Genomic DNA, 86,127 nt, shown 5'->3' on the forward strand with positions numbered 1-86,127 from the left:
TCTTCAACAACTTCAACCACTTGCGCTTCAGATCTCTCATCAGCGGGAGGCGAATTCTACAGCGTTACACGCTGCTGTCAACACCTCTTTTTCAACTTCCTTTTGGCTTCGATGAACTGAAGCAACCTGCTGCCGAAAACTGCGTAACCCATTGTTTATAAAGGATTTTTCCGTTTCGACTGCGCCGGAAGTGGGGCGAATTATAGGCTTCCAGAATCTGCGGTCAAGCGTTAATTTGGTTTTTCTATCAAATGGCACGCAGACCTGCAAATCCTTCTATATATAGAGCGCCCCCCACGTAAGAAGGTGTATTTGAAGCTCGCCATCAAGTTACGCGCCGCGCCGACTCGCCATTGCTGAACGGTGCTTGGGCATGGGATGACTGCATGGGTTGCGTCCTTGTCTTTGAGGGCGTTTGCCTTGTACCCGATCCATGTGGTGACTGGATACGCTCGCCAAGGCGAGTTGGAACCTGGCCAATAAATATTGTTCCTCCTGCATCCAACCCGGCAGGTCTTTTTTTTCACGCCGATAACGGTGATCATCGCCCTCCCCGCCCCCAGAGGAACCGACACCATGGAATTGACGCTGGAAGCTGTTGCGCTCTTTGCACTCAAACTTGTGCACGAGGAGGACGGCGGCAGTCCGGTATTAAGGGACGACCTGGTGATGGATGGGTATGAGCGGGAGGTGTTTGGGTTGCTTGTGCGGCAGGGGGACTTGCCGACGATCCAGCTCAAGTTGCGTGCGTGTGTTGACCAGGCACTGGCAGCACTGGGCGGCGCGGATACGGTGTTGGGGCGGGAGTTGCAGCGATTGGCGGGTGAGGTGCGGCAAGCCCGCACGCTGGAGGAACTGAACCCACCGCTTGACGCACTCAAGGACTACCTAAAAGCCATCCAATGACGCCATGTGGAGGGCTTGCCCCCGATGGACGCCAACGATAGCGCGCTCTAATTGACTCACCACAAGGACCGTCAAATGATCGACTTCAACAACAAAGGCTTCTTCAAGCTCAAGCAAAACAACGAATACGCCGAACGCGTCTCGGCCCTGCTGCTGGACGGCGAAGAAGTCATCGACGCCTACAAAGCCATGCGCGACGGCGTGGTCTTCACCACCAAACGTATCATCGCCGTAAACGTGCAGGGCATTACCGGCAGCAAGAAAGACTTCACCTCACTGCCGTACAAAAACATCGTCGCGTACTCGGTGGAAACATCCGGCACGTTTGACCTGGATTCGGAGCTGGAGATTTACTTTTCGTCGCTGGGAAAAGTGAAGTTTGAATTTACGGGGAAGACGTCGATCGTTGAGATTTCGCGGATCATCTCCAAGCATCTGCTGAGCTGATCAGCAGATATACACCGATCAAAATGTGGGACGGGCGGTGCGACGATTCGACTTGCCCCCGATAGCGCCCTCCCCCACACCATCAAACCACAGCGGTTTCTCCAGGACCTGGAACGTAGTAAACGTCCCGCGGCTATAGAAAGCACGCTTACTTTTCCCACAACCTCCATCGAAAAATGCCAATTCCATCCCCCTGATCCCTCCCCGTAGCCTCACTCCCTCGCACAAGGAAGTGAGCCCCTCATGTCAGAACGCTTTTACCCTCCAACCAAGGAACAACTACGCAAGCAGCGCATCCTGACGCCACAGCCAAAGCGTGCGGCCTATTCACCGTTGATTGATTTATTCGAACCATTCCCTGCCGCAAAATCTGCACCCGCAAAAGCGCCTGGCTGTGTTTTCGTGAAGCCTTGCCAACTGCCCGACGGCCACACCCACTACTCAGATCCCACTGCCTACGTACCACTTGAGCTGATCACGGAGTACGGCCATTTCAGCCTGTTGGGCGGCCGTGAAGTTGACAGCCGGGGCGCTGTTGCCCTGCGCAAGATCAGCGGCAGCGCCTTGCCCGTTGGCTTGGGGCAGTTGGCGTTGCGTACGGCGGTCGTGGAGTCGGCCGCTGCCGCAGTCGGTTCTGTGGCCGCGCCTTTGTTAGGCGGGTTGGTAGCGTTGGTGTGGCCCGGGAAGCTGGGCGATAGCGCGCTGTATAGCGAGGAGCAATTACGCTCGCTGCAGCAGGCGCGTTCGCAGATGCGTTTGCATATCGAGCAACGGGAAGACGGTACGCTCAAGGGCTATGGTTTTTACACCGGCGACAACCCCGCCTGGCAGATGATTGAAGTGGTGCAGCTCCAAACACGCAGCGATCAGTTCGTAGCAGATTTGGGTGAGGGTGTTGAGCTGATCTGGACGCCCGCCGTTGACCCAAGTGACACGCTGGGGATTCCGGCGTTGCAGGCTGCGCCGCAGGCGCCGGTGATCTGGATTTACCCGCCTACGGAGAAGGCGGCGCAGATTCTGGTGAACCCGATTTACCCGCCGCAGTATCGGGATTTTATTCTGGTGTTCCCCGTGGGGTCCGGGGTTCGGCCGCTGTATGTGGTGGTGAGTGAGCCGCGGAAGGGGCTAAAGAATCCGGATCATGATTACTTTCCAGCCCCCCGAACAGAAGACATAACGGGCTTTCCTGGCTTGATCCCCCAAAGGCCTGTCACACCAAGGAAAGGCGGGAGTGGCTTACGCGAGCGCTGGATAGATGCAAAAGGCCGGAAATTATTCGAATGGGATGCCAAGAAAGGCGAGCTGGAAGTTTATCGAAACAGTGACTTGGAACACCTCGGCGCATTTGACCCATATACAGCTGAACGCCGAGGACCTGCGAAACCAGAACGCCGAATTTACAGATGAACAGGAATTCAAATAATGGTTATGAAAATCCGATTGCGCTGGTACGAAAAGCATAGCAATGACTTGAAAGCGGATGAGTATTCAGCCGACGTCGATGATGCAGACAGTGTTTTTGAAGCGTTAGATCTAGCCGAAGAAACCGCGATATATGCCGACGTTTTCAATCTGCTGCCTAGCTGGATACCGATCATTCAGCCGCACTTTCAGCACGTGATTGAACCCTCCAATCTCGACTACCAAATCTCCTTCCGCTACCAAGGCGCCTGGCCGCCAACTCCAAAACAACCCAAGGAAGCGTCATGAGAGCCACAGCAAAAAAGCCCCTCCTCTACCGCTCCGTCAACACCCGAACCCGTGGCGTGCGCCACGGCAGTGGTGGCGCTTACCGGTACGAACGGAATACCAAGACCGAAAAAGACACGCTCGCCACCCGAGGTTCAATGCACAACCATCAACGCCACGGTTTTGATTACACGCCGCTGTTCCGCTTCCTGTTGTCCAAGGTCGGTCAGCCATGGGACGCGGTTTTCAGCGAAGCCAACGCACGCCTGGATCGGCCGAATCCGGTGTTCTGGGTGGTTGCGCTACATGAAAGCGAGAAACAGGATTACGTGAGAACGGATGAAAACAGCTACTACAGCGGCCTATACGTCGACGACGCAGGTCTGCTGCAAAAGGTAGAACCACAACTGACACCCGAAAACATGAAACCTTATTGCGACTGCTGCACCCACACCTTCAACGGGGTGGTCGTCACGCAAGCGGTGGGCTATGCCCACCGCTGAATAACCGCTTAACCCGCCTTCGTCTCACCCCCCGCCCCACCAATCAACACCCGATTCGCTGGGTCCGTAATATCAAACACCTGCTGCATACACGCCGAACGACTCGGCGAGAACTGGAACTCCACCAGATACACCTTGGCCTTCTCCGGAACGAACGTGCTCACCGGCGGCACGCAGCTGTAAAAATCCCCATTGCCGATGCTGCCAGCGCTGCCGAATACGGTGAGTTTCTTACCCGGATCGGCCTGGGTTTCCAGCTGTGGAAAACGCCGGAACCCGGCGCTGGTTACTGTTTGGATAGTTTTGGCGATCCAGTTGAAGACTTGGCCTTCGCCGTTGTACACCACGGTGCCGAGGATTTCCGGGCGTTGGTCGGGGTCGCCTTCGCGGCTGATGGCGAATTTGACGGGGTTGTTGCCGCCCACGGCTTTCATGATGACTTTGGCGTGTTCGGCGTCGACGGTCACGGTTTTCTGGCGAAACTGGATGCCGTCTTTAAGCAGGGTCGGCGAGGAGTCGCGTTGGTTGGATTGGCAGGCGCACAGGGCAAGGGCGAGGGAGAGCAATGCGATTCGCTTCACGGGATGTCCTTATCGGTGTGAGGGGGGTGTGATGACTGGACTCGGAATTGAACGGAATGTTCCGCACTCTCCAAACCTTGAAGGCTGGCCACGATCTCTCCGGTGAGCGTTTTTTTGTGGAGAGCAGGCTTGCCGATGCCGACGTGATCGAGCGTCGGTTGCGCGCGCTCCTGACTACGGCGCAACAATGTGCGCAAGTGATTATTTGGGCTGGAAGGTCTCAAGGTACGCCAGGATATTTTCAATCTTCTCCTGATCACTGATCCCCCAGAAGATCATCCGCGTACCACTCACCACCTTCTTCGGCGCCTCGATGTAGGCGGCGAGTTTGTCCCGCGTCCAGACCACGCCGGAATTTTTCATCGCATCGGAATACTGATAGTCGGTGGTGGTGCCGGCAGGCCTGCCGATGATGCCATTGAGTTCCGGCCCAAACCCGCCGCGCGCGCCTTCGCCGACGCTGTGGCAACCGCCGCAGGTCTTGGTGAACAGCTTGCCGCCCGCCTCGGCATCGCCGGCCGCCAGGGCTGCATGGGTGTTGAAGATCAGGGCGAGGGTCATCACGGCACGGTACTTCATAGGGACTCCACATCGGCTGGTGCGACGATTATGCCTGTTTGTCAGGAACGCATGCCCATCCAGATCACCGCTTCGGTCCATGCAGTGACCACGGGCGTCAGCATTTTGAACCAGGGATCATTCACATCGATCTGCGCCGCCGACTGGTCGTGATGGTGCTGTTCCTCATCCACAATCGAAGCAATGGCCGCCACCGCCAGCGGGTCGATGTTGCGCAGGGCGTGCAGCTGATGGGCCAGATGTCTAAGCACCACGCTTTCGACCGCCACGGTGGTGGTCATGATGGCTTTGCGACCACAGAGACCGGTGAGCAAACCCAACGCCAGTCCGCCGAGCCCGCACAGCCAGTAGCTACGGCAACGCGGATATCCTCGGCGCTGCAACTCGGCTTTGAACACGGCACGGTGGCGGCGCTCGTCGCCGAGGAACTCGGTGAGTTCCGCGACCAGGCTCGGGTTGAACAGCCGGGCTATAAACAGTTGGCCGCTGTAGATGCAAATCGCGCCATGCTCACCGGCGTGGTCGACTTTAAGCATGCGATTGCCGAGGTCATGGTCGATCAAGTGAACGTTCACGGTTGATAGCCTTTTGCGTGGGTTACAAAGCGCAGCCATCGTGCCGCACCTCCCGCCAAATACGCAAACTAGACACTCTGAATGACCACCCATCGTTTAGGACATATCCAATCGAACCTATCCCGCCGCGTTCGACTCCACCTTACTAACCCCTGATGGTGGAGTAAGGATCATGGCTCAGCCATCGATTTTAGTGCTGGAAGACGACGAGATCATTCGCTCGTTAATGGTGGATGTACTGGAGGAATTCGGGGCGCATGTCACCTCGTTTCCTTCGGCGGATGAAGGGATGATTTTTCTGGAGCGTGATGATGAACAGGTCGACCTGATCGTCAGTGATGTTCAGATGCCTGGTTTGCTCAACGGCTACGACTTGAGTCGGGTGGTGGCTCATAGATGGCCGGAAGTGCAGGTGGTGCTGACATCCGGCAACACGAAGATCGCGGCGCAACTGGGGGGGTCGGTGCGGTTCCTGCCAAAACCGTGGAGCGCCGAACACCTGCTTGAGTGTGTGCAAACGGCGCTGACGCAACAAGGCTCGCGCCTGCATTGATGGCGTCGCGACATCACTTAAACCGAACTTTGGGACACGCGCTGCTGTCATTAATGAGCAAGGAGCGATTTTTCTGATCCGCTGGTCAGACTCTTCGCCTTGTGCATACAGCCAATGGCCATGAGATGTGTAGAATCGTCGCCCACTTCTATGCGTCATTTACGGCCGGCAGGCCCACAGTTCGAGCTTACTGAATGCATTCACAGGTCCCTGACGTTGCTGCGCCCTCATTGCTGGAAGCGTTGCGCACAGGCACGGCCCTACTGCATGTCGCGCTGGAAAAGCGCCTGCCGTTTTTCAGCGAACAACTGGATGCCGACTGGTATCGACGCTTGCTCCAAGCGTATTACGGTTTTTATGGACCAATGGAAGCAGCGCTGTATGACTGTGAGTTGATCCCCGAAGGATTCGACCCTGTACTGCGTGTGAAAACCCCGACGCTGTTGAACGATCTTCATGCCCTTGGCCTGAATGACGACGCCATCAACGCGCTGCCCTGCCGCCCCCACCTCCCGCGACTCGACTCTCCCGCCGCCTGCCTCGGCGCTTTGTACGTGCTGGAAGGCGCCACCTTGGGCGGCCAGGTGTTGCGCCGGGAAATGGCCAAGCGCCTGGACCTGGATGCCGACAACGGCGGTGCATTTCTCAATGTGTATGGCGCCGAGACCGGTCGGCGCTGGAAAGACTTTCTCGACTATCTGGGCCGCCGGCCGCAGGACGCGTCAGCCAGACAGCGTGCAGTGGACGCGGCCCGTTCGACATTCAGCTGCTTTGAGCAATGGCTCGACAGCCAGGAGGTACTGCTATGAAACCCGATGATTTTGAGGAACTGCTTGCCAACTGTGCCGACGAGCCGATCCGCTTTCCGGGGGCGATCCAGCCCCATGGTGTGTTGCTGACGCTGTCCGACCCCGACCTGAAGATCATTCAGGTCAGTACCAACGTCGCCAGCCTGTTCAACCATGCGCCCGAAGCCCTGTTGGGCCAACCACTGCATACGCTACTGGGCGACGAGCCTGCTGCTGCCGTGCAACACATGGTTGAGCACAACAACTTTATCGACGCGCCGCCGCTGCACGTGACCTTCAACGGTGCCAAGTTCGACGGCCTGCTGCATCGCCATCAGGGCGTGCTGGTGCTGGAGTTCGAACCCTTGCTGGAAAACTTCCGGCCACGGGCAGTGAAGGGTCGCACCAGTGATCTGGGCAAGATGCTGCAACGTTTGCAGGCGGCGAAAACCCTGCAAGCGCTGTACGAAATCAGCGTGAATGAAATCCAGGCCATGACCGGCTACGACCGTGTGCTGATTTACCGCTTCGAAGAGGAAGGCCATGGCCAGGTGATTGCCGAAGCGTCGGCGCCGTCCATGGAACTGTTCAACGGGCTGTTCTTCCCCGCGTCCGACATCCCCGAGCAGGCCCGCGAGCTGTATCGCACCAACTGGCTGCGCATTATTCCCAACGCGGCCTATGAGCCGGTGCCACTGCTGCCCAAGCTGCGCCCGGACAGCGGCGAGCCGTTGGACCTGAGCTTCGCCACCCTGCGCAGTGTGTCGCCGATTCATTGCCAGTACATGCAGAACATGGGCGTGCTGTCGTCCATGAGCATCTCGTTGATGAAGGGCGACAAACTCTGGGGCCTGATCAGTTGCGGCAACCGTGAACCACTGCTGGTACCCAACGAGTTGCGCACCACCTGCCAGACCATCGGTCAGGTATTGTCATTGCAAATCAGCGCCATGGAAGCCCTGGACCTGAGCCGCCAGCGCGAGGAAAAAGTCGAGGCCCTGGCGCTGCTGAATCAGGCGATGAAAGCCTCAGCGGACAACGTGTTCGATGGCCTCGCCCAGCAAGGCCAAGTGCTGATGGACCTGACCCTGTCCGGCGGCATCGCGATCATCGAAGATAAACAACTGCACCGCTACGGCAACTGCCCGGAACCGGCGCAGATCCGCGCGTTGCACAAGTGGCTGCAAGAGAGCGGCGAGCCGGTGTTTTCCAGCCATAACCTGGCCTCGGTCTACCCGCCAGCCGCTGAGTTCCAGCAAATGGCCAGCGGTGTCCTGGCCATGAGCCTGCCTAAACCGGTGGACAACGGCGTGCTGTGGTTCCGCCCGGAAGTGAAAGAGAACATCAACTGGAGCGGCGACCCGAACAAGCCGCTGGACATGGAGAACTCCAACGCTGGCCTACGCCTTCGCCCACGTACCTCGTTTGAAATCTGGAAAGTCGAAATGGCCGGCATCTCCACCAAGTGGAGCCATGGCGACCTGTTCGCCGCCAACGATTTGCGTCGCTCCGCCCTGGAAAACGACCTGGCCCGCCAGGTGCTGCGCGAGCAACAAGCCGTGCGCGCGCGCGATGAACTGGTGGCGGTGGTGTCCCACGACTTGCGCAACCCGATGACGGTCATCTCGATGCTGTGCGGCATGATGCAAAAGGCCTTCAGCTCCGACGGCCCACACACTTCGCGGCGGATTTCCTCGGCCATCGACACCATGCAGCAAGCCGCCGGGCGCATGAATGTGCTGCTGGAAGACTTGCTCGACACCTCGAAAATCGAGGCCGGGCGCTATGTGGTCAAGCCGGTGGCGCTGGATGTGAGCCAGATGTTCGAAGAGGCCTACTCGTTGCTCGCACCGCTGGCGATGGAAAAAGGCATCGACCTGTCGTTCAACGCCGAGCCTGGTCTGTTGATCAACGGTGACCCGGAGCGGCTGTTCCAGGTGCTGTCGAACCTGATCGGCAACGCCATCAAGTTCACGCCACGCCAAGGCAATATCGGCATCAGCGCCATGAGCAACGGCGAAGAAATCGTGTTCTCGGTGCGCGACTCCGGCGAAGGCATTGCGCCAGATCAGTTGCCCCATGTGTTCGACCGCTACTGGACCCAGACCGAAAACAACCCCACCGGCAGTGGCTTGGGGCTGTATATCACCCAAGGCATCGTCCAGGCCCATGGCGGCAAGATCGTGGCGGAGAGTGAGGTGGGCCGTGGCAGTGAGTTCCGGTTTACCGTGCCGAAGGTGATTGGAGACTCACACACCTGACACTCCCACCGTGATCTGGTGTTGTCATCACACCGGCAACACCACCACCACCTCCAACCCACCGCCCGGGCGTTCTGCCAGGGTGAGAGTGCCGCCGTGCTCCAGCACAATAGCGCGGGCAGTAGACAGGCCAAGCCCAACACCGCCGGTGCTTTTATTGCGTGAATTTTCCAGGCGATAAAACGGCATGAACACCTGTTCGCGGTGCTCGGCGGCAATCCCCGGCCCGCGATCCCGCACGCGGATCACCACTTGATGCGCCCCTTGTTGCAGTTCGATTTCCGGCGCGTGCCCATAGTGAATGGCGTTGTCCATCAGGTTGGTCATCACGCGCTTGAGGCCCAGGGGCCGGCCGAAGTACACCAGGCGTGGCGGGCCGCAGCGCCAGAATCGGCGTCCCTTTTGCGGAGACTGTGCCCATGCGTGCGCTGACCTAACCCCACCACCTGGCTCGCCAGGCGGTACTGTTGCTGACTGTGTCCTACCTGGCGGGCTGTGCGAACCCGACGAAAGCGCCGTCCACCCGCTGCGCGCAGGTGAACTACCCGGTGCATGACCCGGCCGAACGGGTCAACCGCAGTGTGTTTGCATTCAACCGGGCGGTGGACAACTACGCGCTGGCGCCTGTTGCTCGCAGTTACCGCTACCTCCCGGAATTGTTCCAGCAGGGTGTGCATAACTTCGCGAGCAACTTTAGCGAGCCGAAGGTATTTATCAACGATCTACTGCAAGGCAACCCACGCCGTTCGGTCAACACCCTTGGCCGTTTTGCAGTGAATACCACGGTAGGTGTGGTGGGGCTGATTGATGTGTCGGACCGCCTGGGCATCCCGCGCCACTCCGCCGACTTTGGCCAAACGTTCGGCGGCAAGGTGTTGAGCTTCCTGGTTTCGCCGCTGGGAGACAGCGATACCGTGCAGACATTGGGCACCATCAGCCTGGTGGGCGGAACGGTCGACACCCGGGCGTCATTGTTGCCGCTCACCGATAGCCTGCAAAAACTGCCGGATTACTACAGCGCGTTACGTAATGTGGTGGCACAAAACCGCGCAGCCTTCGTGCTGGAAGGCAAGGAAGGCGCGACATCCCCTGCCAGCGAAGGCTGCGCAAAGGGCGCCGCTGATGACTTCTGACTACGGTCGTCACGGCCGTCATATCTTGCAGCAGGGCGTTTATAGCTCACCGCCCCCCTCCTCTATAAGTTTGACCCCACTTCGCTCCAATGAGCGAAGTCACTCGCACTTAATAGAAGGAAACTTCCGTGCTAAGCCCTATCAACACCGTTCCATTCCCCACTCAATACCCCGCAGCGCCGCAGGATGACGCCGCCCTTCAACGCAAGAAGCGCAGCATCGATGACCCTCGATCGCAACTGGAGCCTCAGGAGTCCGACGGTTCAGCGCGCAACAGCCGACGCACGGGCAGCGGTGGCCTGGACAGCCTGGGCAAGGGTAACCTGCTCTAAATCGTCGCACGAAGGGCTGTGCACAGCCCTTCGTCTCCACAAGCCGCCACGCCTTAACAAAACACTGACATCCATTGCGCTAACCTTGCCGGTTCAACCCTGCCCGGAGCCTTTTACTGCATGCCACATCCCGACACCTTGCCCGCCGTGCTCGCCGGCCCTCTGCTGCGACGCCTCGAACCCCAGCGGCTGGTGCTGTGGCTGGTGGGAAGCCGAGCATTGCCACTGATGCTGAGGCTGCAATGTGCCGAGCAACGCCTGGATATCCCGCTAGGCCAGGACCAGTGCCAAGTCGTGCCGGTGGGACGCGAGGCGTTTGTCCACCTGATTGATGTACGACTGGAGGAAGCGCTGCCGCAGGATGTCGTGATCGACTATGACCTGCTCGTCGACGGCATTGGCATTGCCCAATGGGCACCCCACTTGCTGTACGCCAAAGCCCAATATCCGAATTTCGTGCTGCACAGCCGCATCCATCAACTGGTACACGGTTCGTGCCGCAAACCTCACCACAGCGCCGACGAAGGCTTGCTCTGCGTCGATCGCCTGCTGGCCGATGCACAAACACCCGCCGACCGTCCGGCCTTGTTGATAATGAGCGGCGACCAGGTGTATGCCGATGATGTAGCCGGGCCAATGCTGCGGGCGATCCACGGGCTGATTGCGCGCCTGGGCCTGTTTGACGAATCTCTGGAAGGCGCCGTGGTCGACAACAGCGCCAGCCTCTACGCACATAGCGCCAGCTACTACAACCGCGCCGATCTGCTCCCGGCGCTGGACAGCAACGAGACCCTGCGCGAGCGGTTTTTCGGCGGCGTGAAAAAGCCGATTTTCACCAGCAGCACCGCCGACAATCACCTGGTGACCTTCGCCGAGGTCATGGCGATGTACCTGCTGGTGTGGTCGCCCACGCCCTGGCGCCTGATCAACCCGCAGCCACCCCAACTGAGCGCCGATGAATCCTTGCGCTACGCTCGCGAGCAGGTGACGGTGGATAAATTTCGCGAGGGCTTGCCGGGTGCTGCGCGGGTTTTCGCCCATCTGTCCACACTGATGATCTTTGACGACCACGACATCACCGACGACTGGAACCTCAGCGCGCAATGGGAAGAAACCGCCTACGGCCATCCATTTTCCAAGCGCATCATCGGTAACGCCCTGCTCGCTTACCTGCTGTGCCAAGGCTGGGGGAATAACCCGGATGCCTTTGATGATCTGGTGGGCCAAACCCAGGCACTGGCAACCCAGACGCAGAACAATCATCTGGATGCCCTCGCGCAGGACAATTTGCTGGCAACCCTGCTGAAATTCCAGCAGTGGCATTACGTCCTGCCCACCACGCCGGCCCTGGTGGTGCTCGATACCCGCACACGGCGCTGGCGCAGCGAATTCACCCTCAAGCAACCGTCCGGCCTGCTGGACTGGGAAGCCTTGAGCGAACTGCAGCAGGAACTGCTCGATCACCCCTCGGCCATCATCGTCTCGCCCGCGCCGATTTTTGGCGTCAAGCTGATCGAGACCGTGCAGAAAATCTTCAGTTGGTGCGGCCATCCGTTACTGGTGGACGCCGAAAACTGGATGGCCCATCGCGGCGCGGCCCAGGTGATCCTCAACATCTTCCGTCACTCGCGCACGCCGGGTAACTACGTGATCCTCTCGGGCGACGTGCACTACTCGTTCGTCTACGAAGTACTGATCCGCCACCGCGACGCTGGCCCCAGGATCTGGCAGATCACCAGCAGCGGCATCAAGAACGAATTCCCACCGCGACTGCTGGAATGGTTCGACCGTCTCAACCGCTGGCTGTACTCGCCGCGCTCGCCTCTGAACTGGTTCACTCGCCGGCGCACCATGCAGGTGGTGCCGCATATTCCGGAACATGCCGAAGCCGGTGAACGGTTGTGGAATTCAGCAGGGATCGGCCAGGTGTTTTTCAACGAGCGGGGGCAGCCTGAGGCGATTTACCAGCACAACGCCGATGGGAAACCTCGGACAAGGATGGTGGCGCCAAAGCAGTAGCCTAATGCCACCACCCAACAGCATCACAACCCCCCTATTCAAAGCGTTCAATCACCGTTGTAAAGTAGCCCCAGCCACGGAGTATCGGCGTCAATATTGGTAGGCCTTGGTTGCCTGCCGCGGCAAGGAATGCGCAGATGAACGATACTTCCGGCAACAACCCGCTCAATCATGCTTTTACTCACTTTAACGCCGACATGTTGCACACCGTGCTGGAGCTGGTCAGCGACGGCATTTGGGACTGGAACGCCAATACCGGGTTCGTCTACCGCAGCCCAGGCTGGTACGAAATGCTGGGCTACCCTAGCCACTCCCTGGAAAACAGTGTGTTCACTTGGGAGAGCGTCATCCACCCGGAGGATTACCCCCACGTGATGACGGTGTTCGATGATTACATCCACCGGCGCACGCCCCATTACCAGACCGAATACCGTTGCCGCAAAAACGATGGCGGCTACCTGTGGATTGAAGACCGTGGTTACGTGATTGCACGCAATGAAGACGGTTCGGTTGCACGCATGGTGGGTGCCCATCGCGATATCCATCTGCGCAAGTCCTCGGTCGAGCAGTTGGAGCGACGCAATCAATCCCTTGAGGCACTAGTGGCCGAGCGTACGCGCGAGCTGTCGCGGGTCAATCAGCAGTTGCAATTACAACTGGACGAAAACCGCTCACTGGCCGAACGGGATGCCTTGACCCTCGTCGCCAACCGTTACCGCCTGGAAAAAGTGCTGCTGGAAGCCTGCGACCGCGCCCAGCGTTTTCGCCTGCCACTGGCACTGATCGCGATGGATATCGATGACTTCAAGCCGATCAATGACCGACACGGTCACGGCGTAGGCGACCAAACCCTGGTGCAGGTCGTGGAATGCCTGGAGAGCTGCATCCGCCCAGGCGACCTGCTGGCGCGCTGGGGTGGCGATGAATTCATGGTGGTGCTGCCAAAAAGCTCGCTGGAAAACGCCAGGACCCTGGCCGAGAACATCTGCCGAACGATGCGCAACATGCCGATACGCGATGACCTCGTCGTCACCCTGAGCCTGGGCGTGGCCGAGCGGCGCATGGATGAATCCCCCGCCGCCCTGATGGCACGTGCCGATCAGGCGCTGTATCGCGCCAAGGCGGCGGGGAAAGATGGCGTGTCGGCGTAGCCCTGTCAGCGCACCGGCGGCGCGTACTGGATGCCGCCGTTGTTCCACAGGGCATTGAGGCCGCGCTTGATCTTCAACACGCTGCCCTGACCAATATTGCGCTCGAACACTTCACCGTAGTTGCCCACCTGCTTGACGATCTGCACCACCCAATCCTTGCGCAGTTTCAGGTCCCGACCGTACTCGCCATCGGCGCCGAGCAACCGCGCAACGTCCGGGTTCCTGGTGGTCTTGGCCTGCTCTTCGACATTCTGCGAGGTGATGCCCATTTCCTCGGCGTTGATCATCGCGAACAGAGTCCACTTGACGATGCTGAACCACTCGTCATCGCCCTTGCGCACCAGCGGGCCCAGCGGCTCCTTGGAGATCACTTCCGGCAACACGACGAATTCATCCGGATGGGCCATCTTGATGCGCTGTGCGTACAGCCCGGACTGATCGGTGGTCAGCACATCGCAACGCCCGGCCTCCAGGCCCTTGGCGCTTTCGTCGGCGGTGTCGAAGGTGATCGGCGTGAACTTCAGGCCGTGGGTGCGAAAGTAATCGGCAACGTTGAGCTCGGTGGTGGTGCCGGCCTGGATGCACACGGTTGCGCCGCCCAGTTGCTTGGCAGCGGTGACACCCAGTTTGTTGTTCACCAAAAAGCCGATGCCGTCGTAGTAGGTGACGCCGGTGAACACCAGGCCCATGCCCGAATCGCGGGAGCTGGTCCAAGTGGTGTTGCGTGAGATCAGGTCGATTTCGCCGGACTGCAGCGCGGTGAAACGCTCCTTGGCGGTCAACTGGGTGAACTTCACTTTGGACGCATCACCAAACACGGCCGCCGCTACGGCGTGACACACATCCACGTCAATGCCGGTCATCTTGCCGTGGCTGTCGGGCACGCCAAAACCGGGCAACCCGTCGCTGACACCACACTGGATAAAGCCTTTTTTCTGGATCGCGTCCAGGGTCGAACCGGCATGCGCGGTGCTGGCCAGCCCAAAGACGGCGGCGGCACTGATCATGGCCAAGGTGGTTTTAAATGGGTTCATGCGAGGCTCTCCCTGTCGTTCCTTATTATTCGGCACCGCACAGCCTGCGCCGGTTTCTGATGTTGCCTGGGCAGTATTGACGGGTTTGGCGCGCAGCCACAAACGACCTTTTGGCAACAGCTCCTTCCGATTTGGAATGACCCGGCGACTTTATTTCGTTTGCGACAAGGCCAGGCCCACGGCTTAGATAAAAAGACGCCCGCCACTGCCGAGTCCAGGATTCATGAGCCGCGAAACCATCAGCCAGTCGATTTCCATCGTTCATCCCATCAGCCTCAGCCACGGCAGGAATGCCGAGGTCTGGGACACCACGGGCAAACGCTATATCGATTTTGTCGGCGGCATCGGTGTGCTCAACCTCGGCCATTGTCACCCCGGCGTGGTGCAGGCCATTCGTGAACAAGCAACGAAGTTGACCCACTATGCGTTCAACGCCGCGCCGCACATGCCCTACATCGAACTGATGGACCGCCTGACCGCGTTTATCCCGGTGGACTACCCCATCAGCGGCATGCTCACCAACAGCGGCGCCGAGGCCGCAGAAAATGCCTTGAAAATCGTACGCGGCGCCACCGGCCGTACGGCGGTGATTGCCTTTGACGGGGCTTTCCACGGCCGTACGCTGGCCACCCTCAACCTCAACGGCAAAGTGGCGCCCTACAAGCAAAAGGTCGGCGTCCTGCCCGGCCCGGTGTATCACCTGCCCTACCCCAGCGCCGACAATGGCGTGAGCTGCGCTGAGGCGCTGAAGGCCATGGACCGCCTGTTCAGTGTGGAAATCGACGTCAGCGACGTAGCCTGTTTCATCCTTGAACCGGTGCAAGGCGAGGCCGGATTCCTCGCCCTGGATATCGAGTTCGCCCAGGCCCTGCGGCGCTTCTGCGATGAACACGCGATCCTGCTGATTGCCGACGAAATCCAATCCGGTTTTGGCCGCACCGGCCAGCGTTTTGCCTTCTCGCGCCTGGGCATCGAACCGGACCTGATCCTGCTCGGCAAAAGCATCGCCGGCGGCGTGCCATTGGGGGCGGTGGTCGGGCGCAAGCCGTTGATGGACAACCTGCCCAAAGGCGGGCTGGGCGGCACTTACTCCGGTAACCCCATCGCCTGCGCGGCGGCACTGGCCACGCTGGACGCTATGACGGATGAGGCGTTACACGCCTGGGGAGCCCGGCAGGAGGCCGCTATTGTGAGCCGCTATGAAACCTGGCGTGCGCAGCACCTGACGCCCTTTTTGGGCCGCCTGACCGGCGTCGGCGCCATGCGCGGTATCGAACTGGTGAATGCCGACGGCACACCTGCGCCCCAGCAACTGACCCGACTGCTGGGCCTGGCGCGGGATGCCGGGTTGCTGCTGATGCCCAGTGGCAAGTCGCGGCATATCATTCGGCTGCTGGCACCGTTGACGATTGAGCCCGAGGTGCTGGAGGAAGGGCTGGTTATTCTTGAACGGTGCCTCAAGCAGTTGGAGTAATCGCGTCAGCGCCATTACGCTGGACCAATGCGTGCAGGCTCGCCGATTATCCACGACACCTCTATACCGTAGGTTTGTTTTGCGGACGAGCGGTGCGCTTGCAGCGGGCGCTTACTGCCTTGCACCGCGATTAAGGGCATTGTGCTGCCTTGACCTGATCCCCCTCCCCCCTGAAAATGCGCGACGCTTTTTGTCTTCCCCGTTTACTGAATTAGTGAAATTTCAATGTCCGATTCTTACACCGAACACTCCACCGAAGAATCCGTAGTCGCCCTGCACGCCAAAGCTGAATACGAAAACGCCATCAATCTTTCACAGCATGTGCCAGCCGCCAAGATCATCAGCGAGATGGTGCTGGACGCGTTTCACACCTCCAAGGAAAGCGACCAGATCCGCGAGTTGCGCCTTGCCATCCGCCAGGCCCACGACGCGTTCGATGACGATAAGGCCTACGACCTGATGGGCCAGCTCAAGCAGCTCAAGGACGCCGAAGCCGCCGACAACATCGCGCTGGAAGACCTGAGCAGCAAATTCTCCATCAGCCGCATCCTGTCCAGCTTCAAGGACGACCCCGAGTTCCAGGAGCTGGTCTACGGCCTGGCCCTCAAGGTGCTGAACCAGTCTCACCAGGCCATCAGCAACCCCAGCGCCGGCAAGGGCAAGGCTTCCCGTCCCAAGAAAGAAGCCGAGGTGTTTGTGATCAGCAAGGACGGCATCAGCGTCACCCTGCCACTGCGCACGCCACGCTCCAAGCTGAACATCGACCGCGAGGCGTTTGAGTTCCTGGGCTTCAGCTTTGTGGGTGAAGGCGATGAAGCCGAGCTGGAAGTCGAGAGCTTTGTGGATAACTCGGGGGCTGAACAGCCGCTGACCCGCAAGAGCGTGATCAGCGCACTGCAGCAGCAGAGCGCGTTTGATGGATACAGCATCGCGCAACAGTGACACCACTGAACTGAATGTGGGAGGAGCTGCTCCCTCCCACATGAATTCAATACTGCGTTAGACCGTTGCCGCAAATACCTCGCGAAACCGCGCCATTTCTCGCTTGTTCCCCACCGTCACTCGCACCCACTGCGGCCAGTTTTGCCACACGCGCCCGATCAGTACGCCATGGCCGGCAAGTGCGTCGATGACCTGCTCTGCCGGGCGCTTCACGTCGATCATGAAGCAGTTGGCCTGGGATGCAGTGCAGGTAAAACCACGGCCTTTGAGCCAGGAAATGGTGTCTTCGCGCAGTTGGGCATTGAGCGCCTTGCGTTGTGGCAGCAGCTTCACATCTTCCAGGCTGGCAAGGCCGCCGAGCAAGGACGAGCCGGCCGGGACGTTGTCGCCGCCAAACACCGCCAGGCGTTCCAGCAATGCTGGATGGCCGATTGCCAGGCCCAGGCGGGCGCCGGCCATGCCGTAGATTTTCGAGAAGGTGCGCAGCACCAGCAGGTCGTCGTGGTCCTTGACCCAACTCACCACGCTTGGGGCCTCGGCGAAGTCGATGTAGGCCTCGTCCACCACCAGCACACAGCCTTTGGGTTTGTTCGCCAGGGCCTGGCGGATGGCGTCGGTCGACGTCACGGTGCCCGTCGGGTTGTTGGGGTTGCACAGGTAGAGCATGCCGGCTTGGGGGTCAGCCGCCAGCATGGCCGGGATGTCGTGGGCATGCTCGCCGTCGAGGGCGACTTCGTTGACCGGCGCCTTGTTTGATTCGGCGGACTGGCGCGGCACTTCGTAGGACGGCGTAGCCATCACCAGGCCGCGGGTTTCGCTGGTAAATGCCAGCACCGCGTAGCGCAGGGCTGCCATGGAGCCGGAAAACACCGCCACCTTTTCTTCGGCAATCCCTTGTTGCTGGGCAAACAACTCAGCCAAGGCGTACATGTGTTTATAGGGATAACGCCCCGTGGTGGCGATGCCGCGCTGCATCGCTTCGCGGGCCGCCGACGAAGGCCCGTAGGGGCTTTCGTTGTAGTTGAGCAACACCTTGTCAGTCTTGGCCGACGGCGACGCGGCAACCGCCCAATCCAGGCGTCCGAGCAAAGGCAGGGCGGCGCCGAGGGCGAGAAGGGATCGACGACTGACGCTGACCATGGTGACTACTCCTTGTAGGCGGATGATGGATTCGCACTGCTCGTATAGATGAATATGACGAGACAAGGGTCGGCTGATTTAACCGAGCGCCCATGAAAAAGCCCCGTACGGCTTTCGACGACGGGGCTTTTTCATGGGCGGGTTTCAGTGCTCCCAGTAGTCTGCGATGGGGTATTGGGCGCACAAACGCTCAAGTTCAGCGCGAAATTGCAACTGCACAGCAGGCTCGACATGGTATTCGTGTTCGCCAAGCGGCGTGACCTGGCTAAGTACCCGGCACACCAGATCGACGACCTGCCGGCAGCCCTGCGCATCGACATTGCGTTGCGCCATGGAGCCGGTGCCGATACACAGGCCACTGGTAACGGCAGACGAACGGGTCTCGCCAGGTACGCGACTTTTACTGACCACGATTCCGCAGCCTTCCAGCGCCGACTCGGCGATGGCACCGGTCATATCCCCGCGCAGACGGATCAGCACGGTATGGTTTTCACTGCGCCCGCCGACCACTTCATAGTCATGGGCCTGGAAGGCGTAGGCCGTTTCATCGGCCAGGGCGCGAACACGCCCCATGCAGACGTCGAATTCCGCTGTCATCGCGTAGCCCAGCGCGGCGGCTTTGGCGGCGATCATATTGACCGCCGGCGCGCCCTGCATCCGCGGAAATACGGCTTGATCCAGCACACGGCTGAAGGTCGCCCGCAAGCCCGGCACCTTGGTATGGGCGTCGCGGCCGGACAGGATCAGACCACCACGCGGGCCACCCAGCTGCTTGTGGGTGCAGGTGGTGGTGACATGCGCCGCATTGATCGGGCTGGGGTGCCGACCGGTCACGACCAGCCCGGCAATATGGGAAATATCGGCCAGCAGGATCGCGCCCGCCTCGTCGGCAATGGCGCGAAACCGCTCGAAATCCAGCACACGTGAATACGCCGATGCACCGCAAATGATGATGCGTGGACGATGGGCCAGCGCCAGGGTGCGCACCTGCTCGTAATCGATCAGGCCTTCGGCAGTGGTGCCGTAACGAATTGCCTTGTAGTAGGCGCCGGTAAACACCGCAGGGCTGCCGTGGGTCAGGTGGCCACCGTGATCGTGGGCCATGCCCAGCAAGGTATCCCCTGGTTCCAGCAGGGCGGACAGCACTTGGGCATTGGCATTGGAGCCCGAGTGCGACTGCACGCCGGCGTAGTGGGCGTCGAACAGTTCACGCGCCCTGCGGATCGCCAGTGACTCGACCAGATCGACGTTTTCACAGCCGGCGCGATGACGCTTGCCGGGCGCGCCCTCAGCGGTGACGTTGACCAGTGCAGACGCGGAGGCCACCAAAGTACGGGCCTTGACCGCACAGGAGGACGCGACCAATGAGAGTGTGCGGTGCTGGCGCGCCACTTCAGCGTCCAGCAGCATCGCCAACTCCAGGTCCTCGGCGCGCAGGTCCGCCATGCCTCGGCGCAACAGATCGGCCTGATCCTGCAGGTGTACGGTATTGACGGGCATCGGGGGGGGTGTCCTTTCCTTGGTCGCTGCGTGTCAGTTCGTCCTGAACCGTGGCGTTCAATTAAACAGGAAATTAAACATTTTCCAAATTAAATGTTCGCTTTTGTCCCCCTTTACCGAGCGGATGGCCATTTGCCCTGCGCGCAGGCGCTGACGAGCATCCGGGACTTTATTGTTAGGCCGCACGCGTGCAACACTTGCGCCCGCCGCGATGCCTGGAACGCCCTGGATGGGCTTTTTTTGCTGAACAATCTGTACGGCATCTTCAACGCAACGGTTTTTACTAAAGGGAAGTGGTGAGCGCGTGATGCACAGACGAGAAAAAACCGAGCACTTGAAGAGCAACATCAAGTACTTGATCAAGAGCCGTGGTGAGACCCAGCTGTCGCTATGCAACGCCGCCGGCCTGACCCGCACCACGATCTACAACATCCTCGAAGGCAAGGTCGTCAACGTTCAGCAGTCGACCCTGCGCAAGATTTCCGACTTTTTCGGTGTGTCCTACGAAGAAATCGAGACCATCGATTTTGAAGCCAAGGAAATCATCGAGAGCAGTGCCTCGCCCCAAGGCAACATGAACCCCGCAGCCGTGCCGGTGCTCAAGGAAAGCCAGGTCATGCAGCACCTGGATAAACGTATTGGCGAACTGGCCATCCTCTACCCGCTCACGTACTACTTCGGCACCTCCCATAACCTGATCGGCGTGCGACTGGAGCGCGCCATACCGGGCGTGAATGAGCCAGGCGACCTGTTGATCATCCAGAAGGGTTCGTCCAGCGACGATAAGGAAAAACTGGTGTTCGACCGGGCCACCCAAACGCTGTTCATCAGCCGTAAAGCCTGCGCCAGCTCAGAACAACTGTGTGTCCTGGGGGATATCATTGAGGAGCGCTTCAATGACCACGTATGAAAGCGAGATCGAAAACAGTAAATACAAACTGCTTGGCTTCGAAAATGACAAGCGCCTGGCGGTGATCATGATCATCGCCACGGGCAAGATCATTAGGGTCAAGTTGAGCGAAGTCTTAAACAGCGAAATCATGGATAACCTGAACAAAATGGAAGTTAAAAACCTGTACAAGAAGTACTACTCCCAGGCCGGTACGGTGACGGCGTACGACCTCAACGACCGCAATGAAAGCTCGTGGATGGTCTACATCGTCCTCAACCTGCTGCTCTTCACCTTTTATATCTTCACCAGCATTGCCGCGACTAAACCGATCTACATCGAGTCCCTCGACATTATCGTGACGCCGGGCACTTTCCTGTATCCGCTGACCTTCCTGATCGTGGACCTGCTCAACGAAAACTTTGGCCTCAGGCTTGCCAGAAAGGCCATCCTGTTTGCCTTTGCCAGCAACGCGATGATCATCGTTTTGCTCTACGGCTCGACCTTCCTGCCCGGTTTACCTGGATGGAAGCTCGACGGCCCCTACAACGATGTGATTGTGCAGGTGTCGTCGGTGTTGATCGCCTCTTCGATATCGTTCCTGGTGTCGGAAAACATCAACTCGTATTTGCTGTGCAAGATCAAAGAGCTGACCAACTCCAAGTACCTGTACCTGCGCATCTTCCTCAGTACGTTCTTCGCGGTGATTATCGACAGTTTCCTGTTCTGCTTTATCGCGTTCTACGGCGCCATGCAGACCAGCGATATCCTGAGCATGATCTATGTGCAGATCGCAATTAAGGTGGGCTTTGCGTTCTTCAATATCCTGCCGGCTTATGGCGCGCGTTCGCTGTTCAAGCGCTACCTGACCAACGCCAAGGCCTGATCCAGGCAAATCCCTCACCGGGCAACTGCACGTTTTGGGTCGTAGCAGCTGCCGAGGCCGGCCCGGCAAGACGGGATCTACATGGGGATCAGTCGAGCTGCAGTTTTTGCTTGAGGTTCTGCATGACAGCCGTCTTGTTCCGCACGTAATCATTCAAGCCCCGTGCGCGCAGGTTGCACGCATCACACTCGCCGCAGCCAGTGCCAAGGACGCCGTTGTAGCAGGTCAGTGTCTGCTCGCGAACCAGATCCAGTTTCTGGTGGTAGTCGGCCAAGGCCCAGGTCTCGGCCTTGTTCAGCCACATCAGTGGGGTTTCCAGGCGCACGTCGTACTCCATGCCCAGCTTGAGTGCCTGGTTCAGCGCCTTGACGAATTCATCGCGGCAGTCCGGGTAACCGGAGAAGTCGGTTTCGCACACGCCGGTGATGACGGTCTCGGCCTTCACCTGGTAGGCGTAGATCGCCGCCAGGGTCAGGAACAGAATATTGCGCCCCGGCACAAAGGTGCTGGGCAGGCTTTCACCTGAGCTGTTCACCGTCGGCACAGGAATGTTGTCGCGGGTCAGGCTGCTGATGGCAAGCTCATTGAGCAACGACACGTCCATCACTTTGTGAACGGTGGCCCCCAACTGCCCGGCGAGCTGCTGGGCGACTTTGACTTCTGCCACATGGCGCTGGCCATAATCGAAGGTAATGCAGTGCACTTCATCGTAGTGCGGCAGTGCGTGGATCAAACAGGTGGTGGAGTCTTGTCCGCCACTGAATACGATTACAGCTTTTTTAGTCATCGTTCTGCGTCCTGCATAGGTAGGATTTGGGCATAGTTTAAAGCTCACTCAATAAAAAACCCCGCGCTTCTTTCGAAGGCGGGGCCTTTTTACTGCTCAGGCACTCAGTGTGCGTAGGTCAGCAACAGCTCTTTCGGCACTTGGAAATCCAGGGACATCATCACGCTGAGCGCGGTGATGGTGAAGATCGAGAACACGAACAGCTTGCGCGCCCAGACGGTGTCGTCCACCGCCTTGTAGCCGGTCCAGGCCATGTACAACCAGTACATGCCCATGGCCGCGGCGACGGCAAGGTAGCTCATGCCGGCGTAGCCACTGAAGGTCAACATCAAGGTCGCCACGAGGAAGGCCAGGATGTAGAGCAGGATGTGTTTCTTGGCGACCTGGATGCCACGCTTGACCGGCAGGACCGGAATCGAAGCAGCCAGGTAGTCGTTGAAACGGAAGATCGCGATGGCGTAGGAATGCGGCATCTGCCACAGGCTGAACATCACCAGCAGCACCAGCGCAGCCATGTCGAAGCTATTGGTCACAGCCACATAACCAATCACCGGCGGCATCGCCCCCGACAGACTGCCCACCAGCGTGCCGTGAACCGACTTGCGCTTGAGGTACAGGCTGTAGAGGCCGACGTAGATGACAAAGCCGATCACGGCAAACAGCGCCGCCAACGGGTTGGCCACCTTGTACAACAGGGCCACACCGGCAACACCCAGGACGGTCGCGAAGATCAGTGCCAGCTTCAGGGAGATAAGGCCCTGGACCAGCACGCGATTCTTGGTGCGCTCCATCTTGATATCGATGTCACGGTCGATGCAGTTGTTGAAGACACAACCGGAAGCAACCACCAGGGACGTGCCGATCATCGCAGCCAGGAAGATGGCCAGATCGACATGTCCCTTGGAGGCCAGGAAGAAACCGCCCGCCACAGAAAGCACGTTACCGAAAATGATCCCCGGTTTGGTGATTTGGATAAAGTGCTTAAGCGACATCGGGTCTTACCTCACTTCGCCATCATGAACGTATGGATGCTGAACATGATCCATATCGACAGGCCAACCAGCAGCAGGATCACAAGACCTGCGAACACGAACGCAATCACGTTATCGCGCTGTTCCTTGGAACGATCCAGGTGCAGGAAGTACACCAGGTGAACCAGAACCTGAATCACCGCGAATGCCAGCACGATCATCAAGGTGATCGACTTGGGCAGGGTCGGGTACATCACCAGACCGAACGGGATGAGCGTCAGGATTACCGACAGGATGAAGCCGATGGCGTACGACTTAACGCTGCCGTGGCTCGCATCATGGCTGTCATGGTCATGGGAGTGTGCATTAGCCATTACAGAGTCCCCATCAGGTAAACAACGGTGAAGACGCAGATCCAGACCACGTCCAGGAAGTGCCAGAACAGGCTCAGGCAGCTCAGGCGGGTCTTGTTGGTGTTGGTCAGGCCGTGCTTATTGACCTGATACATCATCACCGCCATCCACAGCAGGCCGGCAGTTACGTGCAGACCGTGGGTGCCGACCAGCGTGAAGAACGCCGACAGGAAGCCGCTGCGGTGCGGGCCGTAGCCTTCGGAGATCAGCAGGTGGAACTCGTTGATCTCCATGCCGATGAAGCCCAGGCCGAACAGGAAGGTCAGGCCCAGCCAGCTCAGTACGCCTTTCTTGTTGCCCTTGTAGAAGGCCAACATGGCGAAGCCGTAGGTGATCGAACTGAACAACAGCAAGGCGGTTTCGCCGAGCACGTAAGGCAGTTCGAAGATGTCGTGGCCCGACGGGCCACCCGCTACGTTGTTTACCAGTACCGCGTACACCGCGAAGATCGACGCAAACAAGATGCAGTCGGTCATCAGGTAGAGCCAGAAACCGAAAACGGTCATCGGCCCCGAGTCGTGGTGATGGTCATCGTGCCCATGGTCATCGACATGGGCGTGTCCAGCATTGGTCACTAAGTTCGACATGGTTTAAGCCTGTTCCAACGAGGTTTCTACACGGTTGGCCGGGATCTTCTTCTCGGCTACCAGGCGAGCGTGTTGCTCGGCTTCGATGCGTTCGATCGTCTCGACCGGCACCATGTAGCCTTGATCGTCACGCGCGGCGTGAACGATGAAGTAACCGATAGTGCCAACCAGGCCCACGATTGCCAGCCACCAGATGTGCCAGATCATCGCGAAACCGAACACGGTCAACAGCGCACCCATCACCACACCAGTGGCGGTGTTGTTTGGCATGTGGATCGGCTCGTAGTGCTTAGGACGCTGGTACGCAGTACCGTCTTCCTTGGCTTCGGTGAACGCATCAATGGTGTTCGCAGTAGGGATCACGGCGAAGTTGTAGAACGGAGGTGGCGACGAAGTCGACCATTCCAGGGTGTGGCCATTCCATGGGTCGCCGGAGTCGCAAGCGTTCTGCTTACGGTCACGGATACTCACGTACAGCTGGATCAGCTGGCAGGCGATACCCACGGCGATCATGATCGCACCGAACATGGCGACGTACAGGTACGGCACCCACTCAGGGTTGGTAGTAGCGTTCAGACGACGGGTCATGCCCATGAAGCCCAGTGCATAGAGCGGCATGAACGCGACGAAGAAGCCCGAGATCCAGAACCAGAACGCAGCCTTGCCCCAGCCTTCGTGAAGCTTGAAGCCGAACGCTTTCGGGAAGTAGAAGCTGAAACCAGCGATGTAACCGAATACCGCACCGCCGATGATCACGTTGTGGAAGTGAGCGATCACGAACAGGCTGTTGTGCAGGACGAAGTCAGCACCCGGAATGGCCAGCAGTACGCCGGTCATGCCGCCGATGGCGAAGGTCACCATGAAGCCCAGAGTCCACAGGACCTGGCTGGTCATGCGCAGACGACCGTGGTAGATGGTGAACAGCCAGTTGAATAGCTTCACCCCCGTCGGGATGGAAATCAGCATCGTCGCCAGGCCGAAGAAGGCGTTGACGCTGGCCCCCGAACCCATGGTGAAGAAGTGGTGCAGCCACACCATGAAGCCCAGTACCGAGATCGCACCCGATGCGTAGACCATCGAGTGGTGACCGAACAGGCGCTTGCCGGTAAAGGTCGAGATGACTTCGGAGAAGATACCGAACGCTGGCAGGATCAGGATGTACACCTCAGGGTGACCCCATGCCCAGAACAGGTTCACGTACATCATTGGATTGCCACCAAGTTCATTGGTGAAAATGTGGAAATCCAGGTAACGGTCAAGCGACAGCAGCGCCATGGTAGCGGCCAGGATCGGGAACGAAGCCACGATCAGGACGTTGGCCCAGGTGCAGGTCCAGGTGAAGATCGGCATGTCCATCAGTTTCATGCCAGGGGCGCGCATTTTCAGGACGGTGGCCAGGAAGTTGACCCCCGTCAATGTCGTCCCGAGCCCTGATAACTGTAGCGCCCAGATGTAGTAGTCCACACCCACGCCAGGGCTGTATTGCAGGCCCGACAATGGCGGATACGCGACCCAGCCGGTCTTGGCGAATTCGCCGACGCCCAGGGACAGGTTGATCAGCACAACGCCGGAAACCAGCAGCCAGAAGCTCAGGGAGTTCAGGAACGGGTAGGCAACGTCACGGGCACCAATCTGCAGCGGCAAGGCAAGGTTCATCAGGCCGGTGAAGAAAGGCATCGCCATGAAGATGATCATGATCACACCGTGAGCGGTGAAGATCTGGTCATAGTGTTCAGGCGGCAGATAGCCAGGCGAACCCTCGGTGGCCATGGCCAACTGGGTACGCATCATGATGGCGTCGGCAAAACCACGCAGCAGCATGACCATGGCAACGATGACGTACATGACACCGATTTTCTTGTGGTCGACAGACGTCAGCCACTCGGTCCACAGGTAGGTCCATTTCTTGTAATACGTAATTGCTGCAAACAGTGCCAGACCACCCAGCGCGATCATGGCGATGGTCACCATTACGATCGGCTCGTGGAACGGGACCGCATCCCAACTTAATTTACCAAACATCGTTTACTCCTCTGCCCCAGCAGTTGAATGCGAGCCCGTGTCAGAACCTTCAACCGCGGCCACTTCTTTCTTCTCGTGCTTGACCGGCTTGCCTGGCTTCATACCTTCGTACTTGTCGACGATTTTCTGAAACAGGTTCGGCTCATACGTGGAGTACAGGGCGACTGGGTTGTTCTGGCTTGGTTTGGTCAGGGCGTCGTATTCAGCTTGATCAAGCTGTTTAGGTGCGGCCTTGACTTCGGCTACCCAGGCGTTGAAATCTTCCTGGCTCGTCGAGATCGCTTTGAATTTCATGCCGGTGAAGCCAGCGCCGCTGTAGTTCGCGGAGATGCCTTCCATTTCAGCTTTTTCGTTGGCGATCAGGTGCAGGCGGGTCTGCATGCCTGCCATCGCGTAGATCTGGCCACCCAGGGCTGGGATGAAGAACGAGTTCATCACGGCGTCGGAGGTGATCCGGAAGTTAAGCGGGGTGTTCTCCGGGAAGCGGATCTGGTTGACCGTGGCGATACCCAGGTCCGGGTAGATGAACAGCCACTTCCAGTCCAGCGCGACCACTTCGATGTTGATCGGCTTGACGTCGGACTCCAGCGGACGGTACGGGTCCAGCTCGTGGGTCGACTTATAGGTGATGTAACCCAAGGCGATGATGATGAGGATCGGGACCAGCCACACCGCGATTTCGATCTTGGTGGAGTGCGACCACTTGGGCGCGTAGGTCGCGTTGGTGTTCGACGCGCGGTATTTCCAGGCGAAGGCGAAGGTCATGATGATCACAGGCACCACGACCAACAGCATCAGCAGCGTGGCGGTGATGATCAGGTTTCGTTGATCCAGACCGATCTGTCCTTTCGGGTCCATCAAGGTCCACTTGCAGCCTCCCAGCATTAACATCATGCCAAGCAGCGGCAAAAAGCCTAGTAATCGGGGGTACCTGTTTTTACTCATCTCACGACCTCTAAAGCAGCTTGCGCAATGCAGTTGGGTTTTGATCGCCAACACTTCACCCTGCCAAGGGTTGGCATTTCTCTTCGATTGAATAAGAGCCTGCCCGGCACGCCATAACGGAGCGTTTCACGGACCTGCGGTGAGTTCTTATTCGATTTCGTGGTTAAAGGCCTTGTTACAGACCAATTCCATTTGGTGCGGATAGTTGAAAGGCTGCCGGAACCTTGGGGTCGCACAGAGCCATCCATCTGCCCCTCGACCGCTCCGGTGCTCAAATATTGAACAGCACCGGACATTCAGTGCGGGCGATTGTAGTTAGCTAGCGATGTATAAACCATGTCTTATAAAGAAATAATTTTTATCGATTACAGCAATAATCCTTCACCCATATTGCAAGGGTTCGCGATCTTATCGCGTTAGATTCCCAACAAAAACCACAAAAATTGCCGTGTTATTGGCGCAACCGCCGCAGCCCTTACATCGCGTAAGGGCATGCAAAACCTATCCAACCCCCCAGAAAACAAGGCATTCGGACATCACGCCAAGGCGTGTACGGCGTGAGGCGCATGGCCTCTCGCGAACCACGAACTGACAGCACATCTTGGGCGTTTTTTGCAAATTTAAGCGATGGTTTGGCGGGTCAGAAACGTCCTGCGGCGGCTTCCGTGTGACAACATGTCGCACGCTGCGCGCACCCCACCGTTGTCCGGCGTCACGCTCTGTTCACAAAAGCCTACAGGCAAAAACGCCCCGGCCTTCCTTAAAGAAGGACCGGGGCGTTTTCATGGAAGAGGTCAGGCCTTGCGTTGGCGATTGCGATAGATGCCCAGGGGCACCAGGATCACCGTTAGCACGAACGCCACCAAGGCCCACTGCGCCAGGGACAGGCCCAGCACCGGCGGGTACGGCGTGCTGCAGAAGCCGTCGACCTGGAAGCCCAGCGGGAAGACCTTGGCCAGGGGCAGGTCATCGACGATAGGTTGCAGCACATCGATGCCACAGCTGACCTGCGGGAAGAACTGGGTGTACACGTGGTGTCCCGCCGCGGCCACCCCGCCGACGGCGCTGAGGATCACCAGGCCTTCGAAAAAGGTCAGGGCACCCTTGGTGCGCATGGCTGCGCCGATGAACGCGAAGATCGCAATCAACAACAAGGCATAGCGTTGCAGGATGCACAGCGGGCACGGCGCCTCGCCCAGCACCACCTGCATGTACAAGGCCCCACCGATCAGCGCCAGGCAGATGATGCCCAGCAACACCAGAAAGCGCCGCTCCCTGCCTAAACGCAATTCGTCACTCATCCCCGTATCCCTTTGTTTGGTTGTGCCAATGGCCGCAAGTTTACACACAGGGAGTGGTTTAAACAGAGGGGGGTTAACGGGGGATTAATCGGGCAGGACACAGATCAAAATGTGGGAGCGGGCTTGCCCCTCCCACATTTGGAACAGTGGTATTTCTGAGAGGGCTATTCCAGGGCGGCTGCGGGGCCGAAGAATTCGTAGCGGGCCTGCTGCTCGGGTACGCCCAGGGCTTTCAGGTGGCGCTTGATGGCGGCCATGAAGCCTTTGGGGCCGAGGAAGTAGGCGTCCAGGTCGCGCTGTTCGGGCAGCCAGGCGGCCAGTTGTTCCTGGTTCAGCAGACCTACCTTGTCGGCCGCCGGGCTGATGCCGTCGTCCTCGGCATAGCAGTAGAAGCGTTTGAGCTGCGGGTGCTGCGCCGCCAGGCCATCCACCCAATCGCGAAACGCATGCACCCCGCCGTTACGCGCACAGTGGATAAAGTGCACCGGGCGCTGCGTAGCCAAGGCCGCTTCGAGCATCGGCAAGGTCGGCGTGATGCCCACGCCGCCGCTGATCAGCACCAACGGTTTGTCGCTGGCCGCCAGGGTGAACTCGCCCGACGGCGGGAACAGGTCAATGGTTGCGCCGACGTGCAACTGGTCATGCAGATAGTTGGACACCCGCCCACCGGCCTCGCGTTTGACGCTGATACGGTACAGGCCCGCATCGCTCAAGGCCGACAGGGAATAGTTGCGGCGCACTTCTTCGCCATCCAGCACCAGCTTCATGCCGATGTATTGGCCTGGGGCCGCCGCGAGAATCGGTCCGTTATCCACCGGGGCGAAGTAGAACGAAACGATCTCGTCGCTCTCTTCCACCCGCTTGACCAGCAGGAACGGCCGCGCACCGCGCCAGCCGCCGGGAGCCTGGGCTTTCTCGTCGTAGATGGCTGCTTCGGCGCCGATCAGGATGTCTGCCAACTGGCCGTAGGCGTTACCCCAGGCCGTCATCACTTCAGGCGTGGCAATCTCGCTGCCCAGCACTTCGGAAATCGCCCGCAGCAGGCAGGCGCCAACGATCGGGTAATGCTCCGGCAGAATCTGCAAGGCCACGTGCTTGTTGATGATCTTCGCCACCAGGTCGCCCAGTTGATCGAGCTGGTCGATATGCCGCGCGTACATCAACACCCCATTGGCCAGGGCGCGGGGCTGGTCGCCGCTGGCCTGGTGGGCCTGGTTGAACAGCGGACGGACTTCGGGGTACTCCGAAAGCATCATGCGGTAGAAGTGGGTGATCAGCGCTTCACCGCCGCTTTCCAGCAGGGGCACGGTGGATTTGACGATGGCACGGTCTTGGGCACTAAGCATGGGAGCCTCCTGGGCTTCTTTACTGATTGCCCTTAGCTACTCAGTATTCGTGCCAAACAATAAACCTATATTTTTCAATGACTTAAATAATACATAGTCAATATGACTTCCTACACTTTATAGTCATAAGGACTACAAGGAGTCATTATGACTGCGCAATCGCTGCTCACCACCCTGCTACCCCTGGTCGCCGACCTGTCCCGTGACCTGCCTGAAGGCGAGCGTTACCGTCGCCTGCTGCAAGCCATGCGCGCCCTGCTGCCGTGCGACGCCGCCGCGTTGCTGCGCCTGGACGGTGAATGGCTGGTGCCGCTGGCGGTCGATGGCCTGAGCGCCGACACCTTGGGCCGGCGCTTCAAGGTCAGCGAGCACCCGCGCTTCGCCGTGCTGCTCGGCAGCCCCGGCCCGACGCGCTTTGACAGCGACAGCGAATTGCCCGACCCCTACGACGGCCTGGTTGATGGCTTGCACGGACACCTGCAAGTGCACGACTGCATGGGCTGCCCGCTATTCATCGACGACCAGCCCTGGGGCCTGCTGACCCTGGATGCCCTCGACACCGAGCGCTTCGAACGGGTTGAGCTGGACGCCCTGCAAGCCTTCGCCAGCCTCGCCGCCGCCACCGTCAACGTGGCCGAACGCATCGAACGCCTGGCCCTGCGCGCCGAAGACGAGCACCAGCGCGCCGAGATCTACCGCCAGGCCAGCGGCCAGCAGCACAAGGAAATGATCGGCCAGAGCAAAAGCCACAAGCGCCTGATCGAAGAAATCAAACTGGTGGGCGGCAGCGACCTTACCGTGCTGATCACCGGCGAAACCGGGGTGGGCAAAGAGCTGGTGGCCCAGGCTATCCACGCGGCCTCCCATCGTGCGGACAAACCACTGATCAGCCTCAACTGCGCCGCCCTGCCGGAGACCCTGGTGGAAAGCGAGTTGTTCGGCCACGTACGCGGCGCCTTTACCGGCGCGCTGAACGAGCGTCGCGGCAAGTTCGAACTGGCCAATGGCGGCACCTTGTTTCTGGATGAAGTGGGCGAGTTGTCGCTGGCCGTGCAGGCCAAGCTGCTGCGGGTGCTGCAAAGCGGCCAGTTGCAGCGCCTGGGCTCGGACAAGGAGCACCAGGTGGATGTACGCCTGATCGCCGCCACCAACCGCGACCTCGCGGACGAGGTGCGCAACGGCCGCTACCGCGCCGACTTCTATCACCGCCTGAGCGTATACCCGCTGCAAGTGCCGGCACTGCGCGAGCGCGGGCGCGATGTGTTGTTGCTGGCGGGCTTCTTCCTGGAGCAGAACCGCTCACGCATGGGCCTGGGCAGTCTTCGCCTGAGCAGCGATGCCCAGGCGGCGCTGTTGGCCTACAACTGGCCGGGTAATGTGCGCGAGCTGGAGCACTTGATCGGACGCAGCGCGTTGAAAGCACTGGGGAGCTGTCGTGAGCGGCCGAGGATTCTGAGCTTGAGTGCCCTGGATCTGGACTTGCCCGATGTCAGCGCACCGGTGATCGAAGCATCGGCAGAAACAGCCCTGGCCGTTACCGGCGATCTGCGCCAGGCCACAGAGGCCTACCAGCGCCAAGTGATCAGCGCCTGCCTGGAACGCCACCAGCACAACTGGGCCAGCGCCGCCCGCGAACTGGGCCTGGACCGTGCCAACCTGGGCCGCATGGCCAAGCGCCTTGGCCTCAAATAGCAAGGACAACTCGGCCAAATGTATGAAATGCAGGAAATGTGGGAGGGGGCTTGCCCCCGATAGTGGTCTGGCTGACACGCTGCCATCGGGGGCAAGCCCCCTCCCACACTAAACCTGCTTTGCCTGAAGGATCGGAGTCGTCGGTTGAACCGCCTTCGGCTTGCGAAACACCAACACATTCCCCAGCATCACCAGCACCAACCCCGCCAGCGCCGGCGCGGTCCATTGGTAGCCCTCGGCAAACGCCGACACATTCAGCGCCACCACCGGGAACAGCACCGTGCAATACGCCGCCCGCTCCGGCCCCATGCGCCCTACCAGGGTCAAGTAGGCCGTAAAGCCGATTACCGAACCCGGAATCACCAGGTACCACAGGGCGCCGACATACCGTGCGCTCCAGTCCATCTCAAACGGAATGCCGCGCACCAGGCAATAGGTCGCCAGCATCAAGGCGCCGTACAACATCCCCCAGGCGTTAGTGGTCAGCGGCCGCAGGCCGGCCTTCTGTTGCAGGCTGGACAGCATATTGCCGGCCGAGAAACACATCGTCCCCAATAACGCCAGGCCCAGACCAAGCAAGGTCTGCGGGCTGGCGGTGTGCCCTGCCAGTTCCGGCCAGAACAACAAGCCCAACCCCGCCAGACCAAGACCGCCACCCATCAACACGTTACGTGCCACCCGCTGGCCGAAAAACACCCGGGCGTTGAGTGCGTTCCACAACGTGGCGGTGGAAAACACCACCGCCACCAACCCGCTGGGAATCCACTGGCTGGCGGTGAGGAAGCACATGAAGTTGACGCAGAACAGGCACAGCCCCTGGGCCAGGCAGATCAAGTGCCCGCGCCGGTTCATCACCTGCAACTTGCGGCTGAGCAGCAACAATGCAAACAACACCAGCGCCGCCAGGCCAAAGCGATAGACGATGGACACAGGAATCGCCACCACGCCCAATTGCCATTTGAGGGCGATCCAGGTGGTGCCCCAGATCAGCACGGTGAGTAAATACAGGGAAAGGTTCATAGCGGGCTCCATCGATTGAGCCACAGTGTCGCCTTCAACGTTCGTAACGTTCTTGCACATTCTTGCGCTTTTGTCGGGCGCTGGGCTCACAGCTCCAGCCGTGCGGAGTAGGATGCAAGGCGTCGGAGAACACACACCATGTCAGATCTGGAATCCCTGCAAGTCTTTCAAGCGCTTAACCGTTCGCCCAACGCACGCCTTGAAGCCTGCGCCGAGCTCGGTGACGGCTTGTCGGCGGCTTTGTGGAGCAATCATCACGATTCCCAGGACTACCAGGCGCCTAGCCACCACACGCTGTCCTGCTACATCGGCGGTGGCACCGGCACGTTTCGGCGTGACCAGCCGGGCACCAAGGGCGGCCCCGACAAGCTGTGCATCCTGCCCGCCGAGCATCAGTCGGCGTGGGTGATCAACGGTGAAATCCGCCTGGCCCACGTGTATTTCAGCCCCGAGCAATTTGCCTTGGGCTGCGTCACCCTGCTCGACCGCGAGCCGCGCGCCCTGGAGCTGCGCGAAAGCACCTTTCTGCAAGACGACAGCCAGGCCCGACGTTTCCACCAGTTGATCGCGCTCAATTGGCAGGAGCCCGCCGAACGCCTGCTGACCAGCAGCCTGGCCCATGAAATGCTCAGCCACACCCTGCTCAGCCAGGTAGGCGCCCGAGAAGGCCTGCGCTTGAAAGGGGGGTTGGCGGCATACCAGCGACGGTTGTTGGTGGACTACATCGACCAGCACCTGGAAGACCCCATCAGCCTGGGCCAATTAGCTGGCCTGTGCGCGCTGTCGGAATACCATTTTGCGCGGATGTTCCGCCAAAGCTTCGGCCTGCCGCCCCATCAATATCTATTGGCGCGTCGGCTGAGTCGTGCGCAAAGCCTGCTGCGCGGCGGTGCCCTGCCCCTGGGCGAGATAGCCTTGCTGTGCGGATTCTCCAGCGCCAGCCACTTCACCCATCGCTTCCGCCAGGCCATGGGCGCTACGCCCGGCGACTACCGTCTGGCGTTCATTTAGACCATCAAGCCCAACGTTTTGGCCTTGGCCACCGCCTGGGTGCGCCGCTCGACGCCCAGCTTGCTGTGGATGCGCCGCGCGTGGGTCTTGACGGTGTGCAGGGAGATAAACAGCCGGTCGGCGATTTCCAGGTTGGAGCTGCCCAGGGCGATCAGTTGCAACACTTCCAGTTCACGCTGGCTCAAAGGGTTTTCCAGCGTGCCGGGGGTTGATGCCTGAGGCTCCATGCCCAGCTCGCTCAACAGTCCCGGCGAGCGCAAGCGCAGCTCGCGAATCGCTTGTTGCACCTGGCAACGTGCGACCAGGTCCAGGCCGGTTTGCAGCGAACGGCGCGCCAAGGCCGGGTCGCCCAGTTGCCACGCCACTTCACCCAGGACCAGGTGCAGCTCGGTTTCCAGGCAGAGCATGCCGCGCTGGTGGGTGGTTGCCAGCAACACGTTGAGCCGTTCTATGGGTTGCTCGGCGCAGCCCAGTTTTACCTCCGCCAGCACCAGCAGGTATTCCAGGCGCGGGATCAGTTCCAGGGTGGCCGGCGGCGCTTGTTTGCCCTGGGGCCCACGAAAGTGGCGCAGCACACGGCGCACTGCTTCCACGGTCAATTCGGCGCGGCCTTGCTGCAACCAGAAATGCCCGCTGACCAACAACAGCACCGCACGGTACACAGTGTCCGGCACCTGGCGTTGCTGCATCAGCCGTTCGGCTTCGCGCAGTTGGATAAACGCCTGGGCGTAATCACCCCGGTTGGCAGCCAGCAGCGCCAGGCCGAGATATCCGTAGAGCACGCGCTTGTCCTGGCTGTGCAGGCACATCTTCAAGCCAGTCTCGAAACACTCGGCGGCCAGGCTGTCCTGGCCCTGGCGCAGCGCCAAATGCCCGCGCCGCAACGCAATGCGCCCCACCAAAGGCCCAGCCTTGAGTCGCTGCTTGAGCAACATCGCCTGCACCGTTTCCAGCAGGCTCTGCGCCCGATACGGCGCGCCGCGCTGTTCCAGCAATTGCGCGTGATCCAGTTCCAGCAAGGCCTCCAGTAGCAACGAACCATGGGCGCGCGCCAGGCACAGCGCTTCACGGTTCAGGCCTTGGGCGACATCCAGCTCGCCGCGCAGCAAGGCTTGCTGGGTCAGGCCCGACAGGCACATCAAACGGGACGTCCAGGCGCTGTCGGGCAACGCTTGCAGGGCCTCAAGAAAATGCAGACGGGCACCCTCGGCATCGCCGCCCAGGTGCAGTAGCCAGCCCCACTGCGCCTGCCAGCGCGCCAGTAGATAACGCTGTTGCGCCGCCGAGGGTTGCGGGGCAAATCGGGCCAACTGATCGATGCACGCAGCCGCCTGTTCGAAGCGCCCGGCAAACAGCAATGCGGCGGTCACCAACCCCACCAATTGCGCCGAGCCGAGCATCAATTCATCGCCATGCTGCTCATGCAGGCGCAACAGCAACACGGCGTTCTGCTGGCGGAACAGATCCTCGAAGCTGAAGTGCTGCAACAAGCTCACGGCCATTTCATATTCTTCGGCCAGCAGCGCTTGTTCGAAAGCCGCCTGCCAGTCCTGTTCGGTGCAAAACCATTGGCAAGCGCGACGATGCCAGGAGCGTTTGGCCGGCCAGGGTTCGTCGTGCATCAGTTGCGCCAGCGGCGGGAAAACCTGCAGCCAGTCGGTGTCTTCCCACGGCTCGATAAATGCGCCGAGCGTCTGCAAATCCCGCAGGTACTGGCCACCGTCGCCCGCGCCGAACAAATGCTCGCACAGGCCCGCATTGAAGCGCGGCAGATGGGCCAGCACGCGCCAGGCCTCGGCCAGCTCCGGCGGCAGCGTGCTGAAGAGTTCATGTTGCAGGTAGTCGAGCAGGGTCTTGTCGGGATGACCGTCGCCCAGCAACGCGATGCGTACACCCGCGCACCAACCGGCGCTGAACTGCATCACGCTGTCGACGGACTGAGCCGGCGCATGGCCGAGCAGAGCCTGAATTTCCGAAGGGGTAAAGGCCAGTTCAGCGCCGCACTCAAGCAGCTCATCATCAAGCAACAGTCGCGGCCAGTTACAGGCCGGACGCCGTCGAGCGCCCAGCCACCAGGTCAGCGCCGGGCTGCTGGCGGTGAGCAGGCGGTCGAGCAAGGCGTCGGTGTCGGGAGCGGGCAAGCGGCAGAAATCATCGAGGAACAACCACGCCGGCGCCTGCCAACGACTGAGGTCCAGCAGCAAGGTAGTTTCGTCGGTAAACGTCAGGCCCAGGTTTTGCGCCAGTCGCTGGCACAGGTCGAGAGGGCTGAGGGACGCGCCATTGAGCGGCAACCAATAGACTTGGCAACCCGCAGGCGCCTGCAACGCGCACTCGGCGAGCAACGCGCTCTTGCCACTGCCGCCAGGGGCGCACAACAACTTGACGCGCGCCTGCGCCACCAGCAAAGGCTCGGCCAGGCGGGGGCGCAGCAGATGATGGGCGGACAGCCGGGGCATGAATCCAGGACGGTCCAGGCAGCGTGTCATGGCAGTCATTGCTGCATCCTGCGTTCTTATTGTTATGCAACGTGTTGCGTACCCTAGTCCTGTGGCGGGGGGTTGTTGAAGAAGTATTCAGCAGGGTGATTGAAGGCCATGCACAGAAGTGGGAGGGGGCTTGCCCCCGATGGCGGTGTATCAGTCAACCAATCCAGTGACTGATACTCCCTCATCGGGGCATGAGTATCTACACAACTCTTAAAGGCCGACACAGAATCCTGTGGTGAGCGGGCTTGCCCCGCGCTGGGCTGCGAAGCAGCCCCAATAAGGTCACCGCAGAGTGCCAGAACCAATCGGGGTGAAGGTTTTGGGGCTGCTGCGCAGCCCAGCGCGGGACAAGCCCGCTCACCACAACAGCCCATTTGCCATAGATTGAGCATCCTCCGGAAGTTGTGTAGATGCCCATGCTCATCGGGGGCAAGCCCCCTCTCACATGTTGACTGCGCTTCGATCCGGGATCAGCGAACGCCTTCAGCCCTCAACGCGGCCGGGGTGTAGTCCGCTGCCTTGGCCGCGAAGCCGAACACGAAGCTGCTTTTCTCCTCGTTTTTCATGCCCAGTGCGATGTAGCGACCGGCAATGATGTCGTACAGGGTTTCGACGGTGTAGGCCGGCACCTGGTGGTCGTAGTAGAACTGCGCATGGCCTTCGGCAACGCGCCACAGTTGGCCGCGACCGTCGTAGTGATCCACCAGCGCGACTTGCCAGCTGTCTTCGTCGATGTACATGTGGCGCTTGGCGTAGATGTGCCGCTCGCTCGGTTTGACCGTGCCGACCACTTCCCACACGCGGTGCAGTTCGTAGCGGGTCAGGTCCTGGTTGATGTGGCCGGCCTTGATGATGTCGTCGTACTTGAGGCTCGGCGAATCGAGTTTGTAGCTGTTGTAGGGGATGTACATCTCCTTCTTGCCCACCAGCTTCCAGTCGTAGCGGTCGGGGGCGCCGGAGAACATGTCGAAGTTGTCGGTGGTGCGCAGGCCATCGGACGCGGTACCCGGCCCGTCATAGGAGACTTGCGGCGCACGGCGCACGCGGCGTTGGCCAGCATTGTAGATCCAGGCCAGGCGCGGCTCTTTCACCTGGTCGAGGGTTTCGTGCACCAGCAACACGTTGCCCGCCAGACGCGCCGGGGCGGTGACCGACTGCTTGAAATAGCTCAGCACGTTGGCCGCCTTGGCCGCGTCGATATCCGGGATCGCCTGGGGCACCGCCACTTCTTCTTCGAAGCGGATCGGCGTGTAGCTGCCGTTGGTCTGCGGGGTGGCCTGGGTGATGATGCGGCGCAGGTTGCCGCCGTGATAACGGGTGATGTGGTTCCACAGCACTTCCACGCCATTCTTCGGAATCGGGAACGCGTAGTAACGGTTGCCGGTGAAGTTCTCCAGACCGTTGCCGTCGTTGATCGCCTTGACGTTGAGCGCGCTGCGCTTGATCGACTCGTAGATATCCGCCGGCAGGTTGACCGTACGGTGGCTCGGGTACACCGGGATCTTGTAGGTCTCGGGGTAGCGTTTGAACATCGCCACCTGGCCGTCGGAGAGTTTGTCTTTGTACTTGTCGACGGTGGCGGCGGTGATCACGAACAGCGGTTTTTCACTGGCAAACGGGTCGGCCAGGAAGCCTTTGCTGTCCACCGCGCCGGCGTTTTTCGGGATGCCGCCGGTCCAGGCCGGGATTGAGCCGTCGGCATTGCCGGCTTTTTCGGCGCCGACTGGCGTGAGGGTGGTGCCCAGCTTGGCCGCTTCTTCAGGCGATACGGCTGCCATCACGTGGGCGGCCAACAAACTCAGGGCCAACACTGCAATTGTCTTACGCATAGGTTCTTGTCCTTCTTTAAGCCAAATCAGAAGTTCACGCCGAAGCTGAGGGCGAGGAAGTCGCGGTCGGTCAGGGTGTTGTAGTCGCCGCCGAAAAAGTCGGTGTAGCTGAGGCTGGCGGTGTAGGTGCTGCGGTAGTCCGCATCCACGCCGACGCTGATGGCCTTGGCGCCTTTGTTGAAGATCCCGTTGGGTCCGTAACCAGCCACGTCATGGGACCAGGACAGGTTGGGCTTGAGGTTCACCCCGAAAATCGCGTTGTTGTAGTCGAGGATCGCCCGCGCGCGGTAGCCCCAGGAGGTGGAGGTGACAAAACCGTCGGTGTCACCCTGGAAACCGTAGGCGCCGTAGACCGAATCACGGCCATAACGCAGTTTGGATTTGTCCTCCAGGCCAGCCACATGGACGACCGCCGCCTCGCCGACCAGGGTCAGGCGTTCGGCGCCGAGGACCTGGTCGAAGAACTGGGTCATGGTGCTTTGGATCTGGGTGATTTCCTTGCGGCGGTAGCCCTTGTTGTCGTCACCGAAGTTGCTGCGGATGGGTGAAGCGAGTTGGCCGGCGATCGGATTGATCAAAGCCAATGTCAAGTCGGTGGTGTTCAACTGCACCGGGGCATTGGGCCGGTAGCTGATTTCCCCGGTCCACGCGGTGCCGGTGGGCAAGGTGGTGGAGAAGCTCGCGCCGAACAGGCGGATGTCTTCCGGGTAGTCGAGATAGTACTGGCCACGGCCGAGCATGGTGCTCTGGGCCAGGGCTGAACCGAAACCTGCAGGAGCGGCGGCGGCGATGCCACCAATGGTCGCCAGGTTCGTATTGGCGGTAATCGTGCCGACAGTGGGCGTACGGCTGTGATAGTTCATGAAGTAGAGGCCGTACTCGGTGTCGTCACCCAACCAGCGCAGGGCTGCACCGAATTGGCCGGAGTCCCGCGCATCACGGTCGCCGGCACGCTGCACCACCACACCCTCGCGGGTCACCACAAAGCCTTGGCCGCGTGATGCGGCGATCGGTTGCAACGCTGCGATCCCCGGACTGCCTACGGTGTAATTACCCGTGCAACCATCCGCCGCTACGTCACCGCCAAAGAAGGTGCCGCAGTTGTCCAGTACGGTCTGGTCCCACTCCAACTGATAAAACCCTTCCACAGTCAGTTGGTTGGTCAGGCTCTGGGACGCAAACAGCATGTTCACCGGGATCAAGCCTTCCTTGATCTCGGCACCGGGCCGGCGGAACGCCGACACGTCAATCGGGTTGATGCTGTTGATGGAGTTGCCGATGAAGGTGCTTTCGCCCCAACTGACCACCTGCTTACCGGCGCGCACGGTGCCCGGCAGGTCGCCCAGGGAGTAGTTGTGGTAGACGAAGGCATCGAGGATCTGCGCACCGCTGGACTTGGCGCCTTCCTTGCGGTTGTGGTCGCTGATCTGCTTGAACTCGCGGTCTTCGTCCTTGAGTTCAAAGTCATACCAGTACTTGCCACGCACGAACACACCGGTGTCGCCGTACTTGAGCTCAAGGTCGTGCAGGCCCTTGAAGATTTTCGAGAAGGTCTCGCCTTTTTTGAAGTTGAGGCGCCCGTCATCCCCCGTGGAAGCCTGGCCGGTGCCGCCATTGACGGTACCGACCAGGCTCTTGTCGGCATCGCGCATGCCCCAACTCGACCCCACCGACAACGACGAATCGAATTGCCCTTCGATCTCGCCAATATTGAACGAAACAGCCTGAGCCTGGGCGCAGCAACCCAAGGCAACCGCAGCGGCCAGCGCCTGTGGCGTGAAGATGGCGCGCATTGTTGTTTTTGTCATGCGTCTTCCCCGGTGAGTGACAGAAGGCCCCACCCTACTGCCGCGCATCAGGAGCGATAAGCGCACCAAGGAGGGATTCGTGTTGTCGCTCGAAAGGATTAGCAGGCGCTCTGGCCTGGGTCTGGGCGGGGGCATGGACCGGGTGGATGGCGGGTTATCAGGGGCGTGGATGGCGAGCGCCGTAACTGTTGCAATTTTGACAACAGTGCATGTCGTGAATCGCTATTACTCATGCTGTTACAAACGACTATTCTTGCCGGGCTTTCAGGGCAAACAGTCCGTTTCCTGCCAACGGAAGAAAAGCCAGATTCAAATGGATTGATGTCTTTTTTCAATCTGTTACCGGTGTTCACTGACGTTGATTTGTCGCTCCTTGATCCAACGTCTTACTTCAGCCGCTGCGTTTGCAGTGGCTTTTTTTTGCCTGAAATAAAACGGGGCGCCATCAGCGCCCCGTAGGATTCAATCTTTTTCAAGCAACGATCAGAGGCTGTATTTCTGCAAGTTGGCCATCATCTCCTTCAAGGCCTCGATGTTGTCCTTGGGATGAGCCGCCCCTTCGAAGTCGCAGATCTGCTGCCAGTGCGCGGCCACATCATCCGGCGAAAAGCCGGCTTCGGGATCAAAGCCCACGCCCAGGCTGCGCTCCCAGCGGGTCTTGCCGATCCAGCCACCGCCCACTTCAAACAACCCCGAGGTTTCCTGGCAGGCTTCGCTGCCCAGGTACACCACCAGCGGGCTGACCAGTTCCGGCTTGAGACGCTCGAACACTTGCGGCGGGATCAGGCCTTCGGTCATGCGCGTGGCGCCCGTGGGGGCGATGGCGTTGACCAGGATGTTGTTCTTGCGCCCTTCCAGCGCCAGGGTGCGGGTCAAGCCATACAGGCCGAGCTTGGCCATGCCGTAGTTGGACTGACCGAAGTTGCCGTAGATACCCGAGGTGGACGCGGTGAAGATCACCCGGCCGTAACCTTGCTCACGCAGATGGGGCCAGGCGGCGCGGGTGACTTTGTAGGCGCCTTCGACATGCACGCGGTACACCAGGTCCCAGTCGGCGTCTTCCATTTTGTGGAAGGTTTTGTCGCGCAGGATGCCGGCATTGTTGACCACCACGTCGATGCGGCCAAAGGCGTCGAGGGCGTTCTGCACAATCTTGTCACCGTCGGTGACAGAGTCGTGGTTGGCTTCGGCGATCCCGCCCGCTTCGCGAATCTCGGCCACCACCCGGTCGGCCGCCGAGGCATTGGCGCCTTCGCCCTGGGTGGAACCGCCGAGATCGTTGACCAGCACCTTGGCCCCGTGTCTGGCGAACAACAGCGCATGGGCCCGGCCCAATCCGCCGCCGGCACCGGTGACGATCACGACCTTATCCTGGAACTGCACTGACTCACTCATACCGAACTCCAATGGCGACAATGGGAATGGGTCGAGTGTCGGGCACCCAGCCTCTGGTCACAATAAAGACGGCCGGGGCTGAATGGTGCTCGATAAGGCAGAGGGATGATCCTAGGGTCTAGGAATAAGCCAGGCGCGGCGCGGCCAGCCCAATTCGATCACGAAACGCCTGGTAGTGCTTGAGCACCAGCACCGGCGCCTCGATCTGCGGGTAGTGGCCGATATTGGCCAACAGCACCGTGTCGGCGTTGGGCACCAACTGGCGGTAGCGCTCCACCATATGGATACCCGAGATCGGGTCGATCTCGCCGTCGATCACCCGCAACGGCACGTCAGCGTGCTGCATCGCCGCCACCCAGCGATCACGCAGGCGCCGACGCTGGGGAATGTAGGCGATGAGTTTGTGCAGGATGCGCGTGCCATCGTTGCAGTCGATCAGGCTCCAGAAATCGTCAAGGGCGCTTTCGCTGGGGCGGGTGTTGGGGCCGAATATCTGGTTGAAGCTGTCGGCCAGGGCATTGCGCCCGAACGCGCGGCCGATCATCCAGCCCAGCGGGCTGAGCAAGAGCTTTTGCACCAGCGCCGGGCGATGGGTTTCCGGGAACAGCCCGCCGTTGAGAAACACACAACTGGCCATCTGGAAGCGGCCTTCATAGTGTCGGGCCAACAGTTCCTGGGCGACGCTGTCGCCGTAGTCATGGGCCAACACATGCACCGGCTGATCCAGGCGCAGATGCTCAAGCAGCGCCTGTTGCAAGTCGGCCTGTTCGAGCAAGCAGTAGCCATGGTCCAGCGGCTTGTCCGAATCGCCAAAACCGAGCATGTCGCAGGCGATGACCAGGTTGTGCTGGGCCAGGGGTTGCCACACGTAATGCCAGTCCCAACTGGCGGTGGGAAAGCCATGGATCAGCAGTAACGGTTCGCCCTGCCCCGCCGTCCAATAACGGATGGTGCGACCGCGAAAGTCGAAACTCTGGCTGCGTTTGCGCCAGGCTCTGAGCGGGATCTCGGCGAGTGGCATCAGCTGTTATACCCAGGATCTTGAGCATCCAATTTGCGCAGCAACGCCGGCCAGGCCAGCGCGCCCCCCATACCCTGGGCGCTCTTTGTGACAGCCGCGACCATGGCCTTGGCGCCCGCCAGAATCTGCGGGCCAATGGCGATCAATTCAGCGCCGCCGTTTTGCGCCAGCACCTGGATATCGCAGGCGCGCTGAAAGGTGAACATCATCAGGAAGGTGTCGGCGATGGTACTGCCACAGGTGAGCAGACCATGGTTGTGCAGCATCAGGAAATTGTTGTCGCCCAGGTCGGCCTGCAGGCGCGCCTTCTCTTCGTGGTTCAGCGCCACACCTTCGTAGGCATGATAGGCCAGGCTCGACAGCACGAAGATCGATTGCTGGCTGATCGGCAGCACGCCTTGTTTCTGCGCCGCCACCGCCACGCCGGCGGCCGTGTGGGTATGCAGCACGCAGGTGACATCGTGGCGCACTTCATGGATGGCGCTGTGGATGGTGTAGCCCGCGGGGTTGATCTCGTAGGGGCTGTCCATCAGTTTGTTGCCGGCCTGGTCGACCTTGACCAGGCTCGACGCGGTGATCTCGTGGAACATCAGCCCGTAAGGGTTGATCAGGAAATCATCGGTGCCCGGCACCTTGGCCGAGATGTGGGTAAAGATCAGGTCGTCCCAGCCATGCAGCGCCACCAGGCGATAGCAGGCGGCCAGGTCGACACGGGCTTGCCACTCGGCAGCGCTGACCTGATCTTTGACAGTCTGTGGCGATACAACAGGGGCTAGGCTCACGGCAACGACCTCCTTGGCGCACTTCTTATTGTTTTTTGAGTGATGGGCCAGTCTAGTCAGACGCCCTGGCAGACGGAGTTGCCTTCGCAGCCAGCTTGATGACCGTACGAGTCAGCTAGGAGAATAGTTTAAATCTGTGTAAACGGCGTCAAAGAGACGCCGTCAATAAAGCCACTGCGAACCGCTCAGTCAGCGCGCAGTAAGGCGACCAGCTCAGCCAGCCAGGGCTCGGCGTCGGTTTCAGGAGTGACGCTTTCGCTGGCGTCCAGGCGCAGCATCGGCAGGACTTCGCGCACGCCCAACTCGCCAAACAGTTCGCGCATTTGCTCACCGCCACCACAGAAGGTGTCGCCGTAGCTGGCGTCGCCCAGGCCGATCACCGCACCGGGCAGACCGCGCCAGGCGGCGGGCAACTGGTCGCGAATCGTCGAATACAACGGTTGCAGGTTGTCGGGCAGTTCACCCATGCCGGTGGTCGAGGTCACCGCCAGAAACGCCTCGGGGGCAAACGCCTGCACATCCGCCAGGGTTGCACGGGGGTTGTGCCAGGCTTCAAAACCGGCGTCTTTGAGGATGCCGGCGGCGTGGCGGGCGACTTCTTCAGCCGTGCCGTAGACCGAGCCGGAAAGGATGGCGACTTTCATCAATCTGATCCTGTAGTTGAGCGAAAGCCTGGGATATTAACAGCGACGCAAATATTTCGGGCCACACCGTGCAAGATTCAGGACTTGCCATAAACTGCCCATTTCAACAACCAGCCATGGATCGCTCAATGATTAACGCCAAGCTGATGCAAATGGTGATCGCCGCTTCCAACGACGGCATCGTGGTAGCCGAACGGGAAGGCAAAGACAAGCCGCTGATTTACGTAAACCCCGCATTCGAACGGCTGACCGGCTACACCCTGGATGAAATCCTCTATCAGGACTGCCGCTTCCTGCAGTCGGGTGACCGTGACCAGCCAGCGCTGATGGCTATACGGGCCGCGCTGGAGAATGGTGGGGCGTGCCGGGAAATCCTGCGTAATTACCGCAAGGACGGCAGCCATTTCTGGAACGAACTGTCACTTTCGACGGTGTATAACGCAGCCGATAAACAGACGTATTTTGTCGGCGTACAAAAAGACGTCACGCTCCAGGTCAAGGCCCAGCAGCGTGTCGCGCAATTGGAAGGCGAATTGGCCCAGGTCAAGGCCGAGCTCGCGGCGCTCAGGGCGACCAGCGGATTAAACAAAACTTAGAAAATGCGGCCATATGAGCAGATAATGGCACTTTAATGCCCTCCCTACTGAGCCCGTACGATGCAACGCGATGCGCTTCTGACCCAGGATGAGCTGGATTTCATTCAGAACATGCAACACAACCCGCAACTCAACTTGCGGGATGCGTCGTCGAGCCTGACCGTCAACGGCGGTGCGCAGATTCGCGACTTGCTCACCCGCCTGGCCGCCCACGACCATGTCACCATCCAGGCACAGTTCGACAACCAGCAACTGACTTTTCCCCTGCACTTGGTGGAGGATGAGTTCAATGCCGTGCATCTGCGTCTGGGGGTGCCGAGCATTTTCGAAGACGGCCCAGTGATCCGCGCCTGGCGGCTGGCGCTCGAAGCACCGGTGGCCCTGGAAAACATCAAGGGCACGGCGAGCGCGCTGTGGGTGCATGAAGTGTCATTCAAGGGCGTGCTGGTGGAGATTCGGGGCAGGATCAAGCCGCCAAAAACCTTTTCCCTGTGGTTCAGCCCTTCCGGCTATGAGCGCATCAGCCTGCGCGGCGCGTTCGAACGGGAAACGGCGCGGGGGTTGTTTGCCTATCGCCTCAGCCAAAGCGATACGGATGAAATCGAGCGCCTGCGCCAGTTCATCCTGCATCAGCACCGCCTGGTGCACCCGCAGATGCACGCCTGAGATCAGGTATCCAGGTTACCGCTGAGGAACTGCTGCAAGCGGCGTTGCATCTCGCGCCCTTCGCTGCCCAGGCAACCGACGGAGGAGCCTGCCAGTGCGCTCTGCGCCAGGTCCGACGCGGCACCCGCCAGAAACAATGGGCAATCGAGGGTCAACGCCAAGCGATTGAGGCGCCCGGCTAACTCAAGGTTATGGGCGTGATTGGAGAGGATGACCAGCGCCTGGGGCTGAATCTTTTCACACACCAGGGTCAGCTCATCAAACGGCTGGCCCATGCCCAGCACCTTCACGGTCAAGTCATCACGACTCATCAACAGCGCCGCCACCAGCAACTCCAGTTTGCGGCATTCGCCGGGCATGGCGGTCAGCAGTACCCTGGGCGCCAGCGACCCACTCGCGACGTGCAGCCGCAGGAAGGTTTGTACACGCAGGAAGGCGTCGAAAAACAGCCATTCGCTGGCCTGGCCGAAACCTCCCTGGTGGCGCAACAGCTCGTTCCAGAGGGGCATCAGGATGTCCTGGAACGCCACACTGAGGGGATAAGTGGTAAAAATCTGGCCGTACACGCTCTCAAGCTGGCGGTCATCAAAGGCACTGATCGCGGTCATCAGGCGCGCCCGCCACTGCGGCAATTCGGCGTCTTCAAGGGTGTCACGCTCAGCACGAATCATTTCGGCCTGCTGATCGTCGCGGGCGAGAATCTTGCCGACCTTGCTCACGGCCACTCCCCGCTCGATCCAATCAAGAATGCGATTGACGGTCTCAATGTCGGACTTGGAGTAGAGACGATGCCCACTTTCGGTGCGCATGGGCTGGATCAGACCGTAACGGCGCTCCCAGGCACGCAGGGTGACCGGGTTGATGCCTGTCAATCTTGAGACTTCACGGATTGGAAACAGCTCAGAGACGTCAGCTGAATCCAGATGCGAAGTGCTATCAGTGGGAGCAGTAATCACGGGCATTTGAGACCAAAAAACCGTTTGTAGTCGGGTGCTCATTTAACGCCTTTAGACCTGTCTTTTTCAAGGTCTGGGCTTTTCGGACCAATGTCGCTGGTGTATTTCGGCAAAACAGGAATAATCCTTGCCTGCTTTTTACACGTCGCTGCAACACCCCGCAGCTTCGTCTGTGCGCCGCCTACCCGGTTCAGCGCACCCGTATATTTGGAGATACACAATGTCTACCTCTCCCGTCACCTTGATGGTTGCGCGCCGCGTCGCCAAAGGGCGCTACGAAGAACTGATGGCCTGGCTGCGCGAAGGCGAGCAATTGGCCACCGACTTCCCCGGTTACCTGGGTTCCGGCGTGCTGGCACCGCCGCCCAACGATGACGAATTCCAGATCATTTTCCGTTTCGCCGATGAAAAGACCCTGCACGCCTGGGAGTTTTCCGCCTCCCGTGGTGCGTGGCTGAGCCGTGGCAGCGAGTTGTTTGCCGACCCATCCGAGCACCGCGTACGTGGCATCGACGGCTGGTTTGGTGCGGCCGGCGCGCGTCCGCCGCGCTGGAAACAGGCGGTGGCGATCTGGCTGGCGTTTTTCCCGGTGTCGCTGCTGTTCAATTTCGTCCTGGGGCCATTGCTCAATCAGCTCGACCTGGTGCCGCGCGTGCTGGTCAGCACGATGGCACTCACACCGCTGATGGTTTACTGGTTCATTCCGCTGTCGACCCACCTGCTGGCGAACTGGCTGCATCCCGCGCCAACACCGCGCAAGGCCGCCGAAGCGGCGGCGTGAGTACAGGGGCGACCCGTCGCTGGTATGATTTGCGCCTGCCAGCGACGCGAGCCTCCCATGACTGCAACCCATGCACCGATCCTGATCACCGGCGCCGGCCAACGTGTCGGCCTGCATTGCGCCCAGCGCCTGCTGGACGAAGGCCAACCGGTGATTTTCAGCTATCGCAGCGAACGCCCTGGCGTGCAGGCCCTGCGCGAACGGGGCGCGGTCGGTGTGTTTGCCGACTTCTCCAACGAAGCTGGAATCCTGACATTTATCGCTGACCTGCAGACCCATACTCAAAGCCTGCGCGCGATCATCCACAACGCCTCGGCCTGGGTCGCGGAAACCCCGGGCGACGAAAGCCGCGCCTTCAGCGACATGTTCAGCGTGCACATGCTTGCGCCGTACCTGATCAACCTGCATTGTTCACCCCTGCTGCAACGTTCTTCACCAGCCGACATCGTGCACATCAGCGATGACGTGGTGCGCAAGGGCAGCCGCCAGCACATTGCCTACTGCGCCACCAAGGCCGGGCTCGATAGCCTTACGCTGTCATTTGCCGCGCAGTTCGCGCCGCTGATCAAGGTCAACGGCATCGCCCCGGCGATGGTGATGTTCAACGAAGACGACGACGCGGCCTATCGCAGCAAGGTCTTGGCCAAGTCTGCCCTGGGCATCGAGCCCGGTCCCGAGGTGATCTACCAGAGCGTGCGCTACCTGCTGGACAACCCCTATGTCACCGGTACCACCCTGACCGTCAACGGCGGGCGGCATATCAAGTAAGCCGTATGTGAGGATGTTGTATGACCTTGTCCCTGCCCCAACACTACCGCGAGATTCTCAAAGGCCTCGGCGAAGACCCAGAGCGCGAAGGCTTGCTCGACACGCCCAAGCGCGCCGCCAAAGCCATGCAGTACCTGTGTCATGGCTATGAGCAGAACCTGGAAGAGATCGTCAACGGGGCGCTGTTCTCTTCCGATAACGACGAGATGGTGATCCTCAAGGACATCGAGTTGTACTCGCTGTGCGAACACCACCTGCTGCCCTTTATCGGCAAGGCCCATGTGGCCTATATTCCGACTGGCAAGGTGCTGGGCCTGTCGAAACTGGCGCGTATCGTCGACATGTTCGCCCGGCGCCTGCAGATCCAGGAAAGCCTCACGCGGCAGATCGCCGACGCCATCCAGGACGTGACCCAGGCCGCCGGTGTGGCCGTGGTGATCGAAGCCAGGCACATGTGCATGATGATGCGCGGCGTGGAGAAACAGAATTCAACCATGAACACCTCGGTGATGCTCGGCGCTTTCCGCGAGTCGAACACCACGCGCATGGAGTTCCTGCAACTGATTGGACGGAGCAAGTAGCAATGCCACAACTTCAACCAGGCATGGCGCGCATCCGGGTCAAGGACCTGTGCCTGCGCACCTTCATCGGCATCAACGAGGACGAGATCCTCAACAAGCAGGATGTGTTGATCAACCTGACCATCCTGTACGCCGCCCAGGAGGCGGTGCGCGACAACGATATCGACCACGCGCTGAACTACCGCACCATCACCAAGGCGATCATCGCCCACGTGGAAGGCAACCGCTTTGCCCTGCTGGAGCGTCTGACCCAGGAACTGCTGGACCTGGTGATGAGCAATGAATCGGTGCTGTATGCCGAGGTCGAAGTGGACAAGCCCCATGCGCTGCGCTTTGCCGAGTCGGTTTCGATTACCCTGGCGGCCAGCCGCTGACATTCAAGTGAACCCTATGAACGATCAACAACGCCTCGAACTCGAAGCTGCCGCCTTCCGCCGGCTGGTGGCCCATCTGGACAGCCGCAAGGATGTGCAGAACATCGATCTGATGAACCTCTCCGGTTTCTGCCGTAACTGCCTGTCAAAGTGGTACAAGGCCGAGGCCGACGAGCGCCACATCGAGCTGAGCCTCGATGATGCCCGTGAAGTGGTGTACGGCATGCCGTACGCCGACTGGAAAGCCCAATACCAGAAAGAAGCCAACGCCGACCAACAGGCGGCGTTCGCCAAAGGAAAAACCCATGACTGACCTGAACACCCTGCGCGCCAGCCTCAACAGCGGTGACCATGCTTTTGCCGATACCCTGGCGTTTGTTGCCGCAGGGTATGACTACCAGCCACAAGCCTTCACCAACGGCGCGGTGGAAAACGCTGCCGGGCAGAATGAAGGGTCGTGCAAGACGCTGGGTCTGGCGGTGCTGGAAGGCTTGAGTGACCAGGAAGCGCTGCTGGCGTTTGGCGAGCATTACCGCTCGGTAATCGCTACGCCTGAGGGCAGCGACCACGGCAATATCCGCGCATTGATCGCCCATGGCCTGGCCGGTGTGAAATTCAGCGCGCAGCCCCTGACCCGCAAATCCTAAGTCAGACGCAGATCAAAATGTGGGAGGGGGCAAGCCCCCTCCCACATTGTTTTACGGCGTTTGTTAGAACGAAGCGTCCTTCAGGCCGTCGAGGTAACGCTCGGCATCCAGTGCGGCCATGCAACCGGCGCCAGCCGAGGTGATAGCTTGGCGGTACACATGGTCAGCCACGTCGCCGGCCGCGAAAATGCCTTCGATGTTGGTGGCAGTCGCATTGCCTTCACGGCCGCCCTGCACCACCAGGTAGCCGTCTTTGGCTTCCAGCACGCCTTCGAACAACGAGGTGTTCGGGGTGTGGCCGATGGCGATGAACACGCCGTCGACTGTCAGCTCGTCGAAGCTGCCGTCGTTGTTCTTCAGGCGGGCACCGGTCACGCCCATGTTGTCGCCCAGGACTTCATCCAGGGTGGCGTTGAGCTTGAGGATGATCTTGCCTTCAGCGACACGGGCGTGCAGCTTGTCGATCAGGATCTTCTCGGCGCGGAAGGTCTCGCGACGGTGAACCAGGGTCACGGTGCTGGCGATGTTGGCCAGGTACAGCGCCTCTTCCACAGCCGTGTTGCCGCCGCCGACGACCGCAACTGGCTTGTTGCGGTAGAAGAAACCGTCGCAGGTCGCGCAGGCAGAAACGCCTTTGCCCATGAACGCTTCTTCCGATGGCAGGCCCAGGTAACGGGCGCTGGCGCCAGTGGCGATGATCAGCGCGTCACAGGTGTAGACGCCACTGTCGCCGGTCAGGCTGTAAGGTTTTTTGGAGAAGTCGACCTGGTTGATGTGATCAAACACGATCTCGGTTTCAAAGCGCTCGGCGTGTTCTTTCATACGCTCCATCAGCACCGGGCCGGTCAAACCGTGGACGTCGCCCGGCCAGTTGTCGACTTCCGTGGTGGTGGTCAACTGACCGCCCGCCTGCATGCCGGTGATCAGCAGCGGCTTGAGGTTGGCCCGGGCAGCGTAGACCGCAGCGCTGTAACCGGCAGGGCCGGAACCGAGAATAATCACTCGCGAATGACGGGTATCAGACATGACTCACTCCTATCGACCGCCCGGACTACAAGGCGGCTGGAATAAAAAAGGACTGCGAAGCACTTGGGGAAGGCTTTAACTCGCAGATCCTGAAAATAATGGGTGCAGCGTATAGAGGGGGGCAAGATTAAGGAAATACGGTTTAACAATCCAGCTCATAGGCGGTCTCTATGCTGTCAGTTGGCCTGATCGACGCCTTTGTTAACTTTGATGTCGCGGCTTTCACCTTGAATGTAAAGCCGGTAAGGTCGGCGCGATCGTCATTCTGCTCGGAGTTCTCCATGCCCGCCCCTGCTCTTTCCGGCCCGCAATACCTGCGTGAAGGCCTCAAACTGGTATTGAGCCCTGGCCTGCGGCTGTTTGTGCTGCTGCCCCTGGCGATCAACCTGGTGTTGTTCGTCGGATTGATCTACTTCGCCGGTCATCAGTTCAGCCTGTGGGTCGACCACTTGATGCCGACGCTGCCGAGCTGGCTGAGTTTTCTTAATTACCTGTTATGGCCCTTGTTTGTGGTGTTGGTGGTGCTGATGGTGTTTTTCACCTTCACCATGCTCGCCAATATCATCGCGGCACCGTTCAATGGCTTTCTCTCGGAGAAAGTCGAAGTGGTGGTGCGCGGTACCGATGACTTCCCCGCGTTCAGTTGGGGCGAGCTGATCGCCATGGTGCCGCGCACCCTGGCTCGGGAAATGCGCAAGCTGGGCTACTTTCTGCCGCGGGCGATCGGTCTGTTTATCCTGTCGTTTATCCCCGTTGTGAACCTGATCGCGGCGCCGCTGTGGCTGCTGTTCGGCGTGTGGATGATGGCGATCCAGTACATCGACTACCCGGCCGACAACCACAAGCTGGGCTGGAACGAGATGCTCGCGTGGCTGCGCCAGAAGCGCTGGCAGAGCATGAGCTTCGGCGGAATCGTTTATCTGGTGCTGCTGGTGCCGGTGGTCAACCTGCTGATGATGCCGGCGGCAGTGGCCGGGGCGACGCTGTTCTGGGTGCGCGAGCAAGGCGCCGAGGCGATGGCCACGCCCAAGGTGCCCAGGTCATAAATCCATCATCTGGATGACACAATGGCGACATGGCCCACCGGGACACTGTGGGTCATGACGACAGCTTCGCTCCATATCACCCTGATCACCGAAACCTTCCCGCCAGAGATCAACGGGGTGGCCAATACCCTTGGTCGCCTGTGCGACGGTTTGCGTGCGCGCGGCCATCAAGTCGAGCTCGTGCGCCCACGCCAGGGCGCTGATCAGAGCCGGCTCAGCGACGACGAACTCTTACTGTGCCGCGGCTGGCCGCTGCCGGGTTATCCAGGCCTGCAATGGGGCCAGTCGTCGATGCACAAGTTACTGCGACGGTGGACACGCCAACGCCCGGACGTGCTCTACATCGCCACCGAAGGCCCGCTGGGATTGTCCGCACTGCGTGCAGCACGCCGCCTGGGAATCAGTGTGGTCAGTGGCTTTCACACCAACTTCCAGCAGTATTCAAACCAGTACGGTTTGAGCCTGCTGAGCCGTGTGGTCACGCATTACCTGCGCTGGTTTCACAACCGTTCGACCCTGACCCTGGTGCCCAGCGCCAGCCAACGCCTGGAGTTGGAGCGCCGGCATTTCGAGCGCCTTGGCATGTTGTCCCGCGGTGTCGACAGCCAGTTGTTCCACCCGGCCAAGCGTGACAATGCACTGCGTGAAAGCTGGGGTCTGGAGAACGACGATATTGCTGTGCTGCACGTTGGCCGCCTGGCCCAGGAGAAAAACCTCGGGCTGCTCAAGCGCTGCGTCGATGCGCTTCAAGCTACGTATCCATCGCGCCGCATGAAGCTGATCATCGTCGGCGACGGCCCGCAACGCGCACTGCTTGAGCGCGATCTGCCCGACGCGGTGTTCTGCGGCACTCAACGCGGCGAAGAGCTGGCACGGCATTACGCCTGCGGTGATCTGTTTCTGTTTCCCAGCCTGACCGAAACCTTCGGCAACGTGGTGCTGGAAGCCATGGCTTCAGGTCTTGGTGTGGTGGCCTACGATCAAGCGGCCGCAAGCCAGCACCTGCGCCACGGCTATAGCGGCGCACTGGCGATGCCGGGGGATGAAGATGCGTTTTGCGACGCGGCCATCTGGCTACTGGAAGAGCGCGAAACGTTGCGCAGGGCGCGCCTGAACGCGCGCCAACATGCCAGTCGCCAGGGCTGGCCGGCGATTATCGAACAGTTTGAACGCCAGTTGCGCGGAGTGTGCAAGGACGGCCACCCAGTGCCCGCCCTGACGCCACTCAGACCAGAGTCGTCAACGCCTCACGACTGAACGGCAGAATGTCGCCCTCGCGACCTTCACGCACCTTCACGGCCCAATCCGGGTCAACCAACAGCGCACGACCTACGGCAACCAGATCGAACTCGTCGTTATTCAAGCGCTCCAGCAGTTTTTCCAGGCTGGCCGGCTGCGCGACTTTGTCGGTGTTGACCATGAACTGCAGGAACTCTCCGTCCAGCCCGACGCTGCCGACGGTGATGGTCGGTTTGCCGGTGAGCTGGCGGGCCCAGCCGGCCAGGTTGAGGTCGGAACCTTCGAATTCCGGCTCCCAGAAACGGCGGGTGGAACAGTGGAAAATATCCACGCCGGCGTCGGACAAAGGCTTGAGGAATTCACCCAATGCCTCAGGGGTTTGCACCAGACGCGCGGTGTAGTCCTGCTGCTTCCACTGGGAGAAACGGAAGATGATCGGGAAATCCGGGCCAACGGCGGCGCGGGTGGCCTCGATCAGTTCGATGGCCAACCGCGAGCGGTTGGCGAGGCTGCCGCCGTATTCGTCGGTACGCTGGTTGCTGCCTTCCCAGAAGAACTGATCGACCAGATAGCCGTGGGCGCCGTGGATTTCCACACCGTCCATGCCAATGCTTTGGGCGTCTTTGGCGGCTTGGGCGAAGGCGTTGATCACGTCCTTGATGTCCTGGGCAGTCATGCCGTGGACGACCACGTTGCCGTCCTTGAGTTTTTCCATCGGACCGTAGGCGGGAACGCTGGCGTCAGGCTCGGTGCCGATACGGCGCACGCTGCCTACATGCCACAGTTGCGGGACTATCTTGCCGCCTTCGGCGTGTACCGCATCGACCACTTTCTTCCAGCCGGCCAAGGCCGCCTCACCGTAGAAATGCGGGACATTCGGGTAGCCGTTGGAGGCCTGGTGACCGACCACAGTGCCTTCGGTGATGATCAGGCCCACGCCAGCGGCAGCGCGGCGACGGTAGTATTCGATCACTTTGGAATTGGGTACGCCACCCGGAGAAAACGAGCGGGTCATCGGCGCCATGACCACGCGGGTCGACAGTTGCAATGCGCCGAGCTGGAAAGGTTTGAACAAGGCTTGGACGGGCATGGGGGCACTCCACGGGAGACGGGGTTTATGATGCGGATAATATGGAGAGTGCACAGCGCTGGGTAGCACTATTGATTGGGGTGATTAAGGGGTAAAAGCAGTGAGGTATTGGGCTGCTACGCAGCCCAGCGTGGGTGGTGCGACGATTCGACAAGCCCGCTACCACACAAGCCCGCCGGCCAAAGGTTCAGCTCAGGGCTTTTTCGATGGCCTGGACGACTGTTGGATCATCCGGCGCTGTGCGCGGTGAGAAGCGCGCGAGCACGCGACCATCTTTACCGAGCAGGAATTTTTCGAAGTTCCAGGTGATATCCCCAGGAAATTCGGCGCCCTCACCTGCCAGCAAACGGTAGAGTTGGTGACGCTCCGGGCCGTTTACGTCGAGTTTGCTGCCCAAGGGAAAGGTGACACCGTAGTTCAGGCTGCAGAACTCGCGGATTTCCTCTTCGGTACCCGGTTCCTGGCCGGCAAACTGGTTGCACGGCAGGCCCAGCACGGTAAACCCCTGGTCCTTGTACTGCTGATAGAGGTTTTCCAACGCCGCATATTGCGGGGTCAGGCCGCATTTGGAGGCCACATTGACCACCAGCACGACCTGCCCCTTGAAGGGCGCCAGTGGCAGCTCTTGTCCGTCCAAAGCTTTGAGTTTCAGGTCGTGGAAAGCACTCATGACGAACTCCAGATATCCCATATTCTTTACGTTGCGGCTCATCGAGATTACAACTCGCAAGCCTGCAATCATAGACGCCGATTACAAAACCCGCCTGCGGATTACTGAGCGGTCGGCCACGGCAAAATCGGAATCGCGGTCACGGCGTTCTGTGGGCTGCCTTCGATCAGGCGGTCGCTGTAGACCAGATACACCAGGGTGTTGCGCTTCTTGTCGAGGAAACGCACCACCTGCATGGTCTTGAACACCAGTGAGGTGCGCTCCTTGAACACTTCGTCGCCGTCCTTGAGCTCACCCTTGAAACGGATCGGGCCGACCTGGCGGCAGGCAATCGATGCTTCGGCACGGTCTTCGGCCAGGCCCAGGCCGCCCTTGACGCCGCCCGTCTTGGCACGGGACAAATAGCAGGTCACGCCGTCGACCTTGGGGTCGTCAAACGCTTCCACGACAATCCGGTCATTGGGGCCGACAAACTTGAACACCGTCGACACCTGGCCAATTTCTTCGGCCGAAGCCAGCAGCGGCGTCAGCAACAGCAGGCCCAGCGCGAACTTCACTAAACGCATCGTATATTCCTTTGGTTAAACCAGGATCAGGTTGTCGCGGTGAACCAGTTCCGGTTCGGCCATGTAACCCAATAGTCCGACAATCGCATCCGACGATTGTCCAATAATTTTCTGAGCTTCCAGGGCGCTGTAATTAGCCAGGCCGCGAGCGATCTCACGACCGTCGGGGGCCACGCACACCACCATTTCGCCACGGCGGAAACTGCCTTGTACCAGTTTGACGCCCACCGGCAGCAAGCTCTTGTTGCCTTGGGACAGCGCCGACACCGCGCCATCGTCCAGTACCAGGGTGCCACGGGTTTGCAGGTGACCGGCCAGCCACTGCTTGCGTGCCGCCAGCATGCCGCGTTCCGGCGACAGCAGCGTGCCGATGCGCTCCCCGGCCTTGAGGCGATCCAGCACGCGCTCCAGGCGCCCGCCGACGATGATGGTGTGGGCACCGGAACGTGCAGCCAAGCGTGCAGCTCGCAGCTTGGTCTGCATGCCGCCACGGCCCAGGGCACCGCCGACACTGCCGGCCACGGCGTCAAGCGCCGGGTCATCGGCACGTGCTTCATAAATAAGCTGGGCATCGGGATTGTTGCGCGGGTCGGCGTCGAACATGCCGTCGCGGTCGGTGAGGATCACCAACAGGTCGGCTTCCACCAGGTTGGCCACCAGGGCGGCCAGGGTGTCGTTGTCGCCGAAACGGATTTCGTCGGTGACCACGGTGTCGTTCTCGTTGATCACCGGGATGACCTTGAGCTCCACCAGTGCGCGCAACGTGCTGCGGGCGTTGAGGTAGCGCTTGCGGTCGGACAGGTCATCGTGGGTCAGCAGGATCTGCGCCGTGTGGCGGCCATGCTCGGCGAAGCTGGACTCCCAGGCTTGCACCAGGCCCATCTGGCCGATGGCGGCGGCGGCTTGCAGTTCGTGCATCGCGCTGGGTCGCGCGGTCCAGCCGAGGCGGCTCATCCCGGCGGCTACCGCCCCGGACGACACCAGCACCAACTCGACGCCCGCTTCATGCAGGGCCACCATCTGCTCGACCCAAACGCTCATTGCTGCGCGATCCAGGCCTTTGCCATCCGCTGTCAGCAGCGCACTTCCGATCTTTACGACCCAGCGCTGCGCACCTGTCACTTTGCTCCGCATCATCTTCAACCTTAGATTGAGGGCTGCGCGACCCAGCGCGGCCCATAACGTTAAACCCGGATACTAAAACGCCGCTCTATAGAGAGCGGCGTTCAAGTTTACTGCAACGGATCAGTCACGCACGTAAATGATTTCCGGACCGTCTTCATCATCCACGTCTTCTTCGTCCCAATCGTCGTCGCCGATGTCATGGACCGACTTCACGCCGCTGCGGCGCAGGGCACGCTGGTCGTCCAGGGCTTGCAGCTGGGCGCGGGCTTCGTCTTCGATCTGCTGGTCGAGTTCGGCCAGTTCTGCCTTGAATACCGGGTCGGCGGCCAGGCGGTCGGCGCGGTCTTCGAGGTAGCGCATGATGTCGCGGGTCAGGCGCTCGGTGCCTTCTTTGGCGATGGCCGAGATCACGTAGACCGGACCGGTCCATTCCAGGCGGTCAACGATTTCCTTGACGCGCTCCTCGTGCTCTTCTTCGAGGATCTGGTCGCACTTGTTCAGCACCAACCAGCGATCACGCTCAGCCAGGGCCGGGCTGAACTTGGTCAGCTCGCTGACGATCACTTCGGCGGCGTCTGGTGCACTGGTGTCATCCAGCGGCGCCATGTCGACGAGGTGCAGCAGCAAACGGGTACGGGACAAGTGCTTGAGGAAGCGAATCCCCAGGCCTGCGCCATCGGAAGCCCCTTCGATCAGGCCGGGAATGTCGGCGATCACAAAGCTTTTCCAGCGGTCGACGCTGACCACGCCCAGGTTTGGCACCAGGGTGGTGAACGGGTAGTCGGCGACTTTCGGCTTGGCGGCCGAGACCGAGCGGATGAAGGTACTTTTACCCGCGTTCGGCAGGCCCAGCAGGCCTACGTCTGCCAGTACTTTCATTTCCAGCTTGAGGTCACGCTGCTCGCCAGGCTTGCCCGGCGTGGTCTGGCGCGGTGCACGGTTGGTACTGGACTTGAATCGGGTGTTACCCAGACCGTGCCAGCCGCCCTGCACAACCATCAGCTTCTGGCCGGCCTTGGTCAGGTCGCCAATCACTTCCTGGGTCGCGGAGTCGATGATCGTGGTGCCGACCGGTACGCGCAGTACCAGGTCTTCACCTTTCTTACCGGTGCAGTCGGTGCTGCCGCCGTTGGAGCCACGCTCGGCATCGAAGTGCCGGGTGTAACGGTAGTCGACCAGGGTGTTGAGGTTCTCGTCGGCCATCATGTAGATGGAACCGCCGTCACCGCCGTCACCGCCGTTGGGGCCACCGTTTTCGATGAACTTTTCGCGACGGAAACTCATGCAGCCGTTACCGCCGTCGCCTGCTTTTACTCGGATGGAAACTTCATCAACGAACTTCATAACAAAACGCCTCTCGCCGCACGGACGAGCTTAAAAAACCAAGACATAAGACTCTTGCAAAAATGAGCGCAGCGACCTCAATCAGCGACCGCAAATCCAGCGCCGGAGCCCATCACAAACAGCTTTGCAAGAGACTCACCCCACAAACGAAAAAGCCCCGTCGCAAGACAGGGCTTTTCCAGCGATCTCGCAATTAAGCTGCGACAACGCTCACGTAACGGCGGTTGAACGCGCCTTTTACTTCAAACTTGATCACGCCTTCGATTTTCGCGAAGAGGGTGTGATCTTTACCCATGCCTACACCGTAACCGGCGTGGAATTGGGTGCCGCGCTGACGCACGATGATGTTGCCCGGAATGATTTTCTGGCCGCCATACATCTTAACGCCAAGGCGTTTGGCTTCTGAGTCGCGACCGTTACGGGTACTACCACCAGCTTTTTTGTGTGCCATGAGTCAATTCTCCTAGTGAGGAATTAGGCTGAAATTAAGCCTGAATACCGGTGATTTTGATCTCGGTGTACCACTGGCGGTGGCCCATACGCTTCATGTGGTGCTTACGACGACGGAACTTGATGATGCGGATTTTATCGTGACGCCCTTGGGAAATCACTTCAGCCACAACGGTAGCGCCAGCAACAACTGGAGCGCCGATGTTCACGTCATCGCCATTGGCGACCAACAGAACGCGATCAAAAGTAACGGATTCGCCAGTAGCGACTTCCAGTTTTTCGATCTTCAGGTATTCACCTGGGGCGACCTTGTATTGCTTGCCACCAGTAACAATTACTGCGTACGACATGGTATTTCTCCGATAATCCTGCTCACCCAGCTCTTTATAAGAAGAGGTATTGGCTGGCATGGCTGCATGGGATGGACGTCCCGAATGCAATTGCGTAAGGCAGGTGCTGCCCAGGAAGTTCAGGGTGCGCGATTGTACGCAAGGCAACGAGGCCTTGCAAGGGGCCGTCTATCGCGCCTTGACACTGCGGGGTCAGGGTCCTAGCATGCCGCGCAACCCTTCTGGAGCGACTGTCGCTGATGCAACCCCAAGCTTTCTACCGCGCGGTCGCGGACGATTTTAGCGCCGTCGACGGCATCATCAAGCAGCAGCTGACGTCTAAAGTGCCGCTGGTCTCCAAAATTGGCGACTACATTACGTCGGCGGGCGGTAAGCGCCTGCGTCCTTTATTAGTGTTGCTGTGTGGCAAGGCCCTGGGCCGCGAAGGCGATGACCTGCGCCTGCTGGCGGCCACCATCGAATTCCTGCACACCGCCACCCTGCTGCATGACGACGTCGTCGACATGTCCGGCATGCGCCGTGGTCGCGAGACCGCCAATGCCATGTGGGGCAACGCCCCCAGCGTCCTGGTGGGCGATTTCCTGTATTCGCGCTCGTTCGAGATGATGGTCGAACTGGGCTCGATGCCGGTGATGAAGATCCTGTCCCAGGCCACGCGCATCATCGCTGAAGGCGAAGTGTTGCAGCTGTCGAAGGTCCGCGACGCCAGCACCACCGAAGAAACCTACATGGAAGTGATTCGCGGCAAAACCGCGATGCTCTTCGAAGCCTCGACCCACAGTGCTGCGGCCCTGTGCGGTGCGACCGCCGAACAGGCCGAAGCCCTGCGTACCTTTGGTGATCACCTGGGCGTGGCGTTCCAACTGGTGGATGACCTGCTCGACTACAAAGGCGACGCCGAAACCCTGGGCAAGAACGTCGGTGACGACCTGGCCGAGGGCAAGCCGACCTTGCCGCTGATCTACACCATGCGCGAAGGTACGCCGGAACAGGCCGCCCTGGTACGCAAAGCGATCCAGAAAGGCGGGATCGAAGACCTGGAAAGCATCCGTGAGGCCGTAGAAGCTTCGGGCTCCCTGGACTACACCGCACAGCTGGCGCGTGATTACGTGGCCCGTGCGATCCAGTGCCTGGAAGCCCTGCCTGCCAGTGAATACCGGGACGCCCTGGTTGAACTGAGTGAGTTTGCGGTCGCGCGTACTCACTAAGTCAGACCAATGTGGGAGGGGGCTTGCCCCCGATAGCGGTAGATCAGCCAGCCTCTGTATAGACTGGCACACCGTCATCGGGGGCAAGCCCCCTCCCACATTTAGATTTCATACAACCTGCAAGACTACAAAACCCTATATAATGTGCGACTTTTAGCCGTCCTGACCTTTAAGGAGCTTTAGTGAGCACGTTGCCACCCTGCCCGAAATGCAATTCCGAATACACCTACGAAGACGGCGCCCAGCTGATCTGCCCGGAATGCGCCCATGAATGGTACGCCAATGGCGAGGCCGAAGTGGCCGGCGATGAAACCGTGAAGAAAGACTCTGTGGGCAACGTCCTGCAGGACGGCGACACCATCACCGTAATCAAGGACCTCAAGGTCAAGGGCACGTCCCTGGTGGTCAAGGTGGGCACCAAGGTCAAGAACATCCGCTTGTGCGACGGCGACCACGATATCGACTGCAAGATCGACGGTATCGGCCCGATGAAGCTCAAGTCCGAGTTCGTGCGCAAAGTCTGAATCCGCTGCATCCATCCCGCGCCCGCCGCGGGATGGCGTTTTGCCCTCCTCCCTGACCCACCTCAATATCCACACAGAAAAACCAACAAACTGCCAATAGACGCTTGCTATTCTACGAATAAGAATTATTCTCATTGAAACCCATCAAGGAGATGCACCATGACTTATTTGATAGATGCCTGGCTGGACCGCCCACATCCTTACCTGCGAATCCTGCATCGGGAAACCGGTGAAGTCTGTGCGGTGCTGGAGGAAGAAGCGCTGAATGAATTGCAGGACCAGGGTGACCTGGACGTCAACGGCCTGAGTTCAAGTGAACCCGGTGTGCTGAAGGAGGTGGTGCGTAATTTGTTTCTGTTCTGTTATGCCCGGGCGTTGCGCCCGGCGACGGAGCTCAATGGCAAGTTTCATCCATGAGCAAACGCGCAAAACACTGTTGGGGCGAACAGGTTCGCCCCAACAGGTAATCAGCAGGTCTTACAGAACGTCGAGCAGTTCGACGTCGAACACCAGCACGCTGTGCGGCGGAATGCTGCCAACGCCTTGAGCGCCGTAAGCCAGTTCGCTCGGCACGTACAGACGCCATTTGCTGCCGGCATTCATCAGTTGCAGGGCTTCGGTCCAACCGGCAATCACGCCGCCAACCGGGAATTCTGCTGGCTGGCCACGCTCGTACGAGCTGTCGAACACAGTGCCGTCGATCAGGGTGCCGTGATAGTGGGTACGGACTTGATCTTCACGAGTCGGCTTGGCGCCTTCGCCGGCCGTCAGCACTTCAAATTGCAGGCCGGAAGCCAGGGTGGTGATGCCATCGCGCTTGGCGTTTTCAGCCAGGAAGGCCAGGCCAGCGCCAGCAGCGGCTTCAGCCTTGGCGGCTGCTTCGGCTTGCATGACTTCGCGGATCACCTTGAAGCTGGCAGCCATTTGCTCTTGGTCAACGCGGCTTGGCTTGCCAGCGAATGCGTCGGTCAGGCCAGCCAGGATTGCGTCAAGGTTTACGCCCGGTGGCGGGTTGTCGCGCAGTTGGTCGCCCAACTGACGGCCGATACCGTAGCTGACGCGGGTTTCGTCGGTGGACAGATTAACTTCGGACATGAAGAGGCTCCGCTGTAGGACAACGCGATTTCCCGCGCTGCCCGAAACTAAAAGGGCCCGCAGACTAGCACACAAGACCGCCCCTTGATGAGCCCTCAGTCGTGCTGCACACCGCTGGCGACCCTTCGTCGCCACATGGAATAAAACACCCTTCAGAATCAAGACCCGCCGCCGATACAGCGCTACACCTTGGCTGGCTCAAATAACAACACCGTCCAGCAAACAGACATCACTCTTGCGGAGCATTCGATGAATAGCTGGTTCGGTAACATAAGCGTCAACCTCAAACTGGGCCTGGGCTTCGGCCTGGTGCTTGTCCTCACCTCGATCCTGGCACTGACTGGCTGGACCAGCCTTGGCGGCCTGATTGACCGCAGCAACTGGATGAGCGACATCACCCAGCTCAACGCCTCGCTGACCAAACTGCGCATCGTGCGCCTTCAATACATGCTGGCCAACGGTGACGAAGCCGTGGCGCAAAACGTGCAGACCAGCCTCGATGCCTTCGCCGCCCAGCAGCAGAAACTGCTCGACAGTTTCAAGAGCCCGGAAAACCTCAAGCTGCTCAACGAGCAGAAAGCAGTCATCACCGCCTACCAGCAATCCCTGAACAAAATGCGCGAGGCTTACCGTAACGGCAATGCCTCTCGCCAGGTGATGGGCGACAAGGCCGACAGCGCCAACGCCCAGATCGACGCGCTGGAAGCCAGCGTCAAGCAGATGCCCGACAGCTCGGAGCATCTGGCCCAGTTCCAGGCCGTGGCCGACGCCAAGATGCAATTCCAACTGGCCCGCTACGAAGTGCGCGGCTACACCGGCAACGTCAGCCCAGACACCGAAGCCCGCGCTGCCGCACAGATCGACAAAGCCATTACCGGCTTGAAAGACCTCGGCGCCGCCGTTGGCGCCAGCCAGCAAAGCGCGCTGACCGCGCTGGAAACCGCTCTTGGCGCGTATCGCACGGCGGTGCAGAACTACAAGGCGGCCAACGCCAACATCGTCGCTGCCCGTGCTGAAATGACCACCCAGGGCGCTGATATCGTCACCATCAGCGACAAGCTCTACGACATTCAACTGGATCGCCGCGACGCCGAAAGCGCCCAGGCCCGTAGCCTGCAATTGATCAGCACTCTGCTGGCCTTGCTGGTTGGCATCATTGCCGCACTGGTCATCACCCGTCAGATCACCCGCCCGATCCAGGAAACCCTGGCCGTGGTGGAACGCATTGCCTCCGGCGACCTGAGCCACAACATCCAGGTGACCCGCCGCGATGAACTCGGCGTGCTGCAACAAGGCATCCAGCGCATGGGCACCACCCTGCGTGAGTTGATCAGCGGTATTCGTGACGGCGTGACCCAGATCGCCAGCGCCGCCGAGGAACTGTCGGCCGTGACCGAGCAGACCAGCGCCGGCGTGAACAGCCAGAAGATCGAGACCGATCAAGTGGCCACTGCCATGCATGAAATGACCGCCACCGTGCAGGAAGTCGCACGTAACGCCGAACAGGCTTCCCTGGCCGCTGCCGATGCCGACGGCCAAGCCCGCGCAGGCGACAAAGTGGTGGCCGAAGCCATCGCCCAGATCGAACGCCTGGCCGCTGAAGTGGCACGTTCCACCGACGCCATGAGCCACCTGCAACAAGAGAGCAACAAGATCGGCAGCGTGATGGACGTGATCAAGGCCGTCGCCGAACAGACCAACCTGCTAGCCCTCAACGCCGCGATCGAGGCGGCACGCGCCGGTGAAGCCGGTCGCGGGTTTGCCGTGGTCGCCGACGAAGTGCGCGGCCTGGCCCAGCGCACGCAAAAATCCACCGAAGAGATCGAAGGCCTGGTCGCCGGTTTGCAGAACGGCACCCAGCAAGTGGCCAACGTGATGAACAACAGCCGCAGCCTCACCGACAGCAGCGTGGAGCTGACGCGCAAGGCCGGTGTATCCCTGGAGAACATCACCCGGACAGTGTCGAACATCCAGTCGATGAACCAGCAGATCGCCGCCGCCGCCGAGCAACAAAGCGCCGTGGCCGAAGAGATCAGCCGCAGCATCGTCAATGTGCGCGACGTGTCGGAACAGACCGCCACTGCGAGTGACGAGACGGCCAAGTCGAGTGTGGAACTGGCTCGTCTGGGCAGCCAGTTGCAGCAGATGGTCAGCCATTTCCGGGTTTAACAAACCAAAAAGCCGCCTCGGGATTAACCGAGGCGGCTCCACTTCTCAGACCTTACCGGTCATCAAAGCTGTCCCGCAGGAACTCCATACGTGGTAAGCACGCAGGCAGTTCACTACGAGGTTCCAGGTACGTCGTGCAAATTTAGACATACTCGGCCCTCCGTGAGTTGGGCCTTACCTCCAGCGCACTTACCGGAACACGCGAGCCTTCGGACGCGGGTCAGCGCTTCCTGTGAGGCGGCCGGGCTAATGGGCCTCCCGCATTAATCCGGCACGGATTACTAGCCCGTGGCGGTTGGTCCAGAATTCGCGTGCACGCCCGGATCACCTCACATCGACGAACTTAGAACGGGGAGGAGCCTAACCAAATCCCAGTCGAAGGTGTGACCAACGATGCTCCAACACCAGTATTGCTCGATAGATTCATTGCAAATTTTTACGGTGCAAAAAGGCAAGAGAAATCATCAAAACGATAATCCTCTGGCCTTGCGAGATGATATGAGCGGCGGTAGTATTCCGCCTGTTGGTCAGCGCTTCCTGTGAGACCGCAACCCCAGCCGCAAACTGGGATTGCAATAAAAAACCGCCCTACTAAGGCGGTTTTTTATTGCCTGCGATTTGCCCTTCAGCCCTCACCTTCCTCGACAAACACCACCCGATTCCCAAACGGGTCCTTGATGCTCATCTCCCGCGAGCCCCACGGCGTTTCTTCAACCCCGGGCTTGGCATAACGGTAGTCCTTCGCCTGCAATTGCTGCTGGTAGGCATCCACTCCCTGCGCCTGGATCCGCACCGCAGCCCCCGGCGAGGCATCGCCATGATGCTCGGACAAATGCAGCACGCATTCACCCAACGACACTTGCAGGTACAGCGGGTAATTCGCTTCGAAACGATGCTGCCAATCGACCTTGAACCCGAGGAATTCCACATAGAATTCCAACGCCTTTGTCTCGTCGAAAATCCGCAGGATGGGGGTGACTTTTCCTAAGTGCATGGCAACCGCTCCGTGTAAAAGATCGCCCACTATAAAGACGAAAAACCGCGACGCAAATCCCCGCTGCGCGCCAGGAATCGCCCAGGGCGCTGACCGTTCGCCTGCCCGTCGCTGTAGCTCAGCACGCCATTGACCCACACCCCGTCAATGCCTTCTGCCACCCGTTCCGGCGTTTTAAAGTCCGCCATATCCCGCACCCGCAACGGATCAAACAACACCAGGTCGGCCCAATGCCCTTCACGAATGGCTCCGCGATCCGACAAGCCAAAGCGCGCTGCCGACAAGCCGGTCATCTTGTGCACCGCCGTATGCAGTGGAAACAACCCCACGTCACGGCTGAAATGCCCCAGCACCCGTGGAAACGCCCCCCACAAACGCGGATGGGGAAACGGGTCTTCAGGCAACCCGTCCGAGCCTACCATCGACAACGGATGCGCCAGGATTCGCCGCACATCCGCCTCGTCCATCCCGTAATACACGGCGCCCGCCGGCTGCAGGCGGCGGGCGGCGTCCATCAATGAAACATTCCACTCGTCGGCGATAGCCTGTAGATCTCGCCCGCCCATGTCCGGATGGGGCGTGGACCACGTAATGGTGATGCGAAACGCGTCGGTCACCTGCTTCAAATCCAGGGTCGAAGAACTGGCCGCATAGGGATAGCAATCACACCCCACCGGATGGGTTTTCGCCGCCAGTTCCAGTGCGGCCAACAGCTGCGGACTGCGCCCCCAGTTCCCCGCCCCTGCACACTTGAGGTGGGAAATAATCACCGGTGCCTTGGCATGTCGGCCAATCTGAAACGCCTCGCCCATCGCCTCCAGCACCGGCTCGAATTCGCTGCGCAAGTGAGTGGCGTACACCGCACCGTAGGCCGTCAGTTCTTCACTGAGTTGCAGCACTTCATCGGTCTCGGCATTGAACGCGCTGGCGTAGGCCAGGCCTGTGGATAAACCGAGGGCGCCGGCTTCCAGACTCTCGTGCAGTTGCACCCGCATGGCGGCGATTTCATACGGTGTCGCAGTGCGATGCAGGTCGTCCATGTGGTTACTGCGCAGCGCTGTGTGGCCGATCAGCGCCGCGACGTTGACGGCTGGATGAGCGCTTTCCACGGCGCGGCGATAGTCGCTGAAACGCGGATACACAAACGCCGCAGCGCCACCCAGCAGGTTCATCGGGTCCGGCGGATCGCTGCGCAAACTGACCGGCGAGGCGCTGATGCCGCAGTTGCCGACAATCACTGTGGTCACGCCCTGACTGAGCTTGGGCAGCATCTGCGGGTGGCGTATCACCACGGTGTCGTCGTGGGTGTGCACATCGATAAAGCCTGGTGCCAATACGCGGCCGGTGGCGTCGATTTGATGCTCGGCCGTCGCAGCAGACAGATCACCGATTGTCTCGATACGCCCCTCGCGCACCCCCACATCCGCCACGTAACCCGGTGTGTTGCTGCCATCGATGATCAGCGCGTGGCGAATCAGCGTGTCGTACTTCATATCAGTCTCCAAGCGGCAGGCTACCGGGGCCGCCGCGATAATCGTCCAGGGCCAGTTTGATCCGGCGCAGGCGTTCCTGGTTAGCGTCCGGCAGGGCCAGCGCCAGCTCGGTAGCGAGCAGGTCGATGGCCAACAGCAGGCCATAGCGCGCTGCGGTGGGTTTGTAGATAAAACTGGTTTCGGCCGGTTGCAGGGGCAATACCACGTCCGCCAAACGCGCCAGAGGGGAGTCGGCCAGGGTGATGGCGATGATGCGTGCGTCGTAGTTGCGCGCCAGCGCCACCACGTCCAGCAGTTCCGGCGTCAGGCCGGTCAACGAGCAGACGATCAGCGCATGTTCCGGGCCCAGCGTCGCAGCCGTGACGCGCATCATCACCGGATCGTGGCAAGCGGCAATCGGGTAGCCCAGGCGAACCAGGCGCACTTGTAACTCGTCGCTGCACAGGCTTGACGGGCCGCCCATGCCGAACGCATGGATCATCCGCGCCTTGCTCAGCAGGCTGACCGCATCGGCGAAACTGGCCTGGTCGAACCCCGATAAGTGCTGTCGCAACGTTGCCTCGATGTCCCCCAGAATCTGCCGGTGAAACGCCGACTGTTCGGGCAACCCCGCCGGGTCCAGGAAACGGCTGCCGACGCCACTGGCCTGGGCCAGTTGCAGGCGCAAATCGCGTAGATCACGGCAACCGACGCTGCGGGCAAATCGCGACAACGTTGCCGTACTGACCTCTGCCCGCTGGGACAACGCCTCCAGGCTGGCCGACGCCGCAAAACCTACGTCATCGAGCATCAGCTTGGCGATACGTCCTTCGCCGGCGCTGAAAGAAGCCTGGCGGGCGCGGATCTGGTAGAGGATGTCCATTGGGGCTCCAGGGTCAGAGGATGCAAGACAGACCGTACGTAAGACCGAAGGCGACCACCGAAATCAATGTCTCCAGCACGGTCCAGGTCTTGAAGGTCTGGATCACCGTCATATTGAAGTATTCCTTGATCAGCCAGAAGCCGCCGTCATTCACGTGGGAAAAGATCACCGAACCCGCACCGGTGGCCAGCACCAGTAATTCAGGGTGTGGATAACCCAAGCCCAGGGCGACGGGTGCGACCACGCCGGACGCGGTGGTCATCGCCACCGTGGCCGACCCGGTCGCAACGCGCATCAACGCTGCGAACAACCAGCCCATTACCAGTGGCGACAGGTGAAACGCATGGGCCAGGCCAAGAATTTCGTTGGTCACTCCAGCGTCCACCAGGATGCGATTCAACCCGCCGCCCGCGCCCACCAGCAAGGTGATGCTGGCGGTCGGCGCGAGGCATTCGTTGGTGAACCTGAGGATCGATTCGCGGTTGAAGCCCTGGGCCAATCCCAACGTCCAGAAACTCACCAGGGTCGCCACCAGCAAGGCGATGACCGAGTTGCCGATAAACAGCAGGAATTGGTTGAAGCCGGTCCCCGGCGTGGAGATTACATTGGCCCAACCGCCAATCATCATCAGTACCACCGGCAACAGGATGGTGCCCATGGTCAGCGCGAAACTCGGCAAACGGGTGCGCGGTTCACGCTCGATAAACTGGCGCTCCAGCGGGTTTTCCGCCGGCAGGTGGATGTGCGGCACGATGAACTTGGCGTAAAGGGGGCCGGCAATGATCGCCGTGGGGATACCGATCAGAATCGCATACAGCACGGTCTGCCCCACCGACGCGTTATACGCCAGCACCGCCATCATCGCCGCCGGGTGCGGCGGCACCAGCGCGTGCACCACCGACAGGCCGGCGACCATCGGCAGGCCGACCATCAAAATCGACACGCCGACCCGTCGCGCCACGGTAAAGGCGATGGGCACCAGCAATACAAAACCCACCTCGAAAAACAGCGGCAGCCCAACCAGGAAGGCAATGCACACCATCGCCCAATGGGCGTTGCGCTCGCCAAAACGGTTGATCAAGGTGCGCGCCACCTGCTCCGCACCGCCGGACTCGGCCATCATCTTGCCGAGCATGGTGCCCAGCGCCACCACGAGCGCGATATGCCCCAGGGTCTTGCCGACACCCGCCTCATACGAGCCCATGATCGTGTCCGCCGGCATCCCGGCCATCAGCGCCAGGCCAATGGACACCAGGGTGATGACGATAAACGGGTTGAGTCGGTAACGTGCAATCAGCACGATCAAAGCAATGATGGCGATGGCAGCGTATGCCAACAGCCCGAAGCCCGGTGATGCGGCCATGCGGTACTCCTCGGAAAGGGTCACGTCGATTTGGTTGTGAAACTCATAAATCATTACCGAGGGGTGTTTTCAAATTTTATGAAAGTAAATTTCGCCCACAGACAAGCGCTGTCGCGTTGGGATATGCCCGACACCTGCGTATGAAAATTCAGGGGTTGTTCTTACATGAAGATCAGAGAACCGGAAACTCAACCCAGCCGGTTGAGTCATAGACTGCACATCCACTGTTGCCAGGAACATCGCCCATGATTCGCACGTCTCTCGCCGCCGGCGCCCTGCTTCTCGCCGTCTGCGGCGCGGCCACCGCCGCCGACAACCCAGCGCTGAAAAAATGCATGGACGGCGCCAACACTACCGCCGACATGGTTACTTGCAACGCCAAGCAAGCCAAGGTGCAGGACACGCGTCTGAACAAAGCCTACAAGATCGCCCTCGCCGCCCAGGAAGGTGCCCGCAAGCAGCAACTGCAAGACGTGCAGCGCCTGTGGATACAGTACCGCGATGCCAACTGCGGGTTTATCGGCTCAGCCACCGGCGGCACCATCGATCAGGTCAATGGCACCGGCTGTGTGCTGGACATGACCCAGGCGCGCGCCCAGGAACTGGAAGACCTGGTCGGGCCGTGATCCCCCGCCACAGATGCTCCATCAGTCGTGATGCACCCGCGCCCGCTTGAGCAACTTCTTGCAGCGCTCCGACAAATGCAGCACCCGCAGATGCTTGCCGGCCTTGGTGTAGCGCTCGCGCAGGGTCATCAGCGCGGCAATCGCTGAATAGTCGACAAAACTCAGGTGACGGCAATCCAGCGTCACCTGCTCCGGGTCATTGGCCGGGTCGAACTGATTCAAAAACGGCGTAGTCGAGGCGAAGAACAAGGTGCCGTGCAGGCGATAGAGCTTGCTGCCGTCAGCTTCCTGGTGCTCATCGGCATACAGCTCGCGGGCCTGTTGCCAGGCGAAGTTGAGCGCGGCGATCACGATGCCGCACAGCACGGCGGTCGCCAGGTCGGTAAACACGGTAATCACCGTCACCGCGATAATCACCAGCACATCATTGAGCGGCACCTTGTTGATCACCCGCAGCGACGCCCAGGCAAAGGTCTGCTGGGACACCACGAACATCACCCCCACCAGCGCCGCCAGCGGGATCCGCTCGATCAGCGGTGACAGAAACAGAATGAACAGCAGGATCATCACCCCGGCAAACACCCCGGAAAAGCGCCCGCGCCCGCCGGAGCTGAGGTTGATCACGGTTTGCCCGATCATCGCGCAACCGCCCATGCCGCCGAACAGGCCCGAGACCATATTCGCCGCGCCCAATGCCACACTTTCGCGGTCTGGGTAGCCGCGGGTTTCAGTGATTTCGTCGGTCAGGTTCAGGGTCAGCAGGGTTTCCAGCAGGCCGACCATGGCCATCAGGAACGCATAGGGCGCAATGATGCCGAGGGTTTCCAGGGTCCAGGGGATCTGCGGCAATGCAAAGGTCGGCAGGCCGCCGGCGATGTGGGCCATGTCGCCGAGGGTACGGGTCGGCAGGCCAAGCAGGTACACCGCCAGGCCCACGCCGAGGATCGCCACCAATGCCGGCGGCACGGCGCGGGTCAGGCGTGGCAGCAGGTAGACGATGGCCATGGTCGCCGCCACCAACGCGGTCATCACATACAACGGCGTGCCGCTGAGCCAGGCTTCACCGCTCTTGAAATGCTCCAACTGCGCCAGCGCGATGATAATCGCCAGGCCGTTGACGAAGCCGAGCATCACCGAATGCGGCACCATGCGCACCAGTTTGCCCAGCCGCAGCAGGCCGAAGGCGACCATGATCAACCCGCCCAGCAGCACCGTCGCCAGCAGATACTCCACGCCGTGCTGCACCACCAACGCCACGATCACCACCGCCATCGAGCCCGCCGCACCGGAAACCATACCGGGCCGGCCGCCAAACAAGGCCGTCAGGGTGCAGATGATAAACGCGCCGTACAGGCCCATCAGCGGGTTGAGATGAGCCACCAGGGCAAAGGCGATGCATTCGGGCAGCAGCGCGAAAGACGTGGTGAGGCCGGCCAGGGCATCGGCGCGCAGACGGGTGAGGTTCATGAGGTACCAGGGAATTGCGGGGGATAAGGCAAGGGATGGTACGGAATTGATCAACTCGGGGCTAGTCTGGAAGAGCGAGTCGCCGCCATCGGGGGCAAGCCCCCTCCCACACTTGACCGCATTCCAATGTGGGAGGGGGCTTGCCCCCGATGGCAGCGACTCGGTCTCAAGCGAACCTCACACCCTCTCGCTGCAAATCCACTCAACGACCGACGTGCGCGTCTCAGCACGCATACCGCGCCAGCTTGGCCTGGATAAAGTCCAGGAAGCACTGAATACGCAACGCCAGTTGCGAGTTACGGTAGAACACCGCGTGGATCGGCTGGCGATAACCGCTGTTGAACGCCTCCAGCACTGGCACCAGGCGCCCGGCGTCGATGTCGGCGCTGGTCATGAAGTTCGACAGGCAACAAATGCCCTGCCCTTCCAACGCCAGCTGGCGCAAGGTTTCGCCGCTGGACGCGGCGATGCTCGGCTGGATCAGCCAGCGGTCGCCTTCCACATGGCGCAGCGGCCAGTGGTTGAGGGTTTCGGTCTGGGTGAAGCCGAGCAACGTGTGGTCGGCCAACTCGGCGACGGTCTGCGGCGCGCCGTACTGCTTGAGGTAGTCAGGGCTGGCGAGGATGTGCAGCGGCGTACACCCGAGGGCGCGCGCATGCAGGGTCGAGTCGGCCAGAGCGCCGATGCGGATGGCAATGTCGGTGCTCTGTTCCAGCAGGTCGATGATCAGGTCATCGCTGTTCAACTCCAGCTGGATCTCCGGGTACAGGCTGCGAAACTCGGCGATGTACGGCACGATCCCATGCAGCATGAACGGCACCGCGGCGTTGATACGCAGCCGGCCGGCCGGTTTTTTCTGGCGTGACGACAAGCGCTCTTCCAGCTCATCCATGTGCGCCAGGATCAGCTTGGCCTGTTCGAAGAAGTACTTGCCCTCTTCGGTCAGGTCCATGCGCCGCGTGGTGCGGTTGATCAGCGTGGTGTCGAGTTTGGCTTCCAGGCGCGACAAGGTACGACTGACCGCCGACGGCGTCTGCCCGACCTGCTCCGCCGCAGCGGAAATCGAGCCGCACTCGATCACGCTGACGAAGATCTGTAGCTCATCGGATCGGGCTTTCACGGGCGGTCCTCGTTATCGGTTCACCGCAGCTTACACCGAGAGGTTGAACACCTGCGCCAGATGCTGCTCGTAGCGCGCCACGTCCGCCTCGATGGCCGGGCGTTTCATCACATCCACGCACAGGAAAGTCGGCAGGCCGGTCATGCCGAGGAACTCGTTGGCCTTGTGAAACGGGAAGTACACCGCGTCCACGCCTTTGGCTTCGAAGAAATCGCTCGGGTCGTCGAAGGCTTGCTGCGGCGCGTTCCAGGTCAGTGAGAGCATGTACTGCTTGCCCTGGATCAGGCCGCCACTGCCGTATTTCTGCGAAGCATCGGAACGGGTGCGGCCGTCGCTGGCGTAGAGGCTGCCGTGGCCTTCGGTGAAGACTTCGTCGATGTACTTCTTGACGATCCACGGTGCGCCCATCCACCAGCCGGGCATTTGGTAGATGATCACGTCGGCCCAGAGGAATTTCGCGACTTCGTCGGCGACATCGTAGCCTTCGTCGATATGCGTGACTTTGACGTCGATACCGTTGCGGTCCAACAACGCCAGTGCGGTGTCATGCAAGGTGGTGTTGTAGCGGCCATCGGAGTGGGCGAACTTTTTGCCGCCGTTGAGCAGGAGTACTTTTTTCATGAGAGGGCATCCAGAAGTTGAAAATGTCTGGACGCAGACTATCGACCCCAACCCTTCGGAATAAGCCGTGACCCCGCAAAATACCTTTGATCAAAAAGCACGAATCCAGCAAGCATTGTTAACCACCGATCAGCAGATGACCGCCCAGCAGCGCCATGCCGATGAAAAATACCCGCTTGAACAGCACCGCACTGATGCGCTGGCGCAGCACCTGGCCCAGCCACATGCCCAACAACGCCGGGACCAGCGCCAGCAACGAGGCACTGACCTCACCGCCGCCCAAGGTACCGCGCCAGGCCAAGCCCGCCGCCAGCGCCAGGGTCGACACGGTGAACGACAGACCCAATGCCTGCACCAGTTGATCGCGATTCAAGCCCAGTGCTTGCAGACACGGCACCGCAGGGATCACGAACACGCCGGTGGCCGAGGTGATTACGCCGGTGATCAACCCACACAGCGGGCCCAACCAGCGTTCGGTTGACGGCTTGAGCTTGAAGGCGGGCAAAAACAATCCGCTCAGCGCATACACCAGCAACGCCGCGCCCAACGCCCGCACCACCCAGTGCCCGCCGTCCATGCCCAGCCACAGCGTGCCCAGCCCGGTGCCGAGGAAAATCAGCAACAGCATCGGCCACAGGCGTTTGAGCAAGGCACTCAGATGACCGCCGAATGCCAGTTGCCAGAGGTTGGTGACCGTTGAAGGGATGATCAGCAGCGCCGCAGCCTGCGCCGGCAACATAGCCAGGCCGAGCATGCCCATGGCCACTGTCGGTAAGCCCAGACCGATGACCCCCTTGACCGTGCCGGCCAGCACAAAGGTGCCGATCACCAGCAGGGTCAAGGCGGGGCCGAGATTTTGGTAGAACGCGAGGAAGGTCGTCATGGGGGGATTGTGCGGGTTTGGATGTGCGCTGGAAATTCGCCATATACTGAGGCTGCCTCTTGTTTTGCGGGAGGCTGAAGGCCTCATCGAGAACCCCAGCCATGCACTTTGACCTCACCGACCTGCGCCTCTACCTGCACACCCTCGACACCGGCAACATCACCGCCGGCGCCAGCCGCAGCCATTTATCCCTGGCGGCGGCCAGCGCCCGCATCCGTGCGATGGAAGCGTCTTTTGGTATTGAACTGCTGGAGCGCGGCCGCCGTGGTGTTACCCCTACCGCCGCTGGCAAAGCACTGGCCCGCCATGCGCGCCTGCTGCTGCAACAGGCCGAGCACCTGCAACAGGACCTGGCGGAATACGCAAACGGCATCAAAGGCCAGGTGCGCCTGCTGTGCAACACCACGGCGCTCAGTGAATACCTGCCGGAACTGCTGGCGGATTTTCTGCGCGAACACCCCAACCTCGACATCGACCTGCAGGAATTGCCCAGCCTGCGCATCACCCAGGCCTTGCGCCAGGGCACGGCGGATCTGGGCATCATCTCCGATGCGGTGGATACCCACGGTTTGCAGACCCTGCCCTTTCGCGATGACCCGCTGGTGCTGATCATGCCCCTGGATCATCCCTTGGCTGCCAGCCCGGTGAGTTTTATCGACAGCCTGCCACACGATTACGTCGGCCTCGCGGCCCACAGCGCACTGGCGGTGTACCTGGAAGAGCAAGCGCTGAACGCGGGGTTTCGCTTACACACGCGCATCCGCGCCGAGGGCTTTGATGGGGTGATTCGGATGGTCGCACGGGGCGCTGGCCTGGGCATCGTGCCCCAGGCCGCGCTGGATCGCTGGCATTTGGAGCGCCACTTCAAGGCCCAGCCTCTGGCAGAAGACTGGGCCCGCCGACAGCTATTGCTGTGCACACGTTCGTTCGAACAACTGCCCGGTTACGCCAAAGCCTTGTTCGACGCCTTGGCCCTGCCCTTGCGGAAGAACCCGTAATACACCGCCGACAGAATCAGCAGGAATGGCACGCCAAACACCAACGTCATCTTGAACGCCTCGGTGAAATACGTGGTGATCATCACCGCGCCCATCAGCACCAGGCCCAGCAAGGTGCTGTAGGGAAACAGGCGCAGCTGGAATGAGAGCTTCGGCCCGCCGTGACGCTTGCGATAACGGCGGAAAAACAGGTGCGTGAGGAAGATCATGAACCAGGTGAAGATCGCGCCGAACATCGAGATCGCCATCATCAAGGTGAATGAGCTTTGCGGGTACACCACATTCAACAAGGTCGCCAGGGCAATGCCCGAACTGGACAGCAGCAGCGCATTCAGCGGGATGCCGCTTTTGCTCAGGGCGCCCATGGACTTGGGCGCGAAGCCGGCGCGGGACAAGCTGAACATCATGCGCGTGGTGATGTAGAGCTGGCTGTTCATCGCCGACAGCGCGGCAATCAGGATCACAAAGTTCATCACCCCGGTGGCGCCGGGAATGCCGATGGTCTGCATCACCGTGACGAACGGGCTCTGGGTCTGCCCGGCCTGGCTCCACGGCACGATGGCGAGCATCAGCGCCAGGGTCAGCAGGTAGAACACCACCAACCGCACGATGGTTGCGCGAAAGGCCTTCTTCACCGCCTGCTCCGGGTCGGCGGCTTCACCGGCAGCCACCGCGATCATCTCCACGCTGAGGTAGCTGAAGATCGACACAATCACCGCGATCCACATGCCGCTCAAGCCATGGGGGAAAAATCCGCCGTGTGCGGTGTAGTTCTGCACGCCGTAATCCGGGTTGCCGGAGCCGAACACCACGTACACGGCCAGGATGATGAAGCCGACAATGGCGCTGATCTTGATGGTGGAAAACCAGTATTCGAAGTTACCGAAGGTCTTCACGCTGATCGCATTGAGCACAATCAGCACACTGGAAAACGACACGATCCACACCCACTCCGGCACGTTAGCGAACCAGTACTTCATGTACATCGCCACCGCCGTGACCTCGGCGCCCACCGCCAGCACAATCGCCGCCCAGTACGCATAACGCACCAGGAACCCGGCCAGCGGGCTGATGTAGAACTCGGCATAGGCGCCGAAGGAGCCCGAGGTGGAATGGGCCACCGTCATCTCTGCCAGACACCCCATCAGCAGCAAAGTGATCAGCGCGCCGATGGCGTAACTCACCAGCACACTCGGCCCGGCATAACCGATGGCATAGGCGCTGCCCATGAACAGCCCGGTGCCAATGGCACCACCGATGGCGATCATGCTCATCTGGCCGGAAGTCAGCTGGCGCCGCAGGCCTAGTTCGCGTTGGGTGATTTCGGCAAAGCCGGTGTCGGGTGTGGTCACGTTGGTGTGCCTCTTTATTATTGTGGTTGCACTGTTTGGATATTGTCGCGGATCCCTGTGGGAGGGGTTTAATCAGGTAACGCTGTGGCGGACTTTGAATTGCGGCTGGTCCCAGGTGTTTTCGTCGAGAATCTCACCGAGGATTTCCACGGCGTCCCACACCTCGGTAAAGCTCGTATACAACGGCGTAAACCCAAACCGCATAATCCGCGGCTCGCGGTAATCACCGATCACGCCACGGGCAATCAGGGCCTGGATCACCGCATAACCTTCAGGGTGCTCAAAGCTCACATGGCTACCGCGCCGCGCATGTTCACGCGGAGTGATCAACACCAGGCCGTGCGCCGCGCAACGGGCTTCAACCAGCTCGATAAACAGGTCAGTCAACGCCAGGGATTTGCTGCGCAGGCTGGCCATATCGGTCTGTTCGAAAATCTCCAGGCCACACTCCACCATCGCCAGCGAAGTGATCGGCTGGGTGCCGCACAGGTAGCGCGCGATGCCGGCGCTCGGCGCATAGTTGGACTCCATGGCGAACTGCCGGGTATGCCCGAACCAGCCCGACAGTGGCTGACGCACCAAATCCACCAGCGCCGGGTTAACCCACACGAACGCTTGGGAGCCGGGGCCGCCATTGAGGTACTTGTAGGTGCAGCCAATCGCGTAATCGGCTCCCGCGTTGTGCAGGTCGATGGGCACCGCGCCTGCCGAGTGCGCCAAGTCCCAGATACTCAGCGCACCACATTCATGGCTCAAGGCAGTGAGCGCCTGCATGTCGTACATGTAGCCGGTCTTGTAGTTGACGTGAGTGAGCATCACCACCGCCACATCGCCGTCGATGGCCTGGGGCAGTTCATCCGGGCTGTTCACCAGACGCAGGGAGTAACCCTGTTGCAGCAACTCGGCCAGGCCTTCGGCGATGTACAGGTCGGTGGGAAAGTTGCTCGCTTCGCTGACGATCACCTTGCGCGCGGGTGCGCGTTGGCGCTGCACCGTCAGCGCCGCGCTGAGCACTTTGAACAGGTTGATGGAGGTGGTATCAGTGATCACCACTTCAGCGTCCCGCGCACCGATCAGCGGTGCCAGGCGATTGCCCAGGCGCTGGGACAAATCCGCCCAGCCCGCGCTGTTCCAACTGCGGATCAAGCCATTGCCCCACTCCTGCGCAATCACCTGTTGCGCCCGCGCCAGCGATGCCGCCGGGCGGGCGCCGAGGGAGTTGCCATCGAGGTAAATCACGCCCGCAGGCAAGGTGAACTGATTGCGCAACGGCGCCAGCGAATCCTGGGCGTCGAGGGCTTGGCAATGGCTTCGGGTGGTCATGGTCTGTCCTGGTTTTTATAAGTGAAGATGGACTAGATAATGAACGAAGATTTACAGAATTTTCGTGCAAAGTGGTGGGCAACCAGCTAATTAAGCTGTAGGAAATTCGAAGTTAACCCCCAAATACGCGGATTTATTCTAACCATGATTCTTGACGCCACCGACCTGCGCCTCCTGCATTTCCTGCAACAGGATGGCCGTATCAGCAACCAGGAACTGGCGGAAAAAGTCGCGCTGTCGCCCTCCGCCTGCTTGCGCCGTCTGCGCCTGCTGGAGAGCGAAGGCATCATCAGCGGCTACCGCGCGGTGCTGAACGCCGAACAATTGGGGATCGAGCTGGAAGCCATCGTCCACCTGTCGTTGCGCCAGGACGTGGAGGATTGGCATGAGACCTTTATCAAGAAGGTGCAGGGCTGGCCGGAAGTGGCCAGCGCCTATGTGATCACCGGCGCCAGCAACTATGTACTGCGGGTACAGGCGCGCAACCTCAAGCACTTCTCGGACTTTATCGTGAACCACCTGAACCGCACGGCGGGGGTGATGGATATACGCTCGGAGATTGTGTTGCAGAAGATCAAGGATCGGGATGAGGTGTTGGATTTGGTGCTGCGCAAATAGCGAGCACAACACAGATCAAATGTGGGAGGGGCAGTGCGACGATTCGACTTGCCCCCGATAGCAGTGTGACAGTCACTGAATATTTGGCTGATGCACCGCCATCGGGGCATGGGTATCTACACAACTCTCAAAGGCTTATACATAACTCTGTGGTGAGCGGGCTTGTCCCGCTCACCACAACAGCCCAGTTGCCATAGATTCAGCATCCACGGGAAGTTGTGTAGATACCTATGCCCATCGGGGGCAAGCCCCCTCCCACATTTTTGACCGTATTGATCAATCCTCCAGGGCACGAACCCGCTGCATGCGTTTCTGTTCTATCGGCGCGTCAGCCACCTGCAATTCAAAGTCAAAATCAATCTGCGCAAACCGCCCTTGCACACAAAACTCCCGCGCCAGTTGCTGATCGTCACTGAAGCGAATTTCAGCAATCAATTCATCCCGCGTCGCGTAGGCGAAGTCATCGTGCAGGTAAGGATCGTCCGACAGGTTGATCTGGGTGGTCAGGTGCCGGTGGCCCGGCGCCGAGATAAAGAAGTGGATATGCGCCGGCCGCTGCCCATGACGCCCGAGCTGATCAAGCAGTTGCTGGGTCGGCCCGGTCGGCGGACAGCCGTAGCCGGACGGCACGATGCTGCGAAAACGGTAGTTGCCCTGGGCGTCAGTCTCGATGCGGCGGCGCAGGTTGAACTCCGACTGAGCGGGATCAAACCACGAATAAGTGCCGCCGGTGTTGGCCTGCCAAACATCCACGATCGCCCCGGCCAACGGTTTGCCGTCGGTGTCGCGCACCTGCCCGCGCATGAACAGCGGCACCGCCGCATCTGTCCCATCATCCAGGCGCGCTTCGTACTGGGACAGCGGCGCACCGGCCACATACAGCGGGCCTTCGATGGTGCGCGGGGTGCCGCCGGATTTGCCGGCTTCTTCGTCGGCGGCGTCCATCAACAGGTCCAGGTAGTGTTCCAGGCCCAGCCCGGCGGCGAGCAGCCCGGCTTCCTGATTCTTGCCCAGCTCGTTGAGGTAGTTGACCGCCTTCCAGAACTCTTCGGGGGTCACGTCCAAGTCTTCGATGATGTTCACGGTGTCGCGCAAAATCCGGTAGATCAGCGCTTTGGTGCGCGGGTTACCGCCGTCATTGAGGTTGCCGCTGGCTTCTTCGAGAAACCGTTGGGCGTGGACAGTCTGGGACAGTCGGGTGGACATGGTGCAATCCTCATCTTGTAATTATTGGGTGTAGAGCAGGCTCAACGGTCGTCCTCATGGATCGACGAAGGGTGTCGGCACAGGGCGTTCACTTCGATGGCCATGTAGGGATAAAGCGGCAGTTGCATCAGCAGGTCGTGCAGTTCTTGCACGCTGTCGACGTCGAACACGCTGTAGTTGGCGTAGAGCCCGGCAATGCGCCACAAGTGGCGCCATTTGCCCTGCTGCTGCAGGCGCTGCGCCAGGGCTTTTTCGTCGGCCTTGAGGCTGGCGGCGCGCTCGGGGTTCATGTCGACGGGCAGGTTCACGGTCATTTTTACGTGGAACAACATGGCAGGCGCCTCTTAGTGTTTATCACGACGCAAGAACGCCAGGCGCTCCTCGTCGATGGCCAGGCCCAGGCCCGGCGCGTGGGAAACATGCAGCTGGAAATCGCGGTACACCGGCGGTTCGGTGAGGATGTCTTCGGTGAGCAGCAGCGGGCCGAACAGTTCGGTGCCCCACGCCAATTTGTCGAGGGTCAGGAACGCATGTGCCGAGGCCAGGGTGCCGATGCCGCCTTCCAGCATGGTCCCGCCGTACAGACCAATACCGGCGGCTTCGGCAATCGCCGCCGTGCGTAACACCGCACGTGGGCCGCCGTTCTTGGCGATCTTGAGGGCGAATACCGACGCCGCGCCTTCACGGGCCAGGTTGAAGGCATCCTCGACACACTCGATGGACTCATCCGCCATGATCGGCGCCGGGCTCGACAGGTTCAGCCGCGCCATGCCGCCACGGTTGTTACGCGAGATCGGTTGCTCGATCAGGTCGATACCGTTGTCGCCCAGTACCTTGCAGGCCCGCAGCGCGACGGCTTCATCCCACGCCTGATTGACGTCGACGCGCACACTGGCGCGCTCGCCCAAAGCCTTTTTGATTGCGATCACATGGGCCAGGTCGCGGCCTACTTCGCCTGCGCCAATCTTCAGTTTGAAGATGCGGTGGCGGCGCAGGTCGAGCATCTTTTCAGCCTCGGCAATGTCTTGCTCGGTGTTGCCACTGGCCAAGGTCCAGGCCACCGGCAGCGCGTCACGCACGCGACCGCCGAGCAGTTCGCTCACCGGCAGGTTCAGGCGCTTGCCCAGCGCATCGAGCAACGCACTTTCAAGCCCGGATTTGGCAAAGGTATTACCGCGAATACTGCGCTCCAGGCGCAACATGGCGGCGTTGATGTTGCTGGCGTCCTGGCCGATCAACAGCGGCGCAAAGTGGCGATCGATGTTGATCTTGATGCTGTCGGGGCTTTCGTTGCCGTAGCTCAAGCCGCCGATGGTGGTGGACTCACCGATGCCTTCGATGCCATCGGCGCAACGCACGCGGATGATCACCAGGGTCTGGTTTTGCATCGTGTGCATTGCCAGCTTGTGCGGGCGGATGGTGGGGAGGTCGACGATGATGGTCTCGATCGACTCAATGGCGCAAATCGGCATGGCAATACCCGTTGGGTTCTTTATAGGTTTGCGCTGATTCTGTTCCCCGTCTTTCCAGGGGGCCAATATAGAATTAGTCTCGAACAATACTCTTAAGGTATGAAAGGAGCCGTCATGGAGCTGCGTCATCTGCGCTATTTCCAGGTGCTGGGCGAAACCCTCAACTTCACCCGCGCCGCCGAACGCCTGCACATCGCACAGCCGCCATTGAGCCGGCAGATCCAGCAACTGGAGGATGAGCTGGGCGTGATTCTGCTGGAGCGCGGCCGACCGCTGCGGCTGACTGAAGCCGGGCGGTTTTTCTATGAGCACGCCAATCTGTTGCTTGAACAGTTGAACAAGGTCTGCGACAGCACCCGGCGCATCGGCCAGGGTGAAAAGACCTGGCTGGGCATCGGTTTTGCGCCCTCGACCTTGTATGGCGTGTTGCCCGAGCTGATCCGCCGCCTGCGCAGCCATGAGGCGCTGGAGCTGGAATTGGGCCTGTCGGAGATGACCACCTTGCAGCAGGTCGAAGCGCTCAAGGCTGGGCGCATTGATGTGGGGTTCGGGCGCATCCGCATTGACGACCCGGCCATCGACCAGCGCGTACTGGTGGAGGATCGGCTGGTGGCGGTGCTGCCTGCCGGGCATGCGCTGCTCACCGCGCCCGTCACCCTTGCCCAACTGGCCGCCGAGCCCTTTGTGTTGTACCCCGGCAACCCGCGCCCCAGTTATGCCGACCATGTGATCGCCCTGTTCGACACCCACGGCTTGAGCCTCAAGGTGGCGCAGTGGACCAACGAGCTGCAGACCGCGATTGGCTTGGTCGGCGCGGGCATGGGCGTGACGCTGGTGCCCGCCTCGGTGCAGGTGCTGCATCGGGCGGACATCGGTTACACGCCGATTGTGGAAACCACAGCGACCTCGCCGATTATTCTCAGCCGAAGGGTGAATGATCAGTCGCCGGGGCTCAGGCATTGTTTGCAGTTGGTTGAAGAGCTGATCTGAAGGGTCAGAGGCTGCGTAGGCGATTGCGCTGCAAGGTCTGGCTGGGAGATTCATCAAAGAGTTTTCTGTACTCCGCCGAAAACCGCCCAAGGTGGGTAAAGCCCCACCCCAGGGCGATCTCGGAGATGGTGCGGATAGAGCCATGTTCAAGAATTTCCTGGCGCACCGCACCCAGTCGGTACTTCTTCAGGTAGGCCATCGGCGACAAGGCAAAGTACTTGCGGAACGCGTCGAACAGCTTGAAGCGCGACACGCCCGCGGCGGCTTCCAAGTCTTCCAGGTGCACCGCTTCGCGGGCGTTGTCGTGAATGTACTGACGCGCGCGGATCAAATAATGCGGCAGCTTCACGCCGAGTACGTCGCGCAGTTCCTCGGAGTAGTTATTCGGCTGGGCCAGGATCAAACCCTTGATCAGCGAGCTTTCCAGGTCGCGGGTAAACGCGGCCTGCTCGTACAGCTCGCTGCTGCGCTCCAACTCGGCGATAAAGTAGCGCGCCATGCGCCACCACGACGCCGGGGCGCCGTCCACCGCGTCCATCACGGATTCAAAGCGCAGCGGCGCGTCAATGGGCCGTTGCAGCAAACCTTCCAGGGATTCACTCATCGCCGCCCGCGTAATCACCACTTGCAGCTTGCGGCAGTCGCCGGAAATCGCCAGCACCTGGTGCTCGTTGGGCGAGATGATCACGCCTTGATCGCGGTTGGAACTCAGGCGCTCACCGTTTTTGCTCAACTCCTGTTCACCCACCAGCGGCAGGCTGAGGCTATAGCTGCTGAAGTGCTCGGCATCCTCGATGTCGATGGTCACGTCGGTGCCGTACTCGATCACACCCAACGTCGTGGCGCGGGACTTGAACACATTGGCGCTGTGGTGGAAACGCAGGCGCTCGGGGGTCGTCGTCGCCAGGCGGTGCGGCCCGCAGATGCCGGACATCCAGCTGCGGGCGCCTTCCAGGTCGAAGCGTTGGATATGGATATCGCGTGTCTGGCTGCTCATCAGGGTGCACCCACGGCGGTTAGGCGTTTGCGCGCTCTGGCGGCGCGTCGTTATCGTTGTTGGACAGCAAGTTCTGCGCCACGCCGGCAGTATCGCCACGGAGTGGATAGCAACGGCCGACTATGTGGATAAGTCACCGCGTTTCACGTCCCTTGCGCCCTCTGACAGTAGCGCATGGCGTTACCCCGCCGCACCGTGTTGGGTACTGCGCGCCCAACTTTGCGGCCCATCTTCCCCCATTAAGCGGATAGCCCGCGCCCTGCCCCGCTGCCTCTAATAAACCACCGATTAGCCCCTATCAAAAAGGTGCCTCCCATGAGTGGTGCAAGAAGCGTCGAGCAGTGGAAAAGCTTTATCGACAGCTGCCTGGATTTTCGTCCGGCAGACGAAGTGTTCCGTATCGCCCGGGACATGTTCACCGAGCCTGAGCTGTTCGACCTGGAGATGGAACTGATCTTCGAAAAGAACTGGATCTACGCCTGCCACGAAAGCGAACTGGCGAATAACCACGACTTCGTGACCCTGCGCGCCGGGCGCCAGCCGATGATCATCACCCGCGATGGCGAAGGCCAGCTTAATGCGCTGATCAACGCCTGCCAGCATCGCGGCACCACCCTGACCCGCGTCGGCAAGGGCAACCAGTCGACGTTTACCTGCCCGTTCCACGCCTGGTGCTACAAAAGCGATGGCCGGCTGGTGAAGGTCAAGGCGCCGGGGGAATACCCGGAGGGTTTCGACAAAGCCACCCGCGGCCTGAAAAAGGCGCGCATCGAAAGCTACAAGGGTTTTGTGTTTATCAGCCTGGACGTGAACGGCACGAACAGCCTGGAAGACTTCCTCGGCGATGCCAAAGTGTTTTTCGACATGATGGTCGCGCAGTCCGCCACCGGTGAACTGGAAGTGCTGCCGGGCAAATCCGCCTACACCTACGACGGCAACTGGAAGCTGCAGAACGAAAACGGCCTGGACGGTTATCACGTGAGCACCGTGCACTACAACTACGTGGCCACCGTGCAGCATCGCCAACAGGTCAATACCGAGAACGGCACCGCTTCAGGCACAACACTGGACTACAGCAAACTCGGCGCGGGTGATGCGAACACCGATGACGGCTGGTTCGCCTTCAACAATGGCCACAGCCTGTTGTTCAGCGACATGCCCAATCCCTCCGTACGTTCCGGCTACAGCACCATCATGCCGCGCCTGGTGGAAGAGCACGGCCAGCAAAAAGCCGAATGGATGATGCACCGCCTGCGCAACCTGAATATCTACCCGAGCCTGTTCTTCCTCGACCAGATCAGCTCGCAGCTGCGCATCATCCGTCCGGTCGCGTGGAACAAGACCGAAATCATCAGCCAATGCCTGGGGGTGAAAAACGAGTCCGACGCCGACCGCGAAAACCGCATTCGCCAGTTCGAGGACTTCTTCAACGTATCGGGCATGGGCACGCCGGACGATTTGGTGGAGTTTCGCGAAGCCCAGCGCGGTTTCCAGGGGCGCCTGGAGCGCTGGAGCGATATCTCCCGTGGCAGCCATCGCTGGGAAACCGGGCCGACGCCCAACAGCGAAGCCATCGGCATCCAACCGGCGATGACCGGCACCGAATTCACCCACGAAGGGCTGTACGTCAACCAGCACCGCAATTGGCAACAGTTCCTGCTCAAGGGCCTGGACAAACAAGCGCTGACACTGCGGGAGGTGGAATGATGAACGCGCAATTGCAGTACCGGATCGAGCAGTTCTTCTACCGCAAGTCCGAACTCTGCGACGCCCAGGACTGGGACGGCTATGTACAGTTGTTCGACCCGCAGAGTGAATTCCACCTGCCGCAATGGGACTCGGAACATGTGTACACCCGCGATCCCAAACGCGAGATGTCGCTGATTTACTACGCCAACCGTTCCGGCCTGGAAGACCGCATCTTTCGCCTGCGCACCGGCAAGGCCGCGTCAGCCACGCCAATGCCGCGCACTTTGCACCTGATCAATAACGTGCGCATTGCCGAACAGGCGGATGGCGCGCTGGAGGTGAAGCTGAACTGGCACACGCTGTTCTATCGGCTGGCGACGTCGGAGCAGTTTTACGGACAGGCCACCTACAGCCTCAAGCCCGATGGCGACAGCTGGTTGATCACCCGCAAGCATGCGTTGTTGCTCAACGACACCATCAACTCGGTGCTGGATTTCTATCACCTCTAAAGCGCCCTTGTTGTGGTGGTGAGCGTGCTTTTTGTGGTGAGCGGGCTTGCCACAACAACCCGTGCGTACGTCATAAATAGGTGGGGAACAACACATGAATCACAAAGTGGCCTTCAGTTTTGCCGACGGCAAGACCCTGTTTTTCCCGGTGGGCGCCAATGAAATCCTGCTGGATGCAGCCTTGCGCAATGGCATCAAGATCCCGTTGGACTGCCGCGAAGGTGTGTGCGGCACCTGCCAGGGTCGTTGCGAATCGGGCGATTACACCCAGGATTACGTGGACGACGAGGCCCTCTCCAGCCTCGACCTGCAACAACGCAAGATGCTCAGTTGCCAGACGCGGGTGAAGTCCGACGCCACCTTTTACTTCGACTTTGATTCAAGCCTGTGCAATGCGCCGAACCCGGAGCAGGTGCGCGGGACAGTCAGCAAAGTGCAGCAGGTGTCGGCCAGTACAGCGATTCTCCACGTGCAATTGGACGCGCCGCTGGAGTTTCTGCCCGGCCAATATGCACGCCTCTCGGTGCCTGGCACGAACAGTTGGCGCTCCTACTCGTTCGCCAACCTGGCGGGCAATCAATTGCAGTTCCTGATCCGCTTGCTGCCCGATGGGGTGATGAGCAACTACCTGCGTGAGCGCTGCCAAGTCGGCGATGAACTGCTGATGGAGGCACCGCTGGGTGCGTTCTACCTGCGGCATGTCACCCAGCCGCTGGTGCTGGTCGCCGGTGGCACTGGGTTGTCGGCGCTGCTGGGCATGCTTGATCAACTGGCTGCCACCGGCTGCGAGCAGCCGGTGCATCTCTACTACGGCGTGCGCGGCGCCGAGGATTTATGCGAAGCGCCACGCATCGCGGCCTACGCGGCGCAACTGCCGGGTTTTCGCTACACCGAAGTCCTCAGCGACGCCGCAGATGAATGGCCGGGCAAGCGCGGCTACCTGACCCAACATTTCGACCTGGCCGAATTGCGGGACAGATCGGCGGATATGTATGTGTGCGGCCCCCCTCCGATGGTCGAATCCATCCAACAATGGCTGTCGGATCAGGCACTTGATGGCGTTCAGCTGTATTACGAAAAGTTTACGCAGAGTAATATCTGACTCCTCAGCACTTCTGAGGGGCGGGTGCGGCGTGCAATCAACCCCAAGAAAAACAAGTAGAAGGGAACGTTAATGGCGGATGACATGGTTAACCCGGTAGGCCTCAAGCGTGGCCTGAAGAACCGGCATATTCAGCTGATCGCCTTGGGAGGGGCGATTGGCACGGGATTGTTCCTCGGCTCGGCCGGGGTACTCAAGTCGGCGGGCCCGTCGATGATCCTGGGCTACGCGATTGCAGGTTTCATTGCGTTCCTGATCATGCGCCAGCTCGGTGAAATGATCGTCGAAGAACCGGTGGCCGGCTCCTTCAGCCACTTCGCGCACAAATACTGGGGCGGTTACGCGGGCTTCCTCGCCGGCTGGAACTACTGGGTGCTCTACGTGCTGGTGGGCATGGCCGAACTGACGGCCGTGGGCAAGTACATCCAGTTCTGGTGGCCGGAGATCCCGACCTGGGTCAGCGCGCTGGTGTTCTTTGTCGCGGTGAACCTGATCAACACCCTGAACGTGAAGTTCTTCGGTGAAACCGAGTTCTGGTTCGCAATCATCAAAGTGGTGGCGATTGTCGGCATGATCGTGCTCGGCTGCTACCTGCTGTTCAGCGGCACCGGCGGCCCGCAAGCATCCGTCAGCAACCTGTGGAGCCACGGCGGGTTCTTCCCGAATGGCGGCATGGGGCTGTTGATGTCGATGGCGTTCATCATGTTCTCGTTCGGTGGCCTGGAGTTGGTAGGCATCACCGCCGCCGAAGCCAGCGAACCGCGCAAGGTGATCCCCAAGGCGATCAACCAGGTGGTCTACCGGATCCTGATTTTCTACGTCGGCGCCCTGACCGTACTGCTGTCGCTGTACCCATGGGACCAACTGCTGCAAACCCTCGGCGCGTCGGGCGACGCGTACAGCGGCAGCCCGTTTGTGCAGATCTTCTCGCTGATCGGTAACGACACCGCTGCGCACATCCTCAACTTCGTGGTGCTGACGGCGGCGCTGTCGGTGTACAACAGCGGCGTGTACTGCAACAGCCGCATGTTGTTTGGCCTGGCCGAACAAGGCGATGCGCCCAAGGCGCTGATGAAACTCAACAAGCAAGGCGTGCCACTGCGAGCCCTGGCGATTTCGGCGTTGGTGACGATGCTGTGCGTGGTGGTCAACTACGTGGCGCCGCAAAGTGCCCTGGAGTTGCTGTTTGCGCTGGTGGTTGCGTCGCTGATGATCAACTGGGCGCTGATCAGCATCACTCACATCAAGTTCCGCAAGGCCATGGGCGAGCAAGGCGTGACGCCATCGTTCAAGACCTTCTGGTTCCCGTTCAGCAACTACCTGTGCCTGGCGTTCATGCTGATGATCATCAGCGTGATGCTGGCGATTCCGGGGATTCGCGAGTCGGTGTATGCGATGCCGGTGTGGGTGGGGATTATCTACATTGCCTATCGGATGCGGGTTCGCAAAAGCAACGCGGTAGTGAACGCACAGTGATTCCTGTGGGAGCCCGGCTTGTTTGGGAGCCGGGCTTGCCCGCGATGCAGACGACTCGGTTTACAGTGAGACCCAAGTGATGCCATCGCAGGCAAGCCAGCTCCCACAGTTTTGAATGCATTCTGTCTAGTCCTGAAATAGGTTTACACCTGTTTGAGTCTCAAAACGCCTGATGCACCGCATCGGGCGTTTTGTATTTCAGGGATAAGTGCGGCCGCTCCCCGTTGTAGATCAGCACCGACTCATCCAC

At 60.3% G+C, this 86,127-nt stretch carries 86 protein-coding genes and 2 pseudogenes; 41 read left to right on the top strand and 47 right to left on the bottom strand.

Annotated features, from left to right (window positions below; all coding sequences use genetic code 11):
- Nucleotides 1–576: 576 nt before the first annotated feature.
- The 5 genes from NDJ82_RS25620 to NDJ82_RS25640 all read left to right on the top strand — a co-directional run bounded on the left by NDJ82_RS25620 (nucleotide 577) and on the right by NDJ82_RS25640 (nucleotide 3,545).
- Nucleotides 577–906, top strand: coding sequence for a hypothetical protein (locus NDJ82_RS25620; RefSeq protein WP_191960119.1), 330 nt, complete (start codon nucleotides 577–579; stop codon nucleotides 904–906).
- A 75-nt stretch (nucleotides 907–981) separates the two neighbouring features.
- Complete coding sequence (locus NDJ82_RS25625; protein ID WP_053257892.1) at nucleotides 982–1,353, top strand: PH domain-containing protein; 372 nt, start codon at nucleotides 982–984, stop codon at nucleotides 1,351–1,353.
- Nucleotides 1,354–1,596: 243 nt separating this feature from the next.
- A complete protein-coding gene (locus NDJ82_RS25630; protein ID WP_250926548.1) occupies nucleotides 1,597–2,760 on the top strand; it encodes an S-type pyocin domain-containing protein in 1,164 nt (387 codons plus the stop codon).
- Between the two features lie 15 nt (nucleotides 2,761–2,775).
- Nucleotides 2,776–3,063, top strand: coding sequence for a colicin E3-like toxin immunity protein (locus NDJ82_RS25635; protein WP_191948300.1), 288 nt, complete (start codon nucleotides 2,776–2,778; stop codon nucleotides 3,061–3,063).
- Complete coding sequence (locus tag NDJ82_RS25640; protein ID WP_250926549.1) at nucleotides 3,060–3,545, top strand: hypothetical protein; 486 nt, start codon at nucleotides 3,060–3,062, stop codon at nucleotides 3,543–3,545. Before NDJ82_RS25635 ends, NDJ82_RS25640 begins: the two co-directional genes overlap by 4 nt.
- Nucleotides 3,546–3,553: 8 nt before the next feature.
- Here NDJ82_RS25640 and NDJ82_RS25645 read toward each other — a convergent pair whose 3' ends face one another.
- The 3 genes from NDJ82_RS25645 to NDJ82_RS25655 all read right to left on the bottom strand — a co-directional run bounded on the left by NDJ82_RS25645 (nucleotide 3,554) and on the right by NDJ82_RS25655 (nucleotide 5,280).
- Nucleotides 3,554–4,126, bottom strand: a complete 573-nt coding sequence (locus NDJ82_RS25645; protein WP_250926550.1) for a hypothetical protein — start codon at nucleotides 4,124–4,126, stop codon at nucleotides 3,554–3,556.
- 201 nt (nucleotides 4,127–4,327) lie between these two features.
- Nucleotides 4,328–4,705 (bottom strand): c-type cytochrome, encoded by a 378-nt coding sequence (locus tag NDJ82_RS25650; protein ID WP_099587294.1) that lies wholly within the window; start codon nucleotides 4,703–4,705, stop codon nucleotides 4,328–4,330.
- A gap of 41 nt (nucleotides 4,706–4,746) precedes the next feature.
- A complete protein-coding gene (locus NDJ82_RS25655) occupies nucleotides 4,747–5,280 on the bottom strand; it encodes a demethoxyubiquinone hydroxylase family protein (RefSeq protein ID WP_250926551.1) in 534 nt (177 codons plus the stop codon).
- 172 nt (nucleotides 5,281–5,452) lie between these two features.
- Here NDJ82_RS25655 and NDJ82_RS25660 point away from each other — a divergent pair, with 172 nt between their 5' ends.
- The 3 genes from NDJ82_RS25660 to NDJ82_RS25670 all read left to right on the top strand — a co-directional run bounded on the left by NDJ82_RS25660 (nucleotide 5,453) and on the right by NDJ82_RS25670 (nucleotide 8,882).
- A complete protein-coding gene (locus NDJ82_RS25660; protein ID WP_099587293.1) occupies nucleotides 5,453–5,833 on the top strand; it encodes a response regulator in 381 nt (126 codons plus the stop codon).
- Between the two features lie 194 nt (nucleotides 5,834–6,027).
- Complete coding sequence (locus NDJ82_RS25665; protein WP_250926552.1) at nucleotides 6,028–6,642, top strand: biliverdin-producing heme oxygenase; 615 nt, start codon at nucleotides 6,028–6,030, stop codon at nucleotides 6,640–6,642.
- On the top strand, nucleotides 6,639–8,882 hold the full coding sequence (locus NDJ82_RS25670) for an ATP-binding protein (RefSeq protein WP_250926553.1): 2,244 nt from the start codon (nucleotides 6,639–6,641) through the stop codon (nucleotides 8,880–8,882). Before NDJ82_RS25665 ends, NDJ82_RS25670 begins: the two co-directional genes overlap by 4 nt.
- Nucleotides 8,883–8,909: 27 nt before the next feature.
- Here NDJ82_RS25670 and NDJ82_RS25675 read toward each other — a convergent pair.
- A pseudogene (locus NDJ82_RS25675) lies at nucleotides 8,910–9,260 on the bottom strand (sensor histidine kinase); the annotation flags it as partial.
- Nucleotides 9,261–9,328: 68 nt separating this feature from the next.
- Here NDJ82_RS25675 and NDJ82_RS25680 point away from each other — a divergent pair.
- The 4 genes from NDJ82_RS25680 to NDJ82_RS25695 all read left to right on the top strand — a co-directional run bounded on the left by NDJ82_RS25680 (nucleotide 9,329) and on the right by NDJ82_RS25695 (nucleotide 13,517).
- Entirely contained in the window at nucleotides 9,329–10,015 is a 687-nt protein-coding gene (locus NDJ82_RS25680; RefSeq protein WP_502941247.1) for an MlaA family lipoprotein, read from the top strand.
- 128 nt (nucleotides 10,016–10,143) lie between these two features.
- On the top strand, nucleotides 10,144–10,347 hold the full coding sequence (locus NDJ82_RS25685) for a hypothetical protein (protein ID WP_191960114.1): 204 nt from the start codon (nucleotides 10,144–10,146) through the stop codon (nucleotides 10,345–10,347).
- Between the two features lie 120 nt (nucleotides 10,348–10,467).
- On the top strand, nucleotides 10,468–12,366 hold the full coding sequence (locus NDJ82_RS25690; protein WP_250926555.1) for an alkaline phosphatase D family protein: 1,899 nt from the start codon (nucleotides 10,468–10,470) through the stop codon (nucleotides 12,364–12,366).
- A gap of 137 nt (nucleotides 12,367–12,503) precedes the next feature.
- A complete protein-coding gene (locus NDJ82_RS25695) occupies nucleotides 12,504–13,517 on the top strand; it encodes a sensor domain-containing diguanylate cyclase (RefSeq protein WP_250926556.1) in 1,014 nt (337 codons plus the stop codon).
- A 5-nt stretch (nucleotides 13,518–13,522) separates the two neighbouring features.
- On the opposite strand, the gene NDJ82_RS25700 is transcribed toward NDJ82_RS25695, so the two are convergent.
- Entirely contained in the window at nucleotides 13,523–14,551 is a 1,029-nt protein-coding gene (locus NDJ82_RS25700; RefSeq protein ID WP_158877516.1) for an amino acid ABC transporter substrate-binding protein, read from the bottom strand.
- 223 nt (nucleotides 14,552–14,774) lie between these two features.
- Here NDJ82_RS25700 and NDJ82_RS25705 point away from each other — a divergent pair, with 223 nt between their 5' ends.
- Complete coding sequence (locus NDJ82_RS25705) at nucleotides 14,775–16,025, top strand: 2-aminoadipate transaminase (RefSeq protein WP_191960111.1); 1,251 nt, start codon at nucleotides 14,775–14,777, stop codon at nucleotides 16,023–16,025.
- 225 nt (nucleotides 16,026–16,250) lie between these two features.
- A complete protein-coding gene (locus NDJ82_RS25710; RefSeq protein WP_158877520.1) occupies nucleotides 16,251–16,967 on the top strand; it encodes a hypothetical protein in 717 nt (238 codons plus the stop codon).
- Nucleotides 16,968–17,024: 57 nt separating this feature from the next.
- Here NDJ82_RS25710 and ptaA read toward each other — a convergent pair whose 3' ends face one another.
- The gene (gene ptaA, locus NDJ82_RS25715) at nucleotides 17,025–18,107 is read right to left on the bottom strand and encodes a pyoverdine biosynthesis transaminase PtaA (protein WP_250926557.1); all 1,083 of its coding nucleotides are present in this window, start codon (nucleotides 18,105–18,107) and stop codon (nucleotides 17,025–17,027) included.
- Nucleotides 18,108–18,251: 144 nt separating this feature from the next.
- On the bottom strand, nucleotides 18,252–19,607 hold the full coding sequence (glyA, locus tag NDJ82_RS25720) for a serine hydroxymethyltransferase (RefSeq protein ID WP_191948310.1): 1,356 nt from the start codon (nucleotides 19,605–19,607) through the stop codon (nucleotides 18,252–18,254).
- Nucleotides 19,608–19,914: 307 nt separating this feature from the next.
- On the opposite strand from glyA, the gene NDJ82_RS25725 reads away from it, so the two are divergent.
- Entirely contained in the window at nucleotides 19,915–20,517 is a 603-nt protein-coding gene (locus tag NDJ82_RS25725; protein ID WP_250926558.1) for a helix-turn-helix transcriptional regulator, read from the top strand.
- Nucleotides 20,504–21,382 (top strand): queuosine precursor transporter, encoded by an 879-nt coding sequence (locus NDJ82_RS25730; protein WP_099587279.1) that lies wholly within the window; start codon nucleotides 20,504–20,506, stop codon nucleotides 21,380–21,382. The genes NDJ82_RS25725 and NDJ82_RS25730 overlap by 14 nt, the downstream gene beginning before the upstream one ends.
- Before the next feature lie 88 nt (nucleotides 21,383–21,470).
- Here the strand turns inward: NDJ82_RS25730 and queC are convergent, their stop codons facing one another.
- The 8 genes from queC to hmpA all read right to left on the bottom strand — a co-directional run bounded on the left by queC (nucleotide 21,471) and on the right by hmpA (nucleotide 29,754).
- On the bottom strand, nucleotides 21,471–22,169 hold the full coding sequence (queC, locus tag NDJ82_RS25735) for a 7-cyano-7-deazaguanine synthase QueC (RefSeq protein WP_250926559.1): 699 nt from the start codon (nucleotides 22,167–22,169) through the stop codon (nucleotides 21,471–21,473).
- A 104-nt stretch (nucleotides 22,170–22,273) separates the two neighbouring features.
- Entirely contained in the window at nucleotides 22,274–23,161 is an 888-nt protein-coding gene (gene cyoE / locus NDJ82_RS25740; protein ID WP_019817484.1) for a heme o synthase, read from the bottom strand.
- Nucleotides 23,162–23,172: 11 nt separating this feature from the next.
- A complete protein-coding gene (gene cyoD, locus NDJ82_RS25745; protein ID WP_010206434.1) occupies nucleotides 23,173–23,514 on the bottom strand; it encodes a cytochrome o ubiquinol oxidase subunit IV in 342 nt (113 codons plus the stop codon).
- Complete coding sequence (locus tag NDJ82_RS25750) at nucleotides 23,514–24,140, bottom strand: cytochrome o ubiquinol oxidase subunit III (protein ID WP_017734786.1); 627 nt, start codon at nucleotides 24,138–24,140, stop codon at nucleotides 23,514–23,516. Before NDJ82_RS25750 ends, cyoD begins: the two co-directional genes overlap by 1 nt.
- A gap of 3 nt (nucleotides 24,141–24,143) precedes the next feature.
- Nucleotides 24,144–26,162 (bottom strand): cytochrome o ubiquinol oxidase subunit I, encoded by a 2,019-nt coding sequence (cyoB, locus tag NDJ82_RS25755; protein WP_033896216.1) that lies wholly within the window; start codon nucleotides 26,160–26,162, stop codon nucleotides 24,144–24,146.
- A 3-nt stretch (nucleotides 26,163–26,165) separates the two neighbouring features.
- Nucleotides 26,166–27,107, bottom strand: coding sequence for a ubiquinol oxidase subunit II (cyoA, locus tag NDJ82_RS25760; protein WP_043205874.1), 942 nt, complete (start codon nucleotides 27,105–27,107; stop codon nucleotides 26,166–26,168).
- Between the two features lie 794 nt (nucleotides 27,108–27,901).
- Nucleotides 27,902–28,408: a disulfide bond formation protein B gene (locus tag NDJ82_RS25765; protein WP_032885619.1), complete on the bottom strand. Its 507-nt coding sequence runs from the start codon at nucleotides 28,406–28,408 to the stop codon at nucleotides 27,902–27,904.
- Between the two features lie 164 nt (nucleotides 28,409–28,572).
- On the bottom strand, nucleotides 28,573–29,754 hold the full coding sequence (gene hmpA, locus NDJ82_RS25770) for an NO-inducible flavohemoprotein (RefSeq protein ID WP_250926560.1): 1,182 nt from the start codon (nucleotides 29,752–29,754) through the stop codon (nucleotides 28,573–28,575).
- Nucleotides 29,755–29,901: 147 nt separating this feature from the next.
- On the opposite strand from hmpA, the gene norR reads away from it, so the two are divergent.
- The gene (gene norR, locus NDJ82_RS25775) at nucleotides 29,902–31,446 is read left to right on the top strand and encodes a nitric oxide reductase transcriptional regulator NorR (RefSeq protein ID WP_191948313.1); all 1,545 of its coding nucleotides are present in this window, start codon (nucleotides 29,902–29,904) and stop codon (nucleotides 31,444–31,446) included.
- Nucleotides 31,447–31,554: 108 nt separating this feature from the next.
- Here norR and NDJ82_RS25780 read toward each other — a convergent pair whose 3' ends face one another.
- On the bottom strand, nucleotides 31,555–32,466 hold the full coding sequence (locus NDJ82_RS25780) for a DMT family transporter (RefSeq protein ID WP_250926561.1): 912 nt from the start codon (nucleotides 32,464–32,466) through the stop codon (nucleotides 31,555–31,557).
- 138 nt (nucleotides 32,467–32,604) lie between these two features.
- Between NDJ82_RS25780 and NDJ82_RS25785 the strand changes: the two genes are divergently transcribed.
- Nucleotides 32,605–33,477: an AraC family transcriptional regulator gene (locus tag NDJ82_RS25785; protein WP_191960104.1), complete on the top strand. Its 873-nt coding sequence runs from the start codon at nucleotides 32,605–32,607 to the stop codon at nucleotides 33,475–33,477.
- Here the strand turns inward: NDJ82_RS25785 and NDJ82_RS25790 are convergent.
- The 7 genes from NDJ82_RS25790 to NDJ82_RS25820 form a co-directional block, all read right to left on the bottom strand.
- Nucleotides 33,474–35,975, bottom strand: a complete 2,502-nt coding sequence (locus NDJ82_RS25790) for a helix-turn-helix transcriptional regulator (RefSeq protein ID WP_191960103.1) — start codon at nucleotides 35,973–35,975, stop codon at nucleotides 33,474–33,476. The two genes, NDJ82_RS25785 and NDJ82_RS25790, sit on opposite strands and share 4 nt — an antisense overlap.
- 461 nt (nucleotides 35,976–36,436) lie before the next feature.
- Complete coding sequence (locus tag NDJ82_RS25795; RefSeq protein ID WP_099587271.1) at nucleotides 36,437–37,795, bottom strand: DUF1329 domain-containing protein; 1,359 nt, start codon at nucleotides 37,793–37,795, stop codon at nucleotides 36,437–36,439.
- Between the two features lie 26 nt (nucleotides 37,796–37,821).
- Nucleotides 37,822–39,603, bottom strand: coding sequence for a DUF1302 domain-containing protein (locus NDJ82_RS25800; RefSeq protein WP_250926562.1), 1,782 nt, complete (start codon nucleotides 39,601–39,603; stop codon nucleotides 37,822–37,824).
- A 483-nt stretch (nucleotides 39,604–40,086) separates the two neighbouring features.
- Nucleotides 40,087–40,998, bottom strand: coding sequence for an SDR family oxidoreductase (locus NDJ82_RS25805; RefSeq protein WP_099587269.1), 912 nt, complete (start codon nucleotides 40,996–40,998; stop codon nucleotides 40,087–40,089).
- Nucleotides 40,999–41,116: 118 nt separating this feature from the next.
- Complete coding sequence (locus tag NDJ82_RS25810) at nucleotides 41,117–42,019, bottom strand: alpha/beta fold hydrolase (protein WP_099587268.1); 903 nt, start codon at nucleotides 42,017–42,019, stop codon at nucleotides 41,117–41,119.
- On the bottom strand, nucleotides 42,019–42,801 hold the full coding sequence (locus NDJ82_RS25815; protein ID WP_250926563.1) for a class II aldolase/adducin family protein: 783 nt from the start codon (nucleotides 42,799–42,801) through the stop codon (nucleotides 42,019–42,021). The genes NDJ82_RS25810 and NDJ82_RS25815 overlap by 1 nt, the downstream gene beginning before the upstream one ends.
- 185 nt (nucleotides 42,802–42,986) lie before the next feature.
- Nucleotides 42,987–43,445 carry a flavodoxin gene (locus tag NDJ82_RS25820; protein ID WP_250926564.1) on the bottom strand — a complete coding sequence of 153 codons (459 nt, stop codon included), beginning with the start codon at nucleotides 43,443–43,445 and terminating at the stop codon, nucleotides 42,987–42,989.
- 128 nt (nucleotides 43,446–43,573) lie between these two features.
- Here NDJ82_RS25820 and NDJ82_RS25825 point away from each other — a divergent pair, with 128 nt between their 5' ends.
- On the top strand, nucleotides 43,574–44,041 hold the full coding sequence (locus NDJ82_RS25825; protein WP_250926565.1) for a PAS domain-containing protein: 468 nt from the start codon (nucleotides 43,574–43,576) through the stop codon (nucleotides 44,039–44,041).
- 60 nt (nucleotides 44,042–44,101) lie between these two features.
- Nucleotides 44,102–44,707, top strand: a complete 606-nt coding sequence (locus NDJ82_RS25830) for a hypothetical protein (RefSeq protein WP_099587264.1) — start codon at nucleotides 44,102–44,104, stop codon at nucleotides 44,705–44,707.
- A gap of 2 nt (nucleotides 44,708–44,709) precedes the next feature.
- Here the strand turns inward: NDJ82_RS25830 and NDJ82_RS25835 are convergent, their stop codons facing one another.
- The gene (locus tag NDJ82_RS25835; RefSeq protein ID WP_250926566.1) at nucleotides 44,710–45,669 is read right to left on the bottom strand and encodes a MerR family transcriptional regulator; all 960 of its coding nucleotides are present in this window, start codon (nucleotides 45,667–45,669) and stop codon (nucleotides 44,710–44,712) included.
- A 214-nt stretch (nucleotides 45,670–45,883) separates the two neighbouring features.
- Here NDJ82_RS25835 and NDJ82_RS25840 point away from each other — a divergent pair, with 214 nt between their 5' ends.
- The 6 genes from NDJ82_RS25840 to NDJ82_RS25865 are packed head-to-tail and all read left to right on the top strand — an operon-like array spanning nucleotide 45,884 to nucleotide 48,814.
- Nucleotides 45,884–46,444, top strand: coding sequence for a putative antibiotic biosynthesis monooxygenase (locus tag NDJ82_RS25840; protein WP_099587262.1), 561 nt, complete (start codon nucleotides 45,884–45,886; stop codon nucleotides 46,442–46,444).
- A gap of 57 nt (nucleotides 46,445–46,501) precedes the next feature.
- A complete protein-coding gene (gene folM / locus NDJ82_RS25845) occupies nucleotides 46,502–47,212 on the top strand; it encodes a dihydromonapterin reductase (RefSeq protein ID WP_191948323.1) in 711 nt (236 codons plus the stop codon).
- Nucleotides 47,213–47,232: 20 nt separating this feature from the next.
- Nucleotides 47,233–47,793, top strand: coding sequence for a GTP cyclohydrolase I FolE (gene folE, locus NDJ82_RS25850; protein WP_250926567.1), 561 nt, complete (start codon nucleotides 47,233–47,235; stop codon nucleotides 47,791–47,793).
- 2 nt (nucleotides 47,794–47,795) lie between these two features.
- Nucleotides 47,796–48,167, top strand: a complete 372-nt coding sequence (folX, locus tag NDJ82_RS25855) for a dihydroneopterin triphosphate 2'-epimerase (RefSeq protein WP_003194073.1) — start codon at nucleotides 47,796–47,798, stop codon at nucleotides 48,165–48,167.
- Between the two features lie 16 nt (nucleotides 48,168–48,183).
- Entirely contained in the window at nucleotides 48,184–48,480 is a 297-nt protein-coding gene (locus NDJ82_RS25860) for a DUF1244 domain-containing protein (RefSeq protein WP_143522584.1), read from the top strand.
- On the top strand, nucleotides 48,473–48,814 hold the full coding sequence (locus tag NDJ82_RS25865; protein WP_250926568.1) for a HopJ type III effector protein: 342 nt from the start codon (nucleotides 48,473–48,475) through the stop codon (nucleotides 48,812–48,814). Before NDJ82_RS25860 ends, NDJ82_RS25865 begins: the two co-directional genes overlap by 8 nt.
- Nucleotides 48,815–48,877: 63 nt before the next feature.
- Here the strand turns inward: NDJ82_RS25865 and trxB are convergent, their stop codons facing one another.
- The gene (trxB, locus tag NDJ82_RS25870; protein ID WP_158877550.1) at nucleotides 48,878–49,840 is read right to left on the bottom strand and encodes a thioredoxin-disulfide reductase; all 963 of its coding nucleotides are present in this window, start codon (nucleotides 49,838–49,840) and stop codon (nucleotides 48,878–48,880) included.
- Nucleotides 49,841–50,121: 281 nt separating this feature from the next.
- On the opposite strand from trxB, the gene cysZ reads away from it, so the two are divergent.
- Both cysZ and NDJ82_RS25880 read left to right on the top strand, forming a co-directional pair.
- Nucleotides 50,122–50,886, top strand: coding sequence for a sulfate transporter CysZ (gene cysZ / locus NDJ82_RS25875; RefSeq protein ID WP_099587257.1), 765 nt, complete (start codon nucleotides 50,122–50,124; stop codon nucleotides 50,884–50,886).
- Between the two features lie 54 nt (nucleotides 50,887–50,940).
- Nucleotides 50,941–52,143, top strand: coding sequence for a glycosyltransferase family 4 protein (locus NDJ82_RS25880; protein WP_099587300.1), 1,203 nt, complete (start codon nucleotides 50,941–50,943; stop codon nucleotides 52,141–52,143).
- Here NDJ82_RS25880 and NDJ82_RS25885 read toward each other — a convergent pair.
- From NDJ82_RS25885 to rplU, 7 genes are all read right to left on the bottom strand, one after another.
- On the bottom strand, nucleotides 52,112–53,215 hold the full coding sequence (locus NDJ82_RS25885; RefSeq protein WP_250926569.1) for an NADH:flavin oxidoreductase: 1,104 nt from the start codon (nucleotides 53,213–53,215) through the stop codon (nucleotides 52,112–52,114). The two genes, NDJ82_RS25880 and NDJ82_RS25885, sit on opposite strands and share 32 nt — an antisense overlap.
- 187 nt (nucleotides 53,216–53,402) lie before the next feature.
- Entirely contained in the window at nucleotides 53,403–53,885 is a 483-nt protein-coding gene (locus NDJ82_RS25890; RefSeq protein WP_250926570.1) for a glutathione peroxidase, read from the bottom strand.
- 101 nt (nucleotides 53,886–53,986) lie between these two features.
- On the bottom strand, nucleotides 53,987–54,451 hold the full coding sequence (locus NDJ82_RS25895; protein ID WP_099587254.1) for a CreA family protein: 465 nt from the start codon (nucleotides 54,449–54,451) through the stop codon (nucleotides 53,987–53,989).
- Nucleotides 54,452–54,466: 15 nt separating this feature from the next.
- The gene (gene proB, locus NDJ82_RS25900) at nucleotides 54,467–55,585 is read right to left on the bottom strand and encodes a glutamate 5-kinase (protein ID WP_026013771.1); all 1,119 of its coding nucleotides are present in this window, start codon (nucleotides 55,583–55,585) and stop codon (nucleotides 54,467–54,469) included.
- A 111-nt stretch (nucleotides 55,586–55,696) separates the two neighbouring features.
- Complete coding sequence (gene cgtA, locus NDJ82_RS25905) at nucleotides 55,697–56,920, bottom strand: Obg family GTPase CgtA (RefSeq protein ID WP_015885843.1); 1,224 nt, start codon at nucleotides 56,918–56,920, stop codon at nucleotides 55,697–55,699.
- 193 nt (nucleotides 56,921–57,113) lie between these two features.
- Nucleotides 57,114–57,371: a 50S ribosomal protein L27 gene (gene rpmA, locus NDJ82_RS25910; protein WP_003176049.1), complete on the bottom strand. Its 258-nt coding sequence runs from the start codon at nucleotides 57,369–57,371 to the stop codon at nucleotides 57,114–57,116.
- 34 nt (nucleotides 57,372–57,405) lie between these two features.
- Nucleotides 57,406–57,720 (bottom strand): 50S ribosomal protein L21, encoded by a 315-nt coding sequence (gene rplU / locus NDJ82_RS25915; RefSeq protein ID WP_026014348.1) that lies wholly within the window; start codon nucleotides 57,718–57,720, stop codon nucleotides 57,406–57,408.
- A gap of 239 nt (nucleotides 57,721–57,959) precedes the next feature.
- Between rplU and NDJ82_RS25920 the strand changes: the two genes are divergently transcribed.
- The 3 genes from NDJ82_RS25920 to NDJ82_RS25930 all read left to right on the top strand — a co-directional run bounded on the left by NDJ82_RS25920 (nucleotide 57,960) and on the right by NDJ82_RS25930 (nucleotide 59,869).
- Nucleotides 57,960–58,928, top strand: a complete 969-nt coding sequence (locus NDJ82_RS25920; protein ID WP_099587253.1) for a polyprenyl synthetase family protein — start codon at nucleotides 57,960–57,962, stop codon at nucleotides 58,926–58,928.
- A 182-nt stretch (nucleotides 58,929–59,110) separates the two neighbouring features.
- The gene (locus NDJ82_RS25925; protein ID WP_250926571.1) at nucleotides 59,111–59,452 is read left to right on the top strand and encodes a zinc ribbon domain-containing protein YjdM; all 342 of its coding nucleotides are present in this window, start codon (nucleotides 59,111–59,113) and stop codon (nucleotides 59,450–59,452) included.
- Nucleotides 59,453–59,611: 159 nt separating this feature from the next.
- Nucleotides 59,612–59,869 carry a PA4570 family protein gene (locus NDJ82_RS25930; RefSeq protein ID WP_003194088.1) on the top strand — a complete coding sequence of 86 codons (258 nt, stop codon included), beginning with the start codon at nucleotides 59,612–59,614 and terminating at the stop codon, nucleotides 59,867–59,869.
- Between the two features lie 60 nt (nucleotides 59,870–59,929).
- On the opposite strand, the gene bamJ is transcribed toward NDJ82_RS25930, so the two are convergent.
- Nucleotides 59,930–60,547 carry a BamJ family beta-barrel-assembly machinery protein gene (gene bamJ, locus NDJ82_RS25935; protein WP_099587252.1) on the bottom strand — a complete coding sequence of 206 codons (618 nt, stop codon included), beginning with the start codon at nucleotides 60,545–60,547 and terminating at the stop codon, nucleotides 59,930–59,932.
- A 384-nt stretch (nucleotides 60,548–60,931) separates the two neighbouring features.
- On the opposite strand from bamJ, the pseudogene NDJ82_RS27780 reads away from it, so the two are divergent.
- Nucleotides 60,932–61,861 (top strand): annotated as a pseudogene (locus tag NDJ82_RS27780) (methyl-accepting chemotaxis protein); the annotation flags it as partial.
- Complete coding sequence (locus NDJ82_RS27785; RefSeq protein ID WP_371260691.1) at nucleotides 61,853–62,716, top strand: methyl-accepting chemotaxis protein; 864 nt, start codon at nucleotides 61,853–61,855, stop codon at nucleotides 62,714–62,716. The pseudogene NDJ82_RS27780 and the gene NDJ82_RS27785, both read left to right, overlap by 9 nt.
- A gap of 625 nt (nucleotides 62,717–63,341) precedes the next feature.
- Here the strand turns inward: NDJ82_RS27785 and NDJ82_RS25945 are convergent.
- The 4 genes from NDJ82_RS25945 to NDJ82_RS25960 are packed head-to-tail and all read right to left on the bottom strand — an operon-like array spanning nucleotide 63,342 to nucleotide 67,428.
- Complete coding sequence (locus NDJ82_RS25945; RefSeq protein ID WP_158878359.1) at nucleotides 63,342–63,710, bottom strand: glyoxalase superfamily protein; 369 nt, start codon at nucleotides 63,708–63,710, stop codon at nucleotides 63,342–63,344.
- 29 nt (nucleotides 63,711–63,739) lie between these two features.
- Nucleotides 63,740–65,203 carry an N-acyl-D-amino-acid deacylase family protein gene (locus NDJ82_RS25950; protein ID WP_250926573.1) on the bottom strand — a complete coding sequence of 488 codons (1,464 nt, stop codon included), beginning with the start codon at nucleotides 65,201–65,203 and terminating at the stop codon, nucleotides 63,740–63,742.
- 1 nt (nucleotide 65,204) lies between these two features.
- Complete coding sequence (locus tag NDJ82_RS25955; RefSeq protein WP_250926574.1) at nucleotides 65,205–66,065, bottom strand: MurR/RpiR family transcriptional regulator; 861 nt, start codon at nucleotides 66,063–66,065, stop codon at nucleotides 65,205–65,207.
- 13 nt (nucleotides 66,066–66,078) lie between these two features.
- Nucleotides 66,079–67,428, bottom strand: a complete 1,350-nt coding sequence (locus tag NDJ82_RS25960) for a GntT/GntP/DsdX family permease (RefSeq protein ID WP_244653895.1) — start codon at nucleotides 67,426–67,428, stop codon at nucleotides 66,079–66,081.
- Nucleotides 67,429–67,673: 245 nt separating this feature from the next.
- Between NDJ82_RS25960 and NDJ82_RS25965 the strand changes: the two genes are divergently transcribed.
- A complete protein-coding gene (locus NDJ82_RS25965) occupies nucleotides 67,674–68,054 on the top strand; it encodes a lysozyme inhibitor LprI family protein (RefSeq protein ID WP_250926575.1) in 381 nt (126 codons plus the stop codon).
- Nucleotides 68,055–68,075: 21 nt separating this feature from the next.
- On the opposite strand, the gene NDJ82_RS25970 is transcribed toward NDJ82_RS25965, so the two are convergent.
- The 4 genes from NDJ82_RS25970 to NDJ82_RS25985 form a co-directional block, all read right to left on the bottom strand.
- Nucleotides 68,076–69,521: a SulP family inorganic anion transporter gene (locus NDJ82_RS25970; RefSeq protein WP_099587245.1), complete on the bottom strand. Its 1,446-nt coding sequence runs from the start codon at nucleotides 69,519–69,521 to the stop codon at nucleotides 68,076–68,078.
- A 223-nt stretch (nucleotides 69,522–69,744) separates the two neighbouring features.
- Nucleotides 69,745–70,641 (bottom strand): LysR family transcriptional regulator, encoded by an 897-nt coding sequence (locus tag NDJ82_RS25975; RefSeq protein ID WP_099587244.1) that lies wholly within the window; start codon nucleotides 70,639–70,641, stop codon nucleotides 69,745–69,747.
- A gap of 30 nt (nucleotides 70,642–70,671) precedes the next feature.
- Nucleotides 70,672–71,262, bottom strand: a complete 591-nt coding sequence (mdaB, locus tag NDJ82_RS25980; protein ID WP_158878355.1) for an NADPH:quinone oxidoreductase MdaB — start codon at nucleotides 71,260–71,262, stop codon at nucleotides 70,672–70,674.
- A gap of 118 nt (nucleotides 71,263–71,380) precedes the next feature.
- On the bottom strand, nucleotides 71,381–72,145 hold the full coding sequence (locus tag NDJ82_RS25985) for a sulfite exporter TauE/SafE family protein (protein WP_250926576.1): 765 nt from the start codon (nucleotides 72,143–72,145) through the stop codon (nucleotides 71,381–71,383).
- A 101-nt stretch (nucleotides 72,146–72,246) separates the two neighbouring features.
- Here NDJ82_RS25985 and NDJ82_RS25990 point away from each other — a divergent pair, with 101 nt between their 5' ends.
- Nucleotides 72,247–73,143 carry a LysR family transcriptional regulator gene (locus NDJ82_RS25990; RefSeq protein WP_250926577.1) on the top strand — a complete coding sequence of 299 codons (897 nt, stop codon included), beginning with the start codon at nucleotides 72,247–72,249 and terminating at the stop codon, nucleotides 73,141–73,143.
- Here NDJ82_RS25990 and NDJ82_RS25995 read toward each other — a convergent pair.
- The gene (locus NDJ82_RS25995; RefSeq protein ID WP_099587240.1) at nucleotides 73,089–74,495 is read right to left on the bottom strand and encodes an amino acid permease; all 1,407 of its coding nucleotides are present in this window, start codon (nucleotides 74,493–74,495) and stop codon (nucleotides 73,089–73,091) included. The two genes, NDJ82_RS25990 and NDJ82_RS25995, sit on opposite strands and share 55 nt — an antisense overlap.
- Before the next feature lie 72 nt (nucleotides 74,496–74,567).
- The gene (gene kynU / locus NDJ82_RS26000; RefSeq protein ID WP_158878351.1) at nucleotides 74,568–75,818 is read right to left on the bottom strand and encodes a kynureninase; all 1,251 of its coding nucleotides are present in this window, start codon (nucleotides 75,816–75,818) and stop codon (nucleotides 74,568–74,570) included.
- A gap of 144 nt (nucleotides 75,819–75,962) precedes the next feature.
- On the opposite strand from kynU, the gene NDJ82_RS26005 reads away from it, so the two are divergent.
- Nucleotides 75,963–76,436, top strand: coding sequence for an Lrp/AsnC family transcriptional regulator (locus tag NDJ82_RS26005; RefSeq protein ID WP_003194103.1), 474 nt, complete (start codon nucleotides 75,963–75,965; stop codon nucleotides 76,434–76,436).
- Nucleotides 76,437–76,712: 276 nt separating this feature from the next.
- Here NDJ82_RS26005 and catA read toward each other — a convergent pair whose 3' ends face one another.
- The 3 genes from catA to NDJ82_RS26020 are packed head-to-tail and all read right to left on the bottom strand — an operon-like array spanning nucleotide 76,713 to nucleotide 79,114.
- On the bottom strand, nucleotides 76,713–77,642 hold the full coding sequence (gene catA, locus NDJ82_RS26010; protein ID WP_250926578.1) for a catechol 1,2-dioxygenase: 930 nt from the start codon (nucleotides 77,640–77,642) through the stop codon (nucleotides 76,713–76,715).
- 41 nt (nucleotides 77,643–77,683) lie between these two features.
- Entirely contained in the window at nucleotides 77,684–77,974 is a 291-nt protein-coding gene (catC, locus tag NDJ82_RS26015; RefSeq protein ID WP_112196736.1) for a muconolactone Delta-isomerase, read from the bottom strand.
- A gap of 12 nt (nucleotides 77,975–77,986) precedes the next feature.
- Nucleotides 77,987–79,114, bottom strand: coding sequence for a muconate cycloisomerase family protein (locus NDJ82_RS26020; RefSeq protein WP_112196737.1), 1,128 nt, complete (start codon nucleotides 79,112–79,114; stop codon nucleotides 77,987–77,989).
- A gap of 114 nt (nucleotides 79,115–79,228) precedes the next feature.
- On the opposite strand from NDJ82_RS26020, the gene NDJ82_RS26025 reads away from it, so the two are divergent.
- Entirely contained in the window at nucleotides 79,229–80,104 is an 876-nt protein-coding gene (locus NDJ82_RS26025) for a LysR family transcriptional regulator (RefSeq protein WP_250926579.1), read from the top strand.
- Between the two features lie 4 nt (nucleotides 80,105–80,108).
- Here the strand turns inward: NDJ82_RS26025 and NDJ82_RS26030 are convergent, their stop codons facing one another.
- On the bottom strand, nucleotides 80,109–81,101 hold the full coding sequence (locus NDJ82_RS26030) for an AraC family transcriptional regulator (RefSeq protein WP_099587234.1): 993 nt from the start codon (nucleotides 81,099–81,101) through the stop codon (nucleotides 80,109–80,111).
- Nucleotides 81,102–81,416: 315 nt separating this feature from the next.
- Between NDJ82_RS26030 and antA the strand changes: the two genes are divergently transcribed.
- The 4 genes from antA (at nucleotide 81,417) to NDJ82_RS26050 (ending at nucleotide 85,877) form a co-directional block, all read left to right on the top strand.
- Nucleotides 81,417–82,808 (top strand): anthranilate 1,2-dioxygenase large subunit, encoded by a 1,392-nt coding sequence (gene antA / locus NDJ82_RS26035; protein ID WP_191948335.1) that lies wholly within the window; start codon nucleotides 81,417–81,419, stop codon nucleotides 82,806–82,808.
- On the top strand, nucleotides 82,808–83,299 hold the full coding sequence (antB, locus tag NDJ82_RS26040) for an anthranilate 1,2-dioxygenase small subunit (RefSeq protein WP_099587232.1): 492 nt from the start codon (nucleotides 82,808–82,810) through the stop codon (nucleotides 83,297–83,299). Before antA ends, antB begins: the two co-directional genes overlap by 1 nt.
- A gap of 94 nt (nucleotides 83,300–83,393) precedes the next feature.
- Complete coding sequence (gene antC / locus NDJ82_RS26045; protein WP_112196740.1) at nucleotides 83,394–84,401, top strand: anthranilate 1,2-dioxygenase electron transfer component AntC; 1,008 nt, start codon at nucleotides 83,394–83,396, stop codon at nucleotides 84,399–84,401.
- 72 nt (nucleotides 84,402–84,473) lie between these two features.
- The gene (locus tag NDJ82_RS26050; protein WP_099587230.1) at nucleotides 84,474–85,877 is read left to right on the top strand and encodes an amino acid permease; all 1,404 of its coding nucleotides are present in this window, start codon (nucleotides 84,474–84,476) and stop codon (nucleotides 85,875–85,877) included.
- Nucleotides 85,878–86,127 lie beyond the last annotated feature (250 nt).

The sequence above is a fragment of the Pseudomonas sp. SR18 genome (genome assembly GCF_023701505.1).
In the GTDB taxonomy this organism is placed as follows: domain Bacteria; phylum Pseudomonadota; class Gammaproteobacteria; order Pseudomonadales; family Pseudomonadaceae; genus Aquipseudomonas; species Aquipseudomonas cyclaminis.

Coding starts and splice junctions, on each gene's coding strand:
- NDJ82_RS25690 (WP_250926555.1), top strand. CDS start 10,468: ATGCCACATCCCGACACCTTGCCCGCCGTGCTCGCCGGCCCTCTGCTG.
- catA (WP_250926578.1), bottom strand. CDS start 77,642: ATGTCCACCCGACTGTCCCAGACTGTCCACGCCCAACGGTTTCTCGAA.
- NDJ82_RS25665 (WP_250926552.1), top strand. CDS start 6,028: ATGCATTCACAGGTCCCTGACGTTGCTGCGCCCTCATTGCTGGAAGCG.
- NDJ82_RS25835 (WP_250926566.1), bottom strand. CDS start 45,669: ATGCCCGTGATTACTGCTCCCACTGATAGCACTTCGCATCTGGATTCA.
- NDJ82_RS25885 (WP_250926569.1), bottom strand. CDS start 53,215: ATGCCCGTCCAAGCCTTGTTCAAACCTTTCCAGCTCGGCGCATTGCAA.
- bamJ (WP_099587252.1), bottom strand. CDS start 60,547: ATGTCCGAAGTTAATCTGTCCACCGACGAAACCCGCGTCAGCTACGGT.
- NDJ82_RS25795 (WP_099587271.1), bottom strand. CDS start 37,795: ATGCGTAAGACAATTGCAGTGTTGGCCCTGAGTTTGTTGGCCGCCCAC.
- NDJ82_RS26050 (WP_099587230.1), top strand. CDS start 84,474: ATGGCGGATGACATGGTTAACCCGGTAGGCCTCAAGCGTGGCCTGAAG.
- NDJ82_RS25785 (WP_191960104.1), top strand. CDS start 32,605: ATGTCAGATCTGGAATCCCTGCAAGTCTTTCAAGCGCTTAACCGTTCG.
- norR (WP_191948313.1), top strand. CDS start 29,902: ATGACTGCGCAATCGCTGCTCACCACCCTGCTACCCCTGGTCGCCGAC.
- NDJ82_RS25765 (WP_032885619.1), bottom strand. CDS start 28,408: ATGAGTGACGAATTGCGTTTAGGCAGGGAGCGGCGCTTTCTGGTGTTG.
- NDJ82_RS25960 (WP_244653895.1), bottom strand. CDS start 67,428: ATGGCCGCATCACCGGGCTTCGGGCTGTTGGCATACGCTGCCATCGCC.
- NDJ82_RS25650 (WP_099587294.1), bottom strand. CDS start 4,705: ATGAAGTACCGTGCCGTGATGACCCTCGCCCTGATCTTCAACACCCAT.
- NDJ82_RS25780 (WP_250926561.1), bottom strand. CDS start 32,466: ATGAACCTTTCCCTGTATTTACTCACCGTGCTGATCTGGGGCACCACC.
- NDJ82_RS26025 (WP_250926579.1), top strand. CDS start 79,229: ATGGAGCTGCGTCATCTGCGCTATTTCCAGGTGCTGGGCGAAACCCTC.
- ptaA (WP_250926557.1), bottom strand. CDS start 18,107: ATGGTCAGCGTCAGTCGTCGATCCCTTCTCGCCCTCGGCGCCGCCCTG.
- folM (WP_191948323.1), top strand. CDS start 46,502: ATGACTGCAACCCATGCACCGATCCTGATCACCGGCGCCGGCCAACGT.
- NDJ82_RS25890 (WP_250926570.1), bottom strand. CDS start 53,885: ATGAGTGCTTTCCACGACCTGAAACTCAAAGCTTTGGACGGACAAGAG.
- antC (WP_112196740.1), top strand. CDS start 83,394: ATGAATCACAAAGTGGCCTTCAGTTTTGCCGACGGCAAGACCCTGTTT.
- NDJ82_RS25750 (WP_017734786.1), bottom strand. CDS start 24,140: ATGTCGAACTTAGTGACCAATGCTGGACACGCCCATGTCGATGACCAT.
- NDJ82_RS25970 (WP_099587245.1), bottom strand. CDS start 69,521: ATGAACCTCACCCGTCTGCGCGCCGATGCCCTGGCCGGCCTCACCACG.
- cyoE (WP_019817484.1), bottom strand. CDS start 23,161: ATGTCGCTTAAGCACTTTATCCAAATCACCAAACCGGGGATCATTTTC.
- NDJ82_RS25895 (WP_099587254.1), bottom strand. CDS start 54,451: ATGCGTTTAGTGAAGTTCGCGCTGGGCCTGCTGTTGCTGACGCCGCTG.
- NDJ82_RS25700 (WP_158877516.1), bottom strand. CDS start 14,551: ATGAACCCATTTAAAACCACCTTGGCCATGATCAGTGCCGCCGCCGTC.
- NDJ82_RS25830 (WP_099587264.1), top strand. CDS start 44,102: ATGCAACGCGATGCGCTTCTGACCCAGGATGAGCTGGATTTCATTCAG.
- NDJ82_RS25825 (WP_250926565.1), top strand. CDS start 43,574: ATGATTAACGCCAAGCTGATGCAAATGGTGATCGCCGCTTCCAACGAC.
- NDJ82_RS25660 (WP_099587293.1), top strand. CDS start 5,453: ATGGCTCAGCCATCGATTTTAGTGCTGGAAGACGACGAGATCATTCGC.
- NDJ82_RS25930 (WP_003194088.1), top strand. CDS start 59,612: ATGACTTATTTGATAGATGCCTGGCTGGACCGCCCACATCCTTACCTG.
- proB (WP_026013771.1), bottom strand. CDS start 55,585: ATGCGGAGCAAAGTGACAGGTGCGCAGCGCTGGGTCGTAAAGATCGGA.
- NDJ82_RS26005 (WP_003194103.1), top strand. CDS start 75,963: ATGATTCTTGACGCCACCGACCTGCGCCTCCTGCATTTCCTGCAACAG.
- mdaB (WP_158878355.1), bottom strand. CDS start 71,262: ATGAAAAAAGTACTCCTGCTCAACGGCGGCAAAAAGTTCGCCCACTCC.
- NDJ82_RS25805 (WP_099587269.1), bottom strand. CDS start 40,998: ATGAGTGAGTCAGTGCAGTTCCAGGATAAGGTCGTGATCGTCACCGGT.
- NDJ82_RS25985 (WP_250926576.1), bottom strand. CDS start 72,145: ATGACGACCTTCCTCGCGTTCTACCAAAATCTCGGCCCCGCCTTGACC.
- cyoD (WP_010206434.1), bottom strand. CDS start 23,514: ATGGCTAATGCACACTCCCATGACCATGACAGCCATGATGCGAGCCAC.
- NDJ82_RS25860 (WP_143522584.1), top strand. CDS start 48,184: ATGAACGATCAACAACGCCTCGAACTCGAAGCTGCCGCCTTCCGCCGG.
- NDJ82_RS25620 (WP_191960119.1), top strand. CDS start 577: ATGGAATTGACGCTGGAAGCTGTTGCGCTCTTTGCACTCAAACTTGTG.
- folE (WP_250926567.1), top strand. CDS start 47,233: ATGACCTTGTCCCTGCCCCAACACTACCGCGAGATTCTCAAAGGCCTC.
- catC (WP_112196736.1), bottom strand. CDS start 77,974: ATGTTGTTCCACGTAAAAATGACCGTGAACCTGCCCGTCGACATGAAC.
- cyoA (WP_043205874.1), bottom strand. CDS start 27,107: ATGAGTAAAAACAGGTACCCCCGATTACTAGGCTTTTTGCCGCTGCTT.
- hmpA (WP_250926560.1), bottom strand. CDS start 29,754: ATGCTTAGTGCCCAAGACCGTGCCATCGTCAAATCCACCGTGCCCCTG.
- NDJ82_RS26030 (WP_099587234.1), bottom strand. CDS start 81,101: ATGAGCAGCCAGACACGCGATATCCATATCCAACGCTTCGACCTGGAA.
- NDJ82_RS25635 (WP_191948300.1), top strand. CDS start 2,776: ATGGTTATGAAAATCCGATTGCGCTGGTACGAAAAGCATAGCAATGAC.
- NDJ82_RS25630 (WP_250926548.1), top strand. CDS start 1,597: ATGTCAGAACGCTTTTACCCTCCAACCAAGGAACAACTACGCAAGCAG.
- NDJ82_RS25920 (WP_099587253.1), top strand. CDS start 57,960: ATGCAACCCCAAGCTTTCTACCGCGCGGTCGCGGACGATTTTAGCGCC.
- cyoB (WP_033896216.1), bottom strand. CDS start 26,162: ATGTTTGGTAAATTAAGTTGGGATGCGGTCCCGTTCCACGAGCCGATC.
- NDJ82_RS27785 (WP_371260691.1), top strand. CDS start 61,853: ATGGGCACCACCCTGCGTGAGTTGATCAGCGGTATTCGTGACGGCGTG.
- NDJ82_RS25730 (WP_099587279.1), top strand. CDS start 20,504: ATGACCACGTATGAAAGCGAGATCGAAAACAGTAAATACAAACTGCTT.
- antB (WP_099587232.1), top strand. CDS start 82,808: ATGAACGCGCAATTGCAGTACCGGATCGAGCAGTTCTTCTACCGCAAG.
- glyA (WP_191948310.1), bottom strand. CDS start 19,607: ATGCCCGTCAATACCGTACACCTGCAGGATCAGGCCGATCTGTTGCGC.
- NDJ82_RS25695 (WP_250926556.1), top strand. CDS start 12,504: ATGAACGATACTTCCGGCAACAACCCGCTCAATCATGCTTTTACTCAC.
- trxB (WP_158877550.1), bottom strand. CDS start 49,840: ATGTCTGATACCCGTCATTCGCGAGTGATTATTCTCGGTTCCGGCCCT.
- NDJ82_RS25820 (WP_250926564.1), bottom strand. CDS start 43,445: ATGAAAGTCGCCATCCTTTCCGGCTCGGTCTACGGCACGGCTGAAGAA.
- NDJ82_RS25810 (WP_099587268.1), bottom strand. CDS start 42,019: ATGCCACTCGCCGAGATCCCGCTCAGAGCCTGGCGCAAACGCAGCCAG.
- antA (WP_191948335.1), top strand. CDS start 81,417: ATGAGTGGTGCAAGAAGCGTCGAGCAGTGGAAAAGCTTTATCGACAGC.
- NDJ82_RS25965 (WP_250926575.1), top strand. CDS start 67,674: ATGATTCGCACGTCTCTCGCCGCCGGCGCCCTGCTTCTCGCCGTCTGC.
- NDJ82_RS25710 (WP_158877520.1), top strand. CDS start 16,251: ATGTCCGATTCTTACACCGAACACTCCACCGAAGAATCCGTAGTCGCC.
- NDJ82_RS25640 (WP_250926549.1), top strand. CDS start 3,060: ATGAGAGCCACAGCAAAAAAGCCCCTCCTCTACCGCTCCGTCAACACC.
- NDJ82_RS25725 (WP_250926558.1), top strand. CDS start 19,915: ATGCACAGACGAGAAAAAACCGAGCACTTGAAGAGCAACATCAAGTAC.
- NDJ82_RS25880 (WP_099587300.1), top strand. CDS start 50,941: ATGACGACAGCTTCGCTCCATATCACCCTGATCACCGAAACCTTCCCG.
- folX (WP_003194073.1), top strand. CDS start 47,796: ATGCCACAACTTCAACCAGGCATGGCGCGCATCCGGGTCAAGGACCTG.
- NDJ82_RS25990 (WP_250926577.1), top strand. CDS start 72,247: ATGCACTTTGACCTCACCGACCTGCGCCTCTACCTGCACACCCTCGAC.
- NDJ82_RS25790 (WP_191960103.1), bottom strand. CDS start 35,975: ATGACTGCCATGACACGCTGCCTGGACCGTCCTGGATTCATGCCCCGG.
- NDJ82_RS25670 (WP_250926553.1), top strand. CDS start 6,639: ATGAAACCCGATGATTTTGAGGAACTGCTTGCCAACTGTGCCGACGAG.
- NDJ82_RS25840 (WP_099587262.1), top strand. CDS start 45,884: ATGTCTACCTCTCCCGTCACCTTGATGGTTGCGCGCCGCGTCGCCAAA.
- NDJ82_RS25950 (WP_250926573.1), bottom strand. CDS start 65,203: ATGAAGTACGACACGCTGATTCGCCACGCGCTGATCATCGATGGCAGC.
- kynU (WP_158878351.1), bottom strand. CDS start 75,818: ATGACCACCCGAAGCCATTGCCAAGCCCTCGACGCCCAGGATTCGCTG.
- NDJ82_RS25945 (WP_158878359.1), bottom strand. CDS start 63,710: ATGCACTTAGGAAAAGTCACCCCCATCCTGCGGATTTTCGACGAGACA.
- cysZ (WP_099587257.1), top strand. CDS start 50,122: ATGCCCGCCCCTGCTCTTTCCGGCCCGCAATACCTGCGTGAAGGCCTC.
- NDJ82_RS25625 (WP_053257892.1), top strand. CDS start 982: ATGATCGACTTCAACAACAAAGGCTTCTTCAAGCTCAAGCAAAACAAC.
- NDJ82_RS25955 (WP_250926574.1), bottom strand. CDS start 66,065: ATGGACATCCTCTACCAGATCCGCGCCCGCCAGGCTTCTTTCAGCGCC.
- NDJ82_RS26020 (WP_112196737.1), bottom strand. CDS start 79,114: ATGCCGATTTGCGCCATTGAGTCGATCGAGACCATCATCGTCGACCTC.
- NDJ82_RS25800 (WP_250926562.1), bottom strand. CDS start 39,603: ATGACAAAAACAACAATGCGCGCCATCTTCACGCCACAGGCGCTGGCC.
- rplU (WP_026014348.1), bottom strand. CDS start 57,720: ATGTCGTACGCAGTAATTGTTACTGGTGGCAAGCAATACAAGGTCGCC.
- cgtA (WP_015885843.1), bottom strand. CDS start 56,920: ATGAAGTTCGTTGATGAAGTTTCCATCCGAGTAAAAGCAGGCGACGGC.
- NDJ82_RS25705 (WP_191960111.1), top strand. CDS start 14,775: ATGAGCCGCGAAACCATCAGCCAGTCGATTTCCATCGTTCATCCCATC.
- rpmA (WP_003176049.1), bottom strand. CDS start 57,371: ATGGCACACAAAAAAGCTGGTGGTAGTACCCGTAACGGTCGCGACTCA.
- queC (WP_250926559.1), bottom strand. CDS start 22,169: ATGACTAAAAAAGCTGTAATCGTATTCAGTGGCGGACAAGACTCCACC.
- NDJ82_RS25865 (WP_250926568.1), top strand. CDS start 48,473: ATGACTGACCTGAACACCCTGCGCGCCAGCCTCAACAGCGGTGACCAT.